The 115,343-nt window shown below is 50.7% G+C and carries 102 protein-coding genes, 2 pseudogenes and 2 riboswitches (1 of these 106 running past the window's edge); of the genes and pseudogenes, 64 read left to right on the forward strand and 40 right to left on the reverse strand.

The annotated features are described in order from the left end of the window. The first annotated feature begins 111 nt into the window (after positions 1-111). The 5 genes from dnaA (at position 112) to CFF01_RS00025 (ending at position 7,063) form a co-directional block, all read left to right on the forward strand. The gene (gene dnaA / locus CFF01_RS00005) at positions 112-1,494 is read left to right on the forward strand and encodes a chromosomal replication initiator protein DnaA (protein ID WP_088903457.1); all 1,383 of its coding nucleotides are present in this window, start codon (positions 112-114) and stop codon (positions 1,492-1,494) included. A 19-nt stretch (positions 1,495-1,513) separates the two neighbouring features. Beyond that, positions 1,514-2,614 carry a DNA polymerase III subunit beta gene (gene dnaN, locus CFF01_RS00010; protein WP_033538945.1) on the forward strand — a complete coding sequence of 367 codons (1,101 nt, stop codon included), beginning with the start codon at positions 1,514-1,516 and terminating at the stop codon, positions 2,612-2,614. Between the two features lie 75 nt (positions 2,615-2,689). Continuing rightward, positions 2,690-3,772: a DNA replication/repair protein RecF gene (gene recF / locus CFF01_RS00015; RefSeq protein ID WP_033538944.1), complete on the forward strand. Its 1,083-nt coding sequence runs from the start codon at positions 2,690-2,692 to the stop codon at positions 3,770-3,772. Positions 3,773-3,788: 16 nt separating this feature from the next. After that, positions 3,789-6,206, forward strand: a complete 2,418-nt coding sequence (gene gyrB / locus CFF01_RS00020) for a DNA topoisomerase (ATP-hydrolyzing) subunit B (RefSeq protein ID WP_088903458.1) — start codon at positions 3,789-3,791, stop codon at positions 6,204-6,206. Between the two features lie 128 nt (positions 6,207-6,334). Continuing rightward, the gene (locus CFF01_RS00025; RefSeq protein ID WP_088903459.1) at positions 6,335-7,063 is read left to right on the forward strand and encodes a hypothetical protein; all 729 of its coding nucleotides are present in this window, start codon (positions 6,335-6,337) and stop codon (positions 7,061-7,063) included. Positions 7,064-7,078: 15 nt separating this feature from the next. Here CFF01_RS00025 and pxpA read toward each other — a convergent pair whose 3' ends face one another. The 5 genes from pxpA to glyQ all read right to left on the reverse strand — a co-directional run bounded on the left by pxpA (position 7,079) and on the right by glyQ (position 12,500). Next, positions 7,079-7,807: a 5-oxoprolinase subunit PxpA gene (pxpA, locus tag CFF01_RS00030; protein ID WP_088903460.1), complete on the reverse strand. Its 729-nt coding sequence runs from the start codon at positions 7,805-7,807 to the stop codon at positions 7,079-7,081. After that, positions 7,797-8,729 (reverse strand): 5-oxoprolinase subunit C family protein, encoded by a 933-nt coding sequence (locus tag CFF01_RS00035; RefSeq protein ID WP_088903461.1) that lies wholly within the window; start codon positions 8,727-8,729, stop codon positions 7,797-7,799. Before CFF01_RS00035 ends, pxpA begins: the two co-directional genes overlap by 11 nt. Further along, positions 8,726-9,385 carry a 5-oxoprolinase subunit PxpB gene (gene pxpB, locus CFF01_RS00040; protein WP_088903462.1) on the reverse strand — a complete coding sequence of 220 codons (660 nt, stop codon included), beginning with the start codon at positions 9,383-9,385 and terminating at the stop codon, positions 8,726-8,728. The genes CFF01_RS00035 and pxpB overlap by 4 nt, the downstream gene beginning before the upstream one ends. A gap of 127 nt (positions 9,386-9,512) precedes the next feature. Beyond that, positions 9,513-11,582 carry a glycine--tRNA ligase subunit beta gene (gene glyS, locus CFF01_RS00045; protein WP_088905830.1) on the reverse strand — a complete coding sequence of 690 codons (2,070 nt, stop codon included), beginning with the start codon at positions 11,580-11,582 and terminating at the stop codon, positions 9,513-9,515. A gap of 12 nt (positions 11,583-11,594) precedes the next feature. Further along, the gene (gene glyQ, locus CFF01_RS00050; RefSeq protein ID WP_033538938.1) at positions 11,595-12,500 is read right to left on the reverse strand and encodes a glycine--tRNA ligase subunit alpha; all 906 of its coding nucleotides are present in this window, start codon (positions 12,498-12,500) and stop codon (positions 11,595-11,597) included. A gap of 109 nt (positions 12,501-12,609) precedes the next feature. Here glyQ and CFF01_RS00055 point away from each other — a divergent pair, with 109 nt between their 5' ends. Further along, complete coding sequence (locus tag CFF01_RS00055; protein ID WP_088903463.1) at positions 12,610-13,179, forward strand: DNA-3-methyladenine glycosylase I; 570 nt, start codon at positions 12,610-12,612, stop codon at positions 13,177-13,179. 5 nt (positions 13,180-13,184) lie between these two features. Here CFF01_RS00055 and CFF01_RS00060 read toward each other — a convergent pair whose 3' ends face one another. From CFF01_RS00060 to fadB, 9 genes are all read right to left on the reverse strand, one after another. After that, positions 13,185-13,823, reverse strand: a complete 639-nt coding sequence (locus tag CFF01_RS00060; protein WP_088903464.1) for a hypothetical protein — start codon at positions 13,821-13,823, stop codon at positions 13,185-13,187. A 235-nt stretch (positions 13,824-14,058) separates the two neighbouring features. After that, complete coding sequence (locus CFF01_RS00065) at positions 14,059-17,241, reverse strand: amidohydrolase family protein (protein WP_088903465.1); 3,183 nt, start codon at positions 17,239-17,241, stop codon at positions 14,059-14,061. Between the two features lie 227 nt (positions 17,242-17,468). Further along, positions 17,469-17,903 carry an MOSC domain-containing protein gene (locus tag CFF01_RS00070; RefSeq protein WP_088903466.1) on the reverse strand — a complete coding sequence of 145 codons (435 nt, stop codon included), beginning with the start codon at positions 17,901-17,903 and terminating at the stop codon, positions 17,469-17,471. A 179-nt stretch (positions 17,904-18,082) separates the two neighbouring features. Further along, a complete protein-coding gene (gene tusA, locus CFF01_RS00075) occupies positions 18,083-18,328 on the reverse strand; it encodes a sulfurtransferase TusA (protein WP_033538934.1) in 246 nt (81 codons plus the stop codon). A gap of 150 nt (positions 18,329-18,478) precedes the next feature. Continuing rightward, a complete protein-coding gene (locus CFF01_RS00080) occupies positions 18,479-19,597 on the reverse strand; it encodes a GGDEF domain-containing protein (RefSeq protein ID WP_088903467.1) in 1,119 nt (372 codons plus the stop codon). A gap of 101 nt (positions 19,598-19,698) precedes the next feature. Further along, a complete protein-coding gene (gene ybaK / locus CFF01_RS00085; protein WP_088903468.1) occupies positions 19,699-20,163 on the reverse strand; it encodes a Cys-tRNA(Pro) deacylase in 465 nt (154 codons plus the stop codon). Between the two features lie 10 nt (positions 20,164-20,173). Then, complete coding sequence (locus CFF01_RS00090) at positions 20,174-20,635, reverse strand: GNAT family N-acetyltransferase (protein WP_088903469.1); 462 nt, start codon at positions 20,633-20,635, stop codon at positions 20,174-20,176. Positions 20,636-20,805: 170 nt separating this feature from the next. Beyond that, entirely contained in the window at positions 20,806-21,969 is a 1,164-nt protein-coding gene (gene fadA / locus CFF01_RS00095; protein ID WP_088903470.1) for an acetyl-CoA C-acyltransferase FadA, read from the reverse strand. A 21-nt stretch (positions 21,970-21,990) separates the two neighbouring features. Continuing rightward, positions 21,991-24,141, reverse strand: coding sequence for a fatty acid oxidation complex subunit alpha FadB (gene fadB, locus CFF01_RS00100; protein WP_088903471.1), 2,151 nt, complete (start codon positions 24,139-24,141; stop codon positions 21,991-21,993). A 279-nt stretch (positions 24,142-24,420) separates the two neighbouring features. Here fadB and pepQ point away from each other — a divergent pair, with 279 nt between their 5' ends. From pepQ to hemG (CFF01_RS00120), 4 genes are all read left to right on the forward strand, one after another. Beyond that, a complete protein-coding gene (gene pepQ / locus CFF01_RS00105; protein ID WP_088903472.1) occupies positions 24,421-25,743 on the forward strand; it encodes a Xaa-Pro dipeptidase in 1,323 nt (440 codons plus the stop codon). 13 nt (positions 25,744-25,756) lie between these two features. Next, positions 25,757-26,371 carry a YigZ family protein gene (locus tag CFF01_RS00110; RefSeq protein WP_088903473.1) on the forward strand — a complete coding sequence of 205 codons (615 nt, stop codon included), beginning with the start codon at positions 25,757-25,759 and terminating at the stop codon, positions 26,369-26,371. A gap of 138 nt (positions 26,372-26,509) precedes the next feature. Continuing rightward, the gene (locus tag CFF01_RS00115) at positions 26,510-27,967 is read left to right on the forward strand and encodes a TrkH family potassium uptake protein (protein WP_033538927.1); all 1,458 of its coding nucleotides are present in this window, start codon (positions 26,510-26,512) and stop codon (positions 27,965-27,967) included. Next, entirely contained in the window at positions 27,967-28,494 is a 528-nt protein-coding gene (gene hemG / locus CFF01_RS00120) for a menaquinone-dependent protoporphyrinogen IX dehydrogenase (protein ID WP_033538926.1), read from the forward strand. The genes CFF01_RS00115 and hemG (CFF01_RS00120) overlap by 1 nt, the downstream gene beginning before the upstream one ends. A 21-nt stretch (positions 28,495-28,515) precedes the next feature. Here hemG (CFF01_RS00120) and CFF01_RS00125 read toward each other — a convergent pair whose 3' ends face one another. Beyond that, entirely contained in the window at positions 28,516-28,821 is a 306-nt protein-coding gene (locus CFF01_RS00125) for an ArsR/SmtB family transcription factor (RefSeq protein ID WP_033538925.1), read from the reverse strand. Positions 28,822-29,094: 273 nt separating this feature from the next. Between CFF01_RS00125 and hemG (CFF01_RS00130) the strand changes: the two genes are divergently transcribed. Both hemG (CFF01_RS00130) and CFF01_RS00135 read left to right on the forward strand, forming a co-directional pair. Then, positions 29,095-29,631, forward strand: coding sequence for a menaquinone-dependent protoporphyrinogen IX dehydrogenase (gene hemG, locus CFF01_RS00130; protein ID WP_088905831.1), 537 nt, complete (start codon positions 29,095-29,097; stop codon positions 29,629-29,631). A gap of 104 nt (positions 29,632-29,735) precedes the next feature. Further along, positions 29,736-30,269, forward strand: a complete 534-nt coding sequence (locus tag CFF01_RS00135; protein WP_033538924.1) for a thioesterase family protein — start codon at positions 29,736-29,738, stop codon at positions 30,267-30,269. 323 nt (positions 30,270-30,592) lie between these two features. On the opposite strand, the gene CFF01_RS00140 is transcribed toward CFF01_RS00135, so the two are convergent. Together CFF01_RS00140 and CFF01_RS00145 are read right to left on the reverse strand one after the other, a co-directional pair. Beyond that, on the reverse strand, positions 30,593-31,240 hold the full coding sequence (locus CFF01_RS00140; RefSeq protein ID WP_033538923.1) for a glutathione S-transferase family protein: 648 nt from the start codon (positions 31,238-31,240) through the stop codon (positions 30,593-30,595). Between the two features lie 81 nt (positions 31,241-31,321). After that, positions 31,322-32,227 carry a LysR family transcriptional regulator gene (locus CFF01_RS00145; protein ID WP_088903474.1) on the reverse strand — a complete coding sequence of 302 codons (906 nt, stop codon included), beginning with the start codon at positions 32,225-32,227 and terminating at the stop codon, positions 31,322-31,324. A 185-nt stretch (positions 32,228-32,412) separates the two neighbouring features. Here CFF01_RS00145 and CFF01_RS00150 point away from each other — a divergent pair, with 185 nt between their 5' ends. Then, positions 32,413-33,102, forward strand: coding sequence for a DNA-3-methyladenine glycosylase I (locus tag CFF01_RS00150; RefSeq protein ID WP_088903475.1), 690 nt, complete (start codon positions 32,413-32,415; stop codon positions 33,100-33,102). Positions 33,103-33,231: 129 nt separating this feature from the next. On the opposite strand, the gene CFF01_RS00155 is transcribed toward CFF01_RS00150, so the two are convergent. After that, complete coding sequence (locus CFF01_RS00155) at positions 33,232-33,978, reverse strand: TorF family putative porin (RefSeq protein ID WP_198387147.1); 747 nt, start codon at positions 33,976-33,978, stop codon at positions 33,232-33,234. 436 nt (positions 33,979-34,414) lie between these two features. On the opposite strand from CFF01_RS00155, the gene CFF01_RS00160 reads away from it, so the two are divergent. The 3 genes from CFF01_RS00160 (at position 34,415) to CFF01_RS00170 (ending at position 40,697) form a co-directional block, all read left to right on the forward strand. Further along, entirely contained in the window at positions 34,415-35,575 is a 1,161-nt protein-coding gene (locus tag CFF01_RS00160) for an efflux RND transporter periplasmic adaptor subunit (RefSeq protein ID WP_033538920.1), read from the forward strand. A gap of 9 nt (positions 35,576-35,584) precedes the next feature. Beyond that, on the forward strand, positions 35,585-38,734 hold the full coding sequence (locus tag CFF01_RS00165) for an efflux RND transporter permease subunit (protein ID WP_088903477.1): 3,150 nt from the start codon (positions 35,585-35,587) through the stop codon (positions 38,732-38,734). Between the two features lie 121 nt (positions 38,735-38,855). Further along, positions 38,856-40,697, forward strand: coding sequence for a M14 family metallopeptidase (locus tag CFF01_RS00170; RefSeq protein WP_088903478.1), 1,842 nt, complete (start codon positions 38,856-38,858; stop codon positions 40,695-40,697). A 49-nt stretch (positions 40,698-40,746) separates the two neighbouring features. Here CFF01_RS00170 and CFF01_RS00175 read toward each other — a convergent pair whose 3' ends face one another. Then, entirely contained in the window at positions 40,747-41,538 is a 792-nt protein-coding gene (locus tag CFF01_RS00175) for a class I SAM-dependent methyltransferase (RefSeq protein WP_088903479.1), read from the reverse strand. A gap of 268 nt (positions 41,539-41,806) precedes the next feature. Between CFF01_RS00175 and CFF01_RS00180 the strand changes: the two genes are divergently transcribed. Further along, positions 41,807-42,517 carry a DUF4097 family beta strand repeat-containing protein gene (locus CFF01_RS00180; protein WP_332459623.1) on the forward strand — a complete coding sequence of 237 codons (711 nt, stop codon included), beginning with the start codon at positions 41,807-41,809 and terminating at the stop codon, positions 42,515-42,517. Positions 42,518-42,609: 92 nt separating this feature from the next. Here CFF01_RS00180 and CFF01_RS00185 read toward each other — a convergent pair whose 3' ends face one another. The 4 genes and pseudogenes from CFF01_RS00185 to CFF01_RS00200 form a co-directional block, all read right to left on the reverse strand. Beyond that, complete coding sequence (locus CFF01_RS00185) at positions 42,610-43,431, reverse strand: phosphatase PAP2 family protein (protein WP_157704908.1); 822 nt, start codon at positions 43,429-43,431, stop codon at positions 42,610-42,612. Positions 43,432-43,506: 75 nt separating this feature from the next. After that, on the reverse strand, positions 43,507-44,325 hold the full coding sequence (locus CFF01_RS00190; RefSeq protein ID WP_088903482.1) for a phosphatase PAP2 family protein: 819 nt from the start codon (positions 44,323-44,325) through the stop codon (positions 43,507-43,509). Positions 44,326-44,486: 161 nt separating this feature from the next. Beyond that, positions 44,487-44,756 (reverse strand): annotated as a pseudogene (locus CFF01_RS00195) (GIY-YIG nuclease family protein); the annotation flags it as partial. Positions 44,757-44,775: 19 nt separating this feature from the next. Further along, the gene (locus CFF01_RS00200) at positions 44,776-46,836 is read right to left on the reverse strand and encodes a S9 family peptidase (protein ID WP_088903483.1); all 2,061 of its coding nucleotides are present in this window, start codon (positions 46,834-46,836) and stop codon (positions 44,776-44,778) included. Between the two features lie 138 nt (positions 46,837-46,974). Further along, positions 46,975-47,160: riboswitch (FMN riboswitch) on the forward strand. Positions 47,161-47,319: 159 nt separating this feature from the next. Here CFF01_RS00200 and ribB point away from each other — a divergent pair. Together ribB and CFF01_RS00210 are read left to right on the forward strand one after the other, a co-directional pair. After that, on the forward strand, positions 47,320-47,973 hold the full coding sequence (gene ribB, locus CFF01_RS00205; protein ID WP_033538911.1) for a 3,4-dihydroxy-2-butanone-4-phosphate synthase: 654 nt from the start codon (positions 47,320-47,322) through the stop codon (positions 47,971-47,973). Between the two features lie 331 nt (positions 47,974-48,304). Continuing rightward, positions 48,305-51,520: an EAL domain-containing protein gene (locus tag CFF01_RS00210; protein ID WP_088903484.1), complete on the forward strand. Its 3,216-nt coding sequence runs from the start codon at positions 48,305-48,307 to the stop codon at positions 51,518-51,520. 38 nt (positions 51,521-51,558) lie between these two features. On the opposite strand, the gene ftnA is transcribed toward CFF01_RS00210, so the two are convergent. After that, on the reverse strand, positions 51,559-52,083 hold the full coding sequence (gene ftnA, locus CFF01_RS00215) for a non-heme ferritin (RefSeq protein WP_088903485.1): 525 nt from the start codon (positions 52,081-52,083) through the stop codon (positions 51,559-51,561). A gap of 496 nt (positions 52,084-52,579) precedes the next feature. Between ftnA and moeA the strand changes: the two genes are divergently transcribed. After that, positions 52,580-53,827 (forward strand): molybdopterin molybdotransferase MoeA, encoded by a 1,248-nt coding sequence (gene moeA, locus CFF01_RS00220; protein WP_088903486.1) that lies wholly within the window; start codon positions 52,580-52,582, stop codon positions 53,825-53,827. Between the two features lie 11 nt (positions 53,828-53,838). Continuing rightward, positions 53,839-54,606 (forward strand): molybdopterin-synthase adenylyltransferase MoeB, encoded by a 768-nt coding sequence (gene moeB, locus CFF01_RS00225; RefSeq protein WP_408640499.1) that lies wholly within the window; start codon positions 53,839-53,841, stop codon positions 54,604-54,606. A gap of 119 nt (positions 54,607-54,725) precedes the next feature. Here the strand turns inward: moeB and folM are convergent, their stop codons facing one another. Then, positions 54,726-55,433: a dihydromonapterin reductase gene (gene folM / locus CFF01_RS00230; protein WP_088903488.1), complete on the reverse strand. Its 708-nt coding sequence runs from the start codon at positions 55,431-55,433 to the stop codon at positions 54,726-54,728. Between the two features lie 380 nt (positions 55,434-55,813). Between folM and CFF01_RS00235 the strand changes: the two genes are divergently transcribed. Next, positions 55,814-57,385, forward strand: coding sequence for a BCCT family transporter (locus CFF01_RS00235; RefSeq protein ID WP_033538905.1), 1,572 nt, complete (start codon positions 55,814-55,816; stop codon positions 57,383-57,385). A gap of 56 nt (positions 57,386-57,441) precedes the next feature. Here the strand turns inward: CFF01_RS00235 and CFF01_RS00240 are convergent, their stop codons facing one another. The 4 genes from CFF01_RS00240 to CFF01_RS00255 form a co-directional block, all read right to left on the reverse strand. Continuing rightward, the gene (locus CFF01_RS00240) at positions 57,442-58,161 is read right to left on the reverse strand and encodes a 3'-5' exonuclease (RefSeq protein ID WP_033538904.1); all 720 of its coding nucleotides are present in this window, start codon (positions 58,159-58,161) and stop codon (positions 57,442-57,444) included. Positions 58,162-58,168: 7 nt separating this feature from the next. Then, positions 58,169-60,058: a DUF294 nucleotidyltransferase-like domain-containing protein gene (locus tag CFF01_RS00245; RefSeq protein WP_088903489.1), complete on the reverse strand. Its 1,890-nt coding sequence runs from the start codon at positions 60,056-60,058 to the stop codon at positions 58,169-58,171. A gap of 94 nt (positions 60,059-60,152) precedes the next feature. Then, a complete protein-coding gene (locus tag CFF01_RS00250; protein ID WP_033538902.1) occupies positions 60,153-61,058 on the reverse strand; it encodes a helix-turn-helix transcriptional regulator in 906 nt (301 codons plus the stop codon). Positions 61,059-61,082: 24 nt separating this feature from the next. Then, positions 61,083-61,928 (reverse strand): formate dehydrogenase accessory sulfurtransferase FdhD, encoded by an 846-nt coding sequence (locus CFF01_RS00255; protein WP_088905832.1) that lies wholly within the window; start codon positions 61,926-61,928, stop codon positions 61,083-61,085. A gap of 295 nt (positions 61,929-62,223) precedes the next feature. Between CFF01_RS00255 and CFF01_RS00260 the strand changes: the two genes are divergently transcribed. The 14 genes from CFF01_RS00260 (at position 62,224) to CFF01_RS00325 (ending at position 78,068) form a co-directional block, all read left to right on the forward strand. Continuing rightward, positions 62,224-62,694 (forward strand): DUF3305 domain-containing protein, encoded by a 471-nt coding sequence (locus tag CFF01_RS00260; RefSeq protein WP_088903490.1) that lies wholly within the window; start codon positions 62,224-62,226, stop codon positions 62,692-62,694. Beyond that, a complete protein-coding gene (locus CFF01_RS00265; protein ID WP_088903491.1) occupies positions 62,694-63,281 on the forward strand; it encodes a DUF3306 domain-containing protein in 588 nt (195 codons plus the stop codon). The genes CFF01_RS00260 and CFF01_RS00265 overlap by 1 nt, the downstream gene beginning before the upstream one ends. A gap of 186 nt (positions 63,282-63,467) precedes the next feature. Then, complete coding sequence (locus tag CFF01_RS00270) at positions 63,468-65,138, forward strand: 4Fe-4S binding protein (protein ID WP_088903492.1); 1,671 nt, start codon at positions 63,468-63,470, stop codon at positions 65,136-65,138. A 10-nt stretch (positions 65,139-65,148) separates the two neighbouring features. Then, positions 65,149-65,814, forward strand: coding sequence for a TorD/DmsD family molecular chaperone (locus CFF01_RS00275; RefSeq protein ID WP_033538897.1), 666 nt, complete (start codon positions 65,149-65,151; stop codon positions 65,812-65,814). Positions 65,815-65,985: 171 nt separating this feature from the next. Then, positions 65,986-66,186, forward strand: a complete 201-nt coding sequence (locus tag CFF01_RS00280; RefSeq protein ID WP_088903493.1) for a twin-arginine translocation signal domain-containing protein — start codon at positions 65,986-65,988, stop codon at positions 66,184-66,186. Positions 66,187-66,236: 50 nt separating this feature from the next. Next, positions 66,237-69,086 (forward strand): formate dehydrogenase subunit alpha, encoded by a 2,850-nt coding sequence (locus CFF01_RS00285; RefSeq protein ID WP_088903494.1) that lies wholly within the window; start codon positions 66,237-66,239, stop codon positions 69,084-69,086. A 27-nt stretch (positions 69,087-69,113) separates the two neighbouring features. After that, positions 69,114-69,704 carry a formate dehydrogenase FDH3 subunit beta gene (gene fdh3B / locus CFF01_RS00290; protein ID WP_033538894.1) on the forward strand — a complete coding sequence of 197 codons (591 nt, stop codon included), beginning with the start codon at positions 69,114-69,116 and terminating at the stop codon, positions 69,702-69,704. Positions 69,705-69,754: 50 nt separating this feature from the next. Next, the gene (locus CFF01_RS00295; protein WP_088903495.1) at positions 69,755-70,759 is read left to right on the forward strand and encodes a formate dehydrogenase subunit gamma; all 1,005 of its coding nucleotides are present in this window, start codon (positions 69,755-69,757) and stop codon (positions 70,757-70,759) included. A 480-nt stretch (positions 70,760-71,239) separates the two neighbouring features. Further along, complete coding sequence (locus CFF01_RS00300; protein WP_033538892.1) at positions 71,240-71,437, forward strand: twin-arginine translocation signal domain-containing protein; 198 nt, start codon at positions 71,240-71,242, stop codon at positions 71,435-71,437. 17 nt (positions 71,438-71,454) lie between these two features. Then, positions 71,455-74,310, forward strand: a complete 2,856-nt coding sequence (locus tag CFF01_RS00305; protein ID WP_033538891.1) for a molybdopterin-dependent oxidoreductase — start codon at positions 71,455-71,457, stop codon at positions 74,308-74,310. A gap of 20 nt (positions 74,311-74,330) precedes the next feature. Next, positions 74,331-74,900 (forward strand): formate dehydrogenase FDH3 subunit beta, encoded by a 570-nt coding sequence (fdh3B, locus tag CFF01_RS00310; RefSeq protein WP_011863874.1) that lies wholly within the window; start codon positions 74,331-74,333, stop codon positions 74,898-74,900. A 68-nt stretch (positions 74,901-74,968) separates the two neighbouring features. Further along, a complete protein-coding gene (locus tag CFF01_RS00315) occupies positions 74,969-75,961 on the forward strand; it encodes a formate dehydrogenase subunit gamma (RefSeq protein WP_088903496.1) in 993 nt (330 codons plus the stop codon). 169 nt (positions 75,962-76,130) lie between these two features. After that, positions 76,131-76,472: a hypothetical protein gene (locus tag CFF01_RS00320; RefSeq protein ID WP_088903497.1), complete on the forward strand. Its 342-nt coding sequence runs from the start codon at positions 76,131-76,133 to the stop codon at positions 76,470-76,472. Positions 76,473-76,688: 216 nt separating this feature from the next. Then, positions 76,689-78,068: a class II fumarate hydratase gene (locus CFF01_RS00325; RefSeq protein ID WP_088903498.1), complete on the forward strand. Its 1,380-nt coding sequence runs from the start codon at positions 76,689-76,691 to the stop codon at positions 78,066-78,068. A 109-nt stretch (positions 78,069-78,177) separates the two neighbouring features. Here the strand turns inward: CFF01_RS00325 and CFF01_RS00330 are convergent, their stop codons facing one another. Further along, positions 78,178-79,341, reverse strand: a complete 1,164-nt coding sequence (locus tag CFF01_RS00330; protein WP_088903499.1) for an iron-containing alcohol dehydrogenase — start codon at positions 79,339-79,341, stop codon at positions 78,178-78,180. Between the two features lie 201 nt (positions 79,342-79,542). Between CFF01_RS00330 and CFF01_RS00335 the strand changes: the two genes are divergently transcribed. Next, a complete protein-coding gene (locus tag CFF01_RS00335; RefSeq protein ID WP_088903500.1) occupies positions 79,543-80,409 on the forward strand; it encodes an AraC family transcriptional regulator in 867 nt (288 codons plus the stop codon). 6 nt (positions 80,410-80,415) lie between these two features. Here the strand turns inward: CFF01_RS00335 and CFF01_RS00340 are convergent, their stop codons facing one another. Continuing rightward, positions 80,416-80,700, reverse strand: a complete 285-nt coding sequence (locus CFF01_RS00340; RefSeq protein ID WP_157704910.1) for a hypothetical protein — start codon at positions 80,698-80,700, stop codon at positions 80,416-80,418. Here CFF01_RS00340 and CFF01_RS00345 point away from each other — a divergent pair. From CFF01_RS00345 to CFF01_RS00385, 9 genes and pseudogenes are all read left to right on the forward strand, one after another. After that, positions 80,683-80,925 carry a hypothetical protein gene (locus tag CFF01_RS00345; RefSeq protein WP_088903502.1) on the forward strand — a complete coding sequence of 81 codons (243 nt, stop codon included), beginning with the start codon at positions 80,683-80,685 and terminating at the stop codon, positions 80,923-80,925. The two genes, CFF01_RS00340 and CFF01_RS00345, sit on opposite strands and share 18 nt — an antisense overlap. Before the next feature lie 385 nt (positions 80,926-81,310). Then, complete coding sequence (locus CFF01_RS00350; protein WP_033538883.1) at positions 81,311-82,654, forward strand: coproporphyrinogen III oxidase family protein; 1,344 nt, start codon at positions 81,311-81,313, stop codon at positions 82,652-82,654. A gap of 67 nt (positions 82,655-82,721) precedes the next feature. Continuing rightward, positions 82,722-83,345: an HD domain-containing protein gene (locus tag CFF01_RS00355; protein ID WP_088903503.1), complete on the forward strand. Its 624-nt coding sequence runs from the start codon at positions 82,722-82,724 to the stop codon at positions 83,343-83,345. Positions 83,346-83,446: 101 nt separating this feature from the next. Further along, positions 83,447-83,728 (forward strand): putative quinol monooxygenase, encoded by a 282-nt coding sequence (locus tag CFF01_RS00360; RefSeq protein ID WP_088903504.1) that lies wholly within the window; start codon positions 83,447-83,449, stop codon positions 83,726-83,728. A 20-nt stretch (positions 83,729-83,748) separates the two neighbouring features. Then, a pseudogene (locus tag CFF01_RS00365) lies at positions 83,749-84,273 on the forward strand (GNAT family N-acetyltransferase); the annotation flags it as partial. 51 nt (positions 84,274-84,324) lie between these two features. Then, a complete protein-coding gene (locus CFF01_RS00370; RefSeq protein WP_269768280.1) occupies positions 84,325-84,702 on the forward strand; it encodes a GNAT family N-acetyltransferase in 378 nt (125 codons plus the stop codon). A 134-nt stretch (positions 84,703-84,836) separates the two neighbouring features. Then, positions 84,837-85,685: a PfkB family carbohydrate kinase gene (locus CFF01_RS00375; RefSeq protein WP_088903505.1), complete on the forward strand. Its 849-nt coding sequence runs from the start codon at positions 84,837-84,839 to the stop codon at positions 85,683-85,685. Positions 85,686-85,956: 271 nt separating this feature from the next. Then, positions 85,957-86,649: an MOSC domain-containing protein gene (locus CFF01_RS00380; RefSeq protein ID WP_088903506.1), complete on the forward strand. Its 693-nt coding sequence runs from the start codon at positions 85,957-85,959 to the stop codon at positions 86,647-86,649. An 80-nt stretch (positions 86,650-86,729) separates the two neighbouring features. Continuing rightward, a complete protein-coding gene (locus tag CFF01_RS00385) occupies positions 86,730-87,050 on the forward strand; it encodes a DUF4870 domain-containing protein (protein WP_033538982.1) in 321 nt (106 codons plus the stop codon). Between the two features lie 56 nt (positions 87,051-87,106). Here CFF01_RS00385 and CFF01_RS00390 read toward each other — a convergent pair whose 3' ends face one another. Together CFF01_RS00390 and CFF01_RS00395 are read right to left on the reverse strand one after the other, a co-directional pair. Further along, on the reverse strand, positions 87,107-89,023 hold the full coding sequence (locus tag CFF01_RS00390) for a methyl-accepting chemotaxis protein (protein ID WP_088903507.1): 1,917 nt from the start codon (positions 89,021-89,023) through the stop codon (positions 87,107-87,109). A gap of 253 nt (positions 89,024-89,276) precedes the next feature. Then, positions 89,277-90,926 carry an electron transfer flavoprotein-ubiquinone oxidoreductase gene (locus tag CFF01_RS00395; RefSeq protein WP_088903508.1) on the reverse strand — a complete coding sequence of 550 codons (1,650 nt, stop codon included), beginning with the start codon at positions 90,924-90,926 and terminating at the stop codon, positions 89,277-89,279. Between the two features lie 227 nt (positions 90,927-91,153). Next, positions 91,154-91,288, forward strand: a riboswitch (molybdenum cofactor riboswitch). On the opposite strand from CFF01_RS00395, the gene moaA reads away from it, so the two are divergent. The 16 genes from moaA (at position 91,276) to gltS (ending at position 102,493) form a co-directional block, all read left to right on the forward strand. Then, positions 91,276-92,256, forward strand: a complete 981-nt coding sequence (moaA, locus tag CFF01_RS00400) for a GTP 3',8-cyclase MoaA (RefSeq protein ID WP_088903509.1) — start codon at positions 91,276-91,278, stop codon at positions 92,254-92,256. (Overlaps the previous riboswitch by 13 nt.) A gap of 113 nt (positions 92,257-92,369) precedes the next feature. Then, complete coding sequence (moaB, locus tag CFF01_RS00405; RefSeq protein WP_033538876.1) at positions 92,370-92,900, forward strand: molybdenum cofactor biosynthesis protein B; 531 nt, start codon at positions 92,370-92,372, stop codon at positions 92,898-92,900. Further along, positions 92,893-93,369 carry a cyclic pyranopterin monophosphate synthase MoaC gene (gene moaC, locus CFF01_RS00410; RefSeq protein WP_033538875.1) on the forward strand — a complete coding sequence of 159 codons (477 nt, stop codon included), beginning with the start codon at positions 92,893-92,895 and terminating at the stop codon, positions 93,367-93,369. Before moaB ends, moaC begins: the two co-directional genes overlap by 8 nt. A 38-nt stretch (positions 93,370-93,407) precedes the next feature. Beyond that, on the forward strand, positions 93,408-93,659 hold the full coding sequence (gene moaD, locus CFF01_RS00415; RefSeq protein ID WP_033538874.1) for a molybdopterin synthase sulfur carrier subunit: 252 nt from the start codon (positions 93,408-93,410) through the stop codon (positions 93,657-93,659). Positions 93,660-93,661: 2 nt separating this feature from the next. After that, positions 93,662-94,129 carry a molybdopterin synthase catalytic subunit MoaE gene (moaE, locus tag CFF01_RS00420; protein ID WP_033538873.1) on the forward strand — a complete coding sequence of 156 codons (468 nt, stop codon included), beginning with the start codon at positions 93,662-93,664 and terminating at the stop codon, positions 94,127-94,129. 37 nt (positions 94,130-94,166) lie between these two features. Beyond that, entirely contained in the window at positions 94,167-94,958 is a 792-nt protein-coding gene (gene modA / locus CFF01_RS00425) for a molybdate ABC transporter substrate-binding protein (RefSeq protein ID WP_088903510.1), read from the forward strand. Then, positions 94,958-95,638, forward strand: a complete 681-nt coding sequence (gene modB / locus CFF01_RS00430) for a molybdate ABC transporter permease subunit (RefSeq protein WP_033538871.1) — start codon at positions 94,958-94,960, stop codon at positions 95,636-95,638. The genes modA and modB overlap by 1 nt, the downstream gene beginning before the upstream one ends. After that, on the forward strand, positions 95,619-96,728 hold the full coding sequence (locus tag CFF01_RS00435) for an ABC transporter ATP-binding protein (protein WP_033538870.1): 1,110 nt from the start codon (positions 95,619-95,621) through the stop codon (positions 96,726-96,728). Before modB ends, CFF01_RS00435 begins: the two co-directional genes overlap by 20 nt. A 102-nt stretch (positions 96,729-96,830) precedes the next feature. Continuing rightward, positions 96,831-97,190 (forward strand): YgiW/YdeI family stress tolerance OB fold protein, encoded by a 360-nt coding sequence (locus CFF01_RS00440; protein WP_088903511.1) that lies wholly within the window; start codon positions 96,831-96,833, stop codon positions 97,188-97,190. Between the two features lie 148 nt (positions 97,191-97,338). Further along, positions 97,339-97,875, forward strand: a complete 537-nt coding sequence (locus CFF01_RS00445) for a PepSY domain-containing protein (RefSeq protein WP_088903512.1) — start codon at positions 97,339-97,341, stop codon at positions 97,873-97,875. 3 nt (positions 97,876-97,878) lie between these two features. Then, on the forward strand, positions 97,879-98,556 hold the full coding sequence (locus tag CFF01_RS00450; protein WP_033538867.1) for a response regulator transcription factor: 678 nt from the start codon (positions 97,879-97,881) through the stop codon (positions 98,554-98,556). A 49-nt stretch (positions 98,557-98,605) separates the two neighbouring features. Continuing rightward, complete coding sequence (locus CFF01_RS00455; protein WP_033538981.1) at positions 98,606-99,865, forward strand: sensor histidine kinase; 1,260 nt, start codon at positions 98,606-98,608, stop codon at positions 99,863-99,865. A 10-nt stretch (positions 99,866-99,875) separates the two neighbouring features. Next, positions 99,876-100,550, forward strand: a complete 675-nt coding sequence (locus CFF01_RS00460; protein WP_088903513.1) for a TIGR01621 family pseudouridine synthase — start codon at positions 99,876-99,878, stop codon at positions 100,548-100,550. 22 nt (positions 100,551-100,572) lie between these two features. Continuing rightward, positions 100,573-100,740 (forward strand): YqaE/Pmp3 family membrane protein, encoded by a 168-nt coding sequence (locus CFF01_RS00465; protein ID WP_011863909.1) that lies wholly within the window; start codon positions 100,573-100,575, stop codon positions 100,738-100,740. A 160-nt stretch (positions 100,741-100,900) separates the two neighbouring features. Next, on the forward strand, positions 100,901-101,056 hold the full coding sequence (locus tag CFF01_RS00470) for a DUF2986 domain-containing protein (RefSeq protein WP_088903514.1): 156 nt from the start codon (positions 100,901-100,903) through the stop codon (positions 101,054-101,056). Positions 101,057-101,269: 213 nt separating this feature from the next. Then, positions 101,270-102,493 carry a sodium/glutamate symporter gene (gltS, locus tag CFF01_RS00475; RefSeq protein WP_033538865.1) on the forward strand — a complete coding sequence of 408 codons (1,224 nt, stop codon included), beginning with the start codon at positions 101,270-101,272 and terminating at the stop codon, positions 102,491-102,493. A gap of 251 nt (positions 102,494-102,744) precedes the next feature. On the opposite strand, the gene CFF01_RS00480 is transcribed toward gltS, so the two are convergent. Continuing rightward, complete coding sequence (locus CFF01_RS00480) at positions 102,745-105,282, reverse strand: M14 family zinc carboxypeptidase (protein WP_088903515.1); 2,538 nt, start codon at positions 105,280-105,282, stop codon at positions 102,745-102,747. A 207-nt stretch (positions 105,283-105,489) separates the two neighbouring features. On the opposite strand from CFF01_RS00480, the gene nfuA reads away from it, so the two are divergent. Then, positions 105,490-106,068, forward strand: coding sequence for a Fe-S biogenesis protein NfuA (gene nfuA / locus CFF01_RS00485; RefSeq protein ID WP_033538863.1), 579 nt, complete (start codon positions 105,490-105,492; stop codon positions 106,066-106,068). 33 nt (positions 106,069-106,101) lie between these two features. Here the strand turns inward: nfuA and CFF01_RS00490 are convergent, their stop codons facing one another. Continuing rightward, positions 106,102-107,454, reverse strand: coding sequence for an MATE family efflux transporter (locus tag CFF01_RS00490; RefSeq protein WP_088903516.1), 1,353 nt, complete (start codon positions 107,452-107,454; stop codon positions 106,102-106,104). A gap of 22 nt (positions 107,455-107,476) precedes the next feature. Between CFF01_RS00490 and CFF01_RS00495 the strand changes: the two genes are divergently transcribed. After that, positions 107,477-108,523, forward strand: coding sequence for a polysaccharide deacetylase family protein (locus CFF01_RS00495; protein ID WP_088903517.1), 1,047 nt, complete (start codon positions 107,477-107,479; stop codon positions 108,521-108,523). 6 nt (positions 108,524-108,529) lie between these two features. Here the strand turns inward: CFF01_RS00495 and CFF01_RS00500 are convergent, their stop codons facing one another. The 5 genes from CFF01_RS00500 to CFF01_RS00520 form a co-directional block, all read right to left on the reverse strand. Then, on the reverse strand, positions 108,530-109,576 hold the full coding sequence (locus tag CFF01_RS00500; protein ID WP_033538860.1) for a protein-glutamate methylesterase/protein-glutamine glutaminase: 1,047 nt from the start codon (positions 109,574-109,576) through the stop codon (positions 108,530-108,532). Positions 109,577-109,607: 31 nt separating this feature from the next. Further along, positions 109,608-110,438: a CheR family methyltransferase gene (locus CFF01_RS00505; protein ID WP_088903518.1), complete on the reverse strand. Its 831-nt coding sequence runs from the start codon at positions 110,436-110,438 to the stop codon at positions 109,608-109,610. A gap of 98 nt (positions 110,439-110,536) precedes the next feature. Then, positions 110,537-113,131 carry a methyl-accepting chemotaxis protein gene (locus CFF01_RS00510; RefSeq protein WP_088903519.1) on the reverse strand — a complete coding sequence of 865 codons (2,595 nt, stop codon included), beginning with the start codon at positions 113,129-113,131 and terminating at the stop codon, positions 110,537-110,539. A gap of 22 nt (positions 113,132-113,153) precedes the next feature. Next, positions 113,154-113,711, reverse strand: a complete 558-nt coding sequence (locus CFF01_RS00515) for a chemotaxis protein CheW (protein ID WP_088903520.1) — start codon at positions 113,709-113,711, stop codon at positions 113,154-113,156. A gap of 29 nt (positions 113,712-113,740) precedes the next feature. Continuing rightward, positions 113,741-115,343: the 3' portion of a chemotaxis protein CheA gene (locus CFF01_RS00520; protein ID WP_088903521.1), read on the reverse strand. It continues 419 nt past the right edge of the window; only the last 1,603 of its 2,022 coding nucleotides appear in the window; its start codon lies off the right edge, out of view; it ends in the stop codon at positions 113,741-113,743.

Raw genomic sequence — 115,343 nt, forward strand, 5'->3', positions numbered from 1 at the left:
GTAAAGAAATAAAGATGATCTTACTGGGGATAAATCCATTTAAAGGATAGCGATCCTAGTGATCTCACTATAGAATACACCTCTTTTGTATGATCTTTTGGGGATAAGTACGTGGCGGTTTCACTTTGGCAGCAATGTATCGGACGACTACAAGACGAGCTTTCCGCTCAGCAATTTAGTATGTGGATCAGACCGTTACAAGCCGAAATGGACGGGGATACTCTAGTGCTTTACGCACCGAATCGATTCGTGCTCGATTGGGTGAGAGACAAGTACCTGAATACTATCAATCAGTTCTTCACCGAGCAGATGGGTAGCGAAGCGCCCAAGCTGCGTTTCGATATTGGTAGCCGACCTGCGAGTAAACCAGTAGCACAAACTGCCTCAGTTAAAAGCCCTGCTAAGCCTGCGGCCAGCAAGTCGCACAGTGCGCCGTCATTTAATACCAATGAACCTGCGTCGACGGTTAACCACAGAAGCAATATGAACCCGACTTATCAGTTTGATAACTTTGTCGAGGGTAAGTCTAACCAGCTGGGTAAGGCCGCTGCATTACAGGTGTCTGAAAACCCTGGTGGTGCCTATAACCCCCTGTTCCTCTATGGTGGAACTGGTTTAGGTAAGACACATCTATTGCACGCTGTTGGTAATGGCATCATTAAGAACAAGCCAGATGCCAAGGTGGTCTATATGCACTCTGAGCGTTTCGTGCAGGATATGGTGAAGGCGTTACAGAATAATGCGATCGAAGAGTTCAAACGCTATTACCGTAGCGTCGATGCATTGTTTATCGATGATATTCAGTTCTTTGCCAACAAAGACAGATCCCAGGAAGAGTTTTTCCATACCTTTAATGCCTTATTAGAAGGCAATCATCAGATCATCTTGACCTCAGATCGCTATCCTAAAGAGATCGATGGCGTGGAAGATCGCCTTAAGTCTCGCTTCGGTTGGGGCTTAACGGTTGCAATCGAGCCGCCTGAGTTAGAAACCCGTGTGGCTATCTTGATGCGTAAGGCACAAGAGAGTGGTATCAATCTGCCCGATGAAGTGGCCTTCTTTATTGCCAAGCGCCTGCGCTCGAACGTACGTGAATTGGAAGGGGCATTGAATCGTGTTATTGCCAACGCTAACTTTACCGGTCGTCCGATCACTATCGATTTTGTGCGTGAAGCCTTAAGAGATCTCTTGGCTCTACAAGAAAAATTGGTCACTATAGACAATATTCAGAAAACCGTAGCTGAATACTACAAGATCAAGATGGCCGACATGCTGTCTAAACGCCGCTCACGCAGTGTTGCCAGACCAAGACAGATGGCGATGGCATTGTCGAAAGAGTTAACTAACCAGAGTTTGCCTGAGATTGGCGATGCCTTTGGTGGCCGTGATCACACGACAGTGCTGCATGCATGTCGCAAAATTGCACAGCTACGTGAAGAAAGTCATGACATTAAAGAAGATTATGCTAACTTAATCCGTACGTTATCTTCATAAATCTGGGAAATTGAAACTGATGAAATTTTCAATTGATAGGGATGCCCTATTAAAGCCGCTTCAACTCGTGAGTGGAGCGGTGGAGAGACGACATAACTTACCTATTCTGGCAAACCTTTTAGTTGAAGTAAGTGGTCACTCACTTAAGTTGACCGGTACAGATTTAGAGGTCGAATTAGTCGGCCAGGCTCAACTACAAGGCGAAGTGCAAGAGGGGCGTACCACAGTCCCCGCCAAGAAATTTCTCGATATCGTTAAATCCCTTCCCGATCAGGTTGAACTCAAGATAGAGCAGCAAGAAAACCGTCTGCTACTACGTTCGGGCCGCAGCCGTTTTACCTTAGCGACCCTACCAGCGGAAGAGTATCCCAATGTCGATGCCTTCCAGGCGGATATCGAATTTACCCTCAAGCAGGGCACCTTAAAGTCGCTGATCGATGCTACCCAGTTCTCCATGGCGAACCAAGATGTACGCTACTACCTCAATGGTTTGTTGCTTGAAACCGAAGGCAACGTGCTGCGCGCTATTGCCACCGACGGCCACCGCCTGGCATTGAGCCACCGCATGGTGGAAGACTCCTTGCCTGAGAAGCAGGTGATCGTGCCTCGTAAAGGGGTACTCGAGCTTCAACGTCTGTTTGAAGGGGAAGATCTGGATGTCACCCTGGCAATCGGTGAAAATGCGATTCGCGCCACGACTCAAAGCGCCGTGTTTACCAGTAAGCTGGTGGATGGTCGTTTCCCAGACTATCGTCGTGTGCTGCCTAAGGGCGGTGATAAGGTGGTTATCGCCAGTCGTAACCAGCTTAAGCAAGCCTTGCTGCGCGCCTCAATCCTCTCGAATGAGAAGTTCCGTGGCGTACGCGTTCAGCTGGAGCAGAATCTGATTAAGATCACCGCTAACAACCCAGAGCAGGAAGAAGCGGAAGAGATTCTCGATATCGAATATGACAATACACCATTGGAGATTGGCTTTAACGTCAGCTACTTGCTTGATGTGCTAAACAACCTGCCGTCCGATGATGTGCGTATTACCCTTATCGATGGTAACTCCAGTGCCTTGATTGAAAACCACGTCGAAGAAGATTCGATGTATGTCGTCATGCCTATGAGACTCTAGTGTCTGTCTGCACGCCTGATTTTGTGTTAGGCGTGCACCTTCTTCGATGGCTCAGGCCATCTCCACGAGTATTTGATGAGTCTATCTCGCCTTCATATCGATTCATTTCGTAATATCGCCAGTGCTCAGTTGCAACTCGGCGATGGTCTGAATCTTATCTACGGCCAAAATGGCAGCGGCAAGACCAGTGTCCTCGAAGCCATCTATTTTCTGGGCATGGGGCGCTCCTTTCGCAGTCATCTGTCTCAGCGGGTGATTAAGAGCGATCAGGATCAACTGACGCTGTTTGCCAACCTAGAGTCGGGTGACCAAGAAACCAAGATCGGCCTGCGTCGTTATCGCTCGGGTGAAACCGAAGTCAAAATGAACGGTGATAGAGTGAAGCGACTGTCGACTTTGGCCGAAACTTTACCCATACAAGTGATCACGCCGGAGAGTTTTTCGTTGCTTTTTGAGGGGCCAAAATCGCGCCGGCAGTTTATTGACTGGGGTGCCTTCCATACCGACAAGAGCTTCTATAGTGCCTGGGCGAATGTTAGACGGATTTTAAAGCATAGAAATCAGATGCTTAAAAGCGAAACCCCCTATCAGCAAATTCAATTTTGGGATAAGGAATTAGTGCGTTACGCCGAAATCGTGACGGATATACGAAAGCGATATGTAGGCTCGTTAAATGAACGACTTAAGGGTATAATCGAAGAGTTTTTACCTCAGGTAGATGTTAAGGTTTCCTTTACCCGAGGTTGGGATAGCAAAACTGATTATCAGTCCCTGTTACAGGCGCAATATCCCAGGGATTTAGCGGCAGGACACACGGCCAGTGGTCCCCATAAGGCTGACCTGAGATTAAGGGTCGGAACGCTGCCGGTACAAGATGCCTTATCCCGCGGACAATTAAAGTTGCTCGTGTGCGCACTGCGTATTGCACAGGGAAAGTTGCTCAAACAACAAATAGATAAAAACAGTATTTATCTGGTGGATGATTTGCCATCAGAGTTGGATGCTAGGCACAGGAAACTCTTGCTGCAGCAGCTAAGCGATACAGGCGCGCAAGTATTTGTGACCGCTATCGAGCCTGCGGCAATAATGGATTCGTTAAACACGCCACCCGTTAAGGTGTTCCATGTGGAACAAGGGCGTGTAACGGTAATTGAATAACCGACGAGAGAATAATATGTCAGAGAATAGTTACGATTCTTCGAGTATTAAGGTACTAAAAGGCCTTGATGCGGTACGGAAGAGACCTGGGATGTATATTGGCGACACCGACGATGGTACGGGTCTGCATCACATGGTGTTCGAAGTGGTCGATAACTCTATCGATGAGGCGTTAGCGGGCCATTGTAATGACGTGATCATTACTATCCATGCCGACGGTTCAGTATCGGTAAAGGATGACGGACGTGGTATTCCGGTTGCTATTCACCCTGAAGAGGGGGTTTCGGCAGCTCAGGTCATTATGACGGTACTGCATGCTGGCGGTAAGTTCGATGATAACTCTTATAAGGTATCCGGTGGTCTACACGGCGTGGGTGTTTCAGTGGTTAATGCCCTGTCTGAAAAGCTACAGTTAACCATTCGTCGTGAAGGTAAACTGTATGAGCAGTTCTATACCATGGGTGAGCCAGATGAGCCGATCAAAGAGATAGGCGACGCGACCAATACAGGTACTGAAATTCGTTTCTGGCCAAGCAGCCAGACCTTCTCGGATGTCGAGTTCCACTTCGATATTCTGGCTAAGCGTGTACGCGAGCTGTCATTCCTGAACTCAGGTGTTGGTATTCGCCTGGTCGACGAGCGCGACAACAAGGATGAATTCTTCAAGTACGAAGGCGGTATCAGTGCCTTTGTTGATTACCTCAATATTAACAAAACGCCGGTAAACAAAGAGATCTTCCACTTCGTACAAGAACGTGAAGATGGTATTACCGTTGAAGTTGCGATGCAGTGGAACGATGGCTTCCAGGAAAATATTTTCTGTTTCACCAACAACATTCCTCAGCGTGATGGTGGTACCCACCTGGCGGGCTTCCGCAGTGCGCTGACGCGTAACCTAAATACTTATATGGACCGCGAAGGTTTCAATAAGAAAGGCAAAACCAGCGCGACAGGCGATGATGCTCGTGAAGGTTTGACTGCGGTTATTTCGGTTAAGGTGCCAGATCCTAAGTTCAGCTCTCAGACCAAAGACAAGCTGGTTTCCAGTGAGGTTAAGACGGCTGTAGAGCAGACCATGGGCGAAAAGCTAGGTGACTACCTGCTTGAGAATCCTAACGAGGCTAAGCTGATTGTCGGTAAGATCATCGACGCGGCTCGCGCCCGTGAAGCGGCCCGTAAGGCCCGTGAAATGACTCGTCGTAAAGGCGCTTTAGATTTAGGAGGTCTGCCGGGTAAGCTGGCGGATTGCCAAGAGAAAGACCCAGCGCTTTCTGAAATTTACATAGTGGAGGGTGACTCTGCGGGTGGTAGTGCCAAGCAGGGTCGTAACCGTAAGAACCAGGCGATTCTGCCGCTTAAGGGTAAGATCCTTAACGTGGAGAAAGCCCGTTTCGATAAGATGCTCTCTTCACAAGAGGTTGCGACGCTTATCACCGCATTAGGCTGTGGCATCGGTCGCGATGAATATGATCCCGATAAGACGCGTTACCATAACATCGTTATCATGACCGATGCTGACGTCGACGGCTCGCACATTCGTACCTTGCTGTTGACCTTCTTCTTCCGTCAAATGCCTGAGCTTATCGAGCGTGGTTATGTGTTTATCGCCCAGCCACCACTGTATAAGGTGAAGAAAGGTAAGCAGGAGCAGTATCTGAAGGATGATCCGGCGCTGACCGAATACCTGACCAACTTGGCGTTGGACGGTGGTGAGATCCATCCGTCACAAGATGCTCCGGCCATGTCTGGTGCACCACTCGAAAAGCTGGTCTACCAGTACCGTGAGGTAGAAGCGATTTTCGATCGTCTTGAGCAGCGTTTCCCTATCATGTTGACCGAGCGCATGTTGTATCAGCCTGGCTTAACCAGCGACATTCTGGCCGACGAGGCCAAGGTGAAGCAGTGGTGTGACAACTATGTGGCAGCATTGAAAGAGGCCGAGTCGGGTGGCTTTATCTTTAGCGCCGAGGCGTTCCTCGACCCTGAGCGTCAGGTCTATCTGCCTAAGATCACCATTCGTAAGCATGGTATCGATACCAACTACCTGTTCTCATACGACTTCTTACAGTCGAGTGATTATCAGCGCATGACCAGCCTGGCTAATGCCTTGGAAGGTTTGATCGAAGAGGGTGGCTATGTGAAGCGCGGTGAGCGCATGAAAGAGGTCACCTCATTTGTCGAGGCGCTGGATTGGTTGATGAATGATTCTAAGCGTGGTCTTTATATTCAGCGCTACAAAGGATTGGGTGAGATGAATCCTGAGCAATTATGGGAAACCACCATGGATCCAGAGTCACGTCGTATGTTGAGAGTGACCATCGAAGATGCCATCGGCGCCGATCAGCTATTCACCTGCTTGATGGGTGATCAGGTTGAGCCGCGACGCGACTTCATCGAATCTAACGCCCTGAACGTTGCTAACCTGGACGTATAACAGGCGATTAAGATTTATTCAAAACCCCGGATATTTCCGGGGTTTTTTGTATCTGAGTCATCACTTTACATATTGTGGTCAGGCGTTTAGCTTAAGATAAATTATTGGCTGCGAAATGGATATCAAGGATGAAAGGAACTTACCTAGGATGGGGACTGCTGTGTATATTGGGGCTTGCCTGGTTACTGAGTACATTGGCAAACCACGATAAGCCCCTTACCGCACATATCGATAGCCAATCCTACGCTTCTCAAACAGCTGGCGAGTCAATGTCGGTCGCTAGTGGTCAGGTTAAACCCGCTCACACGCCAGGGCAAACATTGGTAGCAAGCCTTGAGAGTGAACAAAAGCTTGGCACTATCGATAACCTGGACAGCGAGGCGCCTGCGACCAGTACCGAGTTCGACATTGCCAGCATTGAACCCTTTAAGATAACGTCATCTCACGCTGACTATGCCGATCTCCTACGTCAGTATCGGCGCGAAGCTGGTCCTTTTATGCGAGATGGTACAGCTTATCTCTATTTTGAAAATGAGGGCGATCCCTATTTTCTGGCCTCACCGCCTGAGTATAACGCCCTGATGTTGGATGACCCTGATCAGCTTATGGAGCTTAAGGTCGAGGAATTTAACCAGAGCGATGGCGAGTATGCTGATAATTGGGGTGACGATTTTAGTGAGTTAAGAGTGAGTTATCACTATTGTAAGCAGGATGCTTGTCTGCTGAGGGCAAATCACGACTCTGTGACCTTTCTTCGAGACTATATTGATCGCTACCAGCAGAGCCATCCCGAGTTAGAGATAACCGGTGTTTCCACCGCCAGTGGCGATCTCTTGCTTATTTACCATAAACGCTGAGTCGTCTCGTTTGGCTCATTGTTGCACGTAAGAGCGGATCAGCTTAGCAAACCTCAGCGCTTCTTGATTGTCTCCATGTAGACAAAGGCTGGTGGCAGAGCATGGAATAGTCTCGCCAGTGATGGCGGTCAGTTGGCGCCGCTCTATTATGGCGCTAACCTGAGCCAGCATCTTATCTGCATCATGCAATACCGCGCCTGGCTGAGAACGGGGGGCCAGGGTACCATCGGCCAGGTAGCTTCTATCGGCAAAGGCTTCCTCTATCACCTCTATGCCAGCGGCTTTGGCTTGTTCCACCAATGGGCTTCCGGCGAGGATCATCAGTTTGAGTCTGGGGTCGATAGCTTTTATCACTCTTATGATAATTTGGCCCAGAGCCTTATTGTTAGCGGCGTCGTTATACAGGGCACCATGGGGCTTAATATGGGTCAGTTTTATGCTTAAATCATCGCACAGGGACTTTAAGGCACTAATTTGCTGGTGGAGCGTGGCGTACAGCGCCTCGGGTGAGAGTGTCATCGAGATTCGGCCAAAGTGTGCTCTGTCAGGATAGCTGGGGTGGGCGCCGACATTGACACCATACTGCTTGGCTAGTAATAAGGTACGGCGCATGGATTGGGTATCGCCGGCATGACCGCCGCAGGCGATATTGGCCGAAGATATCAGCGGCATAAGCGCCTCATCTTGTGTGCCCCCTTCGCCGAGATCGGCATTAAGGTCTATTTTGAGTGGATTAACTGCCATCCATTGCCCTCGCTAAACGATAGAAATAGTGTTGCCATTCCAGATTCGCCTCTTCCACCTGGTTCGGACTCACATGCTGAAAACTCACCTTTTGACCGCTTCGACACTGCGCTAGTTTCCATCTATCAGCCTCGATCACCACCGCCATTCTGGGATAGCCACCACTGGTTTGTGCGTCGGCCTGAAGCACTATGGGTTGGCCACCAGGTGGTATCTGAACTACGCCTGGCAATACGGCGTGGGAGCGTAAACTCAGGTTTTTAGCCGAAGTGAGAGCCTGACTATCGAGTCGAGTCCCCATACGATCACTCTGTTGCGACACAGTCCAACTATGATGCCAGAAGGCTTTGCGATCTTGGTCGCTAAAGCGGGTCATTTCCGGCCCGGGTAGGGCGCGTAATATCCCATCATTGGCCCTTTGTACCGCGCCCACCGGGCGGCTGAAACCTGCTTCGGTTGCAGGGTTTAACGCCAGCATGTCCCCAGACATGAGTGGTCTGCCCTGATGACCGCCAAATTGACCGGCCAAAAAAGTGCCGCATCCGCCAAGGACGCTAGGGACTTGAATACCACCGAGTACGGCGAGGTAGCCCCACACACCTTGCTTGGGGCCACGTATGGTTAAGCGTTCCCCCGGATTAATGCGCCCACGCCAACCGTTCCATAAGGGGCGCGAGTCTATGTTGGCTTCGAAGGGGGCGCCGCACAGGGCAACCCAACTCGGGATGTCGAAGACGAGTTCATACACGCCTGAGGACAACTCTATGCCAGCGGCGGTGTCATCATTGCCTAGTAGACGATTGGCGAGTATCAAGGCAAATCTATCCATGGCGCCACCACTTGGGATGCCTAGGTGCCCCAGTCCCTGCCTGCCGAGATCTTGAATGCTGGCCAGTCCGCTAATCTGAGCGAGCCTTATCATAGGTAGATCTCCTTTGCCTGGAAGCGAACGATATCGCCGGGAGCGAGTCGGCAGGGGATATCACTAAGGGGATCGAACAGCGGCATTTGGGTTTGACCTATGAGCTGCCAGCCGCCGGGACTGGCTAAAGGGTAGACCCCCGTCTGTTCGCCGCCGATGCCAACTGAGCCTGCTGGGATCTTTAGCCTGGGGGTTGCCAGCCTAGGGGTATGTAGCGCGTGCGGGAGACCTTCAAGATAGGCAAATCCAGGCTGAAAACCAATGAAGAATACCTTGTAGCTGGCCTGGGTGTGCAGGTGAACGACCTCTTCGGGGGGGATGTTATGATATTGAGCGACCTTGATAAGATCCGGGCCAAACTCACCCCCATAGCTGACCGGTAGTGTGACGGTTTGTGGCTCAAAGGCTGTGTCTGGTGCCCGTTGCCAAAGCTCATCGAGTTTGGCCTTGACAGATTTGAGCTGCCCGGGTTCTTTAACCACCAGTGTCAGGTTATTCATCCCTGGAATGACTTCTAGCAATCTGTTGTCGAGGCGCAGTTCTGCGGCTAACCAGCACAACTTGGCTTGTAGCTCCCAAGATAGGGCCTCGAGGGGGGAGGGATCTAATACGAGAGCGCGTTCGCCTAGGGGATAGATTTGAGTCTGTAACGCCACAACTTAACCTGCGAGTGAATATGATGGATTTAGTCTAACCAGCTTGCGTCGCAATAGCCATTATTCCATGTCCGGACATAAAAAAACGCATCCCTGAGGATGCGTTTTTTGTTTCACCGGCAGAGAGTTACTGCAGCAGCGAGATATCGGCGGCGTGCAGGAACTGGGCTCTTAATTTTGCCAGCAGCGCCAGACGGTTTTGCTTGAGAGCTTCGTCATCAGCCATCACCATCACATCTTCGAAGAAGGTGTCGACGCTTTCACGCAGGCTAGCCAGCAGGGCCAGTGCCTGTTGATAATCAGCATTGGCAAACAGGGGCTCAAGCTGAGGTTGTAGCTCGTTAAGCTTGTTTGCCAGAGCTTGTTCGGCGCTCTCTTGTAGCAAACTGCTGTCGATATCGCTGGCGATATCACCCTCAACCTTGGCCAGAATGTTGGATACACGCTTGTTGGCAGCGGCCAAAGCGGCAGCTTGTTCCAGGCTTCTGAAGTGGGTAACAGCCTTGATGCGGCTGTCAAAATCGGCTGGCGAGGTTGGACGACGAGCCAGTACCGCCAGGATCACATCGACGCTGATGCCTTGATCTTGGTACCAGGCGCGGAAACGACCCATCAAGAACTCCAGTACCTGCTCTGCGGTGTCGGCATTGCTGAGGTTATCACCATGAAGCTCTTGTGCCTTGGCAATCAAATCGACCAGGTCTAGTGGTAAATTGTTTTCGACGCAGATACGCAAAATACCGATAGCAGCGCGGCGTAGGGCGAATGGGTCAGCAGCGCCTTTAGGGGCCTGACCAATACCGAAGATACCCACTAAGGTATCGAGCTTTTCAGCCAACGCCACAGAGATAGAGATAGTGGCGGTCGGTACAGTGTCGCCTGAGAATTTCGGCTTGTACTGCTCTTCAAGTGCCAGTGCAACCGCCTCGGTTTCACCATCCAGGCGAGCATAATGCATGCCCATGGTACCCTGCAGATCGGTAAACTCCATCACCATGTTGGTCATGAGATCTGACTTAGAGAGTAGGCCGGCGCGTGCTGCCTGTTCGCTATCGGCGCCAATACCTTGTGCCACAAATGCGGCTAGGGCAGAGATGCGCTCGACTCTGTCTTTGATGGTTCCGAGTTGCTGCTGGAAGACCACGGTTTCTAGGCTGGCGAGACGTGATTCCAGACTATGCTTCTTGTCGGTTTCGAAGAAGAATTCGGCGTCGGCAAGGCGTGGGCGAACCACTTTCTCGTTACCTGCGATGATCTGTGCAGGATCTTTCGATTCTATGTTTGTCACGAAGATAAAGTGAGGCAGCAGGGTGCCTGCGTTATCGAATACCGGGAAGTATTTCTGGTCGCCTTTCATGGTGTAGACCAAGGCTTCTGCTGGCACGTCGAGGAACTTCTCTTCGAAGTTAGCGGTGAGAACCACGGGCCACTCGACTAGAGAGGTAACCTCTTCCAGTAGATCCTCATCGATTTCTGCGATACCACCGATGGCGCTGGCTGCCGCCTGGGCATCGGCTTTGATCAGGGCCATACGCGCCTGATAATCAGCCTTTACCTTGCCCTGGGTTTCCAGTGCAGTGAGATAGTTGTCGGCATGATCTAATTCAAAGGTATCGACACCCATGAAGCGGTGGCCACGGATGGTGCGCGCCGACTCAATACCCAGTAACTCACCAGGGATCAGCTCGCTGCCCATCAGCATGGTAACTGTATGTACCGGACGAATAAATTGGGTCTTGCTGCTGCCCCAACGCATCGGCTTAGGGATCGGCAGCTTATCTAGGGCGCGCTGAGCCATGTCGGCAACCAGTGACTTGGTTTCAACACCGACCACCTTGGCCTTGTGTAATAACCATTCGCCTTTGTCAGTGGTCAGACGCTCGGCCTGCTCGACTGTGATGCCATTACCACGAGCCCAGCCCATAGCGGCTTTGGTCGGGTTGCCATCGGCATCGAAGGCCTGGGCGATTGCTGGGCCGCGCTTTTCAACGACTTTGTCGGCTTGAGCTGATACCAGGGCATTGATCTTTAACGCCAGACGACGAGGCGCAGCATACCAGGTTGCCGATTCGTAGCTTAATTCAGCCTTCTGTAGCTCTTCTTCAAAATTGGCCAAGAAAGATTCGGCTAAGGTTTTTAGCGATTTTGGCGGTAACTCTTCTGTGCCTACTTCAATGAGTAAGTTTTCAAATTTCATCTTCATATACCTCTACTTACACATTGGGAAGCCGAGTGCTTCACGGGCTTGATAATAGGACTCAGCCACTGACTTGGCCATGGTGCGTACGCGCAGAATGTAACGCTGACGTTCGGTAACCGAAATAGCGTGGCGCGCATCGAGCAGGTTGAAGGCATGCGAGGCTTTCATTACCTGCTCATAGGCAGGCAGGGGAAGTGGCGTTTCTAATGCCAATAGCTCGTTACAGGCCTTCTCGCAATCGTCAAATTGCTTGAATAGCACCTCGACGTTGGCGTGCTCGAAGTTGTAAGTAGATTGCTCGACTTCGTTCTGATGGAACACATCGCCGTACATGATCTTGCCCATAGGACCATCGGTCCAGACTAGATCATAGACACTGTCGACTTCCTGGATATACATAGCCAGACGCTCAAGGCCATAGGTGATCTCGCCTGTTACAGGGCTACATTCCAGGCCACCGACCTGTTGGAAGTAGGTGAACTGAGACACTTCCATGCCGTTAAGCCAGACTTCCCAGCCAAGGCCCCAGGCACCCAGAGTTGGAGATTCCCAGTTGTCTTCAACGAAGCGAACATCATGAATGCCCATGTCGACCCCTAGTGCCTCTAGAGAACCTAGGTAGAGTTCTTGGATGTTGCTTGGAGAGGGCTTGAGAACCACCTGGAACTGATAGTAGTGCTGCAGGCGGTTAGGGTTTTCACCGTAACGACCATCGGTAGGACGGCGACATGGCTGAACATAGGCGCTGCTCATCGGCTCAGGGCCAAGAGAACGTAAGAATGTCATGGGGTGGAAGGTGCCCGCACCTACTTCCATGTCCAGCGGCTGAACGATGGCGCAACCTTGCTGCGCCCAGTATTCCTGCAGGGTTAAGATGAAACCCTGGAATGTTTTTACGTCATGTTTCGTCGTCATGTCTACTACTGTCGGCTTGTGATAGAAAATGGTTTCGATTATACCTTGTTGAAAAAGGCTTATGTAGGTTATTTTTTACCTTAACGGCGGAAAATTGGGAAAAAACACCATGGATGTAAAGCGTTGTGGCTGGGTTAGCGAAGATCCGCTTTATCAAGCCTATCATGATAAGGTTTGGGGTCGTCCCGTGTATGACAGTAAAGAGCTGTTTGCCAAGCTCTGTCTGGATGGTCAGCAGGCAGGACTCTCCTGGATCACAATACTCAAGAAGCAACAAAATTATGAGGCGGCATTTGCCGATTTTGACCCCTATGTGATCGCTCAGTTTGATGAGGCTAAAGTAGAGGAATTACTACAAAATCCCGGCATAATTCGTAATCGGCTCAAGATCAATTCCATCATCAAAAATGCCAAGGGATATATCACTTTTGTCGAGCAGGGCAATGATTTTTCTGAGTTTCTCTGGAGCTTTGTCGGCGGGCAGCCCAAGCTCAATCATTTTCAACGATTGGATCAGCTTCCGGCGCAGACGCCAGAGTCTGAGGCTATGTCAAAGGCGTTGAAAAAATTAGGATTTAACTTTGTTGGGCCGACTATCTGCTATGCCTTCATGCAGGCGGTGGGCATGGTGAACGACCACACCGCCGACTGTTTCTGCTATCAAGATAAGCCTAACTAAGGTGCTTAATAACCTTTAAACCGCATAGTGGATGGGTCATCTGTTTGTAGATAGATGGCCTGAAACAGTGTCTCGCCAGTGTCGAGTTGAGTCTGCTTGATAAATGCATAGTTCTTATCAAATTCACTCAATTTATCAATGCTTTGTTGACTCATTGTGTCGGTTGTCAGGCTTAAGGTGCAGATTCGCCCCGCACAGGCGTATTTTTCACTATATAGGGTCTCTTGCAGGTTGGCCAAACTGTCTGCTAATGAAGACTGGCGTTTACTCCCCATCTCGTCCTGGTTTTCCTGGGACTGGATAAGATCGACATAGTCAGCGAAATCACCGTTAAGTAGTTTTGTAACCTGTTGCCCATCAATAATGTCATTGTCATCTATCATCTGAGCAACCAGTTGTTTCGATGAGGTGATTACCAAAGGTGCCTGATTGCCACTATGGTTATCATCTGATTGTGGTTGTGCGATCCCTTGCTCAGTGGGTAAGGCCTCGCTTGCAAACTGCTTTGTTTTTTCGCTCGTGGGGCTGTTGGTCTCGGTGGCAAGTTTGTCTTGAGACTGACCATCTTGACGCTCTTCAAAGATCAGGTAGGCAATGGCTGAGAGGCTTAAGAGGAGCAATAAGGTGAATGTGATAGATTTCATCGTTTAAATTCCTTTTCGGTGGGGCTCTTCCGATTGAGCCGAACAGTCGATTAGCTTAGGCTGATTTATCATCAGATGTAAAGATGTGAGACCTGACTCCAATGAAACATAAAAAAGGTGTTCCACGTGGAACACCCTTTACCTGTTCATAGACTCACTTTTGAATCAATTTAAAATTTTGATGAAATTAAAATTTGTGGCTTATCTTAGCCAGATTTTAAAATTAAAAATTGATCTAAAGTTCGAAGAAAAACGGTTTGCGCTGCGTTTTGTCCCCATTGAGTTGGTTCATCGATTCGGCGTCGAACAACTTGCCGTTCACCATGGTATAGGTCACCCTGTCGGTTACGCGAATATCTTCCAGCGGATTACCATCGATGACGATTAGATCTGCTAACTTACCTGCTTTAATGGAGCCTAGCTGGTGATCCATACCAAAGGTCTCTGCCGGATTAATGGTAGCCGTCTTGAGCACTTCCATATTACTCATGCCCCCCTGAGCAAACATCCACATCTCCCAATGGGCCGCTAAACCTTCGCGCTGACCATGGGCACCAATGTTTGGCTTAACGCCGAGCTCGTTGAGTTCATTAGCGACACGGGCAACATTGAAGTGGTTATAGTGACCATCGGGCGCAGTAGGGCGACGCATCGAGCGCGCCTGCAGCAGATCGCCTGGCACATACTTAGATAGGCGCGGGTGAGCCCAGACATCTGTCTTGTCGTACCAATAGTTCTCACCCGAGATGCCGCCATAGGCCACAACCAGTGTTGGGGTGTAGTGAACATCGGTATGGCTCCAGAGCTGTTTTACGTCACTATAAATGGCACCCACCGGTAGAGAGTGCTCAACCGTGGTATGGCCATCGGCGATCATGGTGAGGTTATGTTGCAGCAGGCTACCGCCTTCTGGTACCACCATCATCTCCAGCTCTCTGGCTGCAGCAATCACCTGCTGACGCTGGTTACGTCTTGGCTGGTTGTAGCTCTTAACGCTAAAGGCGCCGACCTTCTTTAGGCGTTCCAGGTGGAACTTGGCATCGTCCAAGGAGTCGATGTGAGAGGTGTAGCCCGGCATGTTGGCGCCGTAGAGAATTGTGCCGGTAGAGAAGATTCTCGGGCCGACTATCTTGCCAGCCTTCTGCTGCTCAGAGGCGGCGAAGATCTCAGTGGTGTCGTTTGAAGGATCGTGAATGCTCGTCACCCCCAGCGCTAGGTTGGCGTAGAGTTCCCAGTTTTGCTGTGGGATGATCTCATTTTCACCTTGAGAGCCGTGAGCGTGAGCATCGAACAGTCCTGGCATGATGGTCTTGCCTTTGATATCGATTACCTGGGCTCCTTTAGGAATCTCGGTATTGGCATCACCTACGGTAAGGATCTTGTTGTTCTCAACGATGACGATACCATTGTCGATCACCTTGTCATCTTCCATGGTGATCACCTGACCGCCGACAAAGGCAACTGTTCCACGTGGAACATCAGCCTTCTTCTCGAAACCTATTTGGGTGATCTTGGGTTCAACAGAAGCCGCCTTTTCATCTGCCTGATAATCGGCATCAACATCCATCTGGTACAGTTCTGGGCCTAGGGTCCAGTAGAGTTGGTCGCTTTTGCCACTCCAGCTGATGCTTTCACCGGCGCGAACACTTAACTGAGTCACTGGCAAATTGTCTGCCTTAGGGCCTATCTCTATGGTTTCGCCATGCTTGGCGAAGGGCGTTACCCAGACCTTGAAACGTTCGGCGAAGGCCAATTGTTTACCATCTGGAGAGACTCTAAATTCGGTGGCATGCTTGCTAGTGTAATGCACCCGCTTCTGGAAACCGTGCAGGTTGATTGAGGCTAGCTGGGGTGTTTCGCCGTAGTCCATGAAGTAGACATGGTCTGATTCGGCGCCAAATTGTGGTTGATAGCCATCAGGAGTGATCTTACGGCTCTCTTTGCCTTTGGTATCGACAACATAAAGGCCAGGCTCTTGTGACCAGGTGCGTGGGGTAATGTTACCGCCTTTGATTTTGCGATAGACCACTTGCTCACCGTCGGGTGAGAAGGTGGGTTCGACATATTTTCCAGGCTCTTGGGTCAAGGTTTTGCTGCGTCCACCTCGTGCATTGACTATGCGCACACTGCCTTGGTTTTCATCGTCCCAAGTAGTGAAGACGACCTTCTTACCGTCGCGAGACCACTGAGGGTATAGTTCTCTAATATCGTCATCAAGGTCCGTTAGGCGAGACACCTTTCCATCAGGCAGACGCTTAACCCATAATTTGCCCAGCGCCTCATAGATAACCTTCTCGCCATCGGGTGACACCTGTGCCATGCGCAGCATCTTAACGTCAAAGCTATCCAGGTCGATATTCTGTTTGAAGCGCACAGAGGGTTGTACAGCCAGCTCAGTTTTGACCTTGAAAGGTATCTCTTTAACCGACTTGCTCTCTACATCTAAGCGATTGATCTTACCACCAGCCCAGAACACCAACTCCTGATTATCGGCAGTCCAGCTCATGGTGGGGTAAACACCATGGATGGCCCAGGTTTCCTGCATATCACGATCTAACTTGTCATACAGCTTGGTCTTCTCGCCCGACTTTAGATCCAGAAGGTATAAGGTCGATTGGAAGCCGTCGCGTTTAATATAGGCCAGCTTAGTTCCATCTGGGCTAGGGGTTGGCCGAATCGCGCCGCCGGTACCCTCAATCAATACCTCTATGTCACCGGTTTGGGTGTCGTAACGTTTGATCTTATAGATGCCTTTGACAGAGTCTTTAGAGTAGTGAAAGGTCTTACCCGGTGTCGCGTCCTGGCTGAAGTAGACATAGCGCCCATCCGGTGAGTAGGCCGGTTCACCCAAATCTTTCTGCTCGTTTGGTCGCTCGGTAAGTTTTACTCCTGTGCCGCCGGCAACATGATATAGCCAGACTTCGCCTGCTCCCAGACTACGACTGCCGGTGAAGTGTTTACGACCGATAAGGTATTGAGAGTCTGGGCTCCACGCTGGGCTGTTTAGCAGGCGGAAGGTTTCTTTGGTGACAGGGCGAGGGTTGCTGCCATCGGCATTCATCACCCAGATATTGTCTCCGCCATCTTCATCTGACGTAAAAGCGATATATTTACCATCTGGACTGTAGACGGGTTGCATCTGCCAGGCGATGCCTTGGGCTAAGGGTTTGGCTTCGCCCCCTTCGATAGGCATCTGATAGATATCGCCTAAGAGGTCGAACACTATATGTTTGCCGTCTGGACTGACACTGACGTTCATCCAGGTACCTTCGGTGACATCAATTTTCACCTGCTCTAACGGCGCATTTGCCGGAACATTGACTTGCCAGCTTGGGGTATCAGTTTCAGTGGCCCAGCTCGGTAGCGAAAAGCTTAGAACGATTGCCGCGCATAGAGGTGTGATTTTTTGTTTTAGCATAGGAGTTCCCAGTTCATTATTATCCTTAGTTGGGTGCTTAACACGAATACAGAGGGGAGTGTATACAATCAGCGTTAGTTATCGCATAAATTTGATAACAGTAAAACCTAAATTCTGTGACATTTAGTGAATGTAATGACAGTAATCGCGGATCGTGGTGAGCGTAAAGAGGGAGCTAGGCAGCCCAAGAAAGGCTGCCGGCAGAAAGGGCTTTATTGCACTGAATGCTAGAGGGTGACGGTATCACCGATACTTATTTCGGCATCATTGAGAACGCGGCAGGTTACGCCGCCACGCCAGTCTGGGCGTAAGGCTGCTTCTAATCCTTGGCTGACTTTTTCCATCTTCTTACAGGGATCTGTCTCGCCAGTGATCTCTAGCTGCAACGCGCCGATCTGGATGATTTTCCCCTTGTCTTGTGGACCGAAATTGATGCCATCTATGAGTAGATTGGCTCTGCGGGCTGTCCAGTGGAGATCGACACCTAAGTCATTGCAGGCCTGCATCCACTGGAGGGATGAAAGCAGGGTGACCTGCCGTTTGCCTGGTTTACCAAAAACGTCCTGTGCGACTCCTGTACTTGTAGTCACTAATGCCGCCGAGGTTTCAAGCATTGGACCACCCTTTACAACCTTGTAGCTAATGCCTTGTAAACTTGCCATCTTATCTCAATCCTTTTGAAAGCCGACTCTCAGTGTAAACTGCGACTCAAACTGCTGGCAAGCGCTATCGGTGGGACTAATCTGGGTATTGGCTAAGCCTATGGCAAACACTGTATGTAAGTCACTGCCGAGTGTCTGCGAAGGGGATAGAAGAGTGGTTAGCTGTTAAGGTTAGCGGATCAGAGCCCTTTTTTGATCAGATAGCGATAGGGCGTCGATTCGGTCTGGCTCGCAATCAGGGTGTGGTCCATAAATTCGCAGAAGCTTGGGATGTCCCTTGTGGTGGCCGGGTCGTCAGCGATGATTAACAAGGTTTCGCCCTCGCTCATCTTACGGACAGACTTTCTCACCATCATGACAGGCTCTGGACAACGCAACCCAAGGGCATCGAGTTGGTGTTGTGCTTGTGCAAAGGGATCGCTCATATCATAAACCTTAACTGGTGTGAGACCTGGTTAAACAGAAGGGACTAATATTACGCTAGCCACACCGTTGTGCCAAGTTGCGTTCAGAATTTTGTGAGCTATTACTGATTGGGATAAATCATAGCGGAGTGTTTCACGTGGAACATTGGATTAACGTTTTATTGAATCCAATTTCACGAGGTTCTTTTTGTCTGTACTTGTCGGTATAGATTTCAAGTTTCGTTTATGTTGATACATTTTGCTGTCTGCAAGGTTAATTATTTCGCTGGCTTCCATATAGTGTTGTGGGCCAGTATCTACGATCCCATAACTGAGCGTCACAGGAACCAACTCTTGTTTAAGTTTTTTTTCTAACCTGATTATAAATTCACTTTGAACGTCTGTTGCATTACAGTTTGGTAATACAATACAAAACTCATCTCCACCGTAGCGGAAGCAACAATCTTCTCCTCGTACCGCGCTTGCAATAATTTTGGCAATATTTTGCAGAATATTATCGCCAGCCTGATGTCCTTGAGTGTCGTTTATCTTTTTGAAATCATTGATATCAATATAGCAGATACTAACGGGCTCTAATCGACGCTGTGCTGCTCTAAGAATTCTGGTTACTATCTCGTTTAGATGACGTACGTTTAGTAATCCTGTAAGCGGGTCTGTACGTGATAATTCTTCAAGTTGTTGGGTTCGCTCTTTTACTTTTGTCTCCATGTTGTTGGCATATGTCTCAGCTTTTTGTTTTGCCGTTTCTATTTCTGATACTAGGCTTCTGATGTAAGTGTCGAAAACCAGGCTAACGTCGAAGAGGATTAATTTATCGAGAGCGAGTATAACGGCTTCAGCTTTAGCCGGATCCTTTTTAAAGGCCTTATTTATATTCTTATTAATTAAATTTTTAAGGGTATGTACTGCGGATAGATAGAGCTTTGGTTCAACTCCGATACGCTTATGGACTAGGCCTATTCTCAATCGATTATTAACATATTCGAGATCGTATTCCCCTAGAAATAAATCTTGTACATATCGCTTTTGTGCAGCCCGCAGACGCTCTAAAGTGTCTGAGTCACCAATTAATAGCGCTATCTCAGACACATCAGTTTGCATCGAGTAAAACTCTTCGACAATATCATTGATATATAACTGAATAGTTGGCCGGCAAGACGCTAATAGTTTGGTATCTTGTGTTGTAAGAAGAAAAAGTGATTTACGAAACTCTATTTCTAGTTCGGTAATCCGCATCTGTTCAAAAAGAGTTTGATTAGTTTGATTCATTCCAACTCCATTTGCTATGAATGTATCTATCAATAATTTTAAATTGCACTTAAGTTTTTATAGTATAGCTAACTTAACGTTCGATGAAGTTGTTTCCTTGTCTATGTCAAATCTACCATTGTTGCATAAGTTAAAGCTTGTAGATCTTGGGGCGAGAGTTGGATATCTAAGCCGCGACGGCCGCCACTGACGTAAATGGATTCTAGAGTTTCTGCGCTGGCATGGATAAAGGTGGCTAGGCGTTTTTTTTGACCGATAGGGCTGACGCCGCCGAGAACATAACCTGTAGAACGTTGCACCTTGTCCGGAGCTGCCATAGCCGCTTTTTTTGCCTTTGCGGCCTTGGCCAGCTGTTTCATATTTAGCTTTTTATCGACAGGGATGATGGCCACAACGAGAGCGCCACTATCGAGCTCGGCTACTAAGGTTTTAAAGACTTGATCTGTGGGTAAATTAAGTTTCTCTGCCGCTTCGAGACCATAGGCGCTTGCACTGGCATCATGTTGATATTCATTTATTTTGTAGGCTATTTTAGCCTTGTCTAACGTTTTGGTAGCGGGTGTCATGGAGCTCTCTTTACAGGTTTTTGGCCATTACATTAATTGTGAGGTCACAGTAGCTTAGTGTAGCGACAATTTGCCAGCCTAGGTTGTGATAGAGGGCGAGGTTTTTCGCTTCGGTTTGTAGGTAGAGTGTCTTAACGTTAAGGCTGGCTGCATAGTCTTGTGCCTCGCGGACCAGCTTGGTCGCCACTCCTTTTCCTCTGTGTTGCTCCACCACATAGATGCCTCCTAGCCAGACGCTATCAGAGGGATAGTTGCTGTTCTCTTGGTATCTTAATTGTATGGCTCCAATGGGTTGGTTTTCATCCTGCGCGAGCCAAAGCTGTGGAATCCCCTGATATTGCAAGTATTGGCCCAGGCTATGAACCAGTTCGGACTGGGTTCGATTGCAGCCCAAGTGTCCCCACTCACTATGATACCAGTAGGCGAGTTGTTCGATCGCCTCTGGTTGCTCTATCAGCTTTATGATCTTCACTGCTCATTTTGCCTTAACCGGGTTAACTCTAGTCGATAATACAGCAGTGGGAATTAAGATAAAGGTATACAGGGGGATAGGTAATGCTTTCGGTTTGTGGTTTCACGTGAAACAAAAAAATGGAGCGACAGAGCCGCTCCATTTTTAACGCTAAAAAGGTAAGGGAAGCGTTAAACGCGTTCAAATACCGTCGCGATACCTTGGCCAAGACCGATACACATAGTTGCCAGACCTAGGCTCGCATCTTTGCTTTCCATCAGATTGATCAGTGTGGTCGAGATACGTGCGCCTGAACAACCCAGTGGGTGGCCCAGCGCGATGGCGCCACCATTGAGGTTCACTTTCTCGTCAACCAGATCCATCAGGCCAAGATCTTTTACGCAAGGCAGTGACTGCGCGGCGAAGGCTTCGTTTAGCTCGATAACATCCATATCTGCAATGGTGAGGCCTGCACGTTGCAGTGCCTTTTGAGTCGCCGGAACCGGGCCATAGCCCATAATGGCGGCATCACAACCAGCTACGGCCATGGAGCGAATACGGGCGCGAATCGGCAGACCTAAGGCCTTGGCCTTTTCTTCTTCCATCACTAACATGGCAGATGCGCCGTCAGACAGTGCCGAAGAGGTGCCTGCGGTGACTGTGCCGTTGGCTGGGTCGAAGACAGGGCGTAGTGCCGCTAGAGACTCTAGCGAGGTTTCTGGACGAATCACTTCATCGTGCATCACCTTGATCAGCGCGCCGTTGGCGTCATGACCTTCGATAGCATGGATCTCGTTGGCGAAGCGTCCTTCGAGAGTTGCCGCGTGGGCGCGTTGGTGCGAGCGTACGGCAAATTCATCTTGCTGCTGACGCGTGATGCCATGCATCTTGCCCAGCATCTCGGCGGTGAGTCCCATCATGCCCGAGGCTTTGGCGACATTGTTGGCCAGGCCTGGGTGGAAGTCGACACCATGATTCATAGGGACGTGCCCCATATGCTCGACACCGCCAACAATAAAGGTATCGCCCATGCCTGTCATGATGGCGCGAGCCGCCTGATGGATGGCTTCCATCGAAGAACCACACAGGCGGTTTACCGTGACAGCGCCGGCTTGCTTAGGTATACCCGCCAGTAGCGCTGAGTTACGTGCAATGTTGAAGCCCTGTTCCAGCGTCTGTTGTACACAGCCCCAGATAACGTCTTCTATGGTGTTGGGATCGAGCTGAGGGTTACGCACCAATAGGGCCTTCATCAGCTCGGCAGACAATGTCTCTGCGCGTACATTTCTAAATACTCCCGCTTTAGAGCGGCCCATGGGAGTACGGATGCAATCTACAATAACTGCTTGTTTCATTATTCTATTCCTTCCGGGTGATTAGGCTGGGTAGTAACTGCCGTTGTTGGCAGCCAGTTCACGCATCTTGTCTGTCACCTGATACAGGCCGCCTAGGTGGGCGTACTTGTCTGCTAGGGCGACAAAGTTGGCAACACCTAAGGTGTCTAGATAGCGGAACACACCTCCTCTAAATGGAGGGAAACCGAGTCCGTAAACCAGTCCCATGTCGGCTTCGGCCGGCGAGGCGATAATACCTTCTTCCAGACAACGAACCGTTTCGATGATCATAGGGATCATGGTGCGTGCGATGATCTCATCACTGCTAAATTCTTTCCGCTCACCAAAGGCGTTGCCCAGCAATTCATAGCTTAGAGGATCAACGTCTTTCTTTGGCTTACCGCGGCGATCGACTGAGTATTGATAAAAGCCTTTGCTATTCTTTTGACCGAATCGCTCTGCTTCGAACATCACGTCGATAGCATCTTTACCCTGTTTGGCCATTCTGTCAGGGAAACCTTCGGCCATCACAGCTTGTGCATGGTGACCTGTGTCCAGACCAACCACATCCAGCAGATAAGCTGGGCCCATTGGCCAGCCGAACTGTTTCTCCATTACCTTGTCGATGGCTGTGAAATCAGCGCCATCCTCTAGCAGGCCACTGAAGCCGGCGAAGTAGGGGAAGAGCACTCGGTTGACGAAGAAACCTGGGCAATCGTTGACCACGATAGGCGTCTTACCCATCTTGGCGGCGTAAGCGACCACAGAGGCGATGGTTTCATCTGAGCTATGCTCACCGCGAATTACCTCAACCAGCGGCATTTTATGGACCGGGTTGAAGAAGTGCATACCACAGAAGCGCTCGGGCTTTTGCAGGCTCTTAGCCAGTAGGTTGATGGAGATGGTCGAGGTGTTCGAAGTGATGATGGCATCTTCGCCCACGACTTGTTCTACTTCGGCCAATACGCTTGATTTTACTTTAGGGTGTTCAACCACGGCTTCAACGACAACGTCGGCCTGTTTAAGCGCGTTATAATCCAGTGTCGCTGTAATATTGTTTAGCACGCCCGCCATTTTAGCAGGGGTAGAGCGACCACGGTTGATCTGCGCCGTAAGCAGTTTAGCGGCTTCGCCCAGACCAAGATCTAACGCGGCCTGATTAATGTCTTTCATCACAATGGGGGTGCCTTTGCTCGCACTTTGATAGGCGATGCCGCCACCCATAATGCCTGCACCCAACACTGCTGCCGAGTTTACCGCCTGTGCTTGTTTAGCTGCCTTCTTCGCCTTACCTTTAACCAGCTGGTCGTTTAAGAAGATACCGATAAGTGCCTTGGCCACATCTGTCTTGGCGAGCTTGATAAAGGCTTGATGCTCAACCTGCAGCGCCTGGGCGCGTTCACTGGTGGCCGCCTTTTCGATAACATCCACAGCCGCCATAGGCGCGGGATAATGTTTGCCAGCGACTTTGAATACCATGCCTTTGGCGGTAGCAAAAGACATCATGGCTTCCAGTTTCGGCAGCGTAAGCGGTGACAGCTTGCGCTGGCGACGAGCTTGCCAATCGATCTTCTCGTTGATGGCATCATGTAGCATCTGCAGTGCTGCACTTTCCAGTGCTTCAGGGGCGACAACCGCGTCGATGGCGCCAACCTTAAGGGCTGACTCAGGGCGTTGATCTTTACCTGTGGTGATCCACTCCAGGGCGTTGTCGGCACCGATTAGACGAGGCAGACGCACGGTACCGCCAAAACCTGGGATGATGCCTAGTTTGGTCTCAGGCAGACCGATTCGAGCCGTTGTATCTGCGATACGTAGGTCGGTTGCTAGGATAGTTTCGCAGCCGCCGCCCAGGGCAAAGCCTTTGATAGCCGAGATAGTTGGGAACGGCAGATCTTCTAATTTATTGAATACCTTGTTGGCATCTTCGAGCCAGCCAAGTAGCACACTGTCTTCCTGTGCAAAAAGTCCTAAGAACTCTGTGATATCGGCGCCTACGATGAAGGCGTCTTTACCCGAGGTGAGCATCAGCCCTTTGACCTCTTGGGTTTGCTTTAGGGCATCGAGTGCGTCGCTTAGCGCATTGAGGGTTTCTCTATCAAACTTGTTGACTGAGCCCTCGGCGTTAAAACAGAGCCGAGCGATATTGTCTTCAAGTAATTCCACTTGAATCGTAGGACTTTGGTAGATCATTGCTTGCTTCCTTATTGCTTAAAGAGCGCCACCTACTATTGGGTTTTTATCTTGTAGGTATAATCTCTATCTTACAGCAGGCCATCATTTGACCAGTTGCTGCTCAGTGTGCGTCTAAATCAACTAAATTTCAACACCCAATTTAAACACTTGTTTAATTTTGTTCCGTTAGGGGGATTTTTGCCCTTTATGTTAGACTCACTAGATCATAGTCTCTGTGCTAAAAACAGGTCCTTTTTAGCTAAAAAGGTGCCGCAGAAGAATAACAGGAAGCCTAATATGGAAAACTTAGCCCCCCTCTATCCCGCCCATATCGCCGAGCTAAATCGACGCGTTGCCGAGATCACCGCAAGAGAGCAGCTAGCTGGCTTAGTGATACATTCAGGGCAGCCCCATCGTCAGTTTCTCGATGATCTGGATTACCCTTTCAAGGTCAATCCGCATTTCAAGGCCTGGCTTCCTGTTATCGATAACCCCCACTGCTGGTTGGTGGTTAATGGTCGCGATAAGCCACAACTGATCTTTTATCGTCCAGTGGACTTTTGGCACAAGGTTGCCGATTTTCCCGATGCTTTTTGGACCTCAGAGGTAGAGATTAAGCTGCTGACCAAGGCCGATAAAGTGGCCGAGTTGCTGCCAGACAATATTCAGGATTGGGGCTACATAGGTGAGCATTTGGATGTTGCCGAGGTGCTCGGTTTTACCTCCCGCAATCCAGAGTCGGTGATGAGTTATCTTCACTATCACAGAGCCACAAAGACACAGTATGAGCTGGCTTGTATGCGCCGCGCGAGTGAGATTGGCGTGCGTGGTCATGTAGCGGCAAAAGATGCTTTCTATGGCGGCGGTAGTGAGTTTGAGATCCAGCGGGCCTATCTGGCGGCGACTGATATGGGTGAGAATGATGTGCCCTACGGCAATATTATCGCCTTAAACCAAAATGCAGCCATATTGCATTATACGGCGCTCGAGCATCAGTCGCCTAAGCAGCGACTGTCATTTCTAATTGATGCCGGTGGGAGTTTCCATGGCTATGCCTCGGACATTACCCGTACCTATGCTTTTGAGAAAAACCTGTTTGGTGATCTGATTGCCGCCATGGATAAGCTGCAGTTGGCCATCATAGATATGATGCGCCCTGGCGTGAAATATGTGGATCTTCACTTGGCTACCCACGATAAACTGGCGCAGTTACTTCTCGATTTCAAGCTGGCTAACGGTGAAAAGCAAGCCTTGATAGAGCAGGGGGTTACCAGCGCCTTCTTCCCCCATGGACTCGGGCATATGCTGGGCTTGCAGGTGCATGATATGGGTGGCTTCTTGCATGATGAGCGCGGTACTCATATTGCCCCACCTGAGGCTCATCCGTTTCTGCGTTGTACCAGAACCTTGGCGGCCAACCAAGTGCTGACCATAGAGCCTGGACTTTACATCATTGACAGCCTGCTTAACGAGTTAAGACAGGATGGCCGCGGTAATCTGATTAACTGGCAAACGGTCGATCTGATACGTCCATTTGGCGGTATACGTATCGAAGACAACGTGATTGTTCATAGCGATCACAATGAAAATATGACTCGCGATCTGGGTCTGCAAGGATAAAAGGTAAGGGTTGTTGAGCGAGAGTTATCCTATTCCGGCCGAGCCGATCACCATAGAAGAAGAGATAAAGCATAGCCGCTTTATCTCTTTTCTATTTCACTGTCCATCGGAAGAATCGCTGAAGTGTGCACTCACTAACATCAAGGCGCTATACCCTGGAGCAAATCACTATTGCTATGCTTTTATCGCAGGTGCGCCTGACAATAACGTGGCCATGGGCAGCAGTGATGATGGCGAGCCCTCAGGTAGTGCTGGGCGTCCCATGTTGGCCACGCTGCAAGGGGCTCACATGGGAGAGATTGGTGCTATCGTTGTACGCTATTTTGGTGGCACTAAGTTGGGAGTGGGCGGCTTAGTACGGGCCTATAGCTCGGGGATAAAACAGGGGCTGACTCAGCTGCAAACTGAGGTTAAGCTGATCCGCTATCCGGGTCGCCTCGTATGTGACTATCACCAACTCAAAGATGTAGAACATTTTCTGCAACTGTGTGAGGCTGAGGTGAGTGATAAAGTGTTTACCGATAAGGTGACATTGACCTTTGAAATGCCAAAAGCGATGCAGGCACGATTCAATCGTGAGCTGGCGACGTTAAGTCAGGGCCGATTAGAGGCGGATTTCGCCGATTAGCGCTGGTCTAGTGCAAGGCTTTCGGTAAATATTTTCCTTTTGGCGATACGGACCAAATAAATTTTATACAACAGCGTGGTTAAACTATGCGAGAATGCGCAAGTGCGTCATCGCTAACGGAATAATAAAAACGCCCTAATGCAATATAGAACCATTATAAGAATTACAGGCCTCTTGATGGGGTTGTTTTCTTTGTCGCTTCTGCCGCCAGCGCTGGTTGCCGTGATCTACAAAGATGGCGGCGGTACCGCCTTTCTTCAAGCCTTTGTTCTTAGCTTGTTACTTGGCTTTGTGTTCTGGTATCCCAATCGTCGCCACAAGAAAGATCTGCGGACCCGAGAAGGCTTTTTGTTGGTGGTGCTTTTCTGGGGCGTACTGGGATCTATAGGTGCCGTGCCTTTTATCTTTTCCAGCCAACCCGATCTCTCGTTAACAGATAGCTTTTTCGAATCGTTTTCCGCATTAACCACCACAGGGGCAACGGTTTTAGTTGGCCTGGACAGTTTACCTAAGGCAATTCTCTTCTACCGCCATCTACTTCAGTGGCTCGGTGGCATGGGGATCATTGTATTGGCGGTGGCGATCTTGCCAGTACTCGGGATTGGCGGGATGCAGCTCTATAGAGCGGAGATCCCTGGGCCTGTAAAAGACAGTAAGATGACGCCGCGGATCGCCGAGACCGCTAAGGCGCTTTGGTACATCTATCTTGCGTTGACCATCGCCTGCGCCTTTGCCTATTGGATTGCGGGTATGGATGTGTTTGATGCCATCTGTCACTCTTTTTCGACCATTGCCATCGGCGGTTTCTCGACCCATGATGCCAGCATGGGCTACTTTGATAGCACGGCGATCAACATGGTGTGTGTGGTGTTCTTGTTGATCGCGGCGCTGAATTTCAGCCTGCACTTTGCCGCCTTTACCCGCCGGGGCATTAATCTTAAGGTTTATTTTCGAGACGCCGAATTTAAGGCCTTGATTGTGATTCAGCTGGCGCTGACGCTGATCTGTTTTGGCACTCTTTATCAGTCCGGTATTTATGACAGCGCCGAGGAGACATTTGACTTTGCCCTGTTCCAGGCGGTTTCTATCTCTACCACTGCCGGTTTTGGCACAGAAAGCTTTCATATGTGGCCGCTATTTCTGCCCATGTTATTGATCTTCTCAAGTTTCATTGGGGGGTGTGGCGGTTCAACTGCGGGTGGCATCAAGGTGATGCGGATGATCTTACTCTTGTTACAGGGCTCCCGTGAACTGAAACGCCTGGTGCACCCAAGAGGCATGTTCTCGATACGTATTAGTGGCAAGGCCTTGCCCGATAGGGTTATCGATGCCGTGTGGGGGTTCTTCTCTGCTTATGCCCTCGTTTTTGTGGTTTGTATGTTGATCCTGATGGCGCTGGGCATGGATAATATTACGGCTTTTAGTGCCACGGCGGCCTGTTTGAATAACCTGGGGCCAGGGCTCGGCGAGGTGGCCAGCAACTATGCCAGTATCGGTGATGGTGAGAAGTGGGTGCTGGTGGTGGCCATGCTATTCGGGCGGCTGGAAGTGTTTACCTTATTGGTGTTGTTTACGCCGACTTTTTGGAAGAATTAATGAGTCGTACCCTAATTATATATTCGACCGTAGATGGTCAGACGAAAGCCATCTGTGATCAGATTGCCGAGCAGTGCAAGTCTGATACTCAACTGGTAACCATGGTCAGCCTGGAAGAGGCGCAGTCGGTTAACCTTTCCTATTTTGATAAGGTCATCATAGGGGCCAGTATACGTTATGGTAAACACAGACCTGAACTGTTCCAGTATGTGAATCGTCACAGAGCTGTGCTTAACAGTAAGAAGAACGCCTTCTTTACTGTGAATGTGGTGGCCAGGAAGCCAGAGAAAAACACGCCAGAAACCAACCCTTATATGAAGAAATTTTTGCAGCTGTCATTATGGCAGCCGCAGCAACTTGGGGTGTTTGCTGGCAAGATCGATTACCCCAAATATCGCTTCTTCGATAAGTTTATGATCCGTTTTATCATGTGGATCACTAAAGGCCCGACAGATACTTCAGGTACCTTCGAGTTTACCGATTGGGACAAGGTGCGGGAATTTGCGAAAGCCTTTAGCGAGCGTTAAAGGCTTTCTATTTCGCTAGGGCTATGCGCAGTAGCGCTTGTAGAGAATCGAAATCACCTCGGTGACTTGCTCGTTCTTCAGGGTGTAGTAGACGATCTGTGAACTCTTACGAGTGGCGACCAGATCTTCGGCGCGCAATACCGCCAGGTGTTGTGACAGTGCAGACTGGCTCAAGGGCACGTTTTCATTTAGCTGAGTAACGCTAAGTTCATTATCGAGCAGCTGGCATAAGATCATCAATCTATATGGATTTGCTATCGCTTTAAGCCATTTTGCTGCGCTTTGAGCATTGGTGACCATTGCATTTACATCAATATCTTTTTGCATACGGCAACTCTCTTGTACTCTTTTAATTAGATAATTCTAATTGAATTAGGAAGTGGAAGCAATGATACTTAGCACGGATTGATAACTCAAACCTACGCCGACTCGTGTCTTATGTGAATTGCTCTATATTTTGCGTCTATTTTACCTTGAGTAAAATATCTAATTGGTGGTGTATTTCACAAAATCCTTAACTAAATTGTGATCCAATTTGATGTTTCTGCGGCACTTTACTGCAACAATGTGGTTATCTTTTCCGATACAGATGAGTCGTTTATGGCTTCAGTACTAATTGTTTACTATTCTCGCGGTGGTCATACGGCCAAGATAGCCCAGGCGATGGCGACGCACTTGAGTGGGTTAGGCCACAGCTGTGATGCCCTGCGTATTGGCGAGTTCGACAGTATTGATTGGGGTAAGTATGACTACGTGGCTCTAGGGGCCTGTGTACTTTACGGTAGTTATCATAAGTCTGTGTTTGAATTTGCTACCCGTTATCAGGCTGAATTGGCGGCCAAGCCCAACAGTTTCTTTAGTGTAAACGTAGTCGCGCGCAATCCTGAGAAGCGAGTGCCAGAGAACAACAAGTATCTGCAGAAGTTTATCGAACTCTCACCCTGGAAACCCAATGACGTTAAGGTGATTGCCGGTAAGGTGGATTATCCCTCCTGGCGTTGGTATGACAGATGGATGATTCAGCTGATCATGAAGATCACCGACGGCCCGACCGATCCGAAAGCCGTTATCGATTACACTGACTGGGATGACGTCAAGGTGTACGCCGAACATCTACTGACTCTGAAAGCCAAATAGGATTGATAGCGTCAGAGGTGGTTTACCACCTCTGTACGATCTTGCTTGTCTCCTGGTCTGACCTCTGTTAGCCTTTTTGCCTTCATTTTTGGGGGCAGAGTGAGATGAATCTTTATTTTCGTTTGTTTTGGTTGATGTTTTGGCGTGTGCGTCACTGTGGTCGTATCGATTTTTTGGGAACGAGCAAGATCAGTTATCGTGCCTTACCGTTGGATTGTGACATTAACTTTCACCTGACCAATTCTCGTTATCCTGCGCTGATGGATCTAGCGCGCACCTATATGCTTGCCGAGATGGGATTGCTTAAGCGTTTTTTGAAGCTTAAGTGGTTGCCGATCGTTAACGCCGCCGAATTTACCTATATACGAGACATCAAACCTTTGCGCCGCTTCGATATCGAGAGCAAAGTCGTGGGCTGGGATGAGAAATATTTCTATGTGGAGCAGCGCTTTGTCAGTGAAGGTACGCTGCACTGCATAGTGCATGTTCGCGGAGTCTTTGTGAATAACCGCAAACAGGTGCCTATTGAAGAGATGTTGAAAGAGGCGGGGTTTGACGGTCCAGCGCCCAGCCTGCCGCCGGAAGTGGAGAAATGGAAGGCCTTCCTCACGCTTAAAAAAGAGAGAAACCTTGCTTAGGAACAGTTTATCTTTCAGGTTTGATTTCTGTTCAAGCTAAACGGGTTTTGTTCGCGGCGCGAGCCATGCTACCTAATTTGACGATATAAATGGTGAGCAGTAAGAGATCGTTAGGAACGATTTTTTACTGCTTGGTTGGACTGACGCTGAAAAGCTGGATGCTTGTCATATTAAGTAGTACAGGTTGAGGTTAACCCTTTGGTCTGCGTATGTTGTTTATCTCTTCTTTGATATCTCTGGCTTGGTTAGATGACAGTGTCAACTCTGCCTATACAGATCGATTTCAAACTGGCTAAGAAACAAATGGTAAAGGTTAGCTGACCCTAGGGAATGGGGCGGAAGCCGGCCTGCACTGCGGCCTGTATTAGGTCTATCTCCTCTTGCACTTGAATCCAGGCTCCCCGAATATGGGCTTGATTCAGGTATCTGTCTAAGGGATCGAACTGGTAGAGTTTAAAGCGATGTTTGGCATGGATCAGGCAGGGGATCAAGGCGCAATCTGCCATGGTGAAAGCGTCACCGCAGAGCCAGTGATGTTCCATTAATTTGTTGTTCAGCTCGCTTAGCAAGTGAGCGATATCTTTTTCTAACTGCTTCACCTTTATCGGGTTTTCCTCTTTCCGCGCATCAATTTGCTCCAATAGATAGAGTTGATTATTTAAGTCGTTGTCTATGATGCGATCATATAGACGCACCTGAAGTCGCTCGGCATAACTCTGGGGAAGTAGTTGAGTGCCTGTGGCAAACTCATGATCTATGTAGTCTATGATGATGCTGGATTCGGGTAATAACTCTCCGGTGCGAGTCTTGAGCAGTGGTAGCTTACCCAAGGGAAATTGCTGCTTAAATTCATTACGCGAGAAGGGATCGCTGAGTTCGATCACCCTAGGATAAAAATTGGCTTGTTTCTCGTAGAGGGCAATCAAGACTTTTTGGGAATATCGTGACAAGGGATGGTAAAACAGTTCCATCAAATGCACCTCCCATTTGCCCAGAACCAATAAGTTAATGGTAGTTCGAAATCCATTATCTGGCCTGCTTTTTATCGCTGTTTAAAGCTCTTCAGCTGTTGTCAGTCGCTCGCTAAGCAAGCTAATCATAGCCATGACTCTGGGGGGGATCACCTCTGCATAGGGGTGAACCAGATAGAGCGCGGCACATCCTATATGGTAGTCGGGTAAGAGCTGCACTAGATCCCCATTGGCTAAGTAGGGTTTAATCACTGGGTCGGGCAAGAGTGTCAGCCCCAGCCCTTGGCATGCCAGGCTTAGACTTCCCTGTAAGCTATTGCAGTTGATAAAAGGGGTGAGTTGCAGTTTGAAACTGTCGCCATCGCTATTTTCAAATTGGCAGTGTTTGGGCAATTGATTATTGGACAGCAAGATCCATTGATGGTGGGCCAGGTTGTCCGGGTGTAAGGGGGCGCCGTGACGTGAAATATAATCAGGGCTCGCGACTAAGCGTTCGTGATACTGGGTCAGCTTAGTTGCCCTGGTTTCTGCACCATTGCTCTTGCCGATTTGAATGGCGATATCTATCTGATGTTCCGCCAGATCAAGCTGGCTATCTTGGAGTAATAGAGACAGGTGCACCTGAGGGTAACGCTGGTGGTATGCCTTGAGGATTGGCGCGATAATCTGTTCACCAAGCGATTCAGGTACGGTGAGAGTGACGCTGCCTTGCAGTTGGTCGTTAGCGGGAATAATAGAAGCTTCAGCCTGCTTGGCGAGTTTGAGCAACTCGGCGCAGTAGTGATAAAAGGCTTCGCCCTCCTGAGTCAGTGCGATTCGCCGAGTGGTACGGTGTAACAGGCTATACTGACAGCGATCTTCTAACCGCTTGAGATGTTGGCTGACCATGGAACGGCTGATGTTGAGTGAATCTGCCGCTCGTGTCAGCGATCCCTGTTCTACGACGCTGGCGAAGACGAGCATGCGATAGAGTTGAGCTGCATCCATGGAAACCTCTCTGCCAAGGCGAATTTTCGCCATAAATAGGGGTTATTGTTTACTATAGTTGTAAAAACATCCGATAACCTGAGTTATTTGCCTTGCTTGTAAACCAATTGAGCCAATCAGGCTGATCTTAGTGGCGGCAGGGTGCGTATCGGAGAATATCTAGCTAATAAGGAAAAGCAGTAAAAATGGCGCGACAAGAAACTTTCGATAGCCTCTACCAGCGTGCTTGTGAGCGCAAGGGAGGAGAGCAGGGACTGGCCGAGCGGCTGCCTGAGGTTATAACGCAATCTCAGATTGCTCAATATTCAGATGCCGAACTCTTATCTGAGCTTAGCAAGAAGGTGTTTCAGTCTGGGTTTGTGTGGCGCATTGTTGAGAACAAGTGGCCTGCCTATGAAGAGGCGTTTTTCGGTTTCGAACCTCATAAAATCTTAATGCTGTCACCCGAGCAGATTCAGCAGCGCGCCAGTGACCCCAGCTTGATTCGACACCTGAAAAAGACCATGGCGATTTATGATAATGCCTTGATGATCCATGAGATTAAGCTGGCTCATGGTAGCTTTGCCAAGTACATCGCCGATTGGCCCTGTGACAATATCATAGGCTTGTGGAGTGAACTGAAACGTTTAGGTTGTCGCCTAGGGGGAAATACCGGCCCCTATTTTTTACGTACCATAGGCAAAGATACCTTTCTTCTGAGCGAGGATGTTAAAGGGTATTTTCAGGCCCATAAGCTTATCGACTATGGATTTACCTCTAAGCGGGGATTAGAACAGGTGCAGGCGGTCTTCAATGAGTGGCAAGCGCAATCGGGCCGCTCGCTGGCCGAGATCAGTCGTATTCTTGCCTGTGGTGTGGGTGATAACCGTATTTAGCTATATTACTCCATGTGCACTGATATTCTTGGATAAAGGAAATGCCCTCTCTGTCCATCCATGTGCAAAAAAAGCCAGCCTTTTTAGGGGCTGGCAAAACGTGCAGAGATGGAAACTAAATTACTGTGACTAAAAGCTCTTACTAACGCCGATGACTACTCGGTCATCAAAAATCTTGGTTTGTGTGCCGTAGACTTTATGGCTCTCATCTACCGTACTGCCGTGGTATCTAAGATCGAAACTCAGGCCGGCAAACGTTTTGCTGACACCTAGGTTCCAATGTCCCCAGCCTTCGGCGCCGTTACCGTCTAAATCCTGATAGCCGACACTCGCCGAGAGGTTAATGCCATTGTCGAACTGGTAACTTGGGTGGATGGCGTAGTTGACCCCTTGCCAGCCATCGACACCAAACCAGTCATCGACGGTGGGCGTCACTTCCAGTTGTAGGTTGGTTCGGCCGAACTGCTTACCGACCTTAAGCCATAATTCTGTGTAGTTGGAGTAGGAGGCGCCTGGGTAGAGGTAGGAGAAGAGCATGACATCATAGGTAATACCTGAGTCGCCGAAGGTGCCCGCCTTACCAATATAAGGAGCCGTGACTATTTCGAGGTTGGGATCGGCAAACTTGATATTTGAGGCGTACACGCCGCCATACCATCCCTTATCGTTACCCCAGCCTAAGGTACCTTGTACAACAGGGACATCGCCGTCCATGGTTTCTGATTCACCACGAAAGACATAGTCTGAAGCGAACGTCAGCTTGCCGGTTACCTTGCCGCCCAATACTTGGGAGTCTTGTGGCGTCGCCATAATGCCAGCAGATACCAGTAGGCTGCCAAGGAGAAGCGAGTATTTTATCTGGGTTAAAGTCTTCATCATCATTATCTCATCTAGCGGGTTATTTGGCCGATGAGTCGACTATAAGGAGAAGTTGTGAACGGCCTTATCGCAGCAGATGAACTGATGAAATAAAGATGTGAAAAAGTATGAATATATAAGGCTAAACGCCATATATATTTTGGTGTTGCTTTTCATCATCCAAGAGGGAGGTAGATCACAAGGTAGACACAAAAAACACTAAAACGGCGGAATAATGCGCCATATTTAACTATGTTTTTACAATGTGACGTGATTAAAAATAAAAATTTGCATTAACTTACAATATCTACACCCTTAAGTTCTTGTTGCCCCCAGCAAGGTATGAGATAAATAGTCATCTCGATCTATTTTATAAACTTGCTTATACAAGACAACCCCATAGCACTCATTTGTGCATGGGTGTTTTTTGTTGCGGCTTTGATTAGGAGTTCTCATGCGGCAAATAGTGAAAATTGCCTCGTTAGTTAGTGTGGCGTTATGGATAACAGGTTGTGGCCAAGACGAGAACCAAGGTCAGTCTGCTGCAGCCCCTCAGAGTATGGAAGTTGGCGTGGTAAAGGTTGTTGAGCAACCTCAGGCTATTCAAGTGGAACTACCGGGTCGCAGCAAAGCGTTTCTTGAAGCGGAAGTACGCCCCCAGGTCACAGGTATCATTACCGAGCGTGGCTTTGTTGAAGGGGGAGAGGTGACCGAAGGTCAGTCGCTCTATCAAATCGACTCTTCTACATACAGGGCTGCTTTGGTTAGTGCCGAGGCGGATCTGGCGAGAGCCAATGCCGGTTTAGTATCGGCTAAGGCTAAGGCTGCTAGATACAAGGCATTGATTAAGACAGATGCCATTAGCCAGCAAGATTTTGATGAAGCCGATGCTCTTTATAAAGAAGCTCAGGCTAATGTGACTGTGGCTAAAGCGGCTATCAATACCGCTAAGATCAACCTGGAATACACTCAGGTGAAGGCGCCTATCTCTGGCCGTATCGGTAAGTCATCGGTGACCGCTGGTGCCCTAGTGACAGCCAATCAGAGTGCTGCACTGGCGACGATCCAGCAGTTGGATCCCATCAATGTGGATATCGCCCAGTCAAGCGCCCAGTTATTGCGTTTAAAAGCCAAGCTTAAGCAGGGCCAGTTGCAGGCGGCCGATAACGCCGATGTGCGTCTGATCTTAGAAGATGGCACAGTATATGAGCATATGGGGTCTCTTAGATTCGCCGAAGTCAGCGTGGATGAGAATACCGGTTCTGTGACGTTAAGAGCTGAATTCCCTAATCCAGATGGTGTTTTGCTTCCTGGTATGTATGTTCGTGCCGTGCTCAATGCGGGCACAGATCCTAAGGCTATCTTGGTACCACAGTCGGCGATAACCCGTAATACCAAGGGCCAGGCCGTCGCCATGGTGATTGGTGCTGATAATAAGGTTGAGCCAAGAGTGGTAACCACCGCTGAGGTGATTGACCATCAGTGGCGTATTACCAGTGGCCTCAAGGTTGGTGAGCAGGTGATTGTCGAAGGGCTGCAAAAGATTCGTCCGGGTGCTCCCGTGGTGGCTAAGCCGTTAAGCGAGACGCAATCAGACAAGCAACAACAAAAGTAAGGTAAAGTTATGGCTCGTTTTTTCATCGATCGCCCTATCTTTGCCTGGGTGATTGCAATTATTGTTATGTTGGCCGGGGTGCTTTCTATTATGAAGCTTCCCGTGTCTCAATACCCGAGTATCGCACCGCCAACAGTGACGATTAGTGCTGTTTATCCAGGCGCATCTGCTAAGACCATGGAAGATACTGTGACTCAGGTGATCGAGCAGCGTATGACGGGTATTGACCATCTACGTTATATCTCGTCAACCAGTGACAGCTTTGGTAATGCTCAGATCACCTTGACCTTCAATGCCGAGGCAGATCCTGATATCGCTCAGGTTCAGGTGCAGAACAAGTTACAACTTGCTATGCCTCTGTTACCTCAAGAAGTGCAGGCGCAAGGGGTTAAGGTTAACAAATCCAGCTCGGGTTTCTTGATGGTATTGGGCTTTGTTTCAGAGGATGGTTCTCTGGACAAGAATGATATCTCTGACTACGTGGGTTCCAATGTCTTGGATCCTATGAGTCGTGTCGCGGGTGTGGGTGAGATCCAGCTGTTTGGTGCTCAGTACGCCATGCGTATATGGCTCGACCCACTTAAGCTGACGCAATACAACCTCACCAGCCTTGACATCATAGCCTCGATTCGTGAGCAGAATGCTCAGGTATCTGCCGGTCAGCTTGGTGGGGCGCCATCCATTGCGGGTCAGGAGCTAAATGCTACTGTGACAGCTCAGAGTCGTCTGCAGACGCCAGAAGAGTTTGAGAAGATTATCATCAAGTCGGACACTTCTGGTGCCAAGGTTTTCCTCGAAGATGTTGCGCGTGTCGAGCTAGGTGCAGAGAGTTACTCGGTCGAGTCTTTCTATAACGGCCGCCCTGCCGCAGGTATAGGCATTAAGTTGGCTACCGGTGCGAACGCCTTGCAGACCGCCGAGCTAGTGCGTGAAAAAGTTGATGAGATGAAACCCTTCTTCCCCCAAGGGCTTGAAGTCGTTTACCCATATGATACAACTCCTTTCGTTGAGAAATCGATCGAGGGCGTAGTGCATACTCTGTTAGAAGCTGTGGTCCTGGTGTTTGTGATCATGTACCTCTTCTTGCAGAACTTTCGCGCCACCATTATCCCGACTATTGCGGTACCTGTGGTGTTGCTCGGTACCTTTGCTATCTTGTCGGCAACCGGCTTCTCAATTAATACCCTCACCATGTTCGCTATGGTATTGGCCATCGGTCTGCTGGTGGATGATGCCATCGTGGTGGTGGAGAACGTCGAACGTGTGATGTCAGAAGAGGGGTTGAGCCCTATTGAGGCCACTAAGAAGTCGATGGATCAGATCACCGGCGCCTTGGTGGGTATCGGTCTGACACTGTCGGCGGTATTTGTGCCTATGGCGTTTATGTCGGGCTCTACCGGTGTTATCTATCGTCAGTTCTCTGTGACTATCGTATCGGCGATGGCGCTATCTGTGATGGTAGCGATTATTCTGACGCCGGCCCTGTGTGCCACCATGTTGAAACCTATTGCTAAAGGGCACCATGGCATCGAAACTGGTTTCTTCGGTTGGTTTAACCGTAGCTTCGACAAGATGACCTCGCGTTATGAGGCGAGTGTCGCGGCGATGATCAAGCGCGCCGGACGCGTCATGTTGATCTATCTGGCCCTGACCGTTGCTGTGGGCTGGATCTTCATGCGCATGCCGACAGCCTTCTTGCCCGATGAAGACCAAGGTATTTTGTTTACCCAGGCTATTTTGCCGACCAACTCGACTCAGGAAAGCACCAAAAATGTGATGGATAAGGTCACTGACTTCTATCTCAATGAGACGGGAGATAGTGTTAAGTCGGTGTTTAGCGTATCGGGCTTCAGTTTTGCTGGTAGTGGACAAAACATGGGTATTGCCTTCATTGGCTTGAAGGATTGGTCAGAGCGTACTGGGCCTGGACAGGATGTGAATTCTGTTGCTGGACGAGCCATGGGCATGTTCTCGCAGATTAAAGAAGCCTTTGTATTTGCCTTCGTGCCACCTGCGGTGATCGAGCTGGGTACGGCAAACGGTTTCGATTTCTATCTGCAAGATAGAAATGGTCAAGGCCATGATAAGCTGCTCGAAGCCCGTAACATGTTGCTGGGCATGGCTGCACAAAATCCAAACCTGGTGGGCGTGCGTCCTAACGGTCAGGAAGATGCGCCTATGTATCGTATTCATGTCGATCACGCTAAGCTTCGCGCCTTGAGCATCGACATCGACGCCGTAAACAGTGTCCTGGGGACCGCCTGGGGTGGTAGCTATGTAAATGACTTCATCGATCGTGGTCGTGTGAAGAAAGTTTATGTACAGGGTGATGCCGAATACCGCATGCAGCCAGAAGATCTTGATACCTGGTATGTGCGTAATAGTCAGGGCGAGATGGTACCATTCTCTGCCTTTGCAACTGGCAGTTGGGAATACGGTTCACCGCGTCTTGAGCGTTTCAACGGTCTACCTGCGATGAACATCCAGGGTGGTACGGCTCAGGGTTACAGTACGGGTGCGGCTATGGCTGACATCGAAGCTATGGTGGCTAAGCTACCACCTGGATTTGGTGTTGAGTGGAACGGCCTCTCTTATGAGGAACGTCTCTCGGGTAACCAGGCGCCAGCCTTGTATGCCTTGTCTATTCTGGTGGTCTTCCTGGTACTGGCGGCTCTATATGAGAGCTGGTCTGTACCCTTCGCGGTGATCTTAGTGGTACCGCTGGGGATTATCGGTGCCTTACTGGCGATGAATGGTCGTGGTTTGCCCAATGACGTATTCTTCCAGGTGGGTCTGCTAACGACTGTGGGCTTGGCAACCAAGAACGCCATCCTGATCGTTGAGTTTGCCAAAGACTTCTACGATAAGGGCGCTGGATTGGTGGATGCGACTCTGCATGCGGTGCGGGTACGTTTGCGTCCTATCCTGATGACCTCGCTGGCCTTCGGTCTTGGTGTTGTCCCGCTGGCGATCAGTTCGGGCGTGGGTTCGGGCAGTCAGAACGCCATCGGTACAGGTGTATTGGGCGGTATGATGAGTTCGACCTTCCTGGGGATCTTCTTTATCCCTATCTTCTTCGTGATCGTCGAGCGTATCTTTAGTAAGCGCGAGAAAAAGGGTGCGGCGCAACAAGCTGCTGAGTCACCCTCTGAAGAATAAGCGTTAGCGAGTTAATCAAAAAGCCCGGTTTAAGCCGGGCTTTTTATTGCCTAAGGTATTGCACTTGCAGGTTATTTATTGAAAGATAATCGGTTAATAATAAGCCGTTAGGTAATCTAAGATGTCCCTATATTCTCGCGCTACACTTCTCTGCCTTGCCGCCTTCGGCGCATCTGCCATTGCAGAAACCAGCGATCCACAAGTGGCTCAACCCGCGTTAAAGAGTACTTTTGTTAATGATGCCATCCTGCCGCCGACCATCACTTGGCAGGGGGCTAGCGAGACCTTGCTGCGTGGATTGGATGACCCTTGGGCAACGCCCTTCGAGTTAGGGGGATTAAAAACCAGCCCCAACTATGACGAGACCTTTAGCTGGTTGGATAAGCTGATTGCCACCAGCGACAAGCTGCACAAGGTTTCGCTGGGCAAGAGCCCTCAGGGGCGGGATATCTGGATGATAGTGGCATCGCAAGAGGGCGTTAATACTCCTGAGGAGATGCTGGCTAACGGCAAGCCCAGCTTGCTGGTGCAGGCAGGTATTCACTCGGGTGAGATTGATGGCAAGGATGCGGGCATGATGTTGCTGCGCGACATGGTTATGGGAGATAAGCAGGCCCTGCTAGATGGGGCGAATCTTCTGTTTGTACCTATTTTCAGCGTCGATGCCCATGAGCGTAGCGGGCAATTTAATCGCGTGAATCAACGAGGCCCGGTGGAGATGGGCTGGCGCACCACGGCCAACAACCTCAACCTCAACCGTGACTATGCCAAGGCCGATAGCTTAGAGATGCAGCATATGTTGGCGGCGATTAATCGCTGGCAGCCGGATCTCTATATCGATGTGCATGTTACCGACGGTATCGACTATCAATATGACGTCACCTTTGGCTACAACCTGGCTCAGGGACTTAGCCCGGCCAGTTATCGCTGGCTCAATGATAAGTATCGACCTTTGGTCGAACAGGCGCTGACAGCTCAAGGGCATGTGCCCGGTCCCTTGGTGTTTGCCATCGACAATCGCGACATGAGTCAGGGCATGTCCCTGTGGAATGCGAGCCCACGTTACTCAAACGGTTATGGTGACGCACGCCATCTGCCCACCATATTGATCGAAAATCACAGCCTTAAGCCCTTTAAGCAGCGGGTACTCGGCACCTATGTGATGCTGGCATCGACTCTGGAGATCTTAGGTGAACAGGGCACGTCGCTGCGCAGTGCCATCAAGCAGGATAGCTACCGCTATAGCGATCGTATCACTCTGACCTGGCAGTCGGAGAAGCAGCCTAAAGGATGGGACTTCAAGGGGATCGACTATCGCCTGGAGCAGAGTCCCATTAGTGGTGAGACGGTAGTGCGTTGGACCGGCGAGCCCAAGCTATATGAGAATTTACCCGTTATCGGTAATACCCAGGCAGAGATTAAGGTGAATCGCCCTTCGGCTTACTATATTCCACCCCAGTGGCAAGAGGTGATCGAGCGCCTGAACATTCATGGCATACGCATGACGCGTTTGGAGCAGCCTACCGAGTTGACCCTGACCCAATATCAATTTGGGGAGCCGACGTTTGCCGCTAAGGATTACGAGGGACGCCAGCGGGTCTCTGCGCCCGTATCGAGCCATAAGACGAAGCTTGAGCTGCCTGCTGGCACTGTAAAGATCAGCACACAGCAGCCACTCGGCGATCTGGCCATTCTCTTGTTGGAGCCGCAATCACCCGACTCGCTGCTACAGTGGGGCTTCTTTAATCCCATATTTACCCGTACCGAATATATCGAGCATTATGCGGTAGAGCCTTTGGCGGTTAAGATGCTGAAAGAAGATCCAGCCCTGACGGCCGAGTTTGAGGCCGCGTTAAAAGATCCTGAGTTAGCCAAGGATGCCGAGGCGAGACTGCGTTGGTTCTATGAGCGTAGCCCTTACTATGACAAGCAATACAGGGTTTATCCAGTGCTGAGAGACTAAACAAAAAAGCAGGCTTAGCCTGCTTTTTTTTATTCCAAGGGAAAGTTCGCTACTCGGGTTTGCTGGCCGACACGCTGAACACCAGAGGAATGGGCTTGCCCTGATGCAATTGATAATATCTGGGTCTGTCACTTGGGAGTCCCAGACTTTCACCCGTCACCAGATTGTCAAAGGTGTCATAGGGGCTGAAGGGATATTCCTGTATGACGTCGATTCTCAGCCCTGCGCCAACTAAAGCGTTTATCACATCGGCCAGAGAGTGTGGCCAGGTCACCATAGTGTGTTTGTTGTCGCTGGCATTTTCCGTATAGGTGCCTTCCTCCTCCACATCTGGCTCTTGCTGGGCAAAGTAGCTGTAGCCTTCCATCAGCGCCTGCACCGGGTGAAACTCCACCATGTAAAACTGGCCACCGGGCTTTAGCGACTGATGAATCAGCTTGGCCCAGCGGCTGAGATCCGGTAGCCAACAGAGGGCGCCATAGGAGGTATAGACGATATCAAATTGTTGTTGCAGTCGATCGGCGGCCTCGTAAAGATCGCAACAGATAAAGTCGGCGGTTAGCTGGCAGGCATCGGCCAGTCGTCTTGCATGATGGATGGCGGTATCGGAGAGATCCACCCCTGTTACCTTGGCACCCATGCGCGCAAAGGAGAGGGTATCCAAGCCGAAGTGACATTGCAGGTGCAATAGGCTTTTCCCCTTCACTTCCAGGTCGGCCAGTTCTATCTCCTGCAGCGAGCTGCTGCCGGCAAGAAAGCCATCCACATCGTAGAAGCTTGAGTCCAGATGCTCTAGGGTTCTGTGGTTCCAGGCTGTTCGGTTGAGGGTTAAATAGTCCATGCCTTTGCCTTATAAGTTGATGATGTATTTCACTAAATAGTAACTAATCCCACGATTGAGATGGTGATATATCCTTAGCGAAATGCCACTCTGTGAATAATAACATATTAAAAACAACTAGATAACTTTTGGCATGTTATCTGCTTTAGATGAGCTAGCAAAGCGCTGCGGCGTTTGGAATTTTTAGCAGATATTAAGGAAGGTTTTTATGTTGGCTCGCTCACTGGCTATGGTTACGGCTCTGATTTTCGGACTCACAGGATGTATTGTGAATGTGAATAGCGCGGGAAGGGATAACTTCGACTATCACAAGCAGGTGCAATTGACATTGGCAGCGAGTGAATTAGATACCCTGGTGGCGCACACCGGGGCCGGTGTCCTGAAGGTGATCGGAGATGCGTCGGTAGAGAGTATTACTTTGGATGCAGACATTTATGGTTATGACGGCGCCGAGCCTGAATTAACCTTAGTTCGTTCTGGTAACAAGGCTAAGCTGGTTGCTAACTTCGACTCATTCAGCCGACTCTCTTTTTCGAGCAGCCGTTCTCCTTACATAGACCTCGTGGTCAAGGTGCCAGCCCGCATGCAGCTGGATATTAATGATGGCTCAGGTGCCATAGCGATTCGCGGCGTGCTGGCGGATATGCAGATTGAAGATGGTTCTGGAGCGATAGATATCGACGGTGGCAAAAAGCTCACTATCGACGATGGTTCTGGCAGTATTACCCTGACTAATGTGATGGGGGATATCGATATCAATGACGGCTCAGGTAACCTTAGCATAGCGTTGGTCAAGGGTGATGTGACGATTGAAGACGGTTCTGGTGGCATCGAAGTAAGAGAGGTTGAGGGTAAGGTGACCATAGATGATGGTTCAGGCGGTATTCGCGTCGCGGGCTCTCAAGGTTTGCACATCATAGAGGCGGGTTCTGGCAGCCTTAGCTTCGACAATATTCAGGGCCAGGTCACCATAGACTAAGGCTAAGACTTCCCGGCGCGGAGGCTAATCTAAGGCCTGAATTTGAGTCCTTGGTTAGCCGCTGCCCACCCCTTTACTATTAGGCAAGTGGGTCAGGCTTTCACCCATTTACCTAGTGTCAATGGCTGCTGAGATCTCAGTTGCTGTCTGATCAGCAGTGCCGTTGCTAGCATCAGCAATCCCCAGCGCAGTCCAATGATCTGCCACGCCATATGCGATGAAGTCTCTTTAAACTGGCACACCATCAGGGTGATAAGTAGTATGCCTAAGATGATTCGCCAGTGCCTGTCGCTGACGCGCAGTAGAGGAACGAACGAAGCCAGATAAGCGCAGCTAAGTCCCAACAAGGCGCCAGCCAGTGTGTCGATTGGCCAGTGAGCACCGACTAGGATGCGCGATAGGGCGATCAGGCTAGCTCCGAACAGGAGTGCCAGCTTAATTTTATTTTGCTGCGCAACCATGAGAAGGGTGCCTGCAAATAGAAAGGCGCTGGTACTGTGGCCCGAGGGAAAACTGTAGTTCAGGCGCGTTTCGCCAACGATATAGAGAAAGTCGAGGGTCGCAGCGGGTCTGGGGGCATCAAAATATTGTTTTAACAGTGGCACTAAGATCATCGATAGCAGGCTAGCGACTAATACTCTGGGCATTAACTCTGGGCGGCGCAGCAGACAGATGAGCACTATGGTGCCTAAGGTGCTGCCGTGGCCTAAATCGGTAATCCCAAGTTGCAGCCATTGAGGAAGATGTGGTGACAGGCCATTGATGGCGGCAAAGAGCCCTTGGTTGAGCTCCTTATTCAAACAGAGCAGCATCAGGATGCCGAAGAGGAACAGCAGCATGCCATAGTGGTTGCGGTCAGTGGTCAATGCCTGCGGACTGTCCCTGCTGGTCAGTGTCTGATTTGGTTGAAACATCACATATCTCTTCATCTAATAAGCGCCTAGTGTAGGCTGCAAAGTGTGAAGAAAGCGTGAATGTTACCTTAAGCGTTAGCTCTGTGTGGCTAGCCAGCGTTTAACTCGCTGCGCGGTGCCATACTCTCGCCAGATCAAGATTGCGGCCGTGCTCAGTAGTCCCCATCTTAATGTCAGGATTGACCAAGTGACCTCTTTATCGAAACTCTTGTCTAACTCACTTACGACTAACACACACCAGAGAAAGCTCAGAATGAGGGCCTTATGGCGCTGAGATAAGCTGATTTCGGGGCAATGCGCCGCGGCGTAGGCACAAAAGAGACCGACGAAGGCGCCCATGACCACATCTTCTGGCCAGTGAGCCCCCACAACAATGCGAGATAGACCTATCAGGGCGGCGAAACTGATTGCCAATAGCTTGATTTGTGTCTGCTTGTAAGCAAAAAACAGGGTACCGGCAAATAGAAAGGCGGTGGCGGTGTGGCCAGATGGAAAACTGTGCGTGAGGCGGATTTCGCCGACAATATTCAGGGTTTCCAGCAATGCGGCTGGGCGAGGAGCGTCAAAGGAATGTTTTAGCAGAGGTACCAAAATTAGCGACAGCACGCTTGCGATAATGACCCTGACTAGTAGCTCGGGGCGCTTGACCAGACAGCAGAGAGTGATCACCCCTAAGGTGACGCCATTACCAAGATCAGTGATGAGCAGGAGCAGGTCTAAGGGCGCAAAAGCCGCGATGCCGTTAAAGAATCTAAACAGGGATAGATTGATCGTGGTGTCTAACAGCACGAGGTGCAGACAGAGCAGAATCAATAGTAATCCAATAAAGCCGCGTCCCTGGTAACTGTCTTGCGCAGGCATTCCCATCGCCTTTGCTTGTTTTAGTAATTTCATTGTTTTTCCACATAAACGCGCCCGCCTAAGATAGAGGTTTGTTATGGGGAAGTAAAGGTGTTTAGCTTGTGTTAAATCTTTGATTAATATCTCTTTGGGTTTGGCTATTTGGTTTGTTTCACCCTTAATCTATGATTTTTAGTTTTTTATCCACATAGATGTCATGGCTTTTCGGTATTTGCATCAAATTGTATGAGCGCGAGTTTTTGTGTTTTTGTGAGCCTTTTCACGGCTATTTCACGCTTTAGTGCCGCCGAGTGGCTACCCACCTGTTCACGGTAGACTAAGGCCAGGGGCCCCTTGCCCCGCAGAAACTTGGCGGTCTTGGGGCCGTTGTCGCTATGCTCCTTGAAACGGCGGTCTATATCTGTGGTGATGCCGGTATAGAGTTGTCCCTTGGCGCAGCGGATCATATAAAGACTCCATAGCGCAGCAGCTGTCTGGGTCATATTACGCCAGCCCCAGCAGGCCGAGGAAAAAGGCATACTCTTCGGCCGTGTCTTCATAGTGACGGTAGCGGCCGCTTTTGCCGCCATGACCCGCCTCCATATTGATATGAAACAATAGTAGATGATCGTCAGTCTTATATTCTCTAAGCTTCGCGACCCATTTGGCGGGCTCGAAATATTGCACTTGAGAGTCATGTAACCCTGTGGTCACCAGCAGGTGAGGGTAGGCCTGCCGACTGACGTTATCGTAAGGCGAATAGCTCAGCATAGTGTGGTAGGCCTCGGCCTCGTTAGGATTCCCCCACTCATCATATTCATTGGTGGTTAGTGGCAGCGATTCATCTAACATGGTGGTGACGACATCGACAAAGGGTACATGGGCCCCGACAGCAAAATAGTGCTGTGGAGCCTGGTTGATCACGGCTCCCATTAGCAGTCCACCGGCGCTGCCACCGCTGGCGACCACCTTATCTTTGGCGCAATAGCCCTGTTCAACTAAGGCTTGGGTGACATCGATAAAGTCGTTGAAACTGTTCTGTTTGTGCATGAGTTTGCCTGCCTCATACCAGGGGCGTCCCAGCATCTCACCGCCACGCACATGGGCGATAGCATAGACGACGCCTCGATCCAGCAGACTGACAATGGCGCTGTCGAAATCTGGTTCTATAGTGTAACCGTAGGCGCCATAACCATATTGATACAAGGGGTTGCTGCCATCCTGACGGAAGGTGTCTTTGCGATACACTAAGGTCACTGGCACCTTGGCGCCGTCTCTGGCATCGATGAAGAGTCGTTCTGTCTGATAGTCTTGGCTGTCGAAACCACCGAGAACCTTCTCCTGCTTCAACAATTGTCTGGCCGTTGTCTGGGTAAGATCCAGTTGGTAGATGGACTCGGGTGTCGAGAGGCTGGCGTAGTAGATCCGCAGATAATGGCTATCCTGGCTGGGGTTGACGTCTAGCCCTACCACATAGGCGGCGTCGTCGAAGGCAAGCTCATACTCAGGTTGGCCGTTGAGGGGCAAGATGCGTATTTGACTCAGTCCCTGATGGCGATACTGCACCACCAGATAGTCTCTCAGTACTAAAAGATCTTCCAGGCGGCGAGCGTCATCGGCCGCGATCACCTCCTGCCAACGGTTTTTATCGCCGATCTCACTTTCCTTGGCTTTCATCAGACGGAAGTTGACCGCCTGCCAGTTGGTGAGTATGTAATACTCATCGCCGCGCTTGGCCACCGAGTATTCGTGCCCTGTCTCACGCGCCAGTAGAGGCTCAAATTGCCCATCACTCAGATCGGCATTGAGCACCGAGACCTGGCTGGTGGTTGTGCTTTCGTGAGTCAGTAAGATATGCGACTCATCCAGGCTTTTTGAAATCGACAAATAGAAGCTGTCGTCGCTTTCCTCATAGACCAGACGGTCGCTCGATTGTGGCTCACCCAAACGGTGGCAATAGACACGATTACCTAATAGGGTTTGCGGATCTTTGGCGATATAAAACAGATGCCGATTATCGTTAGCCCACACTATTTCGCCATCGGTATCAGTTAGCGTGTCATTGAGCCATGCATCGGTGTCCAGGCGTTTAATGCTGATGGCGTAGATGCGCCGACTCAGGGTATCTTCACTGATGGCGAGCAAGGACTCGTTGGGGCTGACACTAAGAGCTCCCAGGCTATAAAATTCCTGGCCTTCCGCTCTAAGATTGGCATCCAGTAGCAGCAGTTCATCGCCCTCCTGTACAGGTTTTCGGGCAAATAGCGGGTATTCCCCCTCGCCTTGATAACGCTTGTAATACCAATGGCTGTGCCAGCGATAGGGTACGCTCGACTCATCTCTGTCCAGACGGTTGATCAACTCGTCAAACAGCTGTTGCTGCAAAGGCTTAAAGGGAGCAAAACAGGCTTCATGGTAGCGGTTTTCCGCCTCAAGATGTGCCAATACCTGGGGAGACTGGCGAGTATCGTCTCTGAGCCAAAAGTAGTTATCAATACGCTCATTGCCATGATGCTTGAGTCGATGGGGGTGTTTGTGAGCGATGGGGGGATTTATCCCTGGCATTGGGCTGACCTTGTATTAGCAAAAAGAGAGCTGAACTTGAAGCATGAGCTTAGGTGATCTGCCTTACACTTGTCACCCCTTGGACTTGTACTTTGGTGGATTTAGGCGCACCATAGCGGCGCTTTCCTGCGATGGAAAGTAAGTTCTCAGGGCGGGGTGAGACTCCCCACCGGCGGTGATCATCTTATAAGATGTAAGCCCGCGAGCGCCTATCCCAGTGGGATAGGGTCAGCAGATCTGGTGACGTGCGCGACTAGCCACCTATTCCAGAGCCGACGGTAATGAGCACCTAGGTGCACTAAGTCCGGATGAAAGAGAATATAAGATAGCGTGACCGTGAGCAGCCTGGCGAATGCCTGGATGATGCTTGCGTCTGTACACCTCTTATTCGGCGAGTCTGGGAGTCTCATCCTGGCGAAGCCATTTTCTGCATGCCCTGATTCTGGAAAAAACCATTTTATTAGTCTTACTAAGGATTTAACCATGAATCAGTCTCTACTTTCTCCTTTTGGTGATGCCATTACCCGTGTCGAAGCTGCCTTAACGGCGCTGCGTGCCGGCCAAGGTGTATTGGTGGTCGATGATGAAGATCGCGAAAATGAAGGCGACCTTATCTATAGCGCCGAGCATCTTACTAATCAGCAGATGGCCCTGCTTATCCGTGAATGCAGCGGCATTGTTTGTCTCTGTCTGACCGACGAACGGGTAAAACAGCTGGACCTGCCACCTATGGTTCAAGACAACTCCAGTCAGTATGGCACCGCCTTTACTGTGAGCATCGAGGCAAAGGTTGGGGTGACGACCGGGGTTTCTGCCGCCGATCGCGTTACTACCATCAAGGCCGCGATAGCCGATGACGCCAAGCCAAGCGACCTTGCACGTCCTGGTCATGTTTACCCACTAAGGGCGCAGCCGGGTGGTGTATTGACCCGCCGCGGGCATACAGAGGGCACCATAGATCTGATGAAGCTGGCCGGTCTTAAGCCTGCTGGTGTGCTTTGTGAGGTCACCAATGTCGACGGCACTATGGCGCGACTGCCTGAGATCATCGCCTTCGGCCAGCAGCATCAGATGCCGGTACTGACCATAGAAGATATCGTCTGCTATCGTAAGTCTTTGCTTGAGAAAGTGAGTTAATTAAAAGCGAGTTAATTAAAAATAAACAAAGAGCCAATATTTGGCTCTTTGTTTATCAATATAAGCTAAAACCCCTGTTCAATTCATCGACAATCAGGGATAAGCATGTCTCTTGTTTGTTGGTATCTGTAGCCGTACTCTTATTCGCTTCCCTAAATGCCAATTAAAAATAACAACTTAGTAAACACTGTATCCCTGCGCTTCTATTTTCGTGACCTAGATTAGACTTTGGTGAAATAGGTATGACGCCAACGTTCGGCTATGTTACTACTCTCAGACCCTATTTTTCGTAGCGTCTGCTTTTGTGGTTATCGAGCAAGGAGCGCTTTAGATGTCATCTATGCTGAATCGGTATAGTCTTAGCCAGAAGTTAATTTTGCTGGCGACTATCCCTATGTTGCTGCTGTTGATTTTCGGCAGCTTGCGTATGTTCGATCTTGTTGAACGCCAGCAGACGGCACAGCGTAACGCCCTTGGTGTAGTGATCACCGAGCAGAGCCAGAAATTGATCTTTGCTCTGCAAAATGAACGTGGCTTGTCTGCGGGCATAGTCGCCAGTCAGGGGGCTCAGTTTCAGCAGCGTCTTTTAGCTCAGCGAAGCCAAACAGACAAGCTGTTGCATGAGCTGTTAGATGCGCCCGACATTGCCGCCTTAAATCGCTCCCTCAATGATGTTGACCGGCCCAGCGTTAATTTGCAGCAGAGTGTCGCAACCATTCATGCCTTAGCCGACCGGCTAAAGACGATTCGCCAGGATATCGACAGGGGCGATGAGGGCGTAAGCTTTAACTATTACAGCGAGTTTACCCAACACCTCTTGGTGCTCATCTCTCAGATTCAATCTCAGGTGCAAAATATTCAACTGGCTAAAGCCTATAACGATCTGATCCATATGCTGAAGTTGCAGGAGCTGGTGGGAAAAGATCGTGATCTGATGAATCGCCTCTTGTCTGCCGACAGCCTGGACTCTCAAGCCTATCTCTCTCAGTACGCGATGAAAAATGATCTGCTTGATGCCTTTCATGAGATGTTGTCGACAACCTCTGCCGCCGACCGCGCCTTAGTCGAGGAGACCTTAGATAACGAAGCGCTTCAGGAGCTGAATGAGATTAAGGAGCGAGTGAGAGGACAGGTAAGTCTGATCTCTATGGCGAACCAACTTAGGAATCGACTCGGCTTTGGTGGATTGATCGATCACTATCAGGATTTCTTGCTCTCGGGTGAAGAGGCTCACCTGCTGCTGTTTGCCGAAGATAGCCTAGCGATTCAGGCGCTATTGCAACAGGCTCAAACCTTGCCTTACCTCACCTTGCATCAGCGTCAGGCACTGCAAACCATTGCCAGTACGGTGGAGCAGTATCGTCAGTCGGTCGATGCCGAGCGGGCACACAAGCGGGCGGGGAATGCAGGTCCACTGCCTGAACTGCGCCGCTCCGGCACAGAAGATCAAGCTATGTTAGCTGCGTTGGCGCAGCTGCAACAGCAAGCACCTATCGTTAGTAGTGAATCTTGGTGGGCATTATCCAGCGATGCCTTGGGGCTGATGAATCAAGCCAGTTTAACTTTGAGTAGCAATATCGCCCGAGTCGCTGAGCGTCAGGGGCGTGAGGCTCAGTCACTCTTGCTGTTAGGCATAGTGGCGGCCCTGTGTAATTTTCTGTTTTTGGTGATCTTGGGGCGACTTATTGTCAATAATCTGGTGACCCGTATCGGTACGGTCGCCTCTTTGATGCAGCGTATGGCGCAGGATACCCAACTGCAACTCTCTGTGCCCGTGGATGGCAATGATGAGGTGGCCAAGATGTCGATGGCGTTAAACGCTATGTTGAGCGAGCGTCAGAAGGCCAATCGCGAACTCTCTTTGGCCTCTGCAGTGTTTGAGTATTGCACCGAAGGAATTGTCGTTACTGACAGGGATAATCTTATCGAGGCGGTTAACCCCGCCTTTACTCAGATCACGGGATATAGCCTGGAGGAAGTCAAGGGGCGTAGTCCGGCGATTCTCAATTCTCATCAGCAGCCCCGCCACTTTTACGAGCAGATGTGGCAGTCACTTAAGCAGTATGGTAAGTGGCAGGGGGAGATCTGGAACAAGCGAAAGAATGGCCAGATCTATCCCGAATACCTCGCCATTACGGTAGTAAAGGATGAAAAGGGGCGTGTGGTGCAACACATAGGTCTATTCCTGGATATCAGTAATCGCAAGAAATATGAACAGGATATCTGGTACAAGTCTAACTATGATGCCCTGACCAACTTGCCCAATCGTCAGCTCTATAACGCCAAGTTATCGCAGATGTTACAACTCGCCGAGCAGCGTTGCTGCGCCGTGGCCGTGCTATTTATCGATCTGGACAGGTTCAAATACATTAACGATATCTATGGCCATGCGGTGGGTGATGAGCTTCTGCAGGTTGCCGCCGCCAGGCTGGAGTCATTGCTTGAGCAACACGACTTCGTGGCGCGTCTCAGTGGTGACGAATTTGTGGTGGTGATGGGGCATACTCAACATCAAGGGGAGATAGAGCAGCGTGCAAAGCAGATCTTGAAGCATCTGTCATCGCCCTTCGGTATCAATCGCAACGAACTGTTGATCTCCGCCAGTGTCGGCATCAGCTGTTATCCCGGTAATGGCAGCAGTGTGGAGGTGTTAACGCGCAACGCCGAGACCGCCATGTATCAGGCTAAACAGGATGGCCGTAACTGTTTCGGCTATTTCTCTGCCGACATGAACAGCAATATGTTAGCACGTATTACGCTGGAACAGTCGTTACGCAGCGCCGTCCTACAACATGAGTTTTGCTTGCATTATCAGCCGATTGTCGAGACCAGTAGTGGTGAGGGCGTAGCCGTTGAGGCGCTGCTGCGTTGGCATCACCCCAAGAAGGGACTCGTGTCGCCCGATGAATTTATCCCCATTGCCGAAGAAACAGGGTTAATCGAACCCATAGGCGAGTGGGTTATCCAGCAGGCGCTGCGGGATCTGAGTCATTGGCATAGCCAGGGACTGATGATCGACATGGCCATCAACGTTTCTAGTCGTCAGCTCAACCATGGCGACCCAAATCATTTTGCCTGTATGCTCAACGGCTTGCTGCAGAAGTATGATGTGGCCCCTCAATATGTACATATAGAGATCACCGAATCTATCCTGATGGCCGATACCGAACTGTCCCTTAAAGCTTTAACGGCCATTCGTCATCTTGGGGTCGAGATCTATCTGGACGATTTTGGTACGGGCTACTCTTCCCTCAGCTACCTCAAGCAGTTCCCCATCTCTGTGATTAAGATAGATAAGAGTTTCGTCTACAACATGATGGAAGATAGGGCAGATGCCAACCTGATCAAGGCGATCATCAACATGGGGCAGAGCTTGGATATGCGCCTGGTGGCGGAAGGAGTAGAGACAGAATCTCAACGTAGTTTTCTGCAGGGGTTGGGTTGTGATTTCGTTCAGGGTTATTTGATTTCAAAGGCAATGCCGCTGGAGGAGATAGAACCCATATTACGCGGTATGGTAAAAACCAGCCCTGTGCTTCAGTCCTAAAACGGCAGAACGCGGGGCCAGTTGACCCCGCTGACGGCTTATTCGCCTGCTGTCATCACACTGCCAGACTCTTGCTGCGCCATCTGCGCCAGATCTTTATCGACCAAGAAGAGCGCCTTACCATCTTCGCCAACCAGACGGATCTTATCGACGATAGATTTAAACAGCTTCTCCTCTTCATGCTGCTCAGATACATACCATTGCAGGAAGTTAAAGGTCGAGTAGTCCTGATTGGTAAAGGCGGTGTGAGCCAGGGCGTTGATCTTGCTGGTGATCATCTGCTCGTGCTCATAGGTGTATTCAAATAGTGCCAGCAGTGAGTCGAACTGTGACTCAGGAGCCTCAATCGCGCCCAGTAGTGGCATGCCGCCAGTTTCGCTTACATAGGTAAACAGGCGATGCATGTGCTGCATCTCCTCATCGGCGTGCGCTCGCATAAATTTTGCGGCACCCTCAAAGCCCTTGTCTTCGCACCAGGCGCTCATCTGCAGGTAGAGGTTAGAGGAGAAGAACTCCACATTAATTTGCGCGTTCAACTGATCTATCATGGTTTGTGCCAGCATAGTTACATCCTCGTTGTGGTCATCTTTTTATGCCCGGCTATTGTGTTTAAGCCGCCGATGAATTGCAACCATATTTACTTAACTTAATGTTTTTAAATACAAATAATTATCGTTCGAGGCCCGGTGCTATATCGCGCGGTTGTGTTGTTGCATTGACCATTTCATTGGAAGGATGAGTATTTTGTCTTTAGGTTTTAGGGTCGAGCAAATCAAGATCATAACCCCCGTATAGCCAGATAACTCCCGAATGGGATAAAAGATGTTCCTCAACAAGTTAAGGTTAAAGGCAAATACTTCGGCATAGGTTAGTGCTGATCTATGCCTTTAGGGATAAGTCGTATAGAGGCAGTAGGAGTTGGTGGCTGTTTTTGGTTAAATAGGGGCTGGCTGCCGCCAAAAACTGCCGTTGAGATCATAGTCTTCTGATCTGAGCGTGGCATAATGAGCGGCAATATTCGCTTTTACTCATATCCTACAGTTAACGCTAAGGTACATTATGTCTATGCAAGCCGATCCCTGTGCAAAACCCAGCCTAATGCATCCCGATGAAGCCATCATCAAGCTATTGGAACAAGTTCGTCCGCTGGAAGAGTCGGAAATGGTGCAGCTGCCCCACGCCTTGGGACGTGTGTTGGCAGAAGATTTAGCGTCTAGCATAGATCTGCCACCCTTCGATAACTCGGCAATGGACGGATATGCCTTCCGCTTCGAGGATCTGGCTCAGGGAAATCGTTTCACCTTGATAGGTCAGTCCTTTGCCGGGCATCCTTTTGAGGGTGAAGTCAGGGCTAATACCTGTGTACGTATCATGACGGGTGCACCTGTGCCATCGGGTTATGACACAGTGCAGATGCAGGAGAAGGTAGAGGTTGATGGTGACGACATCGTTATCGAGGCGCCCAAGGCGTTAGGTGCCAATGTGCGCCTTCGCGGTGAAGAAGTGAAGAAGCATGCTAAAGTGCTTTGCGCTGGAACTCAGATAGGCGCTGCCGAGATGGGGGTGCTAGCGACCATAGGGGCAAATCAAGTTCGGGTGACTCGTCAGGTGAAAGTTGCCTTCTTTTCGACCGGTGATGAGCTGCGTCCAGTGGGCAGCGAGTTGGCACCGGGTCAGATCTATGACTCAAACCGTTACAGCATTCAGGGGTTACTGAGCCGCGCCAATGTGGAGTGGATGGATCTTGGGGTGATTGAAGATGATCCCGAGGCGATCCGTGGGGCTTTTCGTCACGCCGCAGCCAATGCCGATATGGTGCTGACCTCGGGTGGCGTTTCCGTCGGGGATGCCGATTACACTAAGCAGATCCTTGACGAAGAGGGAGAGATCACCTTTTGGAAGCTAGCCATCAAGCCAGGTAAACCTTTTGCCTTTGGCCGTCTCGGCCAAGCGGTATTCTGTGGTCTGCCGGGTAATCCAGTTTCCTCTATGGTGACCTTCTATAAGCTGGTGTGGCCTTTGCTGAACAAGATGCAGGGTTTGCCTCAGGTGAAGCCGTTGCAGTTGCAGGCCAAACTTAAGGGCAATCTGCGTAAGTTCCCAGGGCGTGTCGAATACCAGCGCGGTGTGCTCAGTCAAAACGCCCAGGGCGAAGTCGAGGTAAGTGTTACCGGCGGCCAAGGCTCTGGCATGCTCACCTCTATGAGTCTGGCGAATTGTTTCATTATTTTGGCCCAGGAACAGGGTGATACCCCTGAGGGCAGCCTAGTCACGGTTGAGCCCTTCAACACAGTGCTGGCACTGTAGGGAGAATGGCAATGGAGCCTAACACACAAGAGGAAATCCTCTCCGACGACGAGATATTACGCTATAGCCGTCATATCTCGATCAAGGCGATGGATTTCGAGGGGCAGGAGCGGCTTAAGCAAGCCAAGGTGCTGGTGATAGGTGCCGGTGGTTTAGGCTGCGCTTCGACACAATATCTGGCGGTTGCCGGGGTGGGTCAGATGACCCTGGTGGACTTCGATACCGTGGAGCTGTCCAATCTGCAGCGTCAGGTATTGCACCATGACGCCAACATAGGTCAGCCTAAGGTAGCATCGGCAAAAGCGTCCCTGCTACAGCTCAATCCTCATTTAAAGGTTGAGACTATCAACGCCGTACTCGATGATGAGCAGATTCTGGCGCTGGTAGCCGAGCATCATCTGGTGATGGATTGCACCGACAATATCGTGGTGCGCGAGCAATTGAATCTGGCCTGTTTTAAGCACAAGATCCCCCTGGTATCTGCCGCTGCTATTCGTATGGAAGGTACGGTAACCGTGTTTGATTATGGTGAGCAGAGCCCCTGTTATCATTGCTACAGCAAGTTATTTGGCGATCAACAGCTGACCTGTGTCGAGTCAGGTATCCTGGCACCTGTGGTCGGTATGATAGGCTGTCTGCAGGCGGTCGAGGCGATCAAGGTATTGACCAAGATGGGGAAAACCCTCAGTGGTCGTATTTTGATGATAGATGCCATGACCATGGAGTTTCGTGAAATGAAGCTTCCTAAGCAGATTGCTTGCCCTGTATGTCGGGAGTGAGTGTCGATTTACGCTTGGTGTGATAAAAGAGAGCGAGGCATGAGCCTCGCTTTTTTGTGCCTCAATGATTGATCGGTACCTGAGTTTGCCCTGCTGTTTCAGTGGGTAATTTAAAGCGGCTATTTGAGGTGCCTGCCGCCATCCAGCGCCAAGCTGCGCCCGGTAATATATTGACTCTGCATCAGGTAGTCGATCGCCTGTAACACCTCTAATTCACCGCCCTCTCGGGCCAATACCGACTTGGCCAACGCTTTTTCACGATAGTCGGCGTCATCTTGCTCGTTGAAACAGATCAGTGCCGGTGCAATAGCGTTTACCTTTACCTTGGGTGCCAGCTTAGCGGCGAAGGAAAGGGTCATGTTTTCCAGCGCCGCCTTACTGGCTGCATAGGCGATATGTTTCTTGCTGCCCTTTTGTGCCACATAGTCGGTCAGATGGATGATATCGGTCAGTTTATCTTGTCGCTGCAACAGCGGCGCTAATGCCTGATTGAGTTGGTAAGGGGCATACACATGTACCTGCATCATCTGTTCAATAATTTTATCGGCACCTAAAGGATCATCGTCGCTTAGCCAGAGTGAGGCATTATGGATCACAGCATCTACACTTTGATAATGCTGCAGCAATGTCGCTATCAGCTCATCAATTTGGATTTGGTCAGTAAAGTCGCAAGGGTAGAGATCGGCGCCCTGGGTTCGTAAAGTCTCTATGCTGGGATAGTGGCGACGATAGGTGCCAATCACCTTGTCTCCCCGAGCAATAAATGCCTGCGCCAGGTAGAGACCTATGCGTTTGCCAACGCCTGTGATGAGTATGGTGTTTTGCATCCTTGTCCTTTTAATCGACGTAAGTGAGAGACCTTGATAGTAGCGGTGGCGCAATCGGGCTTTCAAGTGATTTGTCGATAGAAGAGAGTGTCAGTGTGCTGCTGGCTTGTCTCTTTACTGCATGTTTATCTATTGCAAAAGCCAGCTTATTGTTAGTGTTCAAACAATGGGTCATGGTAATGACTGTGACGTTAATAGACGTTTGAGGACCTTTTTGTGTCATTAATTGGCTAAAAAAGAGGGATCTATTGGACGTAAGCGTCTATGGCGTTACAATAGATGCGATTATTCCTACCATATTGCTATGAGTTCAAATCATTTTAGTCAAATCTAAATGATTGCCTGGTGGTGATTCTTTGAGGTTTTAACGGAGAGAATCGATGACGAAAGGTATTGATAAATACAGCATAGAAAGTACCGACTATACGATCGGCCAGGATAATGTGCAGAAGTGGGGTTTTGATGTGCATAACCCCGTGTTTGGGGTCAGCGCAGGTCTCATTGCCGCTTTTTTGCTGGCCACCCTGATAACTGATGCCGAGACAGCCAAGTCTGTGCTGGACGGTATCAAGTGGAAAATTATTGGTTCCTTCGACTGGTTATTTATCTGGTCGGGCAATGTTTTTGTACTGTTTTGCTTAGGCTTAATTGTTTCTCCTTACGGTAAGATCCGATTAGGCGGAAACGAGGCGACGGCAGACTACTCCTTCCTCTCTTGGCTATCTATGCTGTTTGCAGCAGGGATGGGAATCGGCCTGATGTTCTGGAGTGTGGCCGAACCAGTAGCCTACTTTACCGGCTGGTATGAAACGCCCTTAGGGGTTGAGGCCTACACACCAGAGGCGGCAAAAATGGCTCTGGGTGCCACTATGTTCCACTGGGGTCTACACCCTTGGGCCATCTATGGTGTCGTCGCGCTGTCATTGGCCTTTTTCGCCTATAACAAGGGGATGCCGCTCTCTATTCGCTCCATCTTTTACCCATTACTTGGGGATAGAGCCTGGGGCTGGGCGGGACATATTGTCGATATCTTGGCTGTGCTGGCTACCTTGTTTGGTTTGGCGACCTCATTAGGCTTGGGGGCACAGCAGGCCGCTAGTGGTATCCATCATGTGTTCGGTTTGGATGCCGGTATCGGATTGCAGATCATTGTGATTGTGGCTGTTACCCTACTGGCTGTGGTCTCTGTGGTCAGAGGCATAGATGGTGGCGTTAAGGTGATCAGTAATGTCAACATGATTGTCGCCTTTGTGCTGCTTATCATGGTTGCCATGATAGGTTACGCAGTAACCTTGGGGACGATTCCGACGACGCTGATGGCTTATGTAGAAAATATCATTCCCCTGAGTAATCCTCATGGGCGTACAGATGAGGCGTGGTTCCAAGGCTGGACTGTCTTCTACTGGGCTTGGTGGATCTCTTGGTCTCCTTTCGTGGGTATGTTTATTGCCCGAGTATCTAAAGGGCGCACCGTACGTGAGTTCATTACCGCAGTCCTGCTGGTGCCGACTTTTGTCACCCTGATTTGGATGTCGGTATTTGGTGGTATGGCGATCGATCAGGTGGTCAACAAGGTGGGTGAGCTCGGTACCAAGGGCTTAACCGATGTGCCTTTGGCTATGTTCCAGATGTTTGATGTGCTGCCGTTCGGCACACTGTTATCCATTGTCGCCGTGGTCTTGGTATTGGTGTTTTTTATCACCTCATCGGACTCGGGTTCTTTGGTGATCGACAGCATTACCGCGGGTGGTAAGATAGATGCACCCGTGCCGCAACGTGTTTTTTGGGCCTTACTAGAGGGTGCGATTGCGATTGCCTTGCTATGGATTGGCGGCACTGAGGCGATTCAGGCGCTTCAGGCCGGCGCTATCTCGACTGCGCTGCCCTTTACCGTGATATTGCTCTTGATGTGTGTCAGCCTGCTCAAGGGTATGCGAACCGAACGCTTCTAGTCACGACTCAGCGTTATAAAAAGGAGGCCATTGAGCCTCCTTTTTTATTGCCAGAACTAGCACCAAAAGTCTTTGATGGGACGGTTGGGATCGAAATGATGGGCGATCTGTGCCTGTAATAGTTCGGCGCTGGCGATGGCATCGGTGAGGGCATGGTGGGGAGGATAGCTGGGTAAGCCATAACGCAATCTGCTCAGTCCGAGCCTTACCGAACCGGGTTTCTCACCCTTGAGTCGTCGCCACAGACCGCCATGGTTTAGCTGCTGAATGCGAGATTCCAGCGCCATGGTATCTATTACCGGAAACTCTATTCCTTGGTGAATTCGCCGCTGCAGGGCACGTTCGAAAAACTGCCGTTCGATCGCTTGGCAATGCACGACCATTATCTTACCCGCCATCTGCTGCAGTACCTGCTCGAAGATGGCGGAGAGATCCGGTGCATCGAGAATGTCGCTGTGGGTGATACCATGGATGATCACCGACTCATCGGCCAGGTTGTCCCTAGGTCTTACGGTCCAGTGTTGGGCGCGATTGAGAAAAATCCGTCTTAAGGTGAAAGGCACTGTGCCTATGCTGACAATATCGTCTTTGTCGGGGTTAAGGCCTGTGGTTTCAAAATCCATGGCAAGAAACTCGATCTCAGACAGCGGCGTATGAGGGTCGGGCAATGGCGTACTATAGTACTGCAGCAGCCCACTGTGCTGAGTGGTCTTAAGCTTCTGTTCAAACTTGCCCAGCCAGTCGATGCTTGGGGGCGACAATAGCTTCTTCAGCATGCTGGACTCACTTAAATTGGTTGCTAGCGTTGTAGCGGAACTTGAGAAAATTCTGGGCGTTACTCAAGATCTGGAACGCATCTTTGAGGTTGCGGCGCTCAAAATCGGACAGATGCTCAGGTTCTATATTGTTATCCGGATCTATGCCTTGCTCGACATCAAAAGCTTGGTGGCGAATACGCACCATGGAAATAAATTCCATGGCATCACGCAGATCCTGGGCACGGCCCTTGGGTAATATGCTGGCATCGATAATGTCGTCCAAACGCTCGAAAGAGTTGCGCGATCGCGAGCCTACCGCCAAGGCGTGCACCCTTATCAGATCCGCCAGTGGCGCCGTGCCGCGGCGTTTGAGATTGATGGAGTTGTTATGGCGGCCATCTTTCTCCATCACAAAGTCTTTAAAGAAGCCCAGTGGCGGCGTACGATTCAGCGCATTACGCGCCAGGCAGGCCAGAAAGCGGTTATTCTTACGCGCCCGGCGCACGATAAAGCCGTTGAGTTGTTCGGCCCACTTTAGGCGGCCATAGACACCATCGAGATCGAAAAAGATTGAAGCGTTAAGCAGCGCCTTAGGGTTGGGGTCATCTATCCAGTCGGCGAAGCACTCTTCCCACTCTTTGCGGGTCATGCGCCACATGGGATTAGTCGCCATGATGTCGCCAGTACAGTAGCTGTAGCCACAGAGATCTAATCCGTCGCAGACAAAGGTGGCCAGCTGGCTAAAGTACTCATCGTGTTTTGCTTTATCGAAGCTATCATCCAGTATGATGGCGTTGTCCTGATCTGTGACGATCAGCTGTTCGTCCCGCCCCATGGAACCGAGTGCCAGAAAGCAGTAGGGAATAGGAGGTGGCCCCAATTTCTCTTCGGCCATTTCCAGTATGCGCTGTTTAAAACTGCGGCCAATCACAGACATGGCGCTGCCGACCATGTGTGAGTTGGCGTCTTCGTTTACCAGGCGTACAAAGCTGTCTTTCACTTGAGTCGATAGGATTGCCAGCTCTTCCAGGCTTTGTTGCTGAAAGATACTGCTGACCAGCAGCAGCGAGTTTTGCGACTCGTAGCGGACGATATCTGTGGCTTCTATTATGCCAATGGGGTCGCGTCCCTTGAATACCGGCAGATGGTGCACGTTGTAGCGCAGCATGGTGAGCATGGCTTCATAAACATAGGCGTTGTGGTCAAGGGTAATCAGCTCCGGGGTGACCACATTAGCCAGCTCTGAGGAGGGATCTATCCCTTCTGCCAGCACCCGGGTACAGAGATCTCTGTCTGTAATGATCCCCATCAGCGGGGAGCTATCTGATTCTTCGTCGTCCAGCAAGTCTGGATCTATGACTAATAGGGAGGAGACATTTTCTTGTGCCATCAGGATAGCGGCCTGCTGAATGCTTTCGCCTTTATGGATGAAGGGGGCGTCACGGGTGAGCAGGGTACTCACCTTTGAGGTAGTCAAATCGTTCTGAACGTTGGAGTTTGAAACCGCCTGTCGCAGGCGGGCATTGTCTTCTACCTCGACGAAGTCGGCAAAGGTATCGTGTTGCTCATACAGCTGCTGGAAGATCTCCTCAGAGATGCAATAAACCAAGGTGTCTTCGATGGCTGTAACCGGAAAGCGCACCTTGTTATTGGTGAGTAGCCCCATTTGACCGAATAGGTCGCCGCTGTCTAGGCGGTTATACAACTCACCCTTACGGCGATACACCTCTACCACGCCGCTGCGCACCATGTAGAGGTCGTGGATTTGGTCGCCAAAGTGAATGATGGGCGTGCCTTGGCGGTAGTAGGCGATCTCCACATGATGACTCACCATGCTGACCACCTCTTCGGGCAAGGCGTTAAACGGTGGATACTGGACTAAGAAGTTTTGGATCTCGTTTAACTCTGCTTCCATCAGCTTGCCTGCACGGGTTTACTCCAACAATGCTTTACATACTAACCCATCGCCTTAGCTTTGTGAGGTGAAAGAGCTAAAAAGATCCCTTGTTTTAGTGCGCCGTCCATAACATCTGGCCACACTGACTGAGATCATAGCCGCCCAGCTGCGCCGCCAACTGGCGTGCTTGAGGGCTACCCAGCAGGTCAAACAGCGCCTGTAACTGGCGGCGGAAGTAGATCCCTTGGGGCATGACAAAATCGAATGATTCGGTCACCAGAGGTACGAAGCTCAGGCCACTCTCCAGAGCGACTGACTGACAACCGAAACCTATATCGGCTTCGTTGCGGGCGATAAAGCCCGCCAGCTCCCGCTCACTGTAAGCGGTTATCTGGGGATTGAGCTGAGTGATGCTAGCGCCCTGTTTCAAAAGCCAATGTTCCAGATGCTGCTGACTGCCGGCGCCCGCCTGACGGCCCACCCAGCGCCAAGGAAGTGAGATCACCTTGTCTTCTTCCTGACACCTGTGGTGCATGTCACTGCGCATCATCAGACCTTGCTGGCGAGTGTAGCCGTGTACCATGACCCATTGCTGGTGGTTGGGATAGCCCTTGAGTAGCGCCGGATGCCGTATATTGCGCTCTTCGACATTACCCCAATGCAGAGTGCAGACATCGGCATAGCCGCGAGACAGCAGATCCAGCCCCATGCGCGAGCCGGTAGCGCTATAGCTGATTAAATCGCTCTTGCCGATCTTAGACATGAGGCGTGCCACCAACATAGAGAGCAGCGGATCGTCACTGCCGGTGATGTGCATGCGATCCGACAGCATGCCGCTATGGCAAGAGTCCATGACCCAGCGGTCTATCAATATCTTTGGAAATAGCCATTTACCTGTAACTTTTGTCGCGGGCAAAATGCGGTCGTTGGCCATGGAATAGACCTTCTTCTCATTCAGATCGAGATATTCGGCCACCTGTTTTGCACTCATATAGACGAGTTCGCTGGGCTCAGTCATGGATAATTCTTTACACCTCTACAGTTAACCTTGGTTGCGTTTCGGCGGCGTCGCATCGAATTCGATATTTTCTGCCCCATGGTAGATAAGGAAATGACGTCCCTTAGCTCGGGCTATCATGGTGATCCCCAGCTTCTGGGCTAACTCCAGTCCCATTTGGGTCGCACCGCTGCGCGAAAGTAGCACCGGGATCCCCATTTTGGCCACCTTGATCACCATTTCTGAGGTAAGACGTCCCGTGGTATAAAACAGCTTGTTGCCGCCGCCCTGTTGTTTAAGCCACATCTCACCGGCCAAGGTGTCTACCGCATTGTGGCGTCCCACATCTTCAACGAAGCCGATGATTTGATCGCCTTCGCACAGGCCACAGCCGTGGACTGCGCCTGCATTCTTATAGGTTTCGTTGTAGGCGCTGATGTTGTTGAGTAGGCTGTAGAGCATGCTCTGTTTTAGCTTAGGTGTGGGCAGACGAATATCATCGACGCCATCCATAAAACCGCCATAGACTGTGCCTTGTCCGCAACCTGTGGTCACTGTCTTTTCTGCCAGCTTTTCATCGAGATGCTCGGTTGACTCTTTAGTGATCACCGCCGCCGAGTTAACCCCCCAATCGACGATCACAGACTCGAGCTGCTTAACATCGCTGATAAAGCCTTGGTTTTTCAAATAGCCTAGGGCAAGCGCTTCAGGACGGGCACCGAGTGTCATTAGCGTCACTATGGGACGCCAATTCAAATAGAGGGTGAGGGGGCGTTCGCAGGCAATAAATTTATCCACCAGTTCGCCCTGCTCGTTGACTGCCTTAACTGCCAGGGTGAGCGGCGCATCGGCCTGTGTCTTAACCAGAGTGGGATGTTTAGTCGTTGTCATGAATCTCATCTTGTTGCTTTGGGGCGCCTTCAGCATAGCAATTATCGTTCCTATGCAAGCAATTGGTGTGTAAATGCGTGATCTAGACGCCGACTTCGGTAGCGGTCGCCCTTTTATGTCCCTATCAAGATGGCATTTAGGACAAATTGTCCTACGCTTGGTAGGGATTTGATGATCCAGTTCAAACTATTTCGACTCTAGCGATGGCACGTAAATTGCTTCGGTAGGATATATCGCTAACCCAATGCCCGGCGCATCTTCTAAAGGCCGGCCAGTTAGGCAAAACGGAGACGGAATGCAACATACCGAAAGTCAATGGCCCATGTATGTTTCACTGAAAAAGGTGGAAAAACAGGTGGGACGCTGGACAGCTGAAAGTTGGGAATTAGATCAAATCGTTCCCGCCACTCAGCCAGCCCCCGCTGGAGCGCACATAGTCATGTTGGAGCTGCATAAGGATGAGCGTGGCAGCTATCGCATCAATCTCGATATGGACAATGCCATGCTGTACTTGGTGTGTGACGAGTTAGAAGATGGTACCTGGATACCCGCCTATATCTCGGCCGACCAAAATGTCGCAGCAGGTTGCCTCGAGGGGGACACCCCGGTTTTAAATTTCCCTATGCCCAAGGCGATCGCCTGCTGGATAGAAGCATACATTACTCGTCATGGTGAGGTGGAGATCTGCGCTCACCGTCGTAAGCATGTTAATCGCCGTAAGAACGAGGGGCCAAGCACCAATCCAAACCGGGGGATAGTGTCCTAATGAGTGATAAACCAAGCGGACTGTTCGCACGTTGGACCCAGCGCCGTCAAGAGGTAGAGGCGGAAGAGGAAGCGGCACGTCTAGCCGAACAGGCTCAAGAAGAGGCAGCCTTAGAGCAGCAAACTGAGGTGGAAACCAGCACCGAGCAAGCTGAGCCTGTTCAACAAGATAAGCAGGTGTTAACCGCCGAGGAGCTGCCTGACCCTGAGAAGATTGAGGTCGGTGGTAGTTTTGCCAGTTTCATGGCTGACAACGTGGATCCTGATGCGAAAACTGCCGCTTTAAGAGCACTGTGGAAGCAGCCACACTATAGCGAGATAGATGGCCTGCTGGAATACGCACTGGATTATACCAACCAACCCAAATTGACTGCCGAAGTTTCTGCCGAACTGGCTAAGAAAGTCTTCAGGCACATCATGAAGGATGAAGAAGAGGGTGAAGCAGAGGCTGAAACCCCGACCGAGCAACTGGCACAGCAGGGTGAGCAAGAGGTGCCACAGGTCGAGGACATTTTGGACAGAGACCCCGAGGAGGTGTCCCAAAATGAACCAGAAATACAAACAATAACTAAACCACCTGTTGTTTAAGGTCAGTTTAGAGTGCTTTTAAAACCATAATTTTGGTACGTGAATTGCTGTGTTAACCACAAGTAACAACGAGTCGTAACTCGTTGAAAATCGGGTGAAGCTGGCGCGAAAAGCGCATGCCGTAAGAGCACAACAGCCACCCGGGCTGATACAGCAGCCAATACTGCTTAGGAACGCAATGTGAGCATGCATTTAGAGACGAGCGACAACCTGGCCCACCTGAAACAGGTGCGTCAACAAGTGTTGGGACAGACGCAAATTCTTCAAAATCTGATCCCGCCAACGGTAAGTTACACCACAGAAGGCAATGTATTAGTCATTGGCCCGGAGGATTTGGCACGACTGGCAGCCGATAGACTGTCTAACATGGGCCAACGAGCTATCTTGGCCAATGAATCAATTACCAGCCAAGATGAAGACCATCTTGAGAAGGTGATGAATGCCGCCGAAGGGGTCGAGAGTTATTACAATAAACTCATCGATATCAAAGGTTTTTTGGGGCAGTTCCAAGTTAAGGTGGAGCATGATAACGGCACCGCCGATCTGAGTCTGGTGGCCATCCGTAAGGCCCACTTCGATCTGATCCTCGATTTAAGCCAATCTCCTTGTATTAACCTAGAAATGTTGCCACCTGGCTATTTCTATGTAGGCCAGGATGAAGCCAAATTAGCAGACGCAATTGCCGAGCTGCCCGAGTTGATCGGGGAGTTCGATAAGCCGCGTTACGTTAAGGTGAACAGTGATATATGTGCTCACCACAGAAACGGTATCGACGGCTGTAACCGCTGTTTAAATTTCTGTCCCGCCGACGCCATTGCCAGTGTCGACCATAAGATAGAGATAGATCCATACCTATGTCACGGCGCGGGTAGCTGTACCAACGCCTGCCCAACCGGCGCGATTAGCTATGACCTGCCTACGCCACAGGCGTTGCACTCTTATCTCAATAAGCTAGTGACACGTTTTCGCAGCGCGGCGCAGACAGCTCCTGTGATCCTGTTTCACGATGTGGGTAAGGGCGCATCTTTGATCAACGACGACCTGCCAGGTGCGATTTTGCCTGTAGAGTTGGAAGAGATCACAGTTGCCAGTATCGACCACTGGATGTCAGCACTTGCATGGGGTGCCCGTCAGATCTTGGTACTTAACACTGATGCTACCGCGCCGACTCTGACACAGATGCTAAATGGTGAGCTAAAGCTGGCGAGTGAGATCCTTGACGAGATGGGTCAGCCACAAAGAGTCAGCGTGATTAATGTCGAGCAGATGTCAGAGCTTGCTGACCTGATTGAGCCTAGCGCGAGCTGGCCCATGATAGTCCCTGGTGAGTTTGCTGCGACCACTAAGCGTGAAACTCTCTATGCAGCGATCGATCATCTCAACAGTCAAGCGGCTGCCTCGGATGCTTGCCTGAGCCGGAGCAATATTCCTTACGGTAAGGTCAGTGTTAATACCGATAACTGCACCCTTTGTCTCTCATGTGTGTCAACTTGTCCAACTCAAGCGCTGACCGATGGCGGCGAGAAGCCGGCGCTCTATTTTGTTGAGCAAGCCTGTGTGCAGTGCGGTTTATGTGAGTCCGCTTGTCCCGAGAAGGTGATCAGCCTGACACCACAAATTAACTTTGATGCGGCGGCTCGTCAGAGTCGTCAAACCCTGAATGAGGAGGCGCCGTTCGAATGTATTCGTTGTGGTACGCCTTTCGCCACCCAGTCCATGGTGCAACGGATGCTGGATGTAGTCGGTGGACACAGTGCCTTCAGTGCCAATACAGAGCGTCTGAAGATGTGTAGCGACTGCCGGGTAAAAGACATGTTTGAAGACATACTTCAAGATCCTGAAAAGCAACTGCGATAAGAGTTTAGCCATGACCGAATTAGTAAGAGAAGTTTCAGAAAACGATCAGTTAAGAGCCGATATTTACCAGCTTTTGGCGGCGCTATTACGCAAGCAGCCCAGTGCTGAACTGTTGCAGTTTCTTGCCAATCTAGAGATAGACGCAGATGACGACAGCGACATGACCAAAGCCTGGTTGGCGCTAAAGTTAGCCGCGGGCCAGTTTACCCCTGAGCAATTGGAAGATGAGTATTTCAACATCTTCCTTGGGGTGGGTAGCGGTGAGATCTTGCCCTATGGCAGTTGGTTTATGACAGGGTCTTTGATGGACAAGCCATTGGCTCTGCTCAGACAAGATCTGGCGCAGCTGGGCTTTGAGCGTAGCGAAGAGGTTAAAGAGCCTGAAGATCACGTGGCCGCCCTGTGTGAGGTGATGGGTACTTTGATCCTTGAAGCCCCAGGCTTCCGTCAGCTGGCCTTCTATCAGCGCCATATTGGTAGCTGGATAGATCGTTTCTGTGACCATTTGGGCAGGGCGCCGAGTGCCGCCTTCTATGCCACAGTGGCGCAACTGGCCAAGGCCTTCTTTGTTGTCGAAGCCAATGAATTTGAACAACTCCAATTAGATATTCCGGTGAACTGCCCTGGCAGCGAAGCGGAGAAGATTGAACCTACAGCCAGCGAACTCGCGTCCTAGGTTGTGGTTTAGTTTGGTTGTCGGCACGCAGTACAGTGCCGACATAATGAAACCGGGGGTTCGCCCCCAACAAGCGTCGGGTTCTGGTCTTAGTGTTAATTGGCAGAGTAAGCCGAGTTGACCGAGATGATGAGACTAGTGCCTAAATTGAGTCAACATTTAGGAGACACTATGAAGAAGCAAGCTTCCGATATGGGTCGTCGTCAATTGCTAAAAGCATTAGCTCTAGGCAGCGCAGCGGGTGCCGTGGCAACCGTGAGTGGTCAAGCTATGGCAGCAACACCTGCACCTGAAAAAGATGCAGCACAAGGCGATGGCTACCACGAGACAGATCATATTCGTAGTTATTACGCGTCATTACGTACCAAGTAAGCTTGGACGAGTAATTTCGCAGTAATTCAATAACATTAGGAGAGAGTGTGATGCGATTAACCCGCAAAACAGACCAGGCAGATGTCGCTAAAAAGCCTGCCCTAGGTCTCAGTCGTCGTCAGTTCCTTCAGTCTGCAGGTCTTGCAACTGGTGGTATTGCCGCGGCCTCTATGCTTGGCGCTGGTATGATGCGCAAAGCCGAAGCGAAAGAAGTGCCACATGATGCGCCAACTGAAGTGAAGCGTACCATCTGTTCTCACTGTTCAGTGGGCTGTGGTATCTATGCCGAAGTTCAAAATGGTGTGTGGACAGGTCAAGAACCTGCTTTCGACCATCCATTTAACGCCGGTGGTCACTGTGCTAAAGGTGCGTCACTGCGTGAGCACGGCCATGGTGAGAAGCGCCTCAAGTACCCAATGAAGTTAGAAGGCGGTAAGTGGAAGCGTCTGAGCTGGGAGCAGGCTATCAATGAAGTCGGCGACAAGATGCTTAAGATCCGCGAAGAATCCGGCCCTGACTCTGTGTACTTCATGGGTAGCGCCAAGTTCTCCAACGAGCAGGCTTACATGTACCGCAAACTCGCAGCCATGTGGGGCACCAACAACGTCGACCACTCGGCACGTATTTGTCACTCTACCACTGTAGCCGGTGTTGCTAACACTTGGGGCTATGGTGCGCAAACCAACTCTTTCAACGATATCCGCAACGCCAAGGCGATGATGTTTATCGGTTCTAACCCTTCAGAAGCTCACCCTGTGGCGATGCAACACATTCTGGAAGGTAAAGAGCGCGGCGCGAAAATTATCGTTGTCGATCCTCGTTTCACCCGTACTGCGGCAAAAGCCGATGAGTACGTGCATATTCGCCCAGGTACCGATATTCCTTATATCTACGGTCTGCTGTGGCATATCTTTGAAAACAAGTGGGAAGACCAAACCTTCATCGACCAACGTGTTTACGGCATGGAGCGTATTCGCGAAGCTGCCGCTAAGTGGACACCTGAAGAGGTTGAGAACGTTGTTGGTGTACCAAAAGAGCAGATGTACCGCGTGGCTAAGACCTTAGCCGAGACTAAGCCTGGCACCATAGTTTGGTGTATGGGTGGTACTCAGCACCACATAGGTAATGCCAATACCCGTGCTTACTGTATCCTGCAGTTGGCCCTGGGTAACATGGGTGTTTCCGGTGGTGGTACCAACATCTTCCGTGGTCACGACAACGTACAGGGCGCCACTGACTTTGGTCTGCTGTTCGATAACCTGCCTGGCTACTATGGCCTGACTTCAGGCGCCTGGGCGCACTGGAGCAATGTGTGGGATCTGGATCCTGCCTGGGTCAATAGCCGTTTTGACCAGAACGAATACCTGGGCCAGAAGCCGCAGACTTCAGCCGGTATCCCTTGTTCCCGCTGGCACGACGGTGTGCTGGAAGACAAGAACAAGATTGCCCAGAAAGACAATATCCGTCTAGCCTTCTTCTGGGGTCAGTCTGTCAACACAGAAACCCGTGGTCGTGAAGTGCGTGAAGCATTGAACAAGATGGACACTGTGGTGGTTGTGGATCCATTCCCAACTATGGCGGGTGTGATGCATACCCGTACAGACGGCGTTTATCTGTTACCTGCGGCGACTCAGTTCGAGACCTATGGTTCAGTATCTGCTTCTAACCGCTCACTGCAGTGGCGTACTCAGGTTATCGAGCCTCTGTTTGAGTCTAAGCCTGACCATATCATCATGTACAAGCTGGCCAAGAAGTGGGGCGTTGAGAAAGAGTTCTGTAAGCATATCAAGGTGAACGGTGATGAGCCGCTGATCGAAGATATCACTCGTGAATTCAACAAGGGTATGTGGACCATCGGTTACACAGGCCAGAGCCCAGAACGTCTCAAGATGCACCAGGAAAACTGGGGCACCTTCGACATCAAGAGTCTGGAAGCACCAGGTGGCCCAGCTAAGGGCGAAACCTATGGTCTGCCTTGGCCATGTTGGGGTACTCCTGAGATGAAGCATCCAGGTACTCAGATCCTCTACCGTACAGACCGTGAAGTCCGCTTTGGTGGTGGTAACTTCCGTGCTCGTTATGGTGTTGAGCACAATGGTAATAACATTCTGGCCGAAGGCTCTTACTCTAAGGGCAGTGAGATTAAGGATGGTTACCCAGAGTTTACCGACAAGATGCTTAAGCAACTTGGCTGGTGGGATGAGCTGACTGCGGAAGAGAAAGCAGCAGCCGAAGGTAAGAACTGGAAGACTGACATCTCTGGTGGTATCCAGCGTGTTGCTATCAAGCACGGTTGTATTCCATTTGGTAACGCTAAGGCACGTTGTATCGTTTGGAACTTCCCAGATGATATTCCGGTTCACCGTGAGCCTCTGTATACGCCACGTCGTGATCTTGTGTCTAAGTACCCAACTTACGATGACCGTATGGTTGCGCGTCTTCCTACCCTGTACAAGTCAATTCAGGATCAGGACTTTGCTAAAGACTTCCCACTCGCCTTGACCTCTGGTCGTTTGGTTGAGTACGAAGGCGGTGGTGAAGAGACACGTTCTAACCCATGGTTAGCCGAGCTGCAGCAAGAGATGTTCATCGAAATCAGCCCAGCTGATGCGGCGGATCGTGGTCTACGTGATGGTGACGAAGTATGGGTTCACAGCCCTGAAGGCGCCAAGATTAAGGTGCAGGCAATGGTGACACCGCGTGTGATCGAAGGCGAGTGTTTCATGCCGTACCACTTCGCAGGTATGTTCGAAGGCGAGAGCCTAGAGAAGAACTACCCAGAAGGTACAGTACCTTACATCATTGGTGAATCAGCCAATACCGTATTGACCTATGGCTATGACGTTGTGACTCAGATGCAAGAGACTAAGTCTAGCTTGTGTCAGATCACTAAAGCCTAACGGAACTTGATGAGGAGATAAGCCATTATGGCAGTCATGAAATTTCTATGTGACACCAAACGCTGCATCGAGTGTAACGGTTGCGTCACAGCATGTAAGAACGAAAACGATTCCGCTCTCGAGTGGGGTATTCAACGCCGTCGCGTCGTGACCATCAACGATGGTCAACCAGGTGAAGCCTCGATTTCTGTGGCTTGTATGCACTGTACCGACGCCCCTTGTCAGGCTGTTTGCCCAGCAAACTGTTTCTACAAGACGGAAGATGGCCTAACGCTGCATAACAAAGATACCTGTATCGGTTGTGGATACTGCTTGTATGCATGCCCATTCGGCGCGCCTCAGTTCCCTAAGAAGGGCGCTTTTGGCAGCCGCGGCAAGATGGATAAGTGTACTTTCTGTGCCGGTGGCCCAGAAGAGACCTTCTCTGAGGCGGAGCGTACCAAATATGGTGCTAACCGTCTGGCCGAGGGTAAGTTACCTATGTGTGCCGAGCTTTGTGCAACCAAAGCGCTGCTTGCCGGTGATGCTGAAGTGGTTTCCAATATCTACCGTGAGCGTATGGCAGCACGTGGTAACCCTAATGCGATCTGGGGCTACACCCCTAAGACTGGCGTTTAAAGTGAATAGTACCGTAAGCCTTCGGGCTTACGGTCTGTAAAGGAGTGACTATGTTATTAAAATCACTGCGCAGCCTATTCACTGTGTTGTTATTGCCATTGGTCTTGGCAATGGGTTTAGGTCTGACAGCGTCAGCCTATGCCGTTGACGACCAAACCAGTCAGCAAATGGCAAACACCAGCGACGCTGATTTATGGCGAGCCGTGAAGTCAGGAGACGAAGGATACACTACAGCGAAAGACGCTGAGGGTGGGGTCATGATTAACGTGTCGGCTATTGAAGGCACTAATGTTAAGAATGAATATCTCACGCCTATCATGGCACTAGCTGTTGTGGGTGTATTTGGTGCTTTCTTGCTCTTCTATCTGGTGAATGGCTCTTCAAAGTTAAGTCATGGTTTCTCTGGCAAGATGATATTGCGCTGGACCAAGGCCGATCTTTGGATACATTGGGTGTTGGCTATCTCATGCTTGGCGTTGATCTTTACTGGTCTTAACATCATGTTGGGTAAGCATGTACTACAGCCCTATGTGGGCACAGGTGTTTGGGGTTCGCTGATCTACGGCAGCAAGACTATCCACGATTATGTGGGTCCGCTGTTTATCGTCGCCTGGGCATTATGTGTGGTTAAATGGATGCCGATGCAGACATTTAAACTGTATGACCTGAAGTGGTTCCTTGTGGTTGGTGGTTACATCAACTTTGGTCCTTTCAAGGGTAAGCACCCTGACAGTGGCTTTGCCAATGCTGGTGAGAAGATGTGGTTCTGGACATTAACCCTGTTCGGCCTCTTTATCGCTGTTTCTGGCATTATGCTGGTAATGCCAGCGCTCGATTTACCTCGCGAAGCGTCTATGGCGGCACTACTGATCCATGGCCTGAGCGCCATCATCATCATCGCCTTTACTATCGTCCACATCTGGATGGCGACAGTATTGAGTGAAGGTGGTATGGAGTGTATGAAGTCGGGTTACTGTGATGAGAACTGGGCTATACAGCACCACAACCTTTGGTACGACGAGATCAAAGAAAACGGTACATTGACCTACAAATAGTAGATCTGAGCGACCGCTCAAGCTTGAATAAAGCACATCGAGAAAACACCCTTCCTGGTTATCAGGCGGGGTGTTTTTTTATATGGAAATGAGCAGGGGGCGAAGCGGACTTAGATCACCTTTGTTGAGATTTTAAGCGATATTTTTATTTTCAATAACAACAACTTCATTACATCTGCTGGATCCCGATTTTGCCTTTTTTTGGCGTTTGCCATCATAGCGCACCAAATAAAACATGACAGACTTAACACTTTGGTCATTTATTCACTTTTTCTACTTATCCACCCCTGTTTAGATCAATATCCGTTGTCTGTTTCTTGCCTATATTGCCCCGGCAATTAATCGGATGTTTTTAATAAATATAGCAATTTCACTAAAAAGCCACCTGTAAATAACATTGCTGTAACCAATGTTCAGGGGCTTCGCTTGAATAGAACCATCCCTACTAATCGAAATTTCCTAAATCCACTAGGAGCAAGAATGAAGAAGCAACAGCCCGATCTGAATCGCAGATCTTTGCTGAAAGCACTCACCATTGGTGGTACGGCCGGTGTGGCCATTGCCGCCAGCGGTGTGAGTGTTGCCCATGCAACAGAGAATAAATCTCAAGAAAAACATACCGATGGCTACCATGAAACTGCACATATCCGCAGTTATTACAATAGCTTGCGTAGCTAATTAGGAGAATTTGAGCGATGAAGTTAACGCGCAAAACAAATGAGGCAGCAACAGCGGCTAAGCCAAGTTTAGGCATCAGCCGTCGTCAATTTATGAAGCACGCAGGTATCACCACTGGTGGCATCGCTGCAGCCTCTCTTCTCGGTACCGGCATGATGCGCCGTGCCGAAGCGAAAGATATTCCACACGACGCACCTATCGAGATCAAGCGCACAGTATGTAGTGCCTGTGCGGTCGGTTGTGGTCTATATGCTGAAGTACAAAATGGTGTTTGGACTGGTCAAGAGCCTGCATTCGATCACCCATTCAACGCCGGTGGTCACTGTGCCAAGGGCGCTGCACTGCGTGAACATGGTCACGGTGAGAAGCGTCTTAAGTACCCAATGAAGCTGGTTGACGGTAAGTGGAAGAGACTTTCTTGGGAGCAGGCCTTCAATGAAGTTGGCGACCAGATGCAGAGCATCCGTCAGGAGTCAGGCCCAGATTCACTCTATTTCATGGGTAGTGCTAAGTTTTCTAACGAAGGCTGCTACATGTACCGTAAATTTGCGGCCATGTGGGGTACTAACAACGTCGACCACTCGGCACGTATCTGTCACTCTACCACTGTAGCCGGTGTTGCTAACACTTGGGGTTACGGTGCGCAAACTAACTCTTTTAACGACATTCAGAATGCGAACGCGATCTTCTTTATCGGTTCAAACCCTGCCGAGGCACACCCTGTTGCCATGCAGCATATTCTGATCGCCAAAGAGAAGAACAACGCTAAGATCATCGTTGTTGACCCACGTTACTCTCGTACTGCGGCACACTCTGATCTGCACTGTGCTTTGCGTCCAGGTACCGATATCCCATTCATCTACGGTATGTTGTGGCATATCTTCGAAAATGGTTGGGAAGATAAGGCCTTTATCGAGCAGCGCGTGTTCGAGATGGAATCAATTCGCGAAGAAGTGAAGAAGTTCCCACCTAAAGAGGTTGCGGACATCACTGGTTGTAGTGAAGAAGAAGTTTACCAAGCCGCTAAGCTGATGGCTGAAAACCGTCCAGGTACTGTAGTTTGGTGTATGGGTGGTACCCAGCACCACGTAGGTAACGCTAACACTCGTGCCTACTGTATCCTTCAGTTAGCCCTGGGTAACATGGGTGTATCTGGTGGTGGTACTAACATCTTCCGTGGTCACGATAACGTACAGGGTGCAACTGACTTAGGTCTACTGTTCGATAACCTTCCTGGTTACTACGGTTTGAGCTCTGGCGCTTGGGCGCACTGGAGTCATGTATGGGAGCTCGACTTAAACTGGGTTAAGGGTCGCTTCGACCAAAACGAATACCTAGGTCGTGTGCCAATGAACACTCCTGGTATTCCGTGTTCTCGTTGGCACGATGGTGTACTGGAAACGCCAGAGAAATTAGCGCAAAAAGATCGCGTCCGTATGGCGTTCTTCTGGGGACAGTCTGTCAACACAGAAACCCGCCAGCGCGAAGTGCGTGATGCTCTGGATAAGATGGACACAGTTGTTGTTGTGGATCCATTCCCAACCATGGCGGGTGTTATGCACCGTCGTAAGAATGGTGTTTATCTGCTACCAGCATCGACTCAGTTCGAGACCGAAGGTTCAGTGTCTAACTCTGGCCGTAGCCAGCAGTGGCGTGAGAAGGTGATCGAGCCGCTATTCGAATCTAAGACAGATATCGAAATCATGTACCGTCTGTCGCAAAAGCTTGGCTTCGATAAAGAGTACACCAAGCGCATCGCGAAAGATGCCAATGACATGCTAGTGATCGAAGACATTACCCGCGAGATTAACCGCGGTATGTGGACTATCGGTATGTCTGGCCAGAGCCCAGAGCGTCTGAAGCTGCACACCCAAAACTGGGGCACTTTCAACAACAAGACACTAGAGGCTGAGGGTGGCCCAGCTAAGGGTGAAACCTATGGTCTACCATGGCCATGTTGGGGTACTCCTGAGCAGAAACACCCTGGTACTCAGATTCTTTACAACACAAGCAAGCACGTACTGCAAGGTGGTGGTAACTTCCGTGCACGTTATGGTGTTGAATACCAAGGCAAGAACCTATTGGCCGAAGGTAGTTTCTCTAAGGGCAGCGAAATCCAAGACGGTTACCCAGAGTTTAGCGACAAGCTGCTTAAGCAACTTGGCTGGTGGGATGACCTGACTGCTGAAGAGAAAGCTGAAGCGGAAGGCAAGAACTGGAAGACCGACCTTTCAGGTGGTATCCAGCGTGTCGCAATGAAGCACGGTTGTATTCCATTTGGTAACGCCAAAGCGCGTTGTATCGTGTGGACCTTCCCTGATCAAGTGCCTGTACACCGTGAGCCGCTGTACACACCACGTCGTGATCTTGTGTCTAAGTACCCAACATATGATGACATGCAAGTTCACCGTCTACCAACGCTGTACAAGTCAATCCAAGAGAAAGACACAGCAGCTAAGTACCCACTGGGTCTGACTTCTGGTCGTTTGGTTGAGTACGAGGGTGGTGGTGAAGAGTCGCGTTCTAACCCATGGCTGGCTGAACTACAACAAGAGATGTTTGTTGAGATCAACCCAGGCGATGCGGCAGATCGTGGCATTCGCAACGGTGACACTGTATGGCTGGAAGGCGCCGAAGGTGGCCGCATCAAGATCAAGGCTATGGTGACACCTCGTGTGAAACCAGGCGTGACTTGGATGCCATACCACTTCGCCGGTGTTATGCACGGTGAGAGCTTAGAGAATAACTATCCAGAAGGTACTGTGCCTTATGTGATTGGTGAGTCTGCAAACACGGCATTGACCTATGGTTATGACCCTGTCACGCAGATGCAAGAGACCAAAGCGTCGCTTTGTCAGATCACTAAAGCTTAAGTATCGGGAGATTTGCCAATATGGCTACAATGAAATTTTTATGTGATACCAAGCGCTGCATCGAATGTAACGGCTGTGTCACGGCATGTAAAAACGAAAATGACTCTGCGTTGGAGTGGGGTATTCAACGTCGCCGCGTGGTGACCATCAATGACGGTCAGCCAGGCGAAGCCTCTATCTCTGTGGCTTGTATGCACTGTACCGACGCCCCTTGTCAGGCGGTTTGTCCTGCAAACTGCTTCTACAAGACGGAAGATGGTCTGACGCTGCACAACAAAGATACCTGTATCGGTTGTGGTTACTGCCTATACGCTTGTCCGTTTGGTGCGCCTCAGTTCCCTAAAAAGGGTGCCTTTGGCAGCCGCGGTAAGATGGATAAGTGTACTTTCTGTGCCGGTGGTCCTGAAGAGAACCATTCAGATGCAGAGCGTCAGAAGTATGGTTCTAACCGTATTGCTGAAGGTAAGTTGCCAATGTGTGCCGAGTTGTGTGCGACTAAGTCGCTACTTGCCGGTGATGCTGAGGTTATCTCAAACATCTTCCGCGAGCGTGTTGCATACCGTGGTTCGAAAAATGCGATTTGGGGCTAATCCCCAGCTTGTATAAGGCCACAACAATCCACACCGGGCTCGCCCGGTGTGGACGATAAGGATGTAATATGAACAAATGGTTCAAACAATTTAGCGTGATCTTAGCGCTAGTGATAGGTACCACATTCAGTGCCCTGTCGTTCGCCCATGGCGACGCGACCGACCATAGCCATGCCGCCACCGAGGGGCAGATCTGGTCTGAACTACAGGCAGGCGCTACCGGATACACTACCTCTCACGGTGAGTTCCATAACCAGCCGATCAACAGCTATGATCTGCGGGTATTGGAGCTGCGCAGCGATTGGCTGGCACCTGCCTTAATGGCGGCGCTGTTTGGCATGATCATCATCTTTGTACTGTTCATCAAGGTGAATGGTATCTCCAAGTTGCATCATGGCTTCTCGGGCAAGATGGTCTATCGCTGGTCGAAATTTGATGTCTCTATTCACTGGTTAGGGGCGATCCCTTGTCTGCTGTTGATCCTCACGGGTTTGACGCTACTGGCGGGTCGTTTCTTCTTCCAGCCGTATCTGGGTGAAGGTTTCTGGGCTGGCTTAGTGTATGGCTCCAAGCAGATCCACGATTTCATGGCGATTCCGTTCATGATTGGTTGGGCGCTGATGACCACACTCTGGGCAAAGAACCAGCTACCTAAGATGTATGACGTTAAATGGTTCCTGGTCGTTGGTGGTTACATCAACTTCGGTCCATTTAAAGGTAAGCACCCTGATGCTGGTTTTGCTAACGCCGGTGAGAAGATGTGGTTCTGGGCCTTTGCATTATTTGGTCTGATTATTTCAGCATCAGGTATGCTGTTACTGTTCCCGAACCTGTTCGAGCCTAGCCGCACACTAAGCCTGATTGCCTTGGTGCTTCACTCTGTGAGTGCCATCATCATCTGTGCCTTCTCTATCGTACATATCTTCATGGCAACTGTGATGTCAGAAGGTGGTATGGAGTGTATGGTGTCGGGTTACTGTGATGAGAACTGGGCAAGCCAGCATCACAACCTTTGGTATGATGAGATTAAGGCCAACGGTACGCTAAAATATAAAGAGTAATCTTTAAGCGACGCTCAACAACACAAACACCTCGTCGGGTCTCTGACGGGGTGTTTTTTTATCTTGTCGGCAATACTCCTGTGTTGAAAACGGGTGTGGATGATTGACAACTTTCCTAAAGCGACTAGCTTAAGCTGTTAGCAATGGATGATTTAAAGGGAGTTGAATAATGTATAGAGGGATACTGTTGGCAATCGGTTTAGTTGCCAGTGGCGTGAGCCTTGCCGACGATTTTCAGGTGAGTTCGCAGATCACCTTGCAAGATGAGTTGCTTGGCACGCCAACCCTGTTGGTTAATCAGGCCCAGGCCGAGTATGTGATGCTGGGAGAGCAGTATCGGTTCAGCGTCAACGTGACCCAACACAATGAAGCTCAGGTCTTGGTTGATTTCAGCCTGAGCGGCAAGGGTTATGATACCCAGTCTCAGGTGCTTATCGACTTGGATAAAGCCGTCGTACTCGACTTTGATGATCAACAGTTTCGTTTTCTCATCAATAAGGTCAGCGGATAAACCGAGCTTATTGCTCAATGCTCGGTTAATTTAACCCGCTTTCCCGATTTCATACTATCTTGCTGGTGACGCGGGCGACCCCAGTATTCAGCTTAAGAGAGTTTTTCACTCTGAATAGGTCTGCTTGTGGTGACTTGTCTGGAACATTTGTTGCTCATCGCCAGTCACACAGATTTGACCTAAGCTCAAGGTAGCCTCATCAAGCAGGAGACAGAGATGGATAACAAGCGGGTTAGCGACAGTATGGGCGATCTCAACATTCCCGCCGACGCCCTGTATGGCGCGCAAACTGCGCGGGCAATTAAGAACTTTCCGGTAAGCGGCCGCACCCTACCGCGCAGTTTCATTCGCGCCTTATTGTTAGCCAAGCTTGCAGCTGCAGAAGCCAATGTGGCGCTAAAGCTGCTTGAGCCTCCGATAGGCCAGGCGATGGGCAAGGTAGTGCAGCAGCTATTGGCAGATCCTCAGATGATGAGCCATTTCCCCATAGATATGTTTCAGACCGGCTCGGCGACCAGTACGAACATGAATGCCAACGAAGTGCTGGCGACGCTGGTGTCGAAGAGTCTCGGGACACAGGTGCATCCCAATGATGTGATCAATCTGGGCCAAAGCAGTAACGATATCATTCCCAGCGCAATTCATATTAGCGCCTTGTTAGCCGTGGAGCAGTCACTTCTGCCCTCATTGGCGCTTCTATTCCAAACCATCCAAGACAAGGCCCAGCAGCTCAACGACATCACCAAGACGGGGCGAACCCATCTGATGGATGCCATGCCGGTGCGCTTCGACCAGGTGCTGGGGGGCTGGGCGAGTCAAATCGAGCAGTGCAGCGATATGATTAAGGGACTGCGCGGCGAGCTGGCGCAGCTGCCCGCGGGGGGCACAGCGGTGGGGACTGGGGTCAATACCCATAAGGAATTTTCGGCGCAGTTTTGCGCAAAGCTCTCGGCGCTGACTCGTACCGAGTTCCGCCCGGCTGACAATCTGTTTAGCCGTATGGCGAGCCATGATACTGCTGTCGCGCTATCGGGCCAGTTGAAGACCCTGGCTGTCGCGATCATGAAGATCAGCAATGACCTGCGCTGGATGAACTCTGGCCCGCTGGCGGGCCTGGGTGAGATAAGTCTGCAGCCGCTGCAACCTGGGTCCTCTATCATGCCGGGTAAGGTGAATCCTGTGATCCCTGAGTCTGCCTGCATGGTGGCCGCCCAAGTGATGGGGAATGATATGGCGATCACCATCGCTGGTCAGTCAGGGAACTTCGAACTGAACGTGATGCAGCCGCTGATCGCGGTTAACCTGCTGGAGAGCATAGATATCCTTAGTAACGTCTCGCGCCTGTTGGCCGACAAGGCGATTGCCAGTTTTACGGTGAATCGCGAGCGAATCGAGGACTCCCTGCATCGCAATCCGATACTGGTCACCGCCTTGAGCCCTAAGGTGGGTTATGTGCAAGCCGCTAAAATCGTCAAGCAAGCCTATCAGGAGCAGCGACCTATCTTCGAGGTGGCTAAGGCTCTCACCGACCTTAGCGATGAAGAGCTTAAGCAGCTACTTGACCCCGAGCGTCTGACCCATGGTGGCTTGGAATAATGGCGTAGAGTAGAGCCTAGCGTTCTGGCGTCAGGTCTTAGGCGGAGAAGGGACGATATAGCAAAAAGGCACCTCCTGTGGAGGTGCCTTGAGTGTCTGCTCTGGGTGTTTACCAGGCCATCTCTAAGATCTCACGGCTGATATCCAGGCTGAGATCGCCAGATTCAGATAGCGCCGTCATACCATGGGCTTCGAGTGCAGCTATGATGTCACCAATCTGTTCCCGGGCGATATCATAATCACGCAGGCGGGTCTTAAGGCCCAGTTGCTGGAAGAACTGCTCCGTCTTGTCGATTGCCTGGTCGACGCGGCTTGCCTCATCGCCCTCTGTGATATCCCACACGCGCTCGGCATATTGCAGCAATTTGGCGTGCTTCTGGCTCTTGCGGACACGCCATACCGATGGCAGCACTGCGGCCAGGGTTTGCGCATGATCAACGCCAAACAGTGCCGTCAGTTCGTGGCCAATCATATGGGTTGTCCAGTCGAATGGCACGCCAGCGCCTATCATGCCGTTGAGGGCCGAGGTGGCGCTCCACATCAGGTTGGCTCTGGCGTTGTAGTTCTCGGGCTCTTCCAGGGTGATTGGGCCAATTTCAATCAGGGTGCGCATGATCCCTTCGGCGGTTCTGTCTTGAACCCGACCATCGACTGGGTAGGTGGCATACTGCTCCAGCAAATGGACGAAGGCATCTACAACACCGTTCGCTACCTGGATCTTAGGCAGGGTGAAGGTCAGGGTCGGATCCAGCAGCGAGAAGCTTGGGTAGATGCTGGGGTGATTGACAGGAAACTTACCGCCCTGATAACTCACTACGCCGAAAGCATTCATCTCAGAGCCCGTGGCTGGCAGTGTGGCTATGGTGCCCAGTGGCAAAACTCGATCTGCCTCGACTGGCACAGGGGCGAAACCGTGGAACAGTAGGCTGGCACTGTCACCCTCAAATCGTGTTGCCAGGGCGATGAACTTGGTGCCATCCATCACTGACCCCCCACCGACCGCGAGCAGGAAGTCGATAGACTCCTCTTTAGCTAGCTTGGCCGCCTTGGCCAGGGTCTCATATTGTGGGTTGGCCTCAATGCCGCCAAATTCGACGACGGTGCGATTACCCAGGGCGCCGAGAACCTTGTCTAAGGTGCCGAAGCGTTTCACGCTGCCGCCACCATAGGTCACCATGACACGGGCGTCTGTGGGGATCAATTTGTCTAGTTCGGCCAGGCGGTCTTTACCGAAAACGATCTGTGTGGGATTGCGATAATCGAAATTAAGCATGGGGATACCTTGTGTCACCTAAGAATATGCTGCACATACTAGTCTTCTGGCGCGAGTTTTAAATACCTATTGCTGGACAATGCTTGCCTATTTCTACTCAATTTCTGTTTAAAGATATTTAAATGGCCTTTTTTTGATGCCTTTTTCTGCCTTGGTGGTAATATTGCCTCAGTTTGTTGTGTCTGGTTATTGAGGTGAAGCGTGAAGAGTGTTGCCGAGTTGATGTCTGAGCTAGCTCCCGATGAGGGAATGAATGACAGCGTATTGCCGGGGATCAAGCTGTTTCGGGGATCGGCTTATGGCGCACGTGGTCCACTGTGTTATTCCCAAGGGATCATGATTGTCGGCCAAGGCAAGAAGCGGATCTATCTCGATGACAAGGTGTTTGATTATGATCCGCAAAACACCTTAGTGATGACGGTGCCTATGCCGGTGGAGTGTGAAACCTTTGCCAGCCAAGAGGAGCCTGTGCTGGTGATGATGATAGATATCGAGTTGGCACAGCTTAATCGTCTCATTCCCATCATGGACAGCTATCACAAGGTACCCCAGTCCCTTAATGAGTCACGCCTGCCAGGTTATTTTATAGCACCGACCAGCGAGTCGCTCGAATGCAGCATTCATCGTTTATTGCAGGCAATGCAGTCTCCGCTCGAGGCCGAGGCCTTAGGGGAGGCCATGGTGCTGGAGATCTTATATCGTTTGTTGGCCTTGCCCAATGCGGCGCCTCTGTATGCCTTAGCGCTGAGTCACACTCGGCTATCACGTATCGATAAGGCGCTAAGTTATCTGCATAAGCACTATGCTTCCAGCATAGAGGTCGACCAATTGGCAGCCTTGGTAAACATGAGCCCTTCGGCGTTTCATCGCTGTTTCAAGGAGGTCACCGCCTCATCACCGATCCAATATCTAAAGAAGCTGCGCCTGAATAAGGCAAAGGAGCTGTTGCTGCAACGGCGCGTAAAAGTTAAAGAGGCGGCAATCGCGGTGGGTTATGAAAGCCCGGCTCAGTTTAGTCGAGAGTTTAAGCGCTACTTTAATCAGAGTCCGGGAGAGTGTGTCAGGTGAGCTTTGTTACAGCTTGATGCACTGTAATAAGACGATAAAAGGCGGCATATTATTGTGAGCTATGCTGTGACCTTCAGGTTCGGTGCGACGTTTTTGGTGTTGTCGCATGCCGACATCATCGCCTTCGCCAGTCGCATATTCCGGTTCGTCTCCCGCGTCATAGTAGTACCAATCGTCATAGACGTGGGTATGTTTGGGTAATTCGGCGAGCGTGAGTTTATGCTTTTCCTCGCCGCCGATAGCCTTGAGCTTGCGCACAGACAGATCATTTTCTTGATCATTCGCCGCCAAGGTAACGCGACCAACCCCCTCGTTATAGCGCTGCCAACCCTCTGGGCAGTTGGCAAGCTCGAAATAGGCGACAGTCCTGGCTGGAATGATGCTTCCGGATGCGGCGATCTGTTTGCTAAGGGCGATGACCCGTTGGCTGTTGGCGAGAGTATTGGCGGCGAGTTCGGTGTATTTGATATAGCCAAAGAGAGCGAGTCAGACGGTGAGCAACACCGAAACCAATAAATTCCATTTCATCATTAACGTCCTTGTATAGAGTAGCGCTGAGCCAGCAGGACTTGAGCCTACATCTTTATTTTTATTAGTTATTTAACCTACGTTATTTAGTTCATCGCTGCAACATATCGATTTTTGCAAAACCCTAGCGAAGCCATATTGTTACTGGTATTGGGTCATAATGGGTGATCACCTTTGTTCAATGTTTACTAAAACATGACATGCTTAACAATTCTTCAGCTAATCTAATGTTAGGTGTTGTAACTCTAAGCCAGTTCACGTTTTATATATTCCTTTAGTGATACTTTTGTGTTCCGCAAATGGATGTGTATCGCTTTAAGTCCTTATTTATTAAAAGGCTTTGTTCTCAAGGCCGGTTCAGCTAGGAATATCTATGTCTTCGTCTTCTATTATTCAAACGGCGCCAGGTGAATTGATTACGCCTTATCAAGCTAATATTACTGTCCCCAACTGGATGCTGAACTCGATGGAACGAGTGATGCAGTACTATGTTGATAAGAATCTACGACTAGATACCCAGTCTGCTTCTATGATGCCTGCTCCTGTGGAAGGCAAGAAGTATATGCTGTATGCCCATGTGCCTTTTTGCCATACGCTATGCTCCTTCTGTACCTTCCATCGCTTCCTGTTTAAAGAGGAGAAGGCGCGCGCTTATTTTGTGTCGCTGCGTAAAGAGATGGAGATGGTCAAGGCGCTGGGTTATGACTTCGAGTCCATGTATATCGGCGGTGGTACGACTACGGTATTGGAAGACGAGCTGGCCCGCACCATCGAATATGCCAAGACGCTGTTCCCTAGCATAAAAGAGGTCTCCTGCGAGTCGGACCCTCAACACCTCGACAGCCCTGGCTTTAAACTGCTGGAAGGCTTGGTGGATCGCATGTCTATCGGGGTACAGAGCTTTAACGACGACATCCTTGCCATGACAGATCGTCTGGAGAAGTTTGGCTCGGGTCAGCAAACCTTCGATAAGATCATGGCAGCCAAGGAGCTGTTTCCCATCATTAACGTGGATCTCATCTTCGGCTTCCGCGGCCAGACAGATGAAGTGATTCAACACGATCTGGATATGGCTTCGCGTCTCGATCCTCGTCAGATCACCACCTATCCGCTGATGATCACTCATCAGACCCGTAAGAGCGTTAAGGGTAAGCTGGCGGCGCCTCAAGGGGATATGGCGCGTCAGTATCGCCAAATCCTCAATAGCCTCAACGGTCAGTATAACCAGCTGTCGGCTTGGGCGTTCGGTAAGGCCAACAACGAAGGCTTCGATGAGTATGTGATCGATTATGACGAATATCTTGGGGTTGGTTCAGGTTCCTTCAGCTTCCTCAACGATACCCTGTATGTGAATACCTTCTCTCTGCGCAAGTATCAGGAAAACATTGCCGCTGGTCGTATGGGGGTTGAACAGCAGAAGAACTACAGCCAGAAAGATGTGATGCAGTATCGCTTCCTGCTGGGTATGTTCTCAGGTCGTCTGTCGCGCAAGTATTTCCGTGATACTTTTGGTGTGAACTTGGATTGGGCGCTCTTTAAAGAGATGACCTCGATGAAGGCGATCGGTGCCATCAAGAATGACCCCAGCGATCCCGATAACCTGATCGTCACAGATAACGGTAAGATGATGGGCCTCTTGATGATGAAAGAGTTCTACTCAGGCATGGATAACGTGCGTGCGCAGCTGCGTAAGCCGCTTAAGCCCTGTGATATGTAAGGCATTTGCCATCTGAGCTAAAGAGGCTGATCATAGATCAGCCTTTTTTATTGCCGGAGCCTTACCAATGCAGGCCTTTGAACCCCTGTTTGCACAATTTCTACAAGGTATCACACCAAGCGATGCTGCCCATGACCTGCAGCATGTTGCCCGTGTGGTGAAAACGGCCAAGCGCCTGTGCGCAAGCGAATCTGCCTGCGCCGAAGTGGTGGTGCCAGCGGCTTGGTTGCATGACTGTGTGGCGTTGGCCAAAGACGATCCTCAGCGCCACCTCTGTTCTACTTTGGCTGCCGACAAGGCGATCGCGTTTCTCACCGAGGTGGGCTATCCAGAGCAGTATTTGGCGGCGATTCATCATGCCATTTTAGCCCACAGCTATAGTGCTGGTATCGCCCCCGAAACGCTGGAAGCTAAGATAGTGCAAGACGCCGACAGGCTAGATGCTCTGGGTGCCATTGGCGTGGTGCGTTGCCTGCAAGTGGGCACCTCTTTGGGACGAGCCCTGTATCATTCGCAAGATCCCTTCTGCCACTCCAGAGTGGTGGATGATAGCCGCTACACCTTAGATCACTTTAAGCAGAAGCTGTTTACCTTAGCCGATACCATGCAAACTGCGTCTGCTAAAGAGGAAGCGGAGCGCCGTACCAGAGTGATGCAAGACTTTCTCGCGCAGTTGGCCGAGGAGATCTAAATAAGCTTTTTAAGCTGTCAGTATGAATAGCCGCTAAGCTTTGCGACGTCGTTGTGAATAGGGTAGTTTGGTGACTTCTTCATTGTGTACAGGGAAATCAGATGATAGTACGTATAGGTGAATTTCAGGCCGCCACAGGTCAGGCTGACGAATTAAAGGCCTTCCTCTTATCCTTAAGTGATTATATTTGCGCATCGCCCGGCTGCCTCAGTTACGAAGTCCTGTGTCCACTCGATGAAGTAGGGCGCTTCGTCGTGGTGGAGCGTTGGGCGTCTGCCGAGCAGCACCGCGCCTCGGTGCAGGCTTACCCCAGTGACAAGATGCAAGAGGCCATGGCGCTCTTCGCCGCACCGCCAAGCGGCAGCTATTACGCGCTGGCTTAGCTGAAGCGAAGGCAACTGAGATGATCTACTTTGAGACACAGCGGCTGCTCTGCCGCGCCTTTGAATTGGCCGATCTAAAGCTTTTTACCGCCTACCGCGCCGACCCTGAGGTGGCCCGCTATCAAAGCTGGCAAGATTACCAATATCAAGATGCGCTGACGCTCTTTGAGGTGCTGCAACAACCCCCCTTTGGCACGCAGGGCACCTGGATGCAGCTGGCTCTGGAATGTCGTCAAACTAAGAGTTTGCTGGGAGATCTGGCGCTGCATTTTATCGATGAGCAGCAGGTTGAGATAGGCTTTACCTTGGCGAGCGAGTATCAGGGTCAGGGCTTGGCGCGAGAGGCAGTGCAGGGGTTATTGCTTTACCTGTTTGAGACCTTAGGGAAACACAGAGTCTCGGCTATCACAGATGTAGACAACCATGCCGCCTGGGGCCTGCTTGAGCGTGTTGGATTTCGCCGCGAGGCACACTATCGGGACAATATCTTCTTCAAGGGCAGTTGGGGCAGCGAGTATGGCTACGCCCTGCTAGCGAGTGAGTGGCGAGAAGTACAAGAGGCAGAGAGCATACAAGGTTTTCGCCTGATAAAGCGGGTGGCGCCATTGGATGATTTCCTGCATCTTCGGCAGATAACGGGGTTGACTCCGAGAAGCCGCAGCGCCGCAGAAAAGGGGCTGCCGCTTAGCCTGTTTGGCGTTCATATCTTAGATGGCGAAAAGGTGATTGCCATGGGCCGTGTGGTGGGTGATGGCGCGCTAAATTTCGAGCTGGTGGATATTGCGGTAGACCCTGAATATCAGGGGAGAGGCCTGGGAAGCGCGATCATGGAGAACATCATGGCTTATCTAGACATCGAGGCGCCAAAGGGCGCCTACATTACCTTAATGGCTGATGTACCAGCCCTTTACCTTAAATTTGGCTTTAAGTACTCGCGACCGGCGAGTGAAGGCATGTATCTGCTGCAGCCTTAATTAGTTGAGCTGGCCTTCAGGCCTTGATATAAATGAAGCTTGGCAGGCCCCGTTTATTTAGCATGTGGGCCTAAAACCTCATTCTTGTTTAGGCGATCTTATCTTCTGCTGATCCGCTATTACCCGGAGCATTCATGGCCAATATCTTGCTGGTTGCCAATCTTAATTGCGATCGTATCCTCAGGCTGAATAAGCCGTTAAAGATGGGAGGGCGCTTTCATTATCAAGATGGCGGACAGCGCCTTGGTGGCGGCGGCGCCAATACCGGTATTGGTCTGGTGTGGGCCGGACATGATGTGGCTTTAGTGAGTCAGGTGGGCCGCGATGAGATTGGTGATTGGCTGCTGGCTGAGGCGAGCACTCTGGGCATAGATTGTCGTCTGATGCAGCGTTATCAGCAACATACCTGTGAGATGTTGTTGGTGATGACCCCGGATGGTGAACGTACCATCATACGTCCCGAACGCCCCAAGTTTGAATTGGCGGCGCCGCCAAACTGGCACAATTGGGATGCCTTCTATATTAACTCATCGGCTGAAGGCGCGGTGAGTTGGGCCAAGACCGCCTTACCCCACAGTCTGGTGGTGGCGCAGCTGGCCAAAGATGATCGCGCCCGGCCCTGCCATGTGTTGATCGCCTCGCGTGCCGATATGCAGGGGCGCAGTGAGCTATCGCCTTGGGAGTATGGTCTCTCTATTGCCGGTGACAGTCTGCAGGCCTTTATCGTGACCGATGGCGCCTCTGGTGCCGTGCTTTATCAGGCTGACGGTGAGACTCGAGTGGCAGCCGAACCTGCCGATGTAGTGGATACTACGGGGGCGGGGGATGCCTATGCGGCTGGTTTAATTCACGGCCTGGTTCGAGGAGATGATTATACGCTGGCGATGGCAGAAGGCGCCCGTTGGGCGGCGTTTGCGGTGGCGACAGAGAGCTCGATACCGGGAGAACAGTTAAAAGACTACCTGGAACACGCGACTCACTAAGCTGCAGAGATTTGTCATCATAATGTCATTATCTCGGGCTAGAGTAGCTGCATTGGTCGCAAGCAGTTCCCTGACCTTGTTTTGTGTAGCTTCTTTTTTAACATAGCGTGTTTTTCTGTTCTCTCGCCCCATCTTCTGGGGCTTTTTTTTGTCTGTAACATAATCTTCTAGTCTGACGAAGTCAGAAATGCCATGATAATGTCTCGCTCGCTGAGGGTGGGGCGCTTGAATCTGTGAGGTACTAGGTCGGTCATTAGGGAGTGTTGTCGAGATGAGTGTGTTGGTGAATAAGATTTCGGGTCTGTACCGTGGTGATCAGGCCAAAGTCTATGCTGGGGTGAACAGCATGATCGATGCCAAGCAGTCATGTTCCCGCTTAGTGGTGGGTGAAATGAGTGTGCAAGGTGATGGTCAAGCCGATCCTAAACATCACGGCGGCGCCGACAGAGTGTTACACCATTTTCCTCGTGAGCACTATGGTCAGTATCGTCGCTGGGACATGATGCAGGGATTTAAAGATGTGCCCGCTATGGGCGAGAACATCAGTACCGTTGGGCTGGATGAGACCCTGGTGAATATCGGCGACATCATTGGGATTGGCGACGTTGAATTGCAGGTGACTCAGCCGCGTTCCCCCTGCTTTAAGCTGAATCACCAATTTGGTCATCCCGAATTTGCCCTCGCCATGCAGACCTCAGGCTTGTGTGGCTGGTTTTATCGCGTGTTAACACCGGGCGAGATAGGGCTAGGCGATAGCATTCGTCTGCTGGAGCGCCGCAGCGATATGAGCCTGCGTCAGGCGATGGGCATCTATTTCGCCACCGAGTTTGACGCTAAGGCCTATGATAGACTGGCCAGTACAGAGGGCTTGGCGCTTTCTTGGGTTAACAGCTTGCAGCGCCGTCTGGAAAGTCAGAAGATAGAAGCCTGGGAAATGCGCTTATTTGGACCTAAGGGTCAGTAATTGTGTAGTCATTGATTATGAATCATCAAGGAGAGTCATTCGTGTCAGAATTTGAAACCTTATCCCGTGACGATAAAAACATGGGGGTCGCGGTACATTTAGCCAGTTTTTCAGGTTATCTCATTCCCTTTGGATCTATCTTGGGGCCACTGATCGTCTGGTTGATGAAGCGTGAGGAGATCGCCTTTGTCGACACCTGTGGCCGCAACTGCCTGAACTTTAAGATAAGCGTCATGGTGTATGCGGTGATCAGTATGATCCTTATGTTTGTCGGTATCGGTTTTATCTTACTGGGTATCTTGGCCGTGTTCGATATCGTCGTCACCATCATTGCCGCCATGAAGGCTAGCGAAGGGATTAGCTACCAGTATCCGTTGACGATTAAGTTTCTTAAGCCCTAATCACTAAGCACAAAATAAAAAGCCCGCAATCGCGGGCTTTTTTGATGAGGCCAAAGCTATACCTTGAAGCCAGCGACCAGGGTGTCGAGGCGATGGGCCAGCTGATTGAGCGACTGACTGGCCTGAGCTACCGCTTGCGAGGTCTCGCTGGTACGCTGGGTGATCTCGCTGATCTCTGTGACATTGCGATTGATATCTTCCACTACGGTGGATTGCTCTTCGGTGGCAGCCGCGACCTGAATATTCATGTCCGTAATGGCGCCAATCTGCTGGCTGATCTCCGTCAGAGCATGGCTGGCCTCATCGACCGCCTGTACACCTTCCTGGCTACGGCTCTTGCTCTGGGTCATGGCTTCGACGGCGCGAGCCGCCTCACTTTGCAGGTTGTCGATCATCTTCTGCACCTCATCGGTCGATGCGGCGGTGCGAGAGGCGAGGTTACGCACTTCTTCGGCGACCACGGCGAAGCCTCGGCCTGCCTCACCTGCTCGGGCGGCTTCGATGGCGGCATTGAGCGCCAGCAGGTTGGTTTGATCTGATACGGCACGGATCACATCCAAGATGCTGCCTATCGAGGTGGTGTGGGTAGCCAGAGACTCAATCACATTGCCCACCTGCTCCACATCCAGAGAGAGTTGGTTGATGGTGTCACGTGCTCGGGTGACCACGACTTGGCCGCTGTTGGAGGCGTTGTCGGCATCTTTAGCATTGTCGGCGGCCTGGGCGGCGTTGCCGGCGATCTCATGCACTGTGGCACCCATCTCATTGATGGCGGTGACTACCATCATGGTCTGATCTTTCTGCAGCTGGCTGTCATCCTGGGTTTGCTGCGCCTGATGGGCAACATCTTTGGCCGCATGACTCAGCTGCACACTGGTGTCGGTCACCTCTATGATGGAGTGCTGGATCTTCTCGATAAAGCTGTTGAAGCCCTTGGCCAGTTGAGCCAGTTCATCGTTGCCCTCGACAGGCAGGCGTTGGCGCAGATCGCCTTCGCCCTGACCTATGTCTTGTAGCATATCGGCGACCTTGGCGATCGGTTGGCTGACCGAGGCTGAGACTAAGGTGGAGAGGCCGATAAAGGCGGCGGCGATAAGCACTGTCCAGATAAGGATCTGGTAGGCAGACTCTTCCAGTAGGGCAAATACTTCGGCCCTAGGCACTTGGGCGACTAGATACCAATCCATAGAAGGAATATAGCTGCTGGCAACCAGCAGTGTTTCGCCGTTTAGCTCTGTCTGTGTTAGGCCAAAATCGCTACGGTTGAGTAGCTGCCGGGTCACGTCACCACCATAGAGCGAGGCTAGGCTGGCCTTGCCGATCTGGCTGGTGTCTGAATGCAGTTTCACATCGCCCTTGGCATCCACCAGGTAGACAAAGCCTGTGTCTTCAATCTTGAAAGATTTGAGTAGGCGCACCATATCATCTAGTGATTTAGCCAGTCCCACCAGACCGCGATCATTGGGTTGCTGGTAGTTGATGAACAGCTTGACCTCACCATTGGCCTCGGTAAATACATTGAGCATGCGCTCTGTGCCGCTATCTTTATAGTTGAAGAACCAGCCATCCTGATCTGGGGTGAGAATTCGCAGGAAACCGTCCTGAGTGTAGTAGGCGGCGGTTTGTCTGTCGGCATAGGAGGCTTGTACCAGCTGGTATTGATTCTGAATGTCTTTGAGTTGGGCGATCACCAGAGATTCGGTCTCGGCCGGGCGACCATCGACCAGCCACTGTTTGAGCATCTTGCTACTGGCCAGCTGCTCGGCGGCATTCATCAAGGTGGCGATATCCATCTCGACCTTGTTGCGTATCGCTTGCAAGGTGTTAGGCAGTTCTGAGCTGAGCATGCGCTGCTCGACAACTTCCTTGGCGCTGCGCTGACTTAAGACGCCGACCAGTACCGTGGATAGCAAAACGGCAACGGTAACCGTGAGTAAGATCTTCTGCTTTATGGTGAGCATGTTTAGTTTCATCGTTTATGACTCGCATCTACTCTGTCCGAGTGTCATCGGAGTTGTGAATACTTGATTTAAGGTTAGTCGCTGTTTACTAAACACGCTAAACCATTGAACTTTTTTAGGTAGGGTTCCATTTGGATTCAAATGGTACGTTTTGAAAACGCTTGTAGGTATGGCGCCATTATGGTTGCGAAGAATGTTAATCGCAAGTAAAAACGCGCCCTAAGGCGCGTTTACATTCTGTACGTTTATCGTGCTAATAGCCGGATTACATATTCGGGTAGTTAGGTCCGCCGCCGCCCTCAGGAGTCACCCAAGTGATGTTCTGGCTTGGGTCTTTGATGTCACAGGTCTTGCAGTGAATGCAGTTTTGTCCGTTGATGACAAACTTCTTCTCGCCAGCTTCTTCCACTATCTCATATACCCCCGCTGGGCAGTAACGCTGGGCAGGTTCGTCGAACTTAACCAGATTGACCTCGATAGGGATTCGCTCATCTTTGAGACGCAGGTGACACAGCTGATCTTCCTCATGGAAGGTGTTCGACAGGTAGACAGAGGAGAGCTTGTCGAAGCTGAGCTTACCGTCAGGCTTAGGGTAGTCTATCTTGCTGTAGGCGCTGACGTCGGCCATCTGGGCGTAGTCGGCTTTTTCGTCCCGCAGGGTGATAGGGAACTTGCCGCCAAACCAGTTTTGGTCGATATAGTTGAAAGCGCCACCCAGGTAGGCTCCAAACTTGTGCATCGCTGGGCCAAAGTTGCGTGAACTATAGAGTTCTTCTTGTAGCCAGCTCTGCTCAAACTTTTCTTGGTAGCAGTCGAGATCTTTGCCACCTTCCACACCGGCATGCAAGGCATGACAGATGGTTTCGGCCGCGATCATGCCACTCTTCATTGCTGTATGGGTGCCCTTGATCTTGGCGAAGTTCAGGGTACCGGCATCACAGCCGATGATGAGGCCGCCAGGGAAGCTCATCTTAGGCAGAGAGTTGAGTCCGCCTTTAGTGATGGCGCGGGCGCCATAGCTGATGCGCTCACCACCCTTGAGGTACTGGCTGATCACTGGATGTGTTTTGTAACGCTGGAACTCATCGAACGGGCTAAGGTGCGGATTCTGATAGTTGAGATCTATGATAAGACCTACGGCCACCTGGTTGTCTTCCATATGATAGAGGAAGCCGCCGCCTGAAGCGCCGTCGGTCAGTGGCCAGCCGCCAGTGTGAACCACTTTGCCTTGTTCATGCTGCTCGCTGGGGACCTTCCAGATCTCCTTGAAACCCAGGCCGTAGTGCTGCGGCGTCTTGCCGTTGTCCAGGTGGAATTTTTCAATCAGCTGCTTGCCCAGGTGGCCACGGCAGCCTTCGCTAAATACCGTGTACTTGGCATGCAGCTCCATGCCGGGTTCATAGCTGTCTTTAGGCTCGCCATCGGCGCCTATGCCCATGTCGCCTATGATAATACCCTTGACGCTGCCATCTTCATTGAACAACAGCTCGCTGGCGGGGAAGCCAGGAAAGATCTCGACGCCTAGCGCCTCGGCGCGTTCTGCTAACCAGCGGGCCAGGTTACCGACACTGATGATATAGTTGCCATCGTTGTGCATCGTCTTAGGGATAAAGGCATTGGGCATGGCGCGTGAGGCCGAGTCTGAGCTGAGCATATGGAGCTCATCATGGGTGACGGCCGTATGCAGCGGCGCGTCCAGTTCTTTCCAATCGCCGAACAGTTCTTCGAGCACCTTAGGTTCGAACACGGCTCCCGAGAGTATGTGTGCGCCCACTTCTGAGCCCTTCTCGACTACACAGACACTTAGCTCTTGGCCTGAGTCTTGAGAGATTTGCATTAGTCGACATGCGGTAGCCAGACCGGCTGGGCCTGCACCAACGATTACGACGTCGAACTCCATCGATTCGCGTTCCATCACTTCACCTCTTTTTAGCTTTCCCCCGATTGAAACGGGTGTTTTATTCTTTGTATCCACCTTACCTTAAAATGGTGAAATGGCACAGAGTTTAAGCAGTCAGGATAGACTAATTGATAGTATTAATCTTCGTGAGCGGTGTCACATTATGTTAACGCTTGATTGATTTCAGACAAGAAATGGAAAGTTAGTGCTATAAAAATCGGTCTATATCAGCCTATAATTGATAAACGACGGTTCTCCGAGCTTTCTCTCCTACGTCCGCAGATAGGGAGAGTCAGCCGTGGCAATAATGCCACCGGGGTGAGGAAAGAAATTGACTCACCTCCCCTTACTTGGAAAGGTGATCATGTCTCAACTACAAGACAATTTTGGTCGAAGATTTCACTATTTACGGATGTCGGTTACCGATGTCTGTAACTTCAAATGCACTTACTGCCTCCCCGATGGTTATCGTCCCGATGGTAAGCCTAAGTTTTTAAATCTCAATGAGATCGAAAATCTGGTGGGCGCCTTTGCCGAGGTCGGTACCCAGAAGATCCGCATCACGGGCGGCGAGCCCACTCTGCGTAAAGATTTTACCGATATCGTGCGTATCGTGGCCGACAACGACAAGATCAAGACATTGGCAACCACTACTAACGGCTATCGTCTCGAGAAGCACGCCAAAGAGTGGTTCGATGCCGGTTTACGCCGTATCAATGTCTCGGTCGATAGCTTAGACCCACGCATGTTTTATCAGATCACCGGCGAAAATAAGTTCGATGAGGTGATGCGCGGCGTCGATGCGGCCCTCGAGGCGGGCTTTGAGCGGGTGAAGATCAATGCCGTGCTGCTCAAGGGCTTAAACGATAAAGACCTGCCTCGCTTTCTGCACTGGATCAAGCACACTCCAATCGATCTGCGTTTCATCGAGCTGATGGAAACCGGTCTGGGGCGTGAGTATTTCAAGGCTCATCACCTGGCGGGTGCCGACATCAAGTCGCAGCTGATTCAGGATGGCTGGCAGCTCGATCAGTCGGCAGTAGATGATGGACCGGCACAAAACTTTAGCCATGACGACTTCAAGGGTCGCATAGGCTTGATCATGCCCTATGAGAAGAACTTCTGCGCCAGCTGTAACCGCCTGCGTGTCTCGGCCAAGGGTAAGTTGCATCTTTGCCTCTTTACCGAGCACGGCGTTGACCTGCGGGATCTACTTCAGTCACACACTCAGCGAGACGAGTTGATCGAGCGTTTACATGGTCAGCTCAGGGCTAAGAAAGAGACCCACTTCCTCCACGATGGTATTACGGGTGTAACACAGCACCTGGCGTCTATCGGAGGCTAGTCGGGCTTGCGCTAGCTCAAGATATTCCGTTCGCTATCTGGGTATACTCTGCCCAGTATTCCTGTAGGCACATCAGTTTTTAGCAAAACAGATCAAGAGTGAAGAGAGACGTTATGGGTCATTGTACGAGAACTCAATTTGAACCGCTCAACATAGCAGTATTAACCCTATCCGACAGTCGAGACTTAAGCCAAGATACCTCGGGACAATTTTTACAAGAGGCCTTACTGGAGGCTGGACACAAGCTGGCTGAACGTCGATTGATTAAAGATGACAAGTATCAGATACGTTCGGTATTGTCTCAGTGGATCGCATCAGGTGATGTACAGGTGATCATCACCACCGGCGGCACAGGCTTTACCGAGCGTGATAACACGCCAGAGGCCGTCAAGCCGCTGTTTGACCGCGAAATCGAAGGATTTGGCGAGCTGTTTCGTCATATCACTTATACCGAGCTAGGCACCTCAACGGTGCAGTCCCGTGCCTTGGGTGGCTTTGCTAACAAGACTGCCATCTTCTGTCTGCCGGGTTCGACTGGCGCCTGCAAGACTGGCTGGAACAAAATTTTAAAAGAACAACTCGATGCCACTCACAGACCCTGTAACTTTGTGATGCACGTGAAGAAGGTAGCAATTGATGAGTAGTGAATTTACCCATATTAATGCCGATGGCAATGCCCATATGGTGGATGTCACCGAGAAGGCGGTTACTGAGCGCGAAGCCCGTGCCGAGGCCTTTATCGAGATGGCGCCTGAGACGCTTGAGATGATCATGAGCGGCAGCCACCACAAGGGGGATGTCTTTGCCACGGCCCGTATCGCGGGGATCCAGGCAGCGAAGAAGACCTCAGACTTGATTCCTTTATGTCACCCCCTGATGCTGACCAAGGTCGAGGTGGATCTCGAAGCGCAGCCCGAGCATAACCGAGTGCGTATCACCAGCCTGTGTAAGCTGTCGGGTAAGACAGGTGTCGAGATGGAGGCGCTAACTGCTGCCTCGGTGGCGGCATTGACCATCTATGACATGTGCAAAGCGGTGCAGAAAGATATGGTGATCTCTCAGACGCGTCTGCTGGAAAAGCGTGGCGGTAAGTCGGGACATTTTAAGGTTTAAGTCAAGGTTTAGGCGTTGAATAGGTTAGAGGTAACGTAATGATTAATGTGCTATTTTTTGCTCAAGTGCGCGAGCTGTTAGGTGAAAGCACAATAAGTGTCGAGGCAAGCGAGCAGACCACCACCGCCGAAGGTTTACGAGCCTTATTGGCGGCCAAAGATGACAAGTGGGGCAAGGTATTAGCCTCAGATAAGCTGTTGGTGGCAGTCAATCAAACCATCAGTAGCTGGGATACTCAGGTTGAAGATGGCGACGAAGTCGCTTTCTTCCCCCCCGTCACCGGAGGTTAATTATGAGCCAAGCGATCGACAGAGTGCTGGTGCAGACTCAGGATTTTAGCGTTCCCGATGAATATGCCCGTATCGCCGCAGATGACAGTGACGGCGCCGTGGTGACCTTTGTGGGTAAGGTGCGCGACTTCAATGATGGCAGTGCGGTGACCGATCTGACGCTGGAACATTATCCAGGTATGACTGAAGCTGTGCTGAATCAAATTGCCGTCGAGGCTAGAGAGCGCTGGCCGCTGACCCATGTAACCATTATTCACCGAGTCGGTACCATGGCGTTGGGTGAGCAGATCGTCTTTATCGGCGTGACCAGTGCCCACCGCAAGGCAGCGTTTGCCGCTTGTGAATTTTTGATCGATTTTCTCAAGACCAAGGCGCCGTTCTGGAAGTTAGAAGCGGGCGATCAGGGTAAGAACTGGGTCGAAGCTAAGGACGCCGATGAACAGGCGGCCAAGATGTGGGACAAGCAGTAAGCCGTGGCTTAAGCTGCGACCACGGGGAAGGGCTGAAATGGATATGCTCAGAGGTTTAATCTTAGGTTGCCTCATCTTGTTGGGGGCGCCTATGGCTTGGGCGAGCGAGGTGCCGGCTATTGCGGCGGCTGCCAACATTAAGTTTGCGCTGGATAAGATTGCCGCCGACTTTACCCAAGATACGGGCAAAAGGGTGCGCATCTCCTATGGTTCATCGGGTAACTTTGTGGCTCAGCTGCGCCACGGTGCACCGTTTGAGCTGTTTCTGTCGGCAGATGACAAGTATATCTACCAGCTTCACAAACTGGGCGTCACAGACAGCGATGGTGAGGTATACGCTATCGGTCGGTTAGCATTAGCGGCGCCCAAGCGCTCACCCTTAGTGATTGATGCTGAACTTGCCGGGCTTAAGCAACTGCTGGAGCAAGGGAAACTAAAGCGATTTGCCATCGCCAACCCTGAACATGCCCCCTATGGTGAACGCGCCAAGGAGGTGTTGCAACGCTTAGGGCTGTGGCAGCCGCTGCAAGCGCATCTTATCTATGGCGAGAATGTGTCGCAGGCGGCGCAATTTGCCCTTAGTGGCTCTACCGATGGCGGTATTGTCGCCTTGTCGCTGGCGATGGCGCCTCAATTTCGCGCCGCCAGTCATTATGTGGCGCTGCCGAGCGAGTGGCACTCACCGATGAATCAGCGCATGGTGCTTACTCCTAAGGCGGGAGAAACGGCCAAGGCTTTTTATGCTTATCTGAGCCAGCCAAAGGCGAGGGCGATATTCACCGAATTTGGCTTTGGCCTGCCCCTTGTCAGTGAAGGTGGAGACCAGTAATGGATTGGCAGGCGCTGCTGCTTTCGATCAAATTAAGCTGTGTTACCGTCTTGGTGCTGATCCCTTTTGCCATCTGGGCTGGACGTTTTCTCGCGTATCGCCAGTTTAGGGGCAAGTCTTGGGTGGAGGCATTGATCATGGTGCCTCTGGTATTGCCGCCGACGGTGATCGGCTACTATTTGCTGGTGGGGCTTGGTAGTCAGTCCTGGCTGGGGCAGACCCTAGAGGCCCTGTTGGGCCAGCAATTAGTGTTTCATTTCTCGGGGCTGGTTGTCGCCTCGGTATTGGTCAATATTCCCTTTGCTATACAGCCAATTCAGCGCGCCTTCGAGTCTGTGCCCGAAGAGGTGCGTGATGCGGGCGCCTGTTGCGGCATGAGTCCGGCCAAAGTCTTGTTTAAGATAGAGCTGCCCTTAGTGTGGCCCGGGGTACTCACCGCGTTGGTGCTCTGTTTCTCCCATGTGCTAGGCGAGTTTGGTGTGGTCTTGATGATGGGCGGTAATATTGCCGGCGAGACCAAGACGATTGCCATCTCAATCTACGACAGTGTGCAGGCGTTCGATTTTGCCTCTGCCGGACAGATGTCGCTGCTGCTCCTGCTGTTTGCCATTACCGCGTTGGCGCTGACCACCAGTCTGTCCCGTCGATTAGGAGGGGTGAGTGTCTCAAGACGTCGCTGATCTGAGCTGTAAGATCTTTCAACAAGAGGGCATAGCCCTAGACGCCGAGTTTGTCTGCCGCGCCGGAGAGGTGTTGGCAGTTGTCGGCCCCTCGGGGGGCGGTAAATCGACCCTGATGCGAATGATTGCCGGATTGACCAAGCCTGAGTCGGGCGAGATACGCTATGGCGACGACATCTGGTTTAGCAGTGAGGCAGGGCGATACTTGACGCCCCAGCAGCGTCACTTGGGCTATGTGCCACAACACTTTGGTCTGTTTCCCAACATGACGGCGCTGGCGAATGTGGTGGCGGCGCTGGATCATATTCCCAAGGCTGAGCGGGTAGCCAGGGCTAAAGATTGGCTGGAGCGGGTGAACCTACATGGTCTGCCGGATCGTCTGCCGGCAAACCTTTCAGGCGGTCAGCGGCAAAGGGTTGCGCTGGCCCGGGCACTCGCAAGAGAGCCCAGAGTTTTGTTATTGGATGAACCCTTTTCGGCGGTCGATAGAGAAACTCGCGAGCGACTCTACCTGGAGCTGGCGAGGCTCAAGGAGCAGCTAGCGATCCCCGTGATCATGGTGACTCACGATTTGAATGAGGCGCTACTGTTAGCCGACCGTATGATACTGATTAGTCAGGGAACCTTACTGCAGCAAGGTCATCCCCGCGATGTGTTAAGTCGCCCGCGTAACGAGGCGGTTGCCAAGCAAATGGGCTTGAGAAACCTGTTCGATGCTCATGTGGTAGCTCAAGAGGCGGAGCGCGACATTACCTGGCTCAAGTTTGGTGAACATCTGCTTGCCAGCAACTACTCTGAGCAGTTGGCTATCGGCGCTAAGGTGCGCTGGGTGATCCCCAATCAGGGGGTGCGCTTTAACTCCATCACCAAGGGGCGCCTGTGCCGCAGCTTTAACAAACTGGCCATCACCATAGAGTCCTGCCTCAGCATGGGAGAAACCATGCGTCTGGTTGCCAGTATCAAAGGGGTTAAACACCATCTCAATGCAGAGGTGCCGTTACATTTTGCCCAAAAGATGGGCTTGTCACCTGGGGTCGAGACAGAGGTGGCGCTCAAGTCAGATCTCATTCATATCCTGGAAAATGACTAAGCTGATGCACAGCTGAATACAATATGATCAAAGCTTAATATGGCTTCCATCTCCCCGATAATCGCCCTGGCTTATGCTAAGCGTCTAGAATCGAGGAGAAACATGATGCAGAAGAAACTGACAGGCACCCTTATTTTATCTGCGGTACTCACCTTACCGGCCTTTGCCGCCTCTAATAGCCTTAAAGCAACGGGTGTTATCCAGCAGGCTGCCGATGCCAAGACGGCCAAAGATGACACGCAGGTCGAGCTTATAGGTAAATTAATCAAGAGCTTAGGAGATGAAAAGTATCTGTTTCGCGATGCCAGCGGCGAAGTCGAAGTCGCGATAGATAATGCCCTATGGCGTGATATCGAGATCACTAGCGACAACACTGTGACTCTCAGAGGTGAGGTGGATGATGAGTGGCGTGGACTGGAGATCGAGATCGACAGTATGGAGCTAGTGGGTCAAGCTGAATGATTGGGTGAAGGTGGCTATAAAGGCATAAAGCGAGATTGAGTTTAAACTAAATTTAATCTTGAAAGCCGAAGGCCCCCTTGTCTATCCCATTGGTACTGGGATTCTTTGCGTGTAAGATACCGATATTGAAGAATTTAATGGAGGAGCCATGGCTCGTTGGTTAATCAGTTTAATGCTGTTGTCTGGAGTGGTTGGGGCGAATGTCGCCTTGGCAAATCCGGCAGTGCTTGAGTTGCTTTCGGATAGCCAAAGCCTGACTCCGCAAAAGATGATCGAGCAGGCGGAAAAAACCTACCCTGGAGTGATCTCTGAATTTCAGATAGATGTGGAAAATGGCCAGCTGATCTATGAGCTCAGTATGATCAATACCAAAGAAGATGCCATTACCGAATTTGAGTTTTGGGCAAAAGATGGCCGACTCATTCGTCAGAAGGTAGAAGGTTTAGAGGCCGACGATAAAGATGAACTCAAGGCGGTTAAGCTGCTCAAAGAGATGGATCAGAGCTTCTCTCAACTGCTCAAGTTGGCCATGGGTGGAAGCGGTGCGCATATTTTGGAAGCCCAGCTGGATCATGATCTGGGTATCAGCTATTTAGAACTCAAGCTTATCGACGCCAATGGCAAACATAGGATTGCCTTCGATATCGAAAATCAGCGGCCTTTGCCCCTGTTGAAGTGGGATTAACAGATGAAAATATTACTGGTAGAAGATGATGCGACCACCACAGATTATGTGGTCAAGGGATTTGCCGAGCAGGGACACAATATCGAAACCGCCAGCGATGGTCATCAAGGACTCTTGTTGGCTACCAGTATGCAATATGATTTGGTGATCTTAGATCGCATGTTGCCACAACTCGATGGCCTAAAACTGCTGGCCGCACTACGAGCGACCGGCAATCAGACCCCAGTATTGATCCTCTCGGCACTGAGCCATGTGGATGAGCGCGTGAAAGGGCTCAGGGCTGGCGGTGACGACTATATGACCAAACCTTTTGCCTTCTCTGAGCTTTTGGTACGCGCCGAAAAATTGATGCAGCGTGGTAACTCGGCGCCGGCACAGACTGAGCTTAAGGTCGGCGAGTTAGTGATGGAACTACTCACCCGTAAGGTGACCTTGGCGGGCAGTGAGATCATGCTGCAACCCAAAGAGTTTCAGCTACTTAAATATTTGATGGAACACCCTAATCAGGTGATCAGCCGCACCTTGTTGTTCGAGGCAGTGTGGGATTATCACTTCGACCCGCGTACCAATGTGATCGATGTGCATATCGCTAAGCTGAGACGTAAGTTTGAAGAGCTGGGCTTTGGCGAGTTAATTGAAACGGTTCGAGGGGCTGGCTATCGCCTCCGTCAAGGGCATTAGACCCTATCAGAGTAGTGCCTGGCGCATTACTATTATTTTCTCTGCTTTGGTGACCCTGATTATCGGCACCTTGTTGTTTGGCATGTATCGTCAGCTGATCAACGAGCAGGAGTTACAGACCAACCAACACCTTGCGGCGGAAAAGTTGCGTTATCAACAGATGGCGCTCACTTTGGACAGGCGTAGCTTTGCCACTCAGATCCGCGCCGCCGATCCTAAGACGGCGTTGGTGGTGTGGCGCAGCTCGCTAGATCTGGTCGGGGCCCTGAGTCTGATGCCAGATGATATGCCCTTGCTGCCAGAGACTCGGGACTTTCCCATTCTCACCAGCGGGCCGGATAAACTGCACATCTTAACCGGCGGCCTGGTGATCACCCGTTATGGCCCCGTGCTCATCGCGACCCGAACCGACCAACTGGCGACCCTGATCGAGCGCTTCGTCAATGCGGCGATTACCGCCCTGATGCTGACTATCGTGCTGACGCTCGCCTTGGGTTATCTGTTTTCCAAGGCGATCTTACGCCGTCTGGTACAGTACAACCGTTTAAGTAGGCGCATTGAGCGCGGCGAGTATTCCACCCGCCTGCCAGTAAGCTGGCGCCAGGATGAGTTTGACATGTTGGCGGGTAACTTTAACCAGGTGCTGGATACCCTGGAGGCCAACTTGCATGCGGTGCGCGGCGCGACAGACAATATTGCCCACGATCTCAGAACCCCCTTATCGCACCTTAGAATAGGGCTTGAGCAGTTACCGCAAAAGCCAGCAGAGGAGCTAGATGAGGCCAGCGCGATTTTGATCGAGGAGCTGGATCACTGCCTGGCGACCTTCGACGCTATGCTGTCACTCACTCGCATCGAGGAGGGGCAGCAAGATCTAGAATTGCAGCCTCTGAGCCTGAATGCCTTGTGTCAGGATCTATTCGAGATGGCCGAGGCGATGGCCGAGTCCAATGGCCAGACCTTAAGCCTGTCGCTGGATGAGGATTACAGCGTGATGGGGGATAAGTATCTGCTGTTCCAGGCCTTGTTTAATCTGGTGGATAATGCCATTAAATATTCGGGTGAAGGCGCTAAGGTTGAGATCGTTCAGCAGGGGAATCGTATTTTGATCCGCGACAATGGTCCGGGTATCCCCGCGGAGGCCACTGAGAGGGTGTTCGATCGTCTGGTGCGTCTGGATCCAAGCCGCCACAACAAGGGTACAGGCCTTGGGCTCTCGCTGGTGAAGGCGATCTTGCAGCGTCATAACGCCCGCATTGAGCTGGCCGATAATCAGCCAGGCCTCCTGGTGACCATCAGTTTTTCATAGGGCAATTGCCATGTATAAGATTATTGCCGATGAGGCCGATTTCCTGGTGATCGACAAGGCGCCAGGCGTTCACTTTCATAGTCAGGATGGCCATGCCGGTGTGATGGCGCAGCTTGAGATCGATCTGGGAATTAAGCTCTACTCAGTGCATCGACTCGATACCATGACCTCGGGCTTGCTGCTGTTTGCCAAGTCTAGCGCAGCCGCGGCAGGTTTTACCCAGCTATTTAGCGAGCATAAGGTGCAGAAGTACTATGTGGCGCTGGCGAAAGGCAAGCCGAAGAAGAAGCAGGGGAGCATAGTGGGTGACATGGCCAAGTCGCGCCGCAGTATGTATAAACTGCTACGCAGTAAAGAGAATCCGGCGATCACTCAATTTTTCTCTCAATCTGTGGCCGATGGTTTGCGTCTCTATCTGCTCAAGCCGCTGAGCGGTAAGACGCATCAGCTCAGAGTGGCGCTGGCTAGTCTTGGGGTACCCATGCTTGGGGATCAGCTCTATGGCGGCGAAGTGTCCGACCGAGGTTATCTGCATGCCTTAGCGCTGGGGTTTCATTGGCAGGGGGCTGATTATCATTATGTTGAGATGCCAATCCAGGGCGAAGTGTTTGCGCTTGATGGGGTAAAAAACCAGTTGCAAACATGGAGTAAGCCTGAGAAGTTAGACTGGCCAAAACGAAATTGAGTTAAATGAAGGAACTTAGGTTATGGATACCAATAAACTGCTGCTTGTGATTATCGCCATTTTGCTGCCGCCAGTGGCTGTATTTTTAAAGAGTGGTGTCGGTAAGGATCTACTGATCAACATCATTCTCTGCTTGCTGTTTTTTATCCCAGGCTTGTTACACGCCCTTTGGGTGGTTACTAAGTCTTAGGTCTTGTTTGCAGGCCACAAATAGAGCGCAGCCTGGCTGCGCTTTTTTGTGTCCGATTGCGGACATTTACCAACTATTAGCGATAGCAATAAGCACTAAATTTGTACTGTTAACTTTCTGATAACCCACTGCGGCGGTGTTTTAGGCTATAATCGCCGCCATGAATAGAAAGAAAAAGATCAATCAAACACTTAAGGCCAAGGCGAAGAAAGCAAATGCTAAACTTCATCGCTCAGGTAAGCCTAAGTATATTGCTAAAGCCGAGCGAGAACGACTCGCTATGGCAGACGAACCACCCTCAGAATCCGTCTCTTAGATTAGAGACCTTCCTCTAGTTATTATCATTTTCCCCATGCTGGGAGCCCATTGGCGGCTCATTTCTGGTTACTGTCTGATGACAGGCTACAATTGGAGATGTGTTGGCGATCGCTCTCCTGAGCTGGGTAATGGTTGGGCCTTTGTGATTAACCCGGCCTGATGAACTGGTGAGTTGGATGATGACATCGCTTCTCACCGAATAAGGAGAACCATGAATACTGTTTATACCGTAGGAGAGCTGGAGTCATTTCTAGTGGCGATTTTAGTGCTCTTTATTGGCCACTCGGTTAATCGTCATGTGGCGTCATTTCGAAAATATAATATTCCCGAACCCATAGTGGGTGGCTTGTTGGTCGCCGCTGTGATCACCTTGCTGCACTTTTACAAGATTTCGGTAGAGTTCTCGCTGTCGATGCAAAATACACTCATGTTGATGTTCTTTAGCAGCGTTGGGTTAGCGGCGAGTTATAAGCTGTTGATGAAGGGAGGCAGTAAGGTTTTTGTCTTCCTGGCGATTGCCTCACTTTACATCATCATTCAGAACGGCGTTGGTGTCAGCATGGCGACAGCCCTGGGGCTGGAACCTTTGATGGGACTGATTGCCGGCTCCATAACCCTGTCGGGTGGCCATGGTACTGGTGCTGCTTGGGCGCAAACGTTTTCTGATGAGTATGGTATCAATACTTTGGAGCTGGCGATGGCCGCTGCGACCTTTGGTTTGGTCATGGGTGGCATCATAGGCGGCCCGGTGGCGCAGCGATTGATTAATAAAAATGGCTTGGTCTCCGACTATGGCGTTGGTGGTAACCATCACAAAGATCATCCCGACCTCGTGACCTATGATCAGTTAGAAGAGGATAGGGTTACAGCCAAGAGTATCTTGGAGGTGCTCTTCATCTTGCTGCTGTGTGTGGCTGGTGCCAAGTGGTTCGGTTCTTTAGTTGCCTATTTGGGGATAGGTTGGTTAAAGATGCCCGATTTTGTCTATGCACTATTTTTTGGGGTGGTGATTACTAACATTACCGAGGTCTCACGCGGCTTTAAGATCAATCGTGAATGTGTTGACGTGCTAGGCACAGTCTCCTTAGCACTCTTTCTTGCCATGGCACTGATGAACCTTAAGCTATGGGAGATCTTTGACCTGGCCGTGCCGCTGCTAATGATCTTGCTGGTGCAGACGGCAGTGCTTGCATTATTTGCCTATTGGATCACCTTTAGGCTAATGGGGAGCAACTATGATGCTGCAGTCATGGCCGGTGGTCATTGTGGTTTCGGGATGGGGGCTACGCCCACGGCCGTGATGAACATGGGGGCCTTGGTCACCCGCACAGGTCCATCACCGCAAGCCTTTATGGTGGTGCCTATTGTCGGGGCCTTCTTTATCGACATAGTGAACGCCGTGATTCTGCAGGGCTATCTGAGCTTTATTGGCTAAATCACAAAGATAAAAAGCACCTTAGGGTGCTTTTTTTGTGGAGGATCGTGCCACCTTTGTGCTCCTAGTATAAGAGCTGCCAATGCTCAATCACCTCGCCGCAGGGTTGGGGGCAAAGGCTACTTGAAGGTCGGGCTGACAGACCGCCGCGCCTGGGGTGAGTTATAGGATAGGGGCAAATTGGGTCATAGTCAGCACGCTTGAAAAGTAAAATTAACCCTTAGCGTCGCAAAGGGTTAATTAGCGATTATTCAATGTAAGGCTGGAATGAAATAGAGGCTATTGGCATAGACCTTCTGTGAACCTAGCCAGATATTCCGAAACAACAGATTGTCAGCTAAGGCGACTAGGGCGCCCTTGCCATGACGCTCAACTATGATCGCCGGGGTCTGGCTGAGGCTACGTTGGTACTCCATCGCCAAGAAGCCATCTAGCAGAGGTTCGTCGGCATAGGTTGCCGCCGTGACAAAGGGAGCTTGTGTCTTGCTAAGGCCAAATACTTTGTTTTTCATCACGGGAAGACGATTGCCACCCAAGCCAAAAGTGATAGGGTGACTGGTATCGAGATCCAGTGCTAAAACGGCGCCGCCTATCGCCTGACGGGCATCCAGTTTAGCCTTGTCGCCAAAGGTTAAACCGTTTGTGGCAAAGAGTTGACTGAAGTAGCGCTTCTCTCGGATATCACTCTTGAGTAAATTACCATTTGAAAGCCATTGCAGCGCCCCTTTTTGAGCCACTATCACGCCGCCTTCATTGGCAAACTGCCCCAGTTTTCGCGCATATTTCTCTTCTAAATTAGCGTAACTTCCGTCGACCAAGAAGATATGCGTGTAGGCGTCTAGATCTATACTGGGCAGGCGGCTGATGTCGACCTGAGTGAGAGGGGCACCGATCAGATTATCCATGAAATACCAGAGTTCGCCGACTTCAGCCGATGAGGTGCCGTAGCCAGTTACCACCATGGCTTTAATTGGGGCGATATCGTGAAAATCTGGGCTGCCAAGGTCAATGCCTGTCGTCGCTAAACCTGTGTCGACTCCTTCTAGTTGGACGCCGTATTGAGTGGCTAGTTTGGTCAGTTTTTCAATCAGCGCCTTGGATGTATGGGTGGCTTGAGCAACTGGAACCTGCAAGGCTCCGGCTTGTAGATCAAGTGTTTGACCATCGGTGTTTAGGCTAAAAGGCTTGGCAGCAAATGTTACCTTGATACCATCAGCGAGTAACTGCTGTAGCAGTGGAGCCGCATTTTGCTGGCGCCAGTCTATCAATACCGCAACGTTAGATGTGCTGAGTCGATTGGCCTTAAGTTGTGGTGGGCTGGTGAGGAGGTCATCCACATTCAGGTTCACGTTACGCGCCATCTGCAGGTTGTAGGAGAAGGCGAGGTTCCAGCTGGATACGTCGTAAAAGGTAGCGTCTTCAAATTCGGTACGAAGGTCGAACATGGCTAAGAGTAACGATTTTTGTGGCTGATTAATGGGGATGAACAGACTGTCAGCCTGGGTATATTGATGGCGTCCCTGTTTCATCTTCTCCTTCAAATAGAAGAAATGTATTTCATGCTGTTTCAGCAGGTTAGCTAGATCATCGCGTCTGGCCGGATCGCCGCTGGCACTCACCAGAAAACCCGCTTCGCGGCCCGAAGGCAGATGTTTATCTTTGCGCTGGTAGAAACGCTTCTGGTATTGCTTCAGCTCAGTTTCTAATGCCAGCGAGCCTTTCAGGCTGGAGAAGGAGGTGGCGATCTGGTTTTCGATGGCCTGACTAAATCGCAGCAGTCCATTTTCGGAATCTTGTTGCTGACCACGTACGCTGGCTTGCTCAAATAAGATGCCGACGGCGCCGTTAATGTCCGGATAAGTCGAACCTTTACCGTAATAAAAATCATCGAACTGTTGCTTGGTAAAATAACGCTGCTTGCTCTCATCTAACGCCTTGGCGTGGAAGCTGGCAAGCTTTTCGGTGATGGCCTGATTCTCTTGGGGGGTGAGCGGGTGTGTGCGGCTAGGCACTCCGGGCTGGAAAAAGAAGGTTTGATTGTGGCCCATCTCGTGGAAGTCGCCCAGATAGTGAGGTTGCCACTTATGAAACAGTGCGATGCGACCCTGCGACTCGGGGTGGCGCACAAATAACCAGTCGCGATTGAGATCGGCAAAATAGTGGTTGCGTCTACCCGCAGGCCAGTTTTGCCTGTGCTCATTATGATTCTCGTCGCTGACCTCTATCTTGCTGCGGTAGTTGTTGGCCCAGGTGGAGAAGCGATCTAAACCGTCGGGATTTTGTGATGGGGTGATTAATACTACTGCCTTGTCGAGTAGCTCCTTAATCCAGGGATCTTGGCTCTGGCTCAGTTGATAGCTGACCTCCAGTGCGGCATGAGCACCGCTGGCTTCGTCACCATGGATCGAATAAGCCAGCCAAATGATCAGTGGCCCGTCAGGCGCCTGCCCCGACTTGACCTTTTGGCGTCCAGCGATGATCTCATCCAGCTTGGCTTGATTGGCCGCCGAAGTGATCACCGCCGTTATCTGTTGTCTGGCTTCGTGGCTTTGGCCTGTGGATTCCAGGCTGACTCTGGGACTTTGCTGTGCCAGTTGCTTGAGATAATAGTTGACCTGATCATGGCGCAGATGCCAGTGACCCAGGGGATAACCTAAAAACTGGCTGGGTGATTCTATGCTGGCCGCCGCTTGAGTAGGGGACGAGACTGAGATCACGCTTTGGCGAATTGATGCGAAGCTAGATAGCAGTGGGACGATAGAAAGCAGCAAAAGGCAGAGTCGCAGCATGGTAATGCTCTTTATTATTGTATATAAAGGCTAAATTAACAGTTAGGCTAGCGAGTTTCCAGCTCCTGACCTGACTTTACGCCTAGGGATTTAGGCAAAAAACTCGTGACTATTCGTCAAAGGGGCTACAAAGCTGAAGACAGTCGGAGTATTATAGCCTTAATTCTTACTAAAACACTCGGGTTTATCCTGACGGAGCATGTCTTAATGATCACCATTTCCGATGCAGCTCAGGCGCATTTTGTTAAGCTACTCGCTGACCAGCCTGAAGGAACTCATATTCGCGTTTTTGTTATCAGCCCTGGTACACCATCGGCTGAATGTGGCGTGTCTTACTGTCCGCCAGATGCCGTTGAGGCAGACGATATCGAACTCGAATTTAATGGCTTCCACGCCATGGTGGATGAGAAGAGTGCACCATTTCTTGAAGACGCTTCGATCGATTTCGTTACCGATCAGCTTGGCTCTCAGCTGACCCTGAAGGCACCGAATGCCAAGATGCGTAAGGTTGACGCCGATGCACCGCTGAAAGAGCGTATCGAGTATATTATCCAGTCGGAGATCAATCCTCAGCTGGCCAGCCATGGTGGTAACATCATGCTAGTGGATATCGATGAAGCCGGTGTCGCTATTTTGCAATTCGGCGGCGGTTGTAACGGCTGTTCTATGGTGGATGTTACCCTTAAAGATGGTATCGAGAAGCAGCTACTGGATCTGTTCCCAGGTGAGTTAACTGGCGTGCGTGATGTCACCGAGCATCAGCATGGTGAACATTCTTACCAGTAATCTTGAAGATTAGATGCAGCGGGATGACTTAGGTCATCCCGTTTTCGTTGGGGTCAACATCTTGCTGAGACGGTAGCGGTAATCCAATGCCAGGCTCAGGCTGCGTGTCAGCATAAACAGGCTCATGGCTGCCCATAGTGCGTGGTTGCCGTAGTCTTGTAATAGGCCCCATGTGGGAAAAAATACGCCAAAGGTTGCTATAATCATGGTGTTGCGCATTGCCTTACCTTGGGCGGCGCCAATATAGACGCCATCGAACAGGTAAGAGCCGAAGGCAAGTAAGGGCATTGAGATCACCCAGCCCAGGTAGGCCTCGGCCTCCTGACGAACTTGCGGTATGTTGGTGAGTAACTGAATGATTTGCTTACCCCAAAGGGCAAAGAACAGCAAAAATAGCAGCGCAAATATCCCTGACCATAGACCGGCAAGTGTCACGCTCTGGCTCATGTGCTTGGCATTACGCTCACCGACAGCCCTGCCGACCTCTGCTTCGCCATAGTAGGCGATGCCATCTAGGGCGTAGGAGATCAGCAGGAGCAGGTTTAGCAGTACGGCATTGGCGGCGACAGTGGTGTCTCCAAGGTTCGCGCCCTGAAATGTCATAAAGGCGAAGGCCAGTTGCAGACAGAGACTGCGAATAAAAATATTTAGATTAAGGTGCACAAGGCGCTGGTAGCATTGTAGTGACAGGCTTTTGCACAAAGGTAAGAAGGCAAAGTTGCCTTGCTGGCCAATGACTCGGGCGACCATGGTGGCTGCTACGGCAAAGCCTGTGATATCTGCCAGTACCGAAGCCAATGCAGCGCCTTCGACGCCCCAGTCAAAGCCGATCACAAACAGGATATCCAATACGATATTGCAGAGGTTGGCGGCGATCAATTGCCACATGGCGGCTCTAGGTTGCTGACGGCCTAATAGCCAACCCAGCAGGGCCAGATTCAGCAAGGCAAAGGGCGTCGACCAGATACGGATGTTGAAATAGGCCTGACTGTAATATTGTACCTGCTCACTGGCATCGGATAGCGCCATAGCGGCCTTTATAATAGGTTGCTGTAGGGCGAGTATCAGCAGTGAGAATAACAGGGCGAGACTGGCGGATTGAATCAATAGGCGATACTGGCCTTGAGTGTCATTGGCACCATAGGTCTGGGCTACCAGACCCGTAGTGGACATGCGCAGAAAGCCCAATATCCATAAAATCAGGGTGATCACCGTTGACCCAACGGCGACTCCCCCTAAATAATAGGCGTTACTTAGATGTCCCACGACAGCGGTATCCACCAAGCCTAACAGGGGAACCGTAATGTTAGACAGAATCATTGGCACGGCAAGCGCGAACAGCCGAGCATTTTTCTGTTTATTTAACAATAACTTTAGTGGTGACATAGACTCTCAGAGGTTATTCAATATGTTTAGAAGCTTAATGGCGGCGCTATTGGTCTGTCTTAGCTATTCGGCCCAGGCCGTGGTGATTTTACAATATCATCATGTCTCAGAGGATACCCCCAAGCTCACCAGCGTGACGCCTGCTCAGTTTCAGGAGCAGATGAGCTACCTTAGCGAGAATGGCTTTAAGGTGAAACCCCTAACTGAGGTGGTGGAGGCAATAAAGCAAGGGCGAGAGCTGGCTGACAAGACTGTGGTGATCACCTTTGACGATGGCTACCAGAATATTGCCGATACGGCGCATCCCATTTTAAAAGAGTTTGGTTATCCCTACACGATTTTCATCTCTATCGATCCTATAGAGAGCAAATATAAAAATGTGATGAGTTGGGCAACCCTGAAACGCCTGAGTGACGAAGGTGTCACCTTGGCTAATCATAGCTGGGGTCATGAACATCTGATTCGCCGCTTGGATGGAGAGAGTGAGTCGGACTGGCTGGCAAGGGTAAAAAGCAACTTACTGGCGACCGAAGCGGAAATATTGACACAAACAGGTCAGAGCGTGAAGATGCTGGCCTACCCCTATGGGGAATATAACAGTGCACTGGAAACTCTCGTCGATAGCTTAGGCTTTGTGGGATTTGGCCAGCAGTCTGGCGCTGCGGGAAGCTACTCATCGCTAACCTCGCTGCCGCGTTTTCCTGTTGCAGGAGCCTATGCCGATCTCGCTACGCTTAAGGTCAAACTCTATAGCTTGAATATGCCGGTACAGGCGCTCTCGCCACAGAATACTCAACTGGCAACCGGGCAGTGGCGCCCAGAGATGCGTGTCACCTTGGATATGACAGATATTATCGCGAGTCAGGTAATGTGTTTTGTACAGGGACAAGGTGCAATGAAACCTACCTGGATCAGCGAGGATCAATTTAGCATTCAAGCTTTGATGGATCTACCACCCGGGCGCTCTCGCTATAACTGTACCGCGCCGAGTAAGGCCACGGGTCGCTATTACTGGTTCTCTCAGGCCTGGGTAAGGCCCCAAAACGATGGCACCTGGGTAGAGGAGTAGGTCAGTCTAAGAGACTTCGGCTGCTTTAGGTGAGTGCAACAACTGCATGAGTCTGGCGGGGATCTTGTCTAGATGGAGGATCTCCTTGTGAGCATTGAGCTCGGCCGCCGCGCCGGGCATGCCCCAGACCACAGAACTGGCCTCATCTTGAATAATGGTATGACTGCCAGCCGCCTTGAGCTGATTGAGTCCTTGAGCACCATCTTTTCCCATCCCCGTGAGTAAGATCCCTATGGTATTGGCGCCATAGCATTGGGCTATGCTATGAAATAGCACGTCCACCGCCGGTTTATGCCGGTTGACGGGATCTGAGTCCAACAGCTTAGTGTAGAGTTTGGAACCACGCTTCTCGACTGTAAGGTGGGCATCTCCGGGGGCCAGATATGCTGTGCCGGCTTCTATCGCCTCATCACCTTGTGATTCAATGACCCTCATTGCCGAATGACTATCCAGACGTTTAGCAAAGGAGAGGCTAAAGGCCGCCGGAATGTGCTGGGTGATCAGGATAGGCGGGGTATTAGCAGGTAATGGCGTGATCACCCTCTGGATAGCCTCGGTACCGCCGGTCGAGGCGCCGATGGCAATCAGCTTGTTTTTGGTGAGCGATTCGCGGCCTGGCTGGACTATCTTGCTAACTGTGTTGGTGAGTGGATTAACATGGCTAACGGCGGCCGTGCGAACTTTTTCGATCAGCTCATCGGTATAATCCAATAGTGTGTTGGTGAGATCCGACTTAGGTTTTGAGATAAAGTCAACGGCCCCTAATGCCAGTGCTTCTAAGGTGATCTCTGCGCCCTTGTGGGTCAGGGTAGAGACCATGACCACGGGCATAGGCCTGAGCTTCATCAGATTGCGTAAAAAGGCGATGCCGTCCATCTTGGGCATCTCAATGTCGAGTGTCAGCACATCGGGATTCAGCTGTTTGATCTGATTTCTCGCCTCGTAGGGATCCTCAGCCGTACCGACAACCTGAATGTCGGGTGCTTGGGTGAGCATATGGGTTAACATCTGTCTGACCAAGGGAGAATCGTCAATGACCAACACCTTTATCATGATACGCTCTCCTGTTGTTTATTTATCCGTGTCATGTGCCTACGCCTATTCGTTGTCCTACCAGGGCCGCATGCTGAGGTTGATAGATGGTTTGACCGATCAATTTGAAGTCACTGGAGATATTATGCAGTGTCTCTGAATGACCGATAAACAGATAACCATCGTCGGCAAGTAGCTTCCTGAATTTGTGAATGATCTTGATCTTAGTTTGGACATCGAAATAGATGAGCACGTTGCGGCAGAAGATAAGATCGAAGGGGCCCTGCATAGGCCACTCTCCCAGTAGGTTCAGTTGTTTAAAGTGAATGAGCCGTTTGATCGATTCGTTAAAGTGCACCTCGCCCTGACTGGGTCCAGGTTCGACACATTGGTTAAGCAGTGACTTGGGCACGTTAGCCATCGCCTCTATGTTGTAGATACCGGCCCGCGCCTTATCCAGCACGTTAGTGTCGAGATCTGTGGCGAGGATCTTAAGATCCCAGTGAGCGGGAGGAAAGTGCCTGGCGAGGGTCATGGCAATGCTATAGGCCTCTTCACCTGTTGAGCAGGCCGACGACCAGACTCTGAGTCGACGCTGGCGCTTTTTTTGCCATGTTGTCACCAGGTGCTGCTCCAGATAGTCGAAGTGATGCGACTCACGAAAGAAAGAGGTGAGATTGGTGGTCAGCGCATTGATGAAGTTGTTCAGCTCGTTGGCGTCGCTTTGCAACAGCTGGCAATACTCATTAAAGTTGCTGAATTTAAGCGAGCGTAGGCGTCTGCTGAGGCGGGAATAGACCATATGCTGCTTCCTGTCAGGCAGCACTATGCCCGATTCTCTGTAGGCAAGCTGTCGAATAAACTCGAAGTCTTGCCGCGTCATCGGAAATTCCTTTTCGTTGCTTTGTTCCAATCTTTTCCCCTAGCGGTGGCTCTCGACTGTGGACTGTGTCGGCGCCATTCCTTGGCGCCGATACTCAGTTAAAACTCGTTCCACTCTTCGTTGCTGATGTTCAGTGGACCATGGCTGTCGCCCGACACTAACGAGAGTGGCGCCGATATCATTCCTGAATGGGCTGGTGCCTGAGATTGGAAGAAACCAAGTTGAGCCTTCATGTTACGTGCCTGTTCGGCCATGGCATCTCCGGCGGCGGATACCTGTTCTACCAGGGCAGCATTTTGCTGAGTCATCTCATCCATCTGTGAGATCGCCTTGTTGACCTCTTGTATGCCTGCCGATTGCTGATCAGAGGCGATACTGATCTGGCTTATCATGTCGGCCACCTTAGTCACAGCCTGCACGATATCCTCAAGGGTTTCTCCTGATTGATTAACCAGCTGGGTGCCGTCTGTTACCTTGGTGACACTGTCACGGATCAGCTCCTTGATCTCTTTGGCGGCGCCGGCGCTGCGCTGAGCTAAGTTGCGAACCTCTCCGGCGACCACAGCAAAACCTCGTCCCTGCTCACCGGCTCTGGCGGCTTCGACGGCAGCGTTTAGTGCCAGTAGGTTGGTCTGGAAGGCGATCTCGTCGATCACCCCTATGATATCGGCAATGCGTTTACTCGATTCGTTGATTGCGTCCATCGCGGTGACGGCCTGCTCCACCACCTTGCCACCATGGGCGGCCTTAGTATTAGCTTCTTGGGCGAGTTGGTTGGCGACCGTGGCATTTTGTGCACTTTGGGTCACAGTTGCTGTCATCTCTTCCATGCTGGAAGCGGTTTCTTCCAGCGAGGCGGCCTGTTCTTCCGTGCGCTGACTCAGGTCAGCATTACCCTGAGCAATCTCTTCTGCGCCTGAGGTGACGGTATTGGCTGACTGGTTGATGCCATCGAGCACTTCCGTCAGCTTGGCAGCGGTGGCATTGGCATCGGCCTGCAATTTACCAAATTGCCCTTGGTATTCACCTTGGATCTGGCGGTTAAGATCGCCCTTAGCCAAGCCATCGAACATATTCACCACATCCCCGATCACTTGATCGGCAATACCGACCAGACGATTAAGGCCATTAGAGAGGTTGAGGAAGAAGCCTTCTTTGTCCTGAGTATCGACTCTTAGAGAGAGATCGCCTTTACCTGCGGCGCTGATGATGGAGTCAATTTCGTGTTCTATGGCGACTTCGGCGGTTCTGTCGGCCCATTCCACCACAGTGCCTATGCTCTCACCGTTAGGATCACGAATAGGGTTAGCAACGACCTGGAAGGTACGGCCACCCACCTTGAGTTGGCTGGTATAGGTAGTTGTCAGGCTCTTTAGTAGGTTTCGTTGGTGGCTAGGATTTTTGTGGAAATTGTCTATGTTGATGCCGAGCAGCTTGTTAGCATCGAACTCAGGCAGATCTTTGACGATATCCTTTTGGGCCTGTTTAAACATCTGGCTAACCGCCTTATTCATGTAGATGATGTTTAGGTCGGCGTCGGCAACCATGGTATTGGAAGACACATTGTCTAAAGCCTGCTTGATTCGGGCATTTTCGGCGGCCAGTTGGCGCTCTTTGGCCTCTTTGGCCAGCTTTTCAGTGACATCCTGCCACTCAACAACGGTACCTGTGCGTACGCCGTTTTCAAACACTGGGGTGGCGATCAGGGTAAAGTCGAGTCCTGCCACCTGGATGCTGGTGTCATAACTGTTGGTAAGCTTGTCGAGCATCTTGCGTTGATGGGCCGGGTTTTGGTGGAAGATATCTATGTTGCTGCCAACCAGGGTATCGGTATTAAACTGGCTTAACGTCTGTTGTAGGGTTGGCTCGTTATCTTTGAGCATTTGCGTGACAGAGTCGTTGAGATAGATGATGTTGTAGTCGGCATCGGCTACCATCACGTTGGCACGGCAGACATCCAGTGCCTGTTTGATGCGACTATTTTCCTGGGCTCGTTTGTTTTCTTCTGCGGCCTTGGCCAGAGCTTCTGTCTTATCTTGCCATTCGACTACTGTAGCAATACGTTGATTATCGTCATCAAATACGGGGGAGGCGATTAAAGAAAAAATGCGGTTGCCCACCTCGATTTGGGCTGAGTGAGGACGTTTAAGATCGGCAATAATTTTTTGCTGGTGGCTGGGACGTTGGTGGAAGGTGTCCATATTGGTGCCGATTAAAGTGTCGACACTAAAACTCGAGATAGCCTGTTTTATATCTGACTCAGCCTCTTCTAAAGTATGACGCAGCGATTGATTGAGGAAGTTGATATTCCCTTGCGGATCGGCCAGCATCACATTTGCCTGACATATTTCCAGCGCTTTAAGTTGTGCCTGATGACTTTGGTTGGCTTGCCAAAGCAGAGTCAGACCCTGGCTTATTTCGCTCCAGTGAGGGTAATCGAAGGAGGAAAAACTCGGAGGATTCTTGCCGCTAATGGCGCGGTGGATCTCCTCGAAGGCTTGTTGCAGATTTTGTTTCATCTGCCCCTGTTGTGGTATCCCCATGGCGATGATGGCAATGGCGACAACCTGAGTGATCCCCACCCACAGCGACGGTTGCTGAGTGAAAGCCAATAAGGCTGCTACGGCTGCGATTAGCAGTCCGATTATCGGTAGACTATTTGTTTTGTCAGTCTTAGTGTTCATTGCATCCATTCTCAATTCCTCTTATGCCGAGTTAGGCGCTGACAGCCTGTGTTAATTCAGCGTCAATATGATTAATGATGTTTGACAGTTGGGCCGCCTCTGGCAGTACCTCACTGCTTAGCAGGGTATTGATATCTAAAAGAATGACCATCTTGTCGTCCAGGTTGGCCAGCCCCTTAATGAAGGTAAGATCTGTATCTTCGCCAAAGTCGGGTGCATCTCTGAGATCTTTTGGCTGGACGCTAAAGACATCGGATACGGCATCGACCACAATGCCTATAACTTTCTGCTCTTCGGCGACACTCACCTTGATAACGATCACTACGGTGGTGGGGCCATAATCTAGGCTGGCGATACCAAATCTTTGCCTGAGATCTATGATGGGGACTATGGTGCCCCGCAGATTAATCACGCCTTTGACATGGCTAGGGGCATTGGGAATCACAGTGGTGGGTTCCCAGCCACGGATCTCTTGTACCGAGAGAATGTCTACACCGTACTCTTCCTCTGCCATGATGAAGGTAAGGTATTGAGCGCTGCTGTCATCTTTTGCCGCTAGGGTGATTGTCTCTTCATCTGCCAGAGTCATGATCGAGTCTCCATCTGTAATTTCGGAAGTTAGGCGGCGTGTTCTTGGACGCTATTGATCCCGGTAAGGCTTACTAGTCCGGCAATATCTATGATCAGAGCGACCGTTCCATCACCCAATATGGTTGCGCCAGATATCCCCGCAACTTTGCTGTAGTTGTCCTCCAGGCTCTTAATCACGACTTGTTGTTGGGATAAGAGTTCATCAACCAGTAGGCCCACCTTGTCATTATTGGCATCGACCACCATCACCAAGCCATCCTTTATCTTCTTGGCATCGGCGTCATGTTTAAAGGCATCAAAAACCTTGATCACAGGAAGATACTCGTCCCGTAAACGGATCACTTCATGTTCTTCACCCAGGCGGTTGATGTGGGCGGGTGGTACCTCTAAGGATTCGTGGATCGAGACCAGAGGGATCACATAGGTATGGCTGCCTATACGCACCAGCTGGCCGTCGAGAATGGCCAAGGTCAGTGGCAGGCGTATGGTGAATCGACTGCCTTTATCTGGTGAGGATTTAAGCTCTATGGTGCCGCTGAGTTCATGAATGTTTCTTAGTACCACATCCATGCCGACGCCACGCCCAGAGAGGTCAGATACGGCTTCTGCGGTGGAGAATCCTGGCTTAAAGATGAGCTGATGAATCGCTTCTTCACTCAGTTCTTCTTCTGCGCCGACCAAACCTTTCTCTCTTGCCTTAGCAAGAATTTTTTGCGTGTTTAGCCCTGCACCATCGTCGATAATCTCTATGATGATATTGCCGCCCTGATGGAAAGCATTCAGTGTCAGAGTGCCAGTTTCCGCCTTACCTTTCTGTTTGCGCACTTCTGGCGTTTCCAGGCCGTGATCGAGAGAGTTGCGCACCAGGTGCACCATAGGGTCGACGATTTTTTCCATCACGGTTTTATCAAGTTCCGTATCTTCCCCTTTAAGGACAAGCTCAACCTTCTTGTTAAGTTGTTGGCCGATATCCCGCACTAGTCGAGGAAAGCGGTTAAAGGCAAAACTGATGGGCAGCATGCGTATCTGCATGACGCTCTCTTGAAGATCCCGGGTATGGCTGGCCAACTGCTCTAGCCCTTGCTTCATGGTGATAAAGGATTCTGGGGTGATCTCGTCCTGCTGGCCAATCTGACTCAGCATCGCCTGGGTGATCACTAACTCACCCACCATGTTAATCAGCAGATCAATTTTTTCTATGCTGACGCGGATAGAGCCAGCGTCTTGGGTTTTATTGCTGACAGGGCTGGATTTAGCCGGTGGGGCGATCTTTTCAACTGGCGCACTTACGCTGGCCGTTGGTTCTGGTGATGCTGGCTTGTCATCTATTTTTACTTCTTGAGTCTTGGGCTGAGCCTGATAGTCGATCTCGCATTCATCTTCGACCCACTCGAAGGCTTCCTTGATACGTGATAGTGGCTCATCTGTGGTAAGGCTAAGAGACCAACTGAGGTTGCAGGCTTCAGGGTCATACTGGGTAAAATCTGGGATCTCCTGAGGAATAAGCTCAACGCTTAGCTCGCCGCATTGTCTGAGTTCGTTAAACATCAAGATAGGATCATTGCCGTAACGCAGTATGTCGATACCTGCCTTAAAGGTGATCTGCCAGGTGGTGAGTTCAGCTGGAGTG

This window comes from Shewanella marisflavi (assembly GCF_002215585.1).
In the GTDB taxonomy this organism is placed as follows: domain Bacteria; phylum Pseudomonadota; class Gammaproteobacteria; order Enterobacterales; family Shewanellaceae; genus Shewanella; species Shewanella marisflavi.

Excerpts from the sequence above, each read along its gene's own strand:
- dnaN (WP_033538945.1), top strand. The coding sequence starts at position 1,514 with ATGAAATTTTCAATTGATAGGGATGCCCTATTAAAGCCGCTTCAACTC.
- recF (WP_033538944.1), top strand. The coding sequence starts at position 2,690 with ATGAGTCTATCTCGCCTTCATATCGATTCATTTCGTAATATCGCCAGT.
- gyrB (WP_088903458.1), top strand. The coding sequence starts at position 3,789 with ATGTCAGAGAATAGTTACGATTCTTCGAGTATTAAGGTACTAAAAGGC.
- CFF01_RS00025 (WP_088903459.1), top strand. The coding sequence starts at position 6,335 with ATGAAAGGAACTTACCTAGGATGGGGACTGCTGTGTATATTGGGGCTT.
- pxpA (WP_088903460.1), bottom strand. The coding sequence starts at position 7,807 with ATGGCAGTTAATCCACTCAAAATAGACCTTAATGCCGATCTCGGCGAA.
- CFF01_RS00035 (WP_088903461.1), bottom strand. The coding sequence starts at position 8,729 with ATGATAAGGCTCGCTCAGATTAGCGGACTGGCCAGCATTCAAGATCTC.
- glyS (WP_088905830.1), bottom strand. The coding sequence starts at position 11,582 with ATGAAATTTGAAAACTTACTCATTGAAGTAGGCACAGAAGAGTTACCG.
- glyQ (WP_033538938.1), bottom strand. The coding sequence starts at position 12,500 with ATGACGACGAAACATGACGTAAAAACATTCCAGGGTTTCATCTTAACC.
- CFF01_RS00055 (WP_088903463.1), top strand. The coding sequence starts at position 12,610 with ATGGATGTAAAGCGTTGTGGCTGGGTTAGCGAAGATCCGCTTTATCAA.
- CFF01_RS00060 (WP_088903464.1), bottom strand. The coding sequence starts at position 13,823 with ATGAAATCTATCACATTCACCTTATTGCTCCTCTTAAGCCTCTCAGCC.
- CFF01_RS00065 (WP_088903465.1), bottom strand. The coding sequence starts at position 17,241 with ATGCTAAAACAAAAAATCACACCTCTATGCGCGGCAATCGTTCTAAGC.
- CFF01_RS00070 (WP_088903466.1), bottom strand. The coding sequence starts at position 17,903 with ATGGCAAGTTTACAAGGCATTAGCTACAAGGTTGTAAAGGGTGGTCCA.
- tusA (WP_033538934.1), bottom strand. The coding sequence starts at position 18,328 with ATGAGCGATCCCTTTGCACAAGCACAACACCAACTCGATGCCCTTGGG.
- CFF01_RS00080 (WP_088903467.1), bottom strand. The coding sequence starts at position 19,597 with ATGAATCAAACTAATCAAACTCTTTTTGAACAGATGCGGATTACCGAA.
- ybaK (WP_088903468.1), bottom strand. The coding sequence starts at position 20,163 with ATGACACCCGCTACCAAAACGTTAGACAAGGCTAAAATAGCCTACAAA.
- fadA (WP_088903470.1), bottom strand. The coding sequence starts at position 21,969 with ATGAAACAAGCAGTTATTGTAGATTGCATCCGTACTCCCATGGGCCGC.
- fadB (WP_088903471.1), bottom strand. The coding sequence starts at position 24,141 with ATGATCTACCAAAGTCCTACGATTCAAGTGGAATTACTTGAAGACAAT.
- pepQ (WP_088903472.1), top strand. The coding sequence starts at position 24,421 with ATGGAAAACTTAGCCCCCCTCTATCCCGCCCATATCGCCGAGCTAAAT.
- CFF01_RS00115 (WP_033538927.1), top strand. The coding sequence starts at position 26,510 with ATGCAATATAGAACCATTATAAGAATTACAGGCCTCTTGATGGGGTTG.
- hemG (WP_033538926.1), top strand. The coding sequence starts at position 27,967 with ATGAGTCGTACCCTAATTATATATTCGACCGTAGATGGTCAGACGAAA.
- CFF01_RS00125 (WP_033538925.1), bottom strand. The coding sequence starts at position 28,821 with ATGCAAAAAGATATTGATGTAAATGCAATGGTCACCAATGCTCAAAGC.
- hemG (WP_088905831.1), top strand. The coding sequence starts at position 29,095 with ATGGCTTCAGTACTAATTGTTTACTATTCTCGCGGTGGTCATACGGCC.
- CFF01_RS00135 (WP_033538924.1), top strand. The coding sequence starts at position 29,736 with ATGAATCTTTATTTTCGTTTGTTTTGGTTGATGTTTTGGCGTGTGCGT.
- CFF01_RS00140 (WP_033538923.1), bottom strand. The coding sequence starts at position 31,240 with ATGGAACTGTTTTACCATCCCTTGTCACGATATTCCCAAAAAGTCTTG.
- CFF01_RS00145 (WP_088903474.1), bottom strand. The coding sequence starts at position 32,227 with ATGGATGCAGCTCAACTCTATCGCATGCTCGTCTTCGCCAGCGTCGTA.
- CFF01_RS00150 (WP_088903475.1), top strand. The coding sequence starts at position 32,413 with ATGGCGCGACAAGAAACTTTCGATAGCCTCTACCAGCGTGCTTGTGAG.
- CFF01_RS00155 (WP_198387147.1), bottom strand. The coding sequence starts at position 33,978 with ATGAAGACTTTAACCCAGATAAAATACTCGCTTCTCCTTGGCAGCCTA.
- CFF01_RS00160 (WP_033538920.1), top strand. The coding sequence starts at position 34,415 with ATGCGGCAAATAGTGAAAATTGCCTCGTTAGTTAGTGTGGCGTTATGG.
- CFF01_RS00165 (WP_088903477.1), top strand. The coding sequence starts at position 35,585 with ATGGCTCGTTTTTTCATCGATCGCCCTATCTTTGCCTGGGTGATTGCA.
- CFF01_RS00170 (WP_088903478.1), top strand. The coding sequence starts at position 38,856 with ATGTCCCTATATTCTCGCGCTACACTTCTCTGCCTTGCCGCCTTCGGC.
- CFF01_RS00175 (WP_088903479.1), bottom strand. The coding sequence starts at position 41,538 with ATGGACTATTTAACCCTCAACCGAACAGCCTGGAACCACAGAACCCTA.
- CFF01_RS00185 (WP_157704908.1), bottom strand. The coding sequence starts at position 43,431 with ATGTTTCAACCAAATCAGACACTGACCAGCAGGGACAGTCCGCAGGCA.
- CFF01_RS00190 (WP_088903482.1), bottom strand. The coding sequence starts at position 44,325 with ATGAAATTACTAAAACAAGCAAAGGCGATGGGAATGCCTGCGCAAGAC.
- CFF01_RS00200 (WP_088903483.1), bottom strand. The coding sequence starts at position 46,836 with ATGCCAGGGATAAATCCCCCCATCGCTCACAAACACCCCCATCGACTC.
- ribB (WP_033538911.1), top strand. The coding sequence starts at position 47,320 with ATGAATCAGTCTCTACTTTCTCCTTTTGGTGATGCCATTACCCGTGTC.
- CFF01_RS00210 (WP_088903484.1), top strand. The coding sequence starts at position 48,305 with ATGTCATCTATGCTGAATCGGTATAGTCTTAGCCAGAAGTTAATTTTG.
- ftnA (WP_088903485.1), bottom strand. The coding sequence starts at position 52,083 with ATGCTGGCACAAACCATGATAGATCAGTTGAACGCGCAAATTAATGTG.
- moeA (WP_088903486.1), top strand. The coding sequence starts at position 52,580 with ATGTCTATGCAAGCCGATCCCTGTGCAAAACCCAGCCTAATGCATCCC.
- moeB (WP_408640499.1), top strand. The coding sequence starts at position 53,839 with ATGGAGCCTAACACACAAGAGGAAATCCTCTCCGACGACGAGATATTA.
- folM (WP_088903488.1), bottom strand. The coding sequence starts at position 55,433 with ATGCAAAACACCATACTCATCACAGGCGTTGGCAAACGCATAGGTCTC.
- CFF01_RS00235 (WP_033538905.1), top strand. The coding sequence starts at position 55,814 with ATGACGAAAGGTATTGATAAATACAGCATAGAAAGTACCGACTATACG.
- CFF01_RS00240 (WP_033538904.1), bottom strand. The coding sequence starts at position 58,161 with ATGCTGAAGAAGCTATTGTCGCCCCCAAGCATCGACTGGCTGGGCAAG.
- CFF01_RS00245 (WP_088903489.1), bottom strand. The coding sequence starts at position 60,058 with ATGGAAGCAGAGTTAAACGAGATCCAAAACTTCTTAGTCCAGTATCCA.
- CFF01_RS00250 (WP_033538902.1), bottom strand. The coding sequence starts at position 61,058 with ATGACTGAGCCCAGCGAACTCGTCTATATGAGTGCAAAACAGGTGGCC.
- CFF01_RS00255 (WP_088905832.1), bottom strand. The coding sequence starts at position 61,928 with ATGACAACGACTAAACATCCCACTCTGGTTAAGACACAGGCCGATGCG.
- CFF01_RS00260 (WP_088903490.1), top strand. The coding sequence starts at position 62,224 with ATGCAACATACCGAAAGTCAATGGCCCATGTATGTTTCACTGAAAAAG.
- CFF01_RS00265 (WP_088903491.1), top strand. The coding sequence starts at position 62,694 with ATGAGTGATAAACCAAGCGGACTGTTCGCACGTTGGACCCAGCGCCGT.
- CFF01_RS00270 (WP_088903492.1), top strand. The coding sequence starts at position 63,468 with ATGCATTTAGAGACGAGCGACAACCTGGCCCACCTGAAACAGGTGCGT.
- CFF01_RS00275 (WP_033538897.1), top strand. The coding sequence starts at position 65,149 with ATGACCGAATTAGTAAGAGAAGTTTCAGAAAACGATCAGTTAAGAGCC.
- CFF01_RS00280 (WP_088903493.1), top strand. The coding sequence starts at position 65,986 with ATGAAGAAGCAAGCTTCCGATATGGGTCGTCGTCAATTGCTAAAAGCA.
- CFF01_RS00285 (WP_088903494.1), top strand. The coding sequence starts at position 66,237 with ATGCGATTAACCCGCAAAACAGACCAGGCAGATGTCGCTAAAAAGCCT.
- fdh3B (WP_033538894.1), top strand. The coding sequence starts at position 69,114 with ATGGCAGTCATGAAATTTCTATGTGACACCAAACGCTGCATCGAGTGT.
- CFF01_RS00295 (WP_088903495.1), top strand. The coding sequence starts at position 69,755 with ATGTTATTAAAATCACTGCGCAGCCTATTCACTGTGTTGTTATTGCCA.
- CFF01_RS00300 (WP_033538892.1), top strand. The coding sequence starts at position 71,240 with ATGAAGAAGCAACAGCCCGATCTGAATCGCAGATCTTTGCTGAAAGCA.
- CFF01_RS00305 (WP_033538891.1), top strand. The coding sequence starts at position 71,455 with ATGAAGTTAACGCGCAAAACAAATGAGGCAGCAACAGCGGCTAAGCCA.
- fdh3B (WP_011863874.1), top strand. The coding sequence starts at position 74,331 with ATGGCTACAATGAAATTTTTATGTGATACCAAGCGCTGCATCGAATGT.
- CFF01_RS00315 (WP_088903496.1), top strand. The coding sequence starts at position 74,969 with ATGAACAAATGGTTCAAACAATTTAGCGTGATCTTAGCGCTAGTGATA.
- CFF01_RS00320 (WP_088903497.1), top strand. The coding sequence starts at position 76,131 with ATGTATAGAGGGATACTGTTGGCAATCGGTTTAGTTGCCAGTGGCGTG.
- CFF01_RS00325 (WP_088903498.1), top strand. The coding sequence starts at position 76,689 with ATGGATAACAAGCGGGTTAGCGACAGTATGGGCGATCTCAACATTCCC.
- CFF01_RS00330 (WP_088903499.1), bottom strand. The coding sequence starts at position 79,341 with ATGCTTAATTTCGATTATCGCAATCCCACACAGATCGTTTTCGGTAAA.
- CFF01_RS00350 (WP_033538883.1), top strand. The coding sequence starts at position 81,311 with ATGTCTTCGTCTTCTATTATTCAAACGGCGCCAGGTGAATTGATTACG.
- CFF01_RS00355 (WP_088903503.1), top strand. The coding sequence starts at position 82,722 with ATGCAGGCCTTTGAACCCCTGTTTGCACAATTTCTACAAGGTATCACA.
- CFF01_RS00360 (WP_088903504.1), top strand. The coding sequence starts at position 83,447 with ATGATAGTACGTATAGGTGAATTTCAGGCCGCCACAGGTCAGGCTGAC.
- CFF01_RS00375 (WP_088903505.1), top strand. The coding sequence starts at position 84,837 with ATGGCCAATATCTTGCTGGTTGCCAATCTTAATTGCGATCGTATCCTC.
- CFF01_RS00380 (WP_088903506.1), top strand. The coding sequence starts at position 85,957 with ATGAGTGTGTTGGTGAATAAGATTTCGGGTCTGTACCGTGGTGATCAG.
- CFF01_RS00385 (WP_033538982.1), top strand. The coding sequence starts at position 86,730 with ATGGGGGTCGCGGTACATTTAGCCAGTTTTTCAGGTTATCTCATTCCC.
- CFF01_RS00390 (WP_088903507.1), bottom strand. The coding sequence starts at position 89,023 with ATGAAACTAAACATGCTCACCATAAAGCAGAAGATCTTACTCACGGTT.
- CFF01_RS00395 (WP_088903508.1), bottom strand. The coding sequence starts at position 90,926 with ATGGAACGCGAATCGATGGAGTTCGACGTCGTAATCGTTGGTGCAGGC.
- moaA (WP_088903509.1), top strand. The coding sequence starts at position 91,276 with ATGTCTCAACTACAAGACAATTTTGGTCGAAGATTTCACTATTTACGG.
- moaB (WP_033538876.1), top strand. The coding sequence starts at position 92,370 with ATGGGTCATTGTACGAGAACTCAATTTGAACCGCTCAACATAGCAGTA.
- moaC (WP_033538875.1), top strand. The coding sequence starts at position 92,893 with ATGAGTAGTGAATTTACCCATATTAATGCCGATGGCAATGCCCATATG.
- moaD (WP_033538874.1), top strand. The coding sequence starts at position 93,408 with ATGATTAATGTGCTATTTTTTGCTCAAGTGCGCGAGCTGTTAGGTGAA.
- moaE (WP_033538873.1), top strand. The coding sequence starts at position 93,662 with ATGAGCCAAGCGATCGACAGAGTGCTGGTGCAGACTCAGGATTTTAGC.
- modA (WP_088903510.1), top strand. The coding sequence starts at position 94,167 with ATGGATATGCTCAGAGGTTTAATCTTAGGTTGCCTCATCTTGTTGGGG.
- modB (WP_033538871.1), top strand. The coding sequence starts at position 94,958 with ATGGATTGGCAGGCGCTGCTGCTTTCGATCAAATTAAGCTGTGTTACC.
- CFF01_RS00440 (WP_088903511.1), top strand. The coding sequence starts at position 96,831 with ATGATGCAGAAGAAACTGACAGGCACCCTTATTTTATCTGCGGTACTC.
- CFF01_RS00445 (WP_088903512.1), top strand. The coding sequence starts at position 97,339 with ATGGCTCGTTGGTTAATCAGTTTAATGCTGTTGTCTGGAGTGGTTGGG.
- CFF01_RS00450 (WP_033538867.1), top strand. The coding sequence starts at position 97,879 with ATGAAAATATTACTGGTAGAAGATGATGCGACCACCACAGATTATGTG.
- CFF01_RS00460 (WP_088903513.1), top strand. The coding sequence starts at position 99,876 with ATGTATAAGATTATTGCCGATGAGGCCGATTTCCTGGTGATCGACAAG.
- CFF01_RS00465 (WP_011863909.1), top strand. The coding sequence starts at position 100,573 with ATGGATACCAATAAACTGCTGCTTGTGATTATCGCCATTTTGCTGCCG.
- CFF01_RS00470 (WP_088903514.1), top strand. The coding sequence starts at position 100,901 with ATGAATAGAAAGAAAAAGATCAATCAAACACTTAAGGCCAAGGCGAAG.
- gltS (WP_033538865.1), top strand. The coding sequence starts at position 101,270 with ATGAATACTGTTTATACCGTAGGAGAGCTGGAGTCATTTCTAGTGGCG.
- CFF01_RS00480 (WP_088903515.1), bottom strand. The coding sequence starts at position 105,282 with ATGCTGCGACTCTGCCTTTTGCTGCTTTCTATCGTCCCACTGCTATCT.
- nfuA (WP_033538863.1), top strand. The coding sequence starts at position 105,490 with ATGATCACCATTTCCGATGCAGCTCAGGCGCATTTTGTTAAGCTACTC.
- CFF01_RS00490 (WP_088903516.1), bottom strand. The coding sequence starts at position 107,454 with ATGTCACCACTAAAGTTATTGTTAAATAAACAGAAAAATGCTCGGCTG.
- CFF01_RS00495 (WP_088903517.1), top strand. The coding sequence starts at position 107,477 with ATGTTTAGAAGCTTAATGGCGGCGCTATTGGTCTGTCTTAGCTATTCG.
- CFF01_RS00500 (WP_033538860.1), bottom strand. The coding sequence starts at position 109,576 with ATGATAAAGGTGTTGGTCATTGACGATTCTCCCTTGGTCAGACAGATG.
- CFF01_RS00505 (WP_088903518.1), bottom strand. The coding sequence starts at position 110,438 with ATGACGCGGCAAGACTTCGAGTTTATTCGACAGCTTGCCTACAGAGAA.
- CFF01_RS00510 (WP_088903519.1), bottom strand. The coding sequence starts at position 113,131 with ATGGATGCAATGAACACTAAGACTGACAAAACAAATAGTCTACCGATA.
- CFF01_RS00515 (WP_088903520.1), bottom strand. The coding sequence starts at position 113,711 with ATGACTCTGGCAGATGAAGAGACAATCACCCTAGCGGCAAAAGATGAC.